Here is a 113,348-nt window from a genome sequence, read left to right on the forward strand (position 1 = left end):
TCGCCGTCATAAGGCGCGTCGCCGAGGGGGAGCGGGAACGCCGGGAACGTCCCGTCGTTGAGTTCGGCGAAGTCGATCCAGGCCCGTACCTCCGGGGACTCGACGGTCAGCGCCTCGGTGTACTCGCGCTGCCGCACGCAGTAGTCGGCGTAGCTGCCGGCCGGCGGCAGTTCGACCGGCGGGTTTCCCGCGATCAGCTCGGCGTACATCGTCTGGAACTCGATGAGGCCCATCCCGACGAATTGGCCGTCGGCGTGCAGGTGATCGATGCTCGCATAGAAGGTGAAGCGGTCCGGGCGCTGAATCACCCCGAAGCTGAAGCAATCCCACTGCAGCGAATCGGGGGTGGCCACGATGTGATCCTGCAGCTGCGCGCTGGTCAGTTCGCCGTGTTCGGTGGGCTCGAACTCGATGTCGGCGGGGTCGGCGACGGTGCGCCGCACGATCCGGTCGGCGTCGCGGTACTCAAACCAACTGCGGTAGGTGTCGTGCCGGCGCAGGTGGGCGTTGATGACGTAGGTCATCGCGCGCAGATCGCAGCGGCCCGACACCTCGACGGACGCGATCAACAGCCGCGAATGATCCAGGCCGCGGGCGGCCTGTTCGCGCAGGCTGCGCAGGTGCCGGGCCTGGACATAGCTGGGCGGCACCGCGCTCACCGGCGCTTCGAGGGCCTTGGCGCGTGCGGCGGGCGACGGGTGCCACGAGAACAACCTGCCCGGCGCAGGCGCCCATTCGCCGACCGTTGAGACATCCAATGGGCCGATCCGCACCGCTACCTCCCGTGCTTCAGCACCGGCGGCGGTGCGTGGAGAACGGCAGCTGGCTGCGCACGGGGGGATCCGCCAAACACCGGTGGTGCTGAGGTTCCCCGGTAGCCTAGCCCGCGTTGTCGTGGGCCGCTCGGATCGGCGGGCCGCCCCGTTGGGCGCCGCGCCGCCGCCCCGAATCGTCAGGCGGTGCGTTCGGCGAGCGCCTGACGGGCCGCGTTGTAGCCGGGTATGAACGTGATGCCCGGTCCGCCGTGGCAACCCGCGCTGCCCAGGTACAGGCCCTCGATCGGTATCGGCTGACCACGAAAGCCTCTCGGGCCGGGCCGGTTCGGCCCGATCTGGTCGGGGTTGAGCAGTCCGTGGCAGTAGTCGCCGCCGGGCGCGCCGAACATCACGCCCATGTGCTTGGGCGTGAACGTGGTGTGCCGGATGATGCTGCGCTCGAAGTTCGGCGCCAACCGGGTGATCTTGTCGATCACCCGCTGACCCATTTCGACCTTCGCGTCGCCGTAGTCGGCGCCGCCCTCGATCGGGAACCACAACGCGAACGCCGAGGCCGCGTGTTTACCCGCGGGCGCCAGGTCCGGGTCGTTCTGCGTGGGAATCTGCAACACCACCGTCGGGTCGGCCGGGACGATTCCGCGCCGAGCGTCCTCCCACTGCTGCTGGACTTCTTCCGGCGTGCAGAACAGGCCGATCGACGCCTGCATGGCCGGGTCGTTCAGCGCCTCGTAGGGCGCGGCGAACTCCGGAGCCTCCTCCAGCGCGAAGTGCATCTGCAGGTAGCTGCCGCGGTGGTCGGTCCGCGCGTAGCGCTCCCGGATGTCGCCGGGCAGCAGGGCCGGGTCGACCAGTTCGTTGAGGGTGATGTCGGGCGCGATGCCGGAGACCACGATCGGGGCGGTCAACTCCTCGCCGGCCTCGGTGCGCACCCCGCTCACCCGCCCGTCGGTGACGACGATCTCGGTCACCTTGGTCCGCAGCCGGACTTCGCCGCCATGGCTTTCCAGCAGTTCGCCCAGGTGCGAGGTGAGCGCGCCGATGCCGCCGCGCAGCTTCTTCATCTGCATGGTGTCCCCGTCCGGGACACCCAACCCGAAGGCCAGCGCGGCCGCACTGCCCGGCGTGGCGGGCCCGCGATAGAGGGTGTTGACGGCCAGCACGGTCATGGAGCCGCGCAGCGCACCGTGCTTCTCGCGGTCGGGAAGGTAGCGGTCCAACACGTCGGTGACCGATCCGAACAACATGTCGTCGATGGAGGAGCGCTCGAATTCGTTTGTCGCACAGGCGTACATCTCGTCGTAGGTCTTGGGCTCCGTTCCCGCCTCGAACCGGCCCAGCGCCCGTGTCGGCGCCTGGCTCCAGGCCATCAGCCCCGCCATCCCGTTGACCGCGTCCGCCCCGTGCACCTCGTTGAGGTGGGTGAACAACTTGATGGGATCGCTGTACTGGATCAGCGGATCGTCACCGACGCCGCGCACCGCCACCGACATCACGTCCAGGTCGATCGTCGGCAGAGTGTCCAGGCCGAGCTCGTCGACCACCACCTTCGACGTGGGGAACTGGACCGAGCCGGCGATCTCGAACCGATACCCGTCGAAAAGCTCCACCGTCGAGGCCATCCCGCCGGCGTAGAGCTTGGAATCCAGGCACACCGTCCGCAAGCCCGCCTTCTGCAGCAGTACCGCCGCAGCCAGGCCGTTGTGCCCCGCACCGATAACTATCGCGTCGTACTGAGTCATGTTCTGCCCTCCAGCAATGGAGGCTGGCATGGCCGCAAAGTTTTGTCAATTATGACGAAACGTCTGTCAGGTGCCCGTGCCCCAGGAGTCGGTGATGCCCGCGCGCAGCGACTCCAGCGCCGCGTGGCACATCCGCGCCAGCTCACCCAGCGACCGATCGTCGCCCAACATCCAGAACTCCATCGCACCGAAGACACCCGCCGCGATGCAGCGCGCGATCACCGCGGCGCGCAGCCGACCCTCAAGCGTCCCGCTCGCCGAGCAGCTACGCCGGTGCAGCTGCTCCTCGATGACGCCGGCGAAGTCGGCCTGGACTTCCTGCATGTGCCGCACGATGCGGCCGGGGTCGAGCTCGCCGCCCCGCAGCGCGGCGATTTTCGTCACGGCCTCAACGTCATAGGGGAACGAGAAGACGGCCGATTGCACCGAGTCGATGATCGGCTCGTCGGCGGGCCGGGCGTCCAGTGCGGCACGAAACCAGTTCAGGCCGGTGTAGTCGGCAAACAACAGATCGTGCTTGGACTTGAAGTGGCGGTAGAACGTCCGCAGCGACACCCCGGCGTCCGCCGCGATCTGCTCGGCCGAGGTGTCCTCGACGCCCTGGCCCAGGAACCGCACCATGGCGGCCTGAACCAATGCCTCCCGGGTGCGCTCGCTGCGCGCCGTCTGCGCCGGCCTGACCATGCCAGTAAGGTACCTCAAGCACCTTTTGTCAGTATTGACAAAACTTTGGGTCTCGGGTGAGACTGCGCCCATGGTCTCGCTTCTTGTGCATGCAGTTCTCGGGCTCGGTGTCATCGGCTGGATCGTCGCCTCGAACTCGAAGGTCTTCGCCCGCCCGGCCGCCGGGCCCTTGTTCACCCCGCTGGAGTGCCTGTACTACGTCGTCGGCATCGCGTCGGTCGCCCTGGGCTGGTACTTCAACGTCACCTATGTCCAGCAGTATTCGCACGGATCCACCAATCCGTTGTGGGGCGAGCATGGGAGCTGGGCCGAATACATCAGGCTGATGTTCACCAACCCGGCCGCGGACTCCGCCAGCCAGGATTACACGATCGCGAATGTGGTTCTGCTGCCACTGTTTACCATCGTGGACGGCTACCGCCGTGGGTTGCGGCACCCGTGGTTGTACTTCGTGTCCAGCCTTTTCACCAGCTTCGCGTTCGCGTTCGCCTTCTACTTCGCCACCATGGAGCGGCAGCGCAGGCACGAGCAGGCCCGCGAGACGGTCGACGCCTAGGTTCCCTCCGCCCAGCGGCGGGCCCACTGGTCCAGGGGAGTGAGGGCCTCGCCCAGCGAATGCCCGGCCTCGCTGAGCTCGTAACACTGGTCGTCGCGCTGGACGACCAGGCCCGCGCCCGTCAGTTCGCCGAGACGGTCATACAAAACGCTGGGAGACATGCCGTCGCAGCGCTCCCGCAAGGACCTCGCTCCCAGCGGACCATCGCGAAGCTCCCACAGGATCCGCAACGCCCAGCGCCGCCCTAGGAGATCGAGGGCCGCCATGAGCGGCCGCCCTGTTGTCGACCCCCGCACCGGATGTCCCGGTCGAGCCACCGATTGACGTTTCGGATTCCGTAACGTAGGTTTCTTCTCCATGGTTACGAAAATAGTAACGCCTCGCATCGGTGCCCTCGAACCGCCGTACGAGCCCTCGGTGGCGGCACAACTGCAAAAGATGATGCCGCCGAACGTGCCGCCCATAGCCCTGTTTCGCGTCGTGGTGCGCAACATGCCCATGGCGGAGGCCATGACGCTGTGGGGCGGCTACGAATTGAGCCGCTCGCTGTCGCTGTCGCTTCGCGACCGCGAGATCGTGATCGACCGCACCTGCGCTCGCTGCGGCTGTGAATACGAATGGGGCGTGCACGTCGCGTTTTTCGCGGAGAAGGCGCGCCTCGATCGCGAGCAGGTCCACTCCTTGACCCACGGCGGCGCCGACGATCCGTGCTGGACGGCCGAGCGAGATCGCCTCCTCGTCCGCGCCGTAGATTCGCTCTGCGATCGCCGAGACATCGACGACGCCCTGTGGACGGCGCTGCGCACCGAGTTCGACGAACGCGAGATTCTCGACCTCACGATGCTGTGCGGCTGGTATCACGCGATCAGCTTCACCGCACGTGCCGCCCGGGTCCCGCTCGAGGCCGGCAGCCCCACCTTCGCCGGCGTCGCTCGCTGATCCGTCTAGGACCGCCGATCCGCGCTCAGCTCGGCTTGATGGCGCGCCACCGTTGCCGCCCACCGGCAGGATCGATCCGCACATCGGCGAATCCCGCGTTGAGCAGCCGGGCGCCCAAATCGTCCGGCGCGATCGGGTTGTAGGTGTCGGCGATGTGCAGGAGCCGGAAGCCCAGCGACGGGACGCCGTCGCTGCCGGCGAACGCCCCGCCCGGCCGCAGCACCCGAAACGCCTCGGCGAAGAGCCGGTCCTGCAATTCGGCGCTGGGAACGTGGTGGAGCATGGTGAAGCACACCACCGAGGTGAAGTGATCCGCGGGCAGTCCGGTGTCGGTGCCGTCGCCGTGGATGATGCGGGCCCGGTCGCCGTAGCGGCTCTGCAAGCGATCGGCCATCGCGGCATCGACCTCGACGGCGGTGAGCGAATCGGCCCTGTCCAGCAGAGCGCGCGTCGTCGCCCCGTATCCCGGGCCGATTTCCAAAGTCCGCGAGCCCAATTCGACGCCGTCCAACGCCCAGGGCAACAGCTGGCCCTCCACCGCCTTCTCCCAGGCCACCGAGCTACACCGGCGCCGGTGCAGAAGATTCATTCCCATAACGGTCACGCTAGGCGCACCGCAGTGGTGCGGGCTTCCGATATTCTGCCGTCTTATGTCGGAAATCAGCCATCACGGGATGGCGACGTCGTCCCAGGCGCTCCCCCCGGGGGCGCGGATCGAACGGCATTGGCATCCCTTGCACCAGATCGTCTACCCGTCCTCGGGCGCGGTCTCGGTCACCACCCCGGCGGGAACCTGGATCACGCCGGCGAATCGGGCCATCTGGATACCGGCGGGCTGCTGGCACGAACATAAGTTCCACGGCCACACCCGGTTTCACGGTGTCGCACTGGACCCGGACCGTTACCGTCGCGGCCCCGCGGCGCCGGCCGTGCTGGCGGTCAACCCATTGATGCGCGAACTCATCATCGCGTGCTCGCAGACCGACGGGACCGACACCGGCGAGCACCACCGGATGCTGGCCGTGCTGCACGACCAGGTGCAGACGGCCAATGCCGTTGAGCCCCTGTGGATTCCCACACCCGTCGACGACCGGCTGCGCGAAGCGTGCGCGCTTGTCGCCGACAACCTGCGCGAGCCGTTGACCCTGCAGCAGATCGGCCACCGGATCGGCATCAGCCAGCGCACCCTGAGCCGGCTGTTCCGCGACGAGCTGGCGATGACGTTTCCGCAATGGCGGACCCAGCTGCGGCTGCAGCACGCCCTCGTGCTGCTCACCGAACGCCGCGACGTCACGTCGGTGGCGTCCGAATGCGGTTGGGCCACAACGAGTGCCTTCATCGACACCTACCGGCGGGCCTTCGGGCACACCCCGGGCCGGCTGGCCGCGCACGCGCTCTAGCCTCTAGCCTCTAGCCTCTAGCCTTTCACAACGGTGCCGACGGGCTCGAGGACCTCGGTGCCGACGAACGGCACCAGCGCGTCGGGGACCCGCACGCTGCCGTCGGGCCGCTGGTGGTTTTCCAGGATCGCCACCAGCCATCGGGTGGTGCCCAGCGTGCCGTTGAGGGTGGCAGCGGTCTGGGGCTTGCCACCCCCGTCGCGGTAGCGCGTCGCCAGCCGGCGCGCCTGGAAGGTGGTGCAGTTCGACGTCGACGTCAGCTCGCGGTAGGTGCCCTGCGTGGGAACCCATGCCTCGCAGTCGAACTTGCGCGCGGCCGACGACCCGAGATCGCCGGCGGCGACGTCGATCACCCGATAGGGCACCCCGATGTGGGCCAGCATCTCGCGTTGCCAGCCGAGCAGCCGTTCGTGTTCGGCCTCGGCCTCGCCGGGCGTGCAGTAGACGAATCCCTCGACCTTGTCGAACTGGTGCACGCGGATGATGCCGCGGGTGTCCTTGCCGTAGCTGCCGGCCTCCCGCCGGAAGCACGACGACCAGCCCGCGTAGCGCAGCGGGCCACCGGACAGGTCCAGGATCTCGTCGGCGTGGTAGCCGGCCAGCGGCACCTCGGAGGTGCCGACCAGGTAGAGGTCGTCGGCCTCCACCCGGTAGATCTCGTCGGCGTGGGCACCCAGGAACCCGGTGCCCGCCATCACCTCCGGGCGCACCAGCACCGGCGGGATCATCGGGATGAAGCCGTTGTCGACGGCCAGCCGCAGGGCCAGTTGCAGCAGTCCCAGCTGCAGCAGCGCGCCCCGCCCGGTCAGGAAGTAAAAGCGCGAGCCGGACACCTTGGCGCCGCGCTGCATGTCGATGAGGCCCAGTGATTCGCCGAGCTCGAGGTGGTCCTTCGGGTTTTCCAGTCGCGCGGGTTCGCCCACGACGTCCAGGACGCGGTAGTCGTCCTCCCCGCCGGCGGGCACCCCGTCGATGACCACATTGGAGATCGCCATGTGCGCCGCGGTGAACGCCGCCTCGGCCTCGGCCTGCTCGGTTTCGGCGGCCTTGACCTGCTCGGCCAGCTCCTTGGCGCGCGCCAGCTTGGCCGGGCGCTCCTCGGGGGACGCGGAGCCGACGCTTTTGCTGGCGGATTTCTGCTCGGCGCGCAGCGTGTCGGCCTTCGAGATCGCCGCCCGGCGGGCGGCGTCGGCCGCCAGCAGCGTGTCGACCAAGGTCGGATCCTCGCCTCGACTGGTCTGCGACCTGCGTACGGCGTCGGGGTTCTCGCGGAGCAGTTTCGGGTCGATCACGGCCCTGAGACTACTTTCACCGGCTGGGCCCGGTCCGCACAGCGTCCCGCCACGATCAGTCCCAGGACTCACATCAGTAACTTTTGTCACGCCGCACAGGCGCTCCTGTCAGAATGGACCCGATGTCGCAAGCGCCCGAGACGGAAGCCCCGGAGGCTGACGCCCGCACCGCCGCGCCGGAACAGCCGCACGCCGGCTTCCGGTGGCCGCGCAGTCTGCATGCGCAGGCCACCCGGCGCGCCCTGCTGCTGACCGCGCTCGGCGGCCTGCTGATCGCCGGGCTCGTCACCGCGCTGCCGGTCGGCGGCACCGGGCCGGGGCGGTTGTCCGGCTATCTCAACGGCAACCCGGTCCCTACCACCGGAAGCAGGGGCGACGCCGCGTTCAACAAGGCCGCCAGCGGCGACTGCCTGATGTGGCCGGACGCCACCCCCGAGTCGGCGAGGATCGTCAACTGCGTCGACGCCCACAAGTTCGAAGTCGCCGAATCCGTCGACATGCGGACGTTCCCGGGCTCCGAGTACGGCCCCAACGCCGCGCCCCCGTCGCCCGCTCGCATCCAGCAGATCACCCAGGAGCAGTGCGAGTCCGCCGTGCGGAATTACCTGGGCCCCAAGTTCGATCCCAACAGCAAGTTCACCGTCAGCCTGCTGTGGCCGGGGGACCGGGCCTGGCGCCAGTCGGGCGAGCGCCGCATGCTGTGCGGTCTGCAGCTGCCCGGCACCAACAACCAGCAGCAGGCCTTCAAGGGCAAGGTCGCCGACGTCGACCAGTCCAAGGTCTGGCCGGCGGGCACCTGCTTGGGCATCGACTCGACCACCAACCAGCCGATCGACGCCCCGGTCGAATGCGCGGCGCCGCACGCAATGGAGGTGACCGGCACGGTGAACCTGGCCGAGAAGTTCCCCGGCGCGCTGCCGGCGGAGCCCGACCAGGACGGCTTCATCAAGGATCAGTGCACCAAGATGACGGACGCCTACCTGGCGCCGGTCAAGCTGCGCACCACCACGCTGACGCTGATCTACCCGACCGTGCCGCTGGCCAGCTGGACGGCCGGCAGCCGCGAGGTCGCCTGCAGCATCGGCGCGACGCTGGGCAACGGCGGCTGGGCCACCCTGGTCAACAGCGCCAAGGGCCAGCTGCTGATCAACGGCCAGCCACCGGTGCCGCCGCCCGACATCCCCGAAGAGCGGCTCACGCTGCCGCCGATACCGCTCCAGGTACCGGCCCAGGCGCCGTCGAGCCAGGCCGCTTCGGCCCCGGAGATCCCGCCGAACAATCAGCACCTTCCGGGGCAGCAGCCGGTGGTCACGCCACCCCAGGCGCCGGCCTCCGACTCTCCGGCCCCGCAGGCGCCGCCCCCCGCGGACGCCGGGGCGCCGCCGCAGCCCCCGCCCCCCGCGGACGGTGGAGCGCCGCCGCCGGCCAACCCGGCGCCGGAGGCACCGCCCGCCGCGCAACCCGGGGGATAACCGAGTGCCCGCGCGGATGGATCCGCAGCGGTTCGACGAACTGGTTTCCGACGCGCTCGACCTGATCCCGCCCGAGCTGGCAGCGGCGATGGACAACGTCGTCGTTCTGGTGCAGGACCGCCACCCCGAGGACGGGGAGCTGCTCGGGCTGTACGAAGGGGTCGCCCTGACCGAGCGGGACTCCGACTACGCCGGATCCCTGCCCGACGCGATCACCATCTACCGCGAGGCGCTGCTGGACGTCTGCGAATCCGACGAAGAGGTCGTGGAGGAAGTGGCGATCACGGTGATCCACGAGATCGCCCACCACTTCGGCATCGACGACGCCCGGCTGGAAGAACTGGGCTGGGCCTGACAACCCGACAGCCGCGCCGGTTTCGTGGGCGCGGCATCCCGGATTTCTCCGTGGCGGGTGCTATGAACGCGTTATGAGCGCTGACTGCCGCGACTGCCGGGCAGGCCTAGATCACTGTCACGGCACCATCATTCGCCATTCACTGCGCCGCTCGGAATGCACCGAGCCGGATTGCTTCAGCCCCGAGCTGTTGCCACACGCCTTCGTCGTCGACTGCGACGCGGTCGGCTGCGGATGCTCGGAGTCGGTCGCGCTGGCCGTCTGACCGGCCGTCAACCCATCGGGTCGGTGCTCGAGTGCACCGCGTCCGCGACCGGGGTTGCCTCGGTCTCGGGATAGAACGGGGGCGTCAGGGTTCCCCACCGCACGCAGCTCCACCGTCCGTCGGTGATCGGCGCCAGCACCACGGATTCGGCGTTGTCGAGGTGATTGTCCAGCGCAAAGCCGGCGTCCACACCGGCCAGCACGGCGGCGGCCAGGCGGATGGCGGCGCCATGGCTGACTACGACGATGTCGCCGGTCCAGTCGTGGTCGTCGAGGTAGCGCAGCCGCAGGTCGGTGAGCACCGGCACGTAGCGGTCCAGCACGTCGTTGCCGGTTTCCCCGCCGGGCAGCGGGACGTCGAGGTCACCGTGATGCCATCGCCGGTAGATCTCGTTGAACTCGGCGACCGCGTCGTCGTCGTTGCGGTTTTCCAGCCCGCCGACCTGAACCTCGTGAACGCCGGCCACCTCGATGGCGGACATCCGCAGCTCGCCGCCGATGACCCCGGCCGTCTGCGACGCCCGGATCGCCACCGAGTGGGCCAGCAGCGAGGGCCGTCCCGCACCGCGGGCGAAGGCGCGGGCCTGGTCGCGGCCCCGCGGCGTCAGTTCAGCGCCGGGTGGGCGGGTGTCCAGCCTGCGCTCGACGTTGCCATAGGACTGGCCGTGTCGCAGGAGCACCAACCGGCCCGTCATACCTCGACCTCCCGGGCCGTGGTCTCCGGTTTGCCGTCGCGCAGCCGCGCCAGCCAGCGGGCCGCCTCGTCGGCGGGTGGCGGCAGCACCCCGGCGGGGGAGCCGGTCGGCCAAGATCCCAGGTATCGCACGTCTGCACAACGCCGGTGCAGCGCTTTGAGTGCCTCGGCGACGGCGTCGTCGTCGATGTGGCCCACACAGTCGGCGAAGAACACGTAGGTACCCAGCGCCGTCCGGGTCGGGCGGGATTCGATCCGGGTCAGGTCGATGCCGCGGATCCCGAATTCGGTCAGCGCGCCCAACAGCGCGCCGGGCGCGTTGTCGATGCGCAGCACCACCGACGTCCGGTCGGCCCCGGTGCGGGCCGGCGGCGGCCCGGGCAGGCCGACCAAGAGGAAGCGCGTGCGGGCATTGGGCTCGTCGACCACCCCGTCGGCCAGCGCGGCCAGTCCCCGATGCGTGGCGGCCAGCGGCGACGTCACCGCGGCGTCGGCCTGCCCTTCGGCCACCTGCCTCGCCGCGTCGGCGTTGGAGTACGCGGGCCGCAGCTCGGCGTCGGGCAGGTGGGTGGCGACCCAATGCCGCACCTGCGCCGCCGCCACGGAGAAGGCGGCCAGCGTGCGCACGTCGGCGGCGGCGCGACCGGGTTTGACCACGATCGTGAACGCGACGTCCAGGGTGGTCTCGGCGAACACCTGCAGGGGCGAACCGATCGCCAGGCTGTCCAGCGTGGGCGTCACGGACCCGTCGATCGAGTTCTCGATGGGGACACAGGCGTATTCGGCGGCGCCCTCGCGGACGGTGTCCAGCGCCGCGGCGGTGCTGTCGAAGGGCACTCGCCGAACCTCGCCCGCGCCCTGGTCGGGTATCAGGCCGGCGGCCATGATCTGCAACAGCGCCGCCTCGGTGAAGGTCCCCTCCGGACCGAGATAAGCGATGCGGATCACGCCCCAACCCTAGCGGCGACCGCCGCCAAACGGCTCTTGCGGCGCCCCGTCATCTAAGTTAACTTAGGCTTACCTAACCGAAGGAGAACGGTGTTACCGCTGACGTGCCCCGCCCCGACGACGGCCGAACGTATCCGCAGCGCGTGTGTGCGCGCCGGTGGCGCGCTCCTGGCCCTGGAATCCGTGCACACACGCCAGGATCCGGTCGTGACGCCCGTACATCACCTGCTGCCCGACGGGTCGTTCGCGCTGGCGCTTCCGCGTGGGCGCGACGGCCGCCCGGACCGCGGCGTCGCCGGAGCGCAGGCGCTGCTGGAGTTGACCGACTACGCGCCGCTCCCCCTGCGGGAGCCGGTGCGCTCGCTGGTCTGGGTGCGCGGGCGCCTGCAGGAATTCCGCTCGGACGAGGTCGCCGAGACCGTCGACCTGATCGCCGCCGACTGGCCCCACCCCGCGCTGCTTCAGGTCGACACGCCGCGCTGCGCCCCGCCGGACGGCGACGAGCCCCGGTACACGCTGATCCGGCTGGAGATCGCGTCCATCGTCGTCACCGACGCCACCGGCGCCGAACCCGTCAGCGTCGAGGATCTCCTGGCGGCCCGGCCCGACCCGTTCTGCGAGATCGAGTCGAACTTGCTGTGGCATTTGGACACCGCCCACAGCGATGTGGTGGCGCGGCTGGTGTCCCGGCTGCCGGCACCGTTGCGGCGCGGCCAGGTACGCCCGCTCGGACTCGACCGCTACGGCGTGCGGTTCCGTGTCGAAGGCACCGACCGCGACCACGACGTCCGCTTGCCCTTCCACAAGCCGGTGGACGACATGACCGGGTTGAGCCAGGCCATCCGGGTGCTGATGGGTTGCCCGTTCATCAACGGCCTGCGCGCCCGTCGGTAGCCGAACCCGTCGTGTCGGGCCGCCGCCGCCGCGTACGTTAACCGGGTGAACGGCGATCAACCACCGCACCGGCCCGAACCGCGTACCGAGCCGTCACCGGTGATCCGCCGCGGGGCTCGACCGCCGACACCGGCCGAGCAGACCACACCGCTGCGGCGGGCCACGCCACCGCCACCCCCGTCGCCGCCCCGCGCCGCCGACCCGCCGCGCCCCATCCCGCCGGCGCCGCACACCCGCCGATCACCCGGCCCCCCACCGCGGCCCGCCCCGCCCGGCGCGCGCCGCCGACGCGGGTGGCGCCGCTGGCTCCGGGCGGTCACCTCCGCGGTGGTGATCGGCGCGCTGCTCGTCGGCATCGCCGCAGTGTGCGGGGCGGTTTGGTTCGACAGCAGGCTGCACCGCGACGACATCCTGACCGACTACCCCGGACGCCCCGGACCCGGCCGGGGCACGAACTGGCTGCTCGTCGGCTCCGACAGCCGCCAGGGGCTCACCCCCGAGCAGCAGCAGGACCTGGCCACCGGCGGTGACATCGGCAGCAGCCGTACGGACACCATCCTGCTGGTCCACCTGCCCGCGCTGTGGTCCGGCGGGCGGGTGACGATGGTGTCGATCCCGCGCGACTCCTACGTCCCGATCCCCGGCCACGGCAAGGACAAGATCAACGCCGCCTTCGCGATGGGCGGGGCCTCCTTGCTGGCCCAGACGGTGGAGCAGGCCACCGGGCTGCGACTCAACCACTACGCGGAAATCGGATTCGGCGGCTTCGCCGGCGTGGTCGACGCGCTGGGCGGGGTGACGGTGTGCCCGACGACCCCGCTCAACGACCCCCTGGCCGGCATCGACCTGCCGGCCGGCTGCCAGAAGCTCAACGGCCGCAACGCCCTCGGGTACGTCAGGACGCGCGACACCCCCCGGGCGGATCTGGACCGGATGGTCAACCAGCGGCAGTTCGTCGCGGCACTGCTGCACGCCGCCGCCAGCCCGGCGGTGTGGCTGAACCCGTCGCGCTGGTACGCGGTGCCGCGCGCGGTCGCCGACGCCCTGACCGTCGACCGCGGCGACCACGTCTGGGACCTGGGCCGCCTGGGCTGGGGGCTGCGCGGCTCCCCCACCACACTGACGGTCCCCATCGGGGAGTTCACCAGCGGCGACGCCGGATCGGTGGTGGTGTGGAACCACGACGAGGCCGGCCGGCTGTTCGAGGCGCTGGCCAACGATGCGCCGGTGCCCACCGGCCCGCCGGACTAACCGACCCGGCCGTTTTGCAAGTAGGCCTTCGTGCGGCCGGGGTGGTGCGTGGCAAGCCAGGCCACTCCGACGTCGCGGCAGAAGTCGAGGTCTTCGTACTCGTCGACGTTCCAGCAGTACACGGCCCGGCCCTGGGCGATCGCGCGATCCGCCAGCTGGGGATATTCCTTGAGCGTCGCGAGCGAAGGCCCGACGGCGGTGGCGCCGACGGCCGTGGCCGCACCGCTGGTCAAGTAGCGCGCGGTCCTGCCGAGCAGCACGGTCGGCAGCAGCGGAGCGGCCCGCCGGATCCGCCAGACCGCGGCCGCCGAAAACGACATCACCACCGCGCGGGACCGGTCGGCGGAGGCTGGGGCGGCGATGCCGAACCGGTGCAGGAGCGCGAGCAGCTTGGTTTCCACCAGCGAGCCGTACCGCACCGGGTGCTTGGTTTCGATGAAGAGCTTCACCGGCCGGCGCCAGTCGAGGACGAGCGAAACCAGGGCGTCCAGCGTCAGCAGGCTGGTGTCACCGTGGGTGCCGTCTTCGCGCCAGCTGTCGTGCCACGCTCCGTACTCGAGCTCGCGCAGCTCAGCGAGGGTCATCGTGCTGACCAGTCCGGCCCCGGTCGACGTCCGGTCCAGACGGCGGTCGTGCACGCACACCAGGTGGCCGTCGCGGGTCAGGCGCACGTCGCATTCCACGCCGTCGGCGCCCTCCTTGAGGGCGAGGTCGTAGGCGGCCAGCGTGTGTTCGGGCCGGGCGGCCGACGCGCCGCGGTGGGCTACCACAAAGGGGTGCCCGGCGAGCACCTCCTCGGCCCACGTCATACGCCTAATGCTGCCGCTTCCTGCCCCTCCAGCTCAACCGGGCGCGAGGGGGGCGCCGGGTCGTCGGAGACCACAACCCAGCGGTGCGCGGGCCGTTCGACCGGTTTCCGCTCGAAACCCTCGAAAACCCGGGCGGCCGCGGCGACCGTCAGCGCCGCGAGCAGGTATGCAAAAACCATGGTGATCGTGTTGTTGGCGATGCCCTGCGCGTCGCTGGCGAAGCTGGTGGCCATGGCGAAGACGGAGACCAGGTAGCTGGCCACCCACGCGACCCACCACTGGACGATCGGTCGGCGTATCCGCGAGTAATGGTCCTCCACGATCGCCAGCTCGATGACGTAGACCGGCGCCCACAACAGATTGGCCAGCGGCACCACGCACCCCGCCCACAAGGTTCGGGTGGACCGCGGCTCGGGCAGCCCGTGATGCGCGAACACGGCGGCGCGGCGAGCGATGAGCCAACGGATCAGCATCACCCCGGAGGTGAGCACCGCCGCGATCGCGGCCACGCTGGCCAGGATGCCGAGCCAGTCCGCCCCTGCGGCCACCCACGAGTTCAGCAGGGTGTTCCGGTTGATGATCAGCAGCACGTATCGCACGACATAGACCAGAGCCGCGATGCCGAGGACGAGCACGCTGACAAACAGCGTGGTGCGGATCATCGGCACGGCCGGCCCCGGGCGCGCGGCCGCTTCGGCCGCCGCCGGCGTTTGCTCGACGCGGTCGGCCAGGCCCCAGCGCGGCATCACGGCATAACGCGGAGTGGGGCCGAGGGGACGCCGTCCGCGCCGGGTGGCCGGCGCGGCGCCGGGACGCACCGCTATCCAGCGAAAGCCCGGCGGTAGGCGCGGCGGAGTGCGCTGCCATCCCCGGGCCCCGGAGGGTCGGCTCGCCGGCGCGGCGGTTTGCGCGCCCCACCGTGGATCGGGCGCCGGCGCGTCCGGCAGGGGGGCCATCAGGGCTCCCCGACAACGGGGACACCACTCGCGTTGCCGCTCGCGCACGTTCCACCGAGTGCCGCATTGGGAGCACACCTGGATCACCGGACTAGCCTAACCGCGCGATCATGCGCGCCGCGGGACGCGGCGACGGTGGCTCGAGCCCGGGGCCGTCGGCTATCTACCGGGCCGTCGTGACTATCCACAGTTTCCACAGGTTTATCCACATGCGGATCGCGGGTAAGGGAAGCGTTACTACAGCGTTACCGGGGTGGCCGTGGTTCGACATGTGGATAACACCGCAGGCTTCTCGGCGTGCCATCGACAGCCCGGAAGGTCGTTGAGCGAATGGATGACCTCCGGTCACAAACTTCCGGGCCCGACCTCCCCCAACCCGCACGTCAGTGCACCGTTTTCCAACCCCGGTTTGAAGCGCTATGATCGCGTTCGCGAAAAATTGTTTGTGACTCACCTCACTACCGCGGGGTGAGGGGCGGGTGAAAGGCGATTGATGGCCACGCATTCGTTCGGTCCGGGTTCACCGGCCCCCTCGAAGTCGTACTCCGGCTCGCCCGCGTGGAATCACAGCTACAGCATCGCCGCATTGCGCGCCGGGCTCATCGCGCTCGCGCTGCTGGCGATTCTCGCCCTCATCGTTTTGTCCTGATTCGCCTGGTCTTGATTCGGCTCCGAACGGGTACCCCCGTTCGGAGCTCATAGCGGCCGTTCTTGCGGTCCGTCCGGTCATGGAGCAGGGTTGTCTACGGCTGGCCGCCGCGTTGGCGGGCCCGCGGAGCGTAAGAAGACAATCGAAGAAAGGAACGCCGTGGCTGAATACACCCTGCCCGATTTGGACTGGGACTACGCAGCGTTGGAACCTCACATCTCGGGTCAGATCAACGAGATCCATCACACCAAGCACCACGCCACGTACGTCAAAGGCGTGAACGACGCCGTTGCCAAACTCGAAGAGGCACGCGCCAACGACGACCACGCCGCGATCTTCCTGAACGAAAAGAACCTGGCCTTCCACCTCGGCGGCCACGTCAACCACTCGATCTGGTGGAAGAACCTGTCGCCGGACGGCGGCGACAAGCCGACCGGCGAGCTCGCCGCGGCGATCGACGACGCCTTCGGGTCGTTCGACAAATTCCGTGCCCAGTTCAGCGCGGCCGCCAATGGCCTTCAGGGTTCGGGCTGGGCGGTCCTGGGTTATGACACGCTCGGCGACAGACTGCTCACCTTCCAGTTGTATGACCAGCAGGCCAACGTTCCGCTCGGCATCATTCCCCTGCTGCAGGTCGACATGTGGGAGCACGCCTTCTACCTGCAGTACAAGAACGTCAAGGCGGACTACGTCAAGGCCTTCTGGAACGTCGTCAACTGGGCCGACGTGCAGAAGCGGTACGCGGCCGCCACGTCGAAAACCAGCGGGCTGATCTTCGGCTGAGTCCACCTCGATCGGCACGGGGCGTCGCGCGCCATGCGCGGCGCCCCTGGCGTTTGTCCGGCCACGAATCGGGCATTCCGAGAACATGTGCGCCACTAGCCGTGTCGGGTTGCACGGCGCCTAACCCGCAGGCATGCTTAGTCATTCGAGCTACCAGTGTGGTTAATCGGACGGAGGCGTCGCGCGGAGGTCGAAATGGAAACTGGGTCTGACCGCCCGATAGGGGTTTCCCCTTTCCATGCTCGTGGTGCCCTGAAAGGGTTTGTGATCTCCGGCCGTTGGCCCGATTCGACCAAGGAGTGGGCCCAGCTGCTCATGGTGGCTGTGCGGGTCGCGTCGTTGCCCGGATTGCTCTCCACCACAACGGTGTTCGGGGCCCGGGAGGAGTTGCCCGACGCGCCCGAGCCCGGCACCGTCGGCCTGGTGCTCGCCGAGGGCACCGTCTTCGGTGAATCGGCAATCCAGCCAGGCTATTTCGCCGATCATCAACCGCCCGCGCTGCTGATGCTGCATCCGCCTTCGGAGACCACGCCTTCCCTGCCCGAATGCAGCGGCGCGGCGTCTGGCTGCGTACTGCTTCCCGGCTTGCCATATCTGGGACTCGAGCATCGGGCGGCCTGGGTGGAAGCCGAGGCCGACGGCACGATCACGTCCATGGTGAGCCGAGTCGGCGTCGATCCCATCAGCCATCCCGATACCGCGATTTTGGCGATGCTGCTCGCGGCATAGGCTGCGGCGCCCCGGACGCAGCCATCGGCCGCCGACTGGGACGGCCAGGGCACGCCGCGGGCGCCCCGGTCGCCCACGAGCTCCGATTCGTGATTCCCGGCGCGTTCCGCGCGCAGCCATTCCGGACGCTCCACGCGTCTGACAGCAAATAAGGCGTTAAGCAAACATAAATTGCTGCCCGGTTGCGGTGCGACCGCCCAGCACGCCGCCATCCTACACTTCGCCGAGACCGGCACCGCTGGCCCGCCACCGTGGGCCCGATCGCTAATTCTGCGTATAACCTGTGAGTTTCGCGGATTTAGTGGACACCTCAGCGAATCAGTTAGACGCTCGTCAAGTGTGGCATCGGCACGTTCCAGCTACGTCCGACGCATATCCGTGGGGGTTTGCACCTGGTTAGGGACACAAACCCTCGCTACCATGATCAGCAAATACACCTAGGTAATAGTTCACTTCTACAGCCCAGTGGAGGTCATATCCAATGAGCACGACGTTCGCTGCTCGCCTGAACCGCCTGTTCGACACGGTGTATCCGCCGGGACGGGGGCCGCACACCTCCGCGGAAGTGATCGCGGCGCTCAAGGCGGAGGGCGTCACGATGTCGGCTCCCTACCTGTCGCAGTTGCGGTCGGGGAACCGCACCAACCCGTCGTCGGCGACCATGGCCGCATTGGCCAACTTCTTCCGCATCAAGCCGGCCTACTTCACCGACGACGAGTACTACGAGAAGCTCGATAGGGAGTTGTCGTTCCTGGCCACGATGCGCGACGACGGAGTGCGCCGTATCGCCCTGCGCGCATCCGAGTTGTCCCCCGAGGCCCAGCACGAGGTCATGCAGCGGGTCAACGAGCTGCGCCGCGCGGAGCACCTGGACGCGTAGCCGTACCGACTGCAGACGCCCATCCCCGGCCGCCCCGACCTGGAGGGCTTCCGCCCGCCCACGCCGATTAGGGTTGGCTCACGGGATCGCGCACGCGCGAAAGCGATAGTCCACAACAGACCGGGGAGGCGGCCGGGAATGGGCCTGTTCCGCAAGCGAAAGAGTCGCGCGACGCGTCGCGCCGAAGCCCGTGCGATCAAGGCCCGCGCGAAGCTGGAGGCCAAGCTCGCCGCCAAGAACGAGACCCGCCGATACCAGGCGGCCCAGCGGGCGGAGGCCAAGGCACTCCGGGCGCAGATCAAAGCCCAACGGGACAGCGACCGGACGGCGTTGAAGGTCGCCGAGGCCGAACTCAAAGCAGCGCGCGAGGGGAAGATTCTCTCCCCGACGCGCATCCGCCGGACGCTGACCGTGTCCCGGCTGCTCGCGCCGATCCTCACTCCGCTGATCTACCGTGCCGCCGTCTCGGCGCGCGCGCTGATCGATCAGCGCCGCGCGGACCGACTCGGGATCCCGTTGGCCCAGATCGGGCAGTTCTCCGGCCACGGCGCGCAGCTGTCGGCGCGGATCGCCGGCGCGGAGAAGTCCCTGCGAGCCGTGCAAGACAAGAAGCCAAAGGACGCCGAGACCAAGCAGTTCGTGTCGGCCATCACCGAGCGGCTCGCCGATCTGTCGGCGGCCGTCACGGCCGCGGAGAACATGCCGGCCGCGCGGCGCCGGGCGGCCCACGCCGCGATCGCGGCGCAGCTCGACGGCATCGAGGCGGACCTGATGGCCCGGCTCGGGTTGAGCTGACCGCGGATGGGGTCCGGCATGTCGCTGCGCGCGCGGCGGACGACGCGCCTGCCGATCGCGGTGGCCGCCGCCGTCGCGCTCTATCTCGGCTCGGCGGCGCACCTCCCGGCGGCGTGGGCGCACGTCCACGCCACCAGCGACGACGCGGTGCGGGGCGCCACCGCGCTCGTCACCTTTCAGGTCCCCAACGAATCGAACACCGGCGCGGCGACCACCGCGCTCAGCGTCGCCCTGCCCGACGTGGCCTCGGCGCGCGCCGAAAGCATGCCGGGGTGGACGGCCAAGCTCGACCGCGACGCGGCGTCTGGCGCCGTGCACTCGGTGACGTGGACGGCAGCGCCGGGCGGCGGCATCGGGGCTGATCAGTTCGCGCTGTTCCGGATATCGGTGAAGCTGCCCGACGCCGAGACGGTGAGCTTTCCGGCCACGCAGACCTACTCCGACGGCGTGGTGGTGAAGTGGGACCAGGCCCCGCAGCCGGGCGGTGGCGAGCCCGAGTATCCGGCGCCCACGCTGACGCTGGCCGCGGGACCGGCGGCCGCGCACGACCACCATCCGCCCTCCACCGCGCCGGCCCAGCAGGCGACCACGCCACAGCCCAAGTCGTCGGATGACACCGCCCGACTGCTGGGGGGCGCGGCATTGGTCGTCGCCGCACTGGGTATCTGCCTCGCGCTGATCCGCCGACGGACATGAGGCGGTTGGCGATCGCCGCATGCGTCGCCGCCCTGCTGGTGATCGCTACGCTGACCGCGCCCGCGGCGTCGGCGCACGCCGCGCGGATAGCCACCGATCCGGCCGACAACGCGGAGCTCGCGACCGGTCCCGCGCGGGTGAGCGCCACCTTCAACGAACAGCTGCAGAGCACGTTCGCGGCCATGACGGTCGTCGGGCCTGACGGCAACACGTGGTCGGCCGGCGACCCCACGGTGCGGGGTGCGATGGTCGGCATCGACCTGCGGCCGCTGGGGCCCGCCGGGACCTACACGGTGAACTACCGGGTGACGTCCGCCGACGGTCACGTGGTCTCCGGCTCGTGGTCGTTTCGGTTGACGGTGCCGGGCACGGGGACGCCGGGCCCGCCGGCGGGGCGCGCCCCCGCCGGCGGTGAGGTCCCGGTGTGGCCGTTCGTCGTGGTGGCGGGGCTGCTCGTCGCCGGGGGCGCCCTGTGGGCGGTGCGGCGCAGACCGTGACCGGCGCCCGAGGCGCCCACACTCGTGCTGGCATGATGGGTTCGAAGAACCCGCGTGGGCTAGAAAACTACTGAAGAAAGCTCAAGGAGCGGCCGCATGGCAGACCCGCAGGATCCACCCAACAGCGAACCCGAGAACGCAGCTACCCCGCCGCCGGAGCCGGCGGCGCCGCCCGCCCCGCCGGAAAAGAAGCCCCCGGCCAAGGCGGTCAAGAAGGCCGCGAAAGCACCCGCCAAGAAAGCACCCGCCAAAAAGGCGCCCGCGAAGAAAGCGCCCGCGAAGAAGGCGCCCGCCAAAGCCGCCGAGACCCCGGCAAAGGCCGCCGAGCCGCCGGTCGAGGTGCAGCGGCGGATCGAAAGCAACGGCGACCTCGCGGCGGCCGCCAAAGATGTAGCCGCACAAGCGAAGTCCACTGTAGACGCCGCCAATAACCCGCTGCCTGCTGACGCTCCGGCTGCGGTCCTCACCCAGTCCCGGTTGCCGTTGATCGTCGCGCTGGCCGTCAGCCTGCTGGCGATCCTGTTGATCCGGCAGCTGCGGCGCCGCTGACCGCGACCCGGCCGCTACCGTGTCAGACGTGACCGTGCTCTTCAAGCCCACCGCCGACCTCGTCGACGACATCGGCCCCGACGTCCGCAGCTGTGACGTCCAATTCCGCCAATTCGGTGGCCGCCAGCAGTTCGCCGGGCCCATCAGCACGGTGCGCTGCTTCGAGGACAACGCGCTGCTGAAATCGGTGCTCTCCGAGCCGGGTGCGGGCGGGGTGCTGGTCATCGACGGCGGCGGCTCCCTGCACTCGGCACTGGTGGGCGACGTGATCGCCGAGCTGGCCCGCGCGAACGGATGGGCCGGGCTGGTCGTCAACGGGGCGGTGCGCGACGCTGCCGCGCTGCGTGGCCTCGACATCGGCATCAAGGCGCTGGGCACCAACCCGCGCAAGAGCAGCAAGACGGGCGCCGGCGAGCGCGACGTGGAGGTCACGCTGGGCGGGGTGACGTTCTTGCCCGGTGAGATCGCCTACAGCGATGACGACGGCATCGTCGTCGTCAAGCCCTAAACCGCAACCGGCGCACGCTTTTTCGCGAATCGCAGACCCTCGTCGGCGACCTTGCCGCGGCGGATCGTGCGCATGTCGAAGAAGTAGTTCTGCTTGAGCCGCCACGGCGCGCGCGACCCCGACTTGGGCAGCATGTCCATCGCCCGCTGGAAGTACCCGGGGCTGAAGTCCATGAACGGCAGCTCGTCGACGTCATCGCCGGGATGCTCCGGCTCGACGAAGTCAAAACCCTTGTCGTCCATGTAATTCAGCAACCGGCAGACGAACTCGGAGACCAGGTCGGCCTTCAGCGTCCACGAGGCGTTCGTGTAGCCGAAGGTGATCGCGAAGTTGGGCACCCCGGAGAACATCAGGCCCTTGTAGGTCATCAACGACGTCAGCTCGATCGGGTCACCGTTGCGGGTGGGCCGCACCCCGCCCAGCAACTGCATGTTCAATCCCGTTGCGGTGATGATGATGTCGGCCTGTAGCTCCTCACCCGAGGTGAGCCTGATTCCGTTCTTGGTGAACCGGTCGATGGTGTCGGTGACGACGTCGGCCTTGCCGTGCCGGATGGTGCGGAAGAAGTCGCCGTCGGGGGCCAGGCACAGCCGCTGATCCCACACGTTGTACCGCGGCCCGAAGTGCTTCTCGACGTCGTAGCCCTGCGGCAGGCGGCGCTTGGCCATCGTCATCAACGTCTTGCGCATGTAGGCCGGGCGCTTCCGCGACAACTGGTACTGGAACGTGCTGAACGCGATGGCTTTCCAGCGGTTCGCGATGTGCGCCAGGCGGGCCGGCAGCAGCCGGTTGGCCTGTACGGCGAACGGGTCGACCCCGGGCAGCGAGCCGATGTAGGTCGGTGAGCGCTGCAGCATCGTGACATGACCGGAGCCCGAGTTCACCAGGGCGGGGATCAGTGTGATCGCGGTGGCGCCGGACCCGATGACGATGATCTTCTTGCCCGTGTAGTCGAGGTCTTCCGGCCAGTGCTGAGGGTGGATGATCTGGCCTTCGAAGTCCTCGGCGCCGGGGAAGGTGGGCGAATATCCCTCGTCGTAGTTGTAGTAGCCGGTGCAGGCGAACAGGAAGGAGCAGGTGAGCTCGCGCTGTTGCCCATCGGACTCCACGGTGAGGGTCCAGCGGTTGTCGGCGTCGGACCAATCGGCGGCCACGACGCGCTGGCGGTAGCGGGTGTGCCGGTCGATCTTGTTCTCGACCGCGGCGTCGTTGATGTAGGCCTTGATGTCGGCGCCGTCGGCGATCGATTTCGCCGAGTGCCAGGGCTTGAACCGGAACCCCAGGGTGAACATGTCGGAGTCCGACCGGATACCCGGGTATTTGAACAGGTCCCAGGTGCCGCCCAGGTCATCGCGGCGTTCGAGGATCGCGTAGCTCTTGGTCGGGCAGCGCTCCTGCAGGTGCCATGCCGCGCTGATGCCCGAGATGCCGGCGCCCACGATGATCACGTCAAGGTGCTCAGTCATGCGGCCACGTTATCAACGCCCTGTCGACGCAGTCAACGCTGTGTCGAAAGTTTCGACACTGTGTAAAGTAGCGGGCGTGACTACCGCCGGTCAGACCCGTGCCCTGCGTGGCCGCCGCGCCATCCGCCCCTCGGGTGACGACCGTGAGCAGGCGATCCTGGCGACCGCCGAACGGCTGCTGGAGCAGCGCTCGTTCGCCGACATCTCCGTCGACGACCTGGCCAAGGGTGCCGGACTGTCGCGCCCGACGTTCTACTTCTATTTCAAGTCCAAGGACGCGGTGCTGCTCTCGCTGCTGGAACCGGTGATCGCGCGCGCCGACTCCGAGTTCGACGGCGCGGTGCAGCGGTTGCCCGAAGACCCGCGCCGGGTGTGGCGAAACGGCATCAAGGCGTTCTTCACGGCGTTCAGTTCACACCGCCGGCTGGCCCGCGCTGCGACAGAAGCGCTGGCGACGAGCTCCGAATTGCGCGTCATGTGGTTGGGCTTCATGCAGAAGTGGATCGACCAGACGGCGGCCATGATCACGGCCGAACGCGCTCGCGGCGCCGCGCCGGAGACGATTCCGGCCGCGGACCTGGCAACCTCGCTGAACCAGATGAACGAGCGCACGATGATGGCCGCCCTGTCCGCCGAGACGCCGGCGGTCGACGAGGAGCGGGTGGTCGACACCCTCACCCACATCTGGGTGACCAGCATCTACGGCGAATCGGGCTAAGTGGCGATCGCAAGCGCGGCGTAGCCGGGCGAAGCGGGTCGCCACCATCGGATGCCGTCACAGGCGCGTGCGAACATATGTTCGTGCGGTGCGATGCGTCCATCCTGCACGCGGACCTGGATTCCTTCTACGCGTCCGTCGAACAGCGCGACGATCCGACATTGCGCGGGCGCCCGGTGATCGTCGGGGGTGGCGTGGTGCTCGCCGCAAGCTACGAGGCGAAGGCCTACGGTGTGCGCACCGCGATGGGCGGCGGCCAGGCGCGGCGGCTCTGCCCGCACGCCGTGGTGGTGCCGCCGCGGATGCGGGCCTACAGCCGCGCCAGTGACGCCGTGTTCGAGGTGTTTCGCGACTGCACACCGATCGTTGAGCCGCTCTCGGTGGACGAGGCCTTCCTCGACGTCGGCGGGCTGCGCCGGGTCTCCGGGACGCCGGTCCAGATCGCCGCGCGGCTGCGTGCCGACGTGCGCGAGCGGGTCGGGCTGCCCATCACCGTGGGCATCGCGCGGACGAAGTTCCTCGCCAAGGTCGCCAGCCAGGAAGCCAAGCCGGACGGGCTGCTGCTGGTGCCGCCCGACCAGGAGCTGGCGTTTCTGCACCCGTTGCCGGTCCGGCGGCTCTGGGGCGTGGGCGCCAAAACCGCCGAGAAACTCCACGCCCACGGCCTGGCGACCGTCGCCGACGTCGCCGAGCTGAGCGAATCGACGCTGGCCTCGCTGCTGGGCGGCGCCATGGGCCGCCAGCTCTTTGCGCTGTCCCGCAACATCGACCGCCGCCGGGTGACCACCGGCGTCCGTCGCCGGTCCGTCGGAGCGCAACGGGCGCTCGGCCGGTCCGGCAACACCATGTCAGCGGCCGAGGTCGACGCGGTGGTGGTCAACCTGATCGACCGCATCACCGGCCGGATGCGCGCCGCCGGGCGCACCGGCCGCACGGTCACGCTGCGCCTGCGGTTCGACGACTTCGGCCGGGCGACGCGGTCGCGCACCCTGCCGCTGGCGACGGCCTCGACGCAACCGATCCTTGCCGCGGCCCGCCAGCTGGTCGCGGCGGCCGCGCCCGTGATCGCGCAGCGTGGCCTGACGCTGGTCGGCTTCGCGGTGTCCGGGATCGACCGCGGCGGCGCCCAGCAGCTGACGCTGCCCTTCGGCGACGACGAGAACCGGCTCGCGATCGATGCGGCGATCGACCGGGTGCGCGATCGCTACGGCAAGTCCGCGCTGACGCCCGCGGTGCTCGTGGGCCGCGACCCGGGACTGGAGATGCCGCACCTACCCGACTAGCCCGTCCACGCCAGCAGCTTGTCGGCCGGCCAGGTGTTGACGATCCGTTCGACGGGCACGCCCATGTCCAGGGCCCGCTGCGCGCCATAGCCGAGGAAGTCGAGCTGGCCGGGCGCGTGCGCGTCGGTGTCGATGCTGAACACGCAGCCGATGTCCAGCGCCAGCTTGAGCAGGCGGGTCGGCGGGTCCCGGCGTTCGGGACGCGAGTTGATCTCCACGGCCGTGCCGTGCTCGCGGCAGGCGGTGAACACCGCTTCGGCGTCGAACCTCGACTCCGGCCGGATCCCCCGGTTTCCGGAGACCAGCCGTCCGGTGCAGTGGCCCAGGACGTCGGCGTGGGGATTGGACACGGCCCGCACCATGCGTCGCGTCATCGCCGCGGCATCCATCGACAGCTTCGAATGGACGCTGGCCACGACGACGTCGAGGCGCTCGAGCAGCTCGGGCTCCTGGTCGAGGTCGCCGTCCTCGAGGATGTCCACCTCGATCCCGGTGAGGATGCGCATCGGGGCGAACTGGTCACGCAGCCTGTCGATGACGTCGAGCTGGGCGCGCAACCGTTCCGGCGACAGCCCGTTGGCGATCGTCAGCCGCGGCGAGTGATCGGTCAGCGCGCAGTACTCATGCCCCAGCGCAGACGCGGCCGCCATCATCTCGTCGATCGGCGCCGACCCGTCGGACCAGTTCGAATGCAGATGCAGGTCCCCGCGCAACGCCGCACGGATGTCGCCGCCGCCGAGATCCTCTGCCGTCGAACGCAATTCGACCAGCAGGTCGGGTTCGCGACCGGACCAGGCCTGGCCGATCACCTTGGCGGTCTTGGGCCCGATGCCGGGCAACGACTGCCAGCTGTTGGCCTGGCCGTGCCGCTCCCGCGCCGCGTCGTCGAGGCCCTCGATGATGTCGGCCGCGTTGCGATACGCCATCACCCGCCGGGGATCGTGGCGGCTCCGGTCCTTGTAGTAGGCGATCTGCCGCAAGGCCTCTACGGGATCCATGACTCCAGTGTGCCCACGCGGTGATTGCAAGCGCGGCGGAGCCGGGCGCAGCAGGTCACCGCCAAACCTCCCCGATCACATCAATTGGCCGACGGCGAAACCGGCGAGCAGGACGCTGAACCCCCCGATCTCGCCGGCGATGAGCAGCGCCATCACCAGCCCGGTGCCGGGCGCGGGATCCTCGAATTGGTTGACCGTGTCGCGGCGCGCCCCGTGGCCGATGTAGCTCAGGATGGCGCCGACGAAGAAGAAGACGACCACGCCGGCCGCAACCAGATTGACCCACGCCGGCCACGCGCTGAGCTCGACGAAGACCGCCAGCAGCAGCGTCGCGAACGAGTAGAGCAACGCCGCCCGGTGCGCGATGTCGACGTAGGGATGGGCGCGATGGTCGGCGGCGGCCATGATCTGCCGGTACTTCCACACCCCGAGAACCAGCGCCAGCAGAAAAATCAGTCCGGCCGCCAGCAGGGTGACCTTGGTGTCGAGTCCCAGGGAGTAGCTCATCGCCCGGCTGAGTTTAGTTGCCCTTCATAAAGATCAACTAACGTCGATTCCATGCGATTCGCTTTCAAGACCTCACCCCAGAACACCACCTGGGCCGAGATGCTCGCCGTGTGGCAGGCCGCCGACGATATCGACGTCTTCGAGTCCGGATGGACCTTCGACCACTTCTACCCGATCTTCTCCGACAGCACCGGGCCCTGCCTGGAGGGTTGGACGACGCTGACCGCGCTGGCGCAGGCGACGAAGCGGTTGCGACTGGGCACCCTGGTCACCGGGATCCACTACCGCCACCCCGCCGTGCTGGCCAACATGGTCGCCGCGCTCGACATCATCTCGAACGGGCGACTCGAGCTGGGCATCGGCGCCGGCTGGAACGAGGAGGAGTCGGGCGCCTACGGGATCGAGCTCGGCAGCCTGCGGGAACGCTTCGATCGGTTCGAGGAGGCGTGCCAGGTGCTGATCAGCCTGCTCAGCGAGGAGACCACCGACTTCGACGGCACGTACTACCAGCTCAAGGGCGCCCGCAACGAGCCCAAGGGCGTGCAGCGCCCCCACCCGCCGATCTGCATCGGCGGCAGCGGGGAGAAGCGAACGCTGCCGATCACGGCGCGCTACGCGCAGCACTGGAATTTCGCGGGCGGCCCGCCCGATCTGTTCGCGCGCAAGCGCGACGTGCTGGCCGCGGAGTGCGAGAAGATCGGGCGCGACCCGAAGGAGATCACGCTGTCGGCCCACCTGCGCCTGGACCAGGAGCGCAACTACCGGCAGCCCATCGAGGAGGCGGCCGGGCTGGCCGCCGAAGGACTGGACCTGGGCATCGTGTACATCAACCCGCCGCACGACCCGGCCGTCCTGGAACCGCTGGCCGAGGCCATCCGCGATTCGGGGCTGCTGGACGGCTGATCGCCGGCCGCTCACCCGAAGCGGATTTGAGCAAACCCCCCGGGCGCCGTGCGCGGCCGCATCAACCGCTCATACCCCGAACAGCAACAGATCCTCGGCGGTGACCAGACGTTCGTGCTTGGCGGGGAACTCACGGCTCTTTACCGGGTGACGGAGCCACGACCAGGCCATACGCCCCATCCGCGTTCGAGGTAATGGATTCATATGCACAGTGACCACTCCTGCGACGGTCTGTTCTGCCGGGGCCTCTGTGGCATGAAGCCCACAGCGGTCCATTAGACACCCACAGCCTGGCAAACTAGGGCAGGCTCGCCGAATAAATCTCGGCGTGTTTCTGGTGTGACTGGTGTGATTACTGAAGTGGTACCGCAGTCGGCTTGACCGGCGCAGGAAGCGCGGTCGCACCCATCAGGTACCGGTCCACCGCGGCGGCGGCGGCCCTGCCTTCAGCTATCGCCCAGACGATCAACGACTGGCCGCGACCCATGTCCCCGGCCACGAACACACCGGGAACCGACGTGTCGAAGTCGCCCCCGCGCGCGACGTTGCCGCGGTCGGTGAGTTTGACCTCGAGGTCGGTGAGCAGGCCCTCCCGTTCCGGGCCGACGAATCCCATGGCCAGTAACACCAGGTCGGCCTCGAGCTCGAAGTCCGAGCCCTCGACCTTGACGAACTTGCCGTCCTGCATGGTGACCTCGTGCGCCTTGAGCGCCGTCACGCGGCCGTCTTCGCCGATGAACCGCTCGGTGTTCACCGAGAACACCCGCTCGCCGCCCTCTTCGTGGGCCGACGACACCCGGTACATCAGCGGATAGGTCGGCCACGGGGTCGACTCGGCGCGCGTGTCCGGCGGGCGCGGCATGATCTCGAATTGGTGCACGATGGTCGCACCCTGCCGGTGCGCGGTACCCAGGCAGTCCGCCCCGGTGTCACCGCCGCCGATGATGACGACCTTCTTGCCTTTGGCGGTGATGGGGGGTTGCCCGTCGGGCCCCAGAACGTCGTCACCCTCCTGCACCCGGTTGCCCCACGGCAAGTACTCCATCGCCTGGTGGATCCCGTCCAGGTCACGACCCGGAATGGGCAGGTCCCGCCCGGCGGTGGCGCCACCGGCCAGCACCACCGCGTCGAAGTCGGCGCGCAACTGTTCGGCGGTGATGTCCACCCCGACGTTGACCCCCGCGCGGAATTCGGTTCCCTCGGCACGCATCTGGTCCAGACGCCGGTCGAGGACGCGCTTTTCCATCTTGAATTCCGGAATGCCGTAGCGCAGCAGCCCGCCGATGCGATCCGCCCGCTCGAACACGGTAACCGTGTGGCCGGCGCGGGTCAGTTGCTGGGCCGCGGCCAAACCGGCCGGGCCCGAGCCCACCACCGCGACCTTCTTTCCGGTCAGCTTGTCCGGGGGCAGCGGGACGACGAAACCTTCATCGAAGGCGTGGTCGATGATCTCCAGCTCGATCTGCTTGATCGTCACCGGATCCTGGTTGATGCCAAGCACACATGCCGGTTCACACGGCGCCGGACACAGCCGGCCGGTGAAGTCCGGGAAGTTGTTGGTGGCGTGCAGCCGTTCGATCGCGTCGCGCCAACGGCCCCTGCGCACCAGGTCGTTCCATTCCGGGATCAGGTTGCCCAACGGACAGCCGTTGTGGCAGAACGGGATCCCGCAATCCATGCAACGGGTCGCCTGCTCACGCAGGGTGCCCTCGTCGAAGTCCTCGTAGACCTCGTGCCAGTCCTTCAACCGCAGCGGGACGGGCCGACGCTTCGGCAGTTCCCGGTGGGTGTACTTGAGGAAGCCGCTCGGATCAGCCATGCGCGGCCGCCATGATCGCCTTGTCCACGTCGGTGCCGTCGCGCTCGGCTTCGGCGATCGCTTGCAGCACCTTCTTGTAGTCGCGGGGCATCACCTTGACGAAGTGGCGCTGCTGGGAGCGCCACTCGGCCAGGATCCGCTGGCCGACAGCGGAATCGGTCGCGTCGACGTGCGCCTGGATGATGCCGTGCAGGAACTCGGCGTCGTCGGAGTCCACGGTCTCCATGTCGACCATCTCGATGTTGAGGTTGTCCGGCAGTTCCTCGTTCGGGTCGTACACGTAAGCCACACCGCCCGACATTCCCGCCGCGAAGTTGCGGCCCGTCGGCCCGAGAATCACCACCCGACCACCCGTCATGTATTCGCATCCATGGTCACCGACGCCCTCGACCACGGCGTGGGCACCGGAGTTGCGGACGGCGAACCGTTCGCCGACCACCCCGCGCAGGAAGGCCTCCCCGCTGGTCGCGCCGAACAGGATCACGTTGCCGCCGATGATGTTGTCCTCGGCCACATAGTCCTGCGGGGCGTTGTCCGACGGCCGCACCACGATCCGGCCCCCGGACAGGCCCTTGCCGACGTAGTCGTTGGCGTCACCGTAGACGCGCAAGGTGATTCCCTTCGGTACGAAGGCGCCGAAGCTGTTGCCCGCTGAGCCGTCGAAGGTGATATCGATGGTCCCGTCCGGAAGCCCCTGGCCGCCATAGGCTTTCGTCACCTCGTGGCCGAGCATGGTGCCCACCGTGCGGTTGACGTTGCTGATCGTGGTGGAGAACCGCACCGGTTTGCCGGAATCGAGTGCCTCCCGGCTCATCACGATCAATTGCTGATCGAGCGCCTTGTCCAGGCCGTGGTCCTGCCGAGAGCTGCAGTACAGGTCCTGGTTCATGAAGGCCGACTCCGGCTCGTGCAGCACCGGCGTGAGATCCAGCTTGTGCGCCTTCCAGTGCGCGCGGGCCAGGGTGGTGTCCAGCGCCCCCACCTGGCCGACGGCCTCGTTGAGGGTGCGGAAGCTCAACTGCGCCATGTACTCCCGCACCTCTTCGGCGATGAACATGAAGAAGTTCTCGATGAACTCGGGCTTACCGGTGAACCGCTCCCGCAGCACCGGGTTCTGGGTGGCCACACCGACCGGGCAGGTGTCCAGGTGACACACCCGCATCATGATGCAGCCGGCCACCACCAGCGGCGCGGTGGCGAAGCCGAATTCCTCGGCGCCCAGCAGCGCGGCGATCATCACGTCGCGGCCCGTCTTGAGCTGACCGTCCACCTGGACCACGATCCGGTCGCGTAAGCCGTTGAGCAGCAAGGTCTGCTGCGTCTCGGCCAGGCCCAACTCCCACGGCGCACCGGCGTGCTTCATCGATGTCAGCGGCGTTGCGCCCGTGCCACCGTCATGGCCGGAGATCAACACCACGTCCGCGTGGGCCTTGGAGACACCGGCCGCCACCGTACCGACCCCGTTCTCGGAGACCAGCTTGACGTGCACCCGAGCCGACGGGTTGGCGTTCTTCAGGTCGTGGATCAGCTGCGCGAGATCCTCGATCGAATAGATGTCGTGGTGCGGCGGCGGTGAGATCAGACCGACACCGGGCGTGGAGTGCCGAACCTCGGCGACCCACGGGTACACCTTGTGTCCGGGAAGCTGGCCCCCCTCACCGGGTTTCGCGCCCTGCGCCATCTTGATCTGGATGTCGGTGCAGTTGGTCAGGTAGTGCGACGTGACACCGAAGCGCGCGGACGCGACCTGCTTGATCGCGCTTCGCCGCCAATCGCCGCCTGCGTCGCGGTCGAAACGCTTGACGTCCTCGCCGCCTTCGCCACTGTTGGATCGCCCACCGAGACGGTTCATCGCGATGGCGAGCGTCTCGTGCGCTTCGGCCGAGATCGAGCCGTAACTCATTGCCCCGGTGGAGAAGCGCTTGACGATCTCGCTGGCCGGCTCGACTTCGTCCAGCGGAACCGGGGGACGCACACCGCCGCGGAATTTCAGCAAGCCGCGCAGTGAGGCCATCCGCTCACTCTGGTCGTCGACCAGGCGGGTGTAGTCCTTGAAGATCTTGTATTGGCCGGTGCGGGTGGAATGCTGCAGCTTGAAGACGGTCTCCGGGTTGAACAGGTGGTACTCGCCCTCCCGGCGCCACTGGTACTCACCGCCCACCTCGAGCTCGCGGTGCGCGCGCTCGTCCCGGCGGTCCAGGTAGGCCAGCCGGTGCCGGGCGGCGACGTCGGCGGCGATGTCTTCCAGGGTGATCCCGCCGATCGGGCAGCTCAGCCCCGTGAAGTACTCGTCGAGCACGTCCTCGGAGACTCCGACCGCCTGGAACAGCTGCGCGCCGGTGTAGGACGCCAGCGTCGAGATGCCCATCTTGGACATCACTTTGAGCACGCCCTTGCCGGCGGCCTTGACGTAGTTGTTCAGCGCCTTCTCGCGGTCTTGCCGATCGACGAAGCCGTCGACCGCGCCGCGGTCGAGCATGTCCTCGATCGACTCGAACGCCAGGTAGGGGTTGATCGCCGCCGCGCCGCACCCGATCAACATCGCCATGTGGTGCACCTCGCGGGCGTCACCGGTCTCCGCGACCAGACCCACCTGGGTGCGCGTCCGGTCGCGGACCAGGTGGTGGTGCACCCCGGCAACCGCGAGCAGCGACGGGATGGGGGCCAGCCGCTCGTCGGACTCGCGGTCCGACAGGATGATCAGGCGCGCGCCGTCCTCGATCGCGGCCGACGCCTGCGCGCGCACGTCGTCGAGTGCCGCGGCCAGGCCGGCGCCACCCTCGGCGACCGGGTACAGGCAGCGAATCACCTTGGACCGCATCCCGTGCGGACGCCCGTCGACCTCGTCTTCGGGATTGAGGTTGATCAGCTTGGCCAGCTCGTGGTTGCGCAGGATCGGTTGCTGCAACGCGATCTGGTGACAGGAGTACTCGGTCGGCGTCAGCAGGTCGCACTCGCCGCCGGTGGTGCCCTGCAGGCTGGTCACCACCTCCTCCCGGATGGCGTCCAGCGGCGGGTTGGTCACCTGGGCGAAGAGCTGCTGGAAGTAGTCGTAGAGCATCCGCGGCCGCTGCGAGAGCACCGCGACCGGGGTGTCGGTGCCCATCGAACCGATCGGCTCCGCGCCGGTGCGCACCATGGGCGACACCAACAGGTTGAGCTCCTCATAGGTGTAGCCGAATGTCAACTGCCGCTTGACGAGTCGCTCGTGGGCCATCCGCACGTAGTCGCCCTGCGGTAGCTTCTCGAGCGGAACCAGGTTCCGGTCGAGCCATTCCTGGTACGGGTGCTCGGCCGCGAGCTCGGCCTTGATCTCCTCATCGGCGACGATGCGCCCTTGGGTGGTGTCCACCAGGAACATCCGGCCGGGCTGAAGCCGCATCCGGCGGACCACCTTGGCCGGGTCCAGGTCCAGAACGCCCGCCTCGGAAGCCATCACCACCAGGCCGTCGTCGGTGACCCAGATCCTGGACGGGCGCAGGCCATTTCGGTCAAGCACCGCGCCGACGATGGTGCCGTCGGTGAAGGTGATCGACGCCGGACCGTCCCAGGGCTCCATCAACGAGGCGTGGTACTGGTAAAACGCGCGCCGGGCCGGGTCCATGGAGTCGTTGCGTTCCCACGCTTCGGGAATCATCATCAGCACCGCGTGGGCCAGGCTGCGGCCACCCAGGTGCAGCAGTTCGAGCGCCTCGTCGAACCGCGCGGTGTCCGAGGCGCCCGGCGTGCAGATCGGGAACAGCTTTTCCACGTCGGCTTCCGAACCGAAGATGTCGGTCTTGATCAACGCCTCGCGGGCCCGCATCCAGTTCTCGTTGCCGGTGACGGTGTTGATCTCGCCGTTGTGGGCCACCCGACGGAACGGGTGGGCCAGCGGCCAGGACGGGAAGGTGTTGGTGGAGAACCGGGAGTGCACGATGCCGAGCGCACTGGTCAACCGATCGTCCTGCAGGTCAAGGTAAAACGCCTTCAGCTGCGGGGTGGTCAGCATGCCCTTGTAGACCAGGGTCTGGCCGGAAAGGCTTGGGAAATAGACGGTTTCGCGTCCGGGACCGTCCTGACCCGGGCCCTTGGTGCCGAGTTCGTGTTCGGCGCGCTTACGGACCAGGTAACACCGACGCTCCAGCCTCATGTCGGACGCGCCGGCGAGGAACACCTGGCGGAACGTGGGCATCGCGTCGCGGGACAGCGCGCCCAGCGAGGAGTCGTCGATGGGCACGTTGCGCCAGCCCAGCACCGTCAGGCCCTCGGCTTCGGCGATCTTCTCCACCGCGTCGCAGGCGGCCGCCGCGTCCTTGGACGACTGCGGCAGGAAGGCGATACCGGTGGCGTAACTGCCCGCCGGGGGCAGCTCGAAGTCGACGACGGCACGCAGGAACTCGTCCGGGACCTGAATCAGGATGCCTGCGCCGTCGCCGCTGCGCGGCTCGGCGCCCTGGGCACCGCGGTGTTCGAGGTTGAGCAGCGCGGTGATTGCCTTGTCCACAATGTCGCGGCTACGACGGCCGTGCATATCGACGACCATGGCTACCCCGCACGAATCGTGCTCGAACGCGGGGTTGTATAACCCGACGCGCTTGGGCGTCATATGCACCTGACCCTTCACCTGAACGTTTCGAGCGGCGTTAACAGCTGCTTCGATGAGGTCGTACCCGGAGGTTGCGGGCTGAGACCCCTTGGTCTTGTCTCGATAGGCTGTCCCCCAGGCGGAGACCATCCTGTTAGGGATGCGTCCGTGCAGCTCTGAACGGTGGCCTGGAAACCGGTCTCGACAAGTCGTAAAACGATATGACAATACCCGCCTGACATGCCAACTTGGTCAAGTCTAACCGCCACCCGGCAGCACCGTAAATTTCGCGGCGGCCGACGGGCGACAACCCGGCCGACGTGCCGTTCTGGGGCTGCCGTCTGCGTCACAGTCGTGCCGCGGCCGGCGGCCCGGTGCGCCGGATCCGGGCCCGCCACATGTTTGCTGACACCGCCTGAGGCCGCATCCGTGGCCTGCGCGTCGGGTCGCTCGATCGTGCTCAGCGGGCAGCTCGAGCCGCCCGGGGGCGCGCTGCAGTAAGCGCTGCTAAGTTTGCACGGTAGCAACGCGGGGCGCGGAGGAGATACTGGACCGGTACTGGTCCCCATCCGGCGCCGGTTGTAGGGCCGTGGCGCTAATCACTGGCCCCGGACCAACCACATAACCGACGATCGACCGCCTGGCACCCGAGGAGCCCATGAACGAGCGCGACGAATTCCTGCGGGACCGTCTGCGGCCCCCGGGCGGCGCGCCGCCGCCCCCACCCGGGCCCGCGGCCATGAGTGCGCCGCCTCCGCCGCATCCGGTCGGCCAGCGCGCCGCACCGCGGCCCCCGTCGGCTTTCCCGCCCCCGGCGCCTCCGCAGCGCCCACCCGCACCGCAGCAGCGCCCACCCGCACCGTCCCAGCCGGCGCCGCCGCCGGCTTTCCCGCGCCCGCCCGCGATGTCGACCCCGCAGGAGGTCTCGGCGGCCGCCGCGGCGCCACCGGCCACCCTTGCGGCGGCGCCACCGGCCACGACGGGCTTGGACGTCATGCCCGACCGCGGCTGGCGGCGCATGCTGCGGCGCATGACCTTTGGCCTCGTCAAGCTGGGCCCGTCGCCCGCACAACAGCGGGAAGCCCAGTTCGAGGCGGCCATCCGGACCCGCCTTGTCGGCAACTACAAGGTCGGCGTCCTGGGCAAGGGTGGCGTAGGGAAAACGTCGGTGGCCGCCAGCGTCGGATCGCTGTTCGCCGAACTCCGAAGGCAAGACCATGTCGTGGCCATCGACGCCGATACCGCCTTCGGCCGGCTCAGCAGCCGAATCGACCCGGGCGCCTCGGGGTCGTTCTGGGAACTGACCGCGGACAAGAACCTGCAGTCCTTCAGTGATGTGGTTGCCCGGGTGGGCCGTAACTCCGCCGGGCTGCACGTGCTCGGCGGCGAGCCCGCGTCCGGCCCGCGCCGGGTGCTCGACCCGGCGATCTACCGGGAGGCCGCGCTGCGCCTCGACCGGCATTTCGCGATCTCGGTCATCGACTGCGGCTCGACGATGGACGCCCCGGTCACCCAGGAGGCGCTGCGCGATTTGGACGCGCTGATCGTGGTCTCCTCCCCGTGGGCGGACGGGGCGAATGCGGCCGCCAGGACCCTGGAGTGGCTGGCCGATCAGGGCTTTACATCGCTGCTGCAGAACAGCGTCGTCGTGCTCAACGATTCCGACGGCCACGCCGACAAGCGCACGCGGGCGTTGCTGGCCCGCGAGTTCATCGATCACGGCCGGCCGGTGATCGAAGTGCCGTTCGACCCGCACCTGCGGCCGGGCGGCGTCATCGATGTGAGCCACGAAATGGCCTCCGCGACGCGCCGGAAATTCCTCGAGGTCACGGCGACGATCGCCGGATACTTCGCGGCCGAGGATCGGCGGACGGGCTAGGCCTTCTCGGCCACCTGGCCCGCCCGCGCCGACGGGTCGGCGATGGCCTCGATCTTGACCACGCGGGACCCGCGGATGGTGAGCACGATGACCGCGAAAAGCCGGCGGCCGCTGAACGCCAACAGGGCCGGCCCCCCGGCGGGGCCGACGACCAGTGTCACGCCCGGCCACAGGTAGCGCAGCAGGTTGGTCGCCACCGCCTGTGGCCCGTGGTTGATCTGCGGCGGCGGCGCGGGGTCGGCGAGGATCGTGCCCACGCCCCACACCGTCGGGTCCAGCACGGCGGCTAACGCCGTGATGTCACCGTTGGCGCACGCGGTGATGAATTTGTCGGTGACGAGCTGATGCTCGGCAGACGCCACCGAGTTGGTTTTAGGTTGCGCAGCAAGGAATTTAGCGCGCGCACGCCGCGCCAGCTGACGGCAGGTGCCGACGGGGCGCCCCACGGTTTCGGAGATCGAGTCGAATGGGACGCCGAAGACGTCGTGCAGCACGAAGGCGACCCGTTCCGCGGGGCTGAGCCTGCGCAAGACTTCGAGCAGCGCGGTACGGATCTCGTCGTCGAGGGTGACGCGGTCCGCCGGGTCGGAGCGCTGGGGCGCGGGCAGATCTTGGACCTCACCCGGGCGTTCGTAGCGGGCGCGGGCCGAGCGCACCTGGTCGAGGCAGAGCCGACTTGCCACCACCGTCAGCCAGCCTCGGACCTCCTCGATCTCGCTGACGTCGGCTCGCGAGAACCGCAGGAAGACTTCCTGCACAACGTCTTCGGCGTCACCGACATCCCCGAGCATTTGGTAGGCAAGGTTGACCAGATACGGGCGGTGCTGACGCCAGGCCTCGGCGACCTGGTCGCCCGCTGACTGCGACTCGTTCATGACTCTTCGACGATCTGCTGGGGCAAAAAGTTACGGGCTGTCCGGTGTAACTTTCTCACCTTTCGCCCCGTCCTTGGAGCACACAGAAATTCCCGAAAGGAGCCATGCCATGACCATCGTGGTAACCGGGGCGACCGGAAACGTCGGGCGCCCTCTCGTCGAAGCGCTCGCCGCCGCTGGAGTATCGGTGCGGGCGGTGACCCGCGCGCCGGAAACGGCGGGGCTTCCCCCGCGCGTGGAACTGGTCGGCTCGGCGGCCGAGGCCCTGCCCGGCGCTTCGGCGGTGTTCCTCAACTCGCGGGCCCTGGGTGACGACCTGGAACCCGTGGTTGCCCAGTGCGTGCGCGCCGGGGTCACCAAGCTGGTGGCCCTCTCGGCGATCAACGCCGACGACGACTTCTCCCGCCAACCATCCCGCTTCCGCGGGGACCGCAACAAGGAGGTCGAACAGCTCGCCGTCGACTCCGGGCTGGCCTGGGTGAGCCTGCGGCCGACGGTCTTCGCGACCAACTTCGCCGGCATGTGGTCACCGCAGATCCGCGTGGCCGACGTGGTTTTCGGGCCGTACGCCTCGGCTTCGACCGCGCCGATCGTGGAAGCCGACATTGCGGAGGTGGCGGCGCGGGCGCTGCTCACCGATGAGCTTGTCGGGCAGCGCATCCCGCTGACCGGTCCGCAGGCGTTCACCAACTCGGAGCTGGTCGGGCTCATCGGCACCGCGCTGGGTCGACCGCTGCAGTATCGCGAAATCCCGAGCGACGCGGTGCGTCAACGTTTTATCGGCCTGGGCTTCAGCGCGGACTTCGCCGACGCCTACATCGGCATGCTCGGCGCGACGCTCGACACCCCCGCGCTGGTCACCCACGACGTGGAGAAGATCCTCGGGCGGCCGGCGCTCCCGTTCGCCCAGTGGGTTGCCGAGCACCGCGGCGTTTTCGCCCGCGCGCAGTAGCCAAGGAGGTTTGAGATGCCCGAACTACGTCCGCCGCGCTACCTCAAACCCATGAACAGGGTGATGATGGCGGTCCAGCGGCTCGGGATTCCCACCGGCCCCGCGATGGTGTTGACGGTGCGCGGCCGCAAGTCGGGCCGGCTCCGCAGCACCCCGATGACGCCGTTCGAATTCGAGGGCGGCCTCTATGTCGTCGCGGGCTATCCGGGTGCGGACTGGGCGGCGAATGCCCGCGCGGCGGGTGCCGGCACGCTCAGCCGCGGCCGGCGGTCACGGGAAGTCCGGATCGTCGAGCTCTCCGCCGGCGAAGCCCGGCCGGTGCTGCGGGAATTCCCCGCCAAAGTCCCCGTCGGAGTGTCGTTCGCGAAACGATCGGGGCTGGTGCGGGATGGAACGGCTGACGAATTCGAAGCACTGGCGGGGCGGCTGGCCGTCTTCCGCTTCGAGCCGGCGTAACGGCCGCCTGCTCGGGCGCCTGAAAGAGAAAGCGCCGCAGCGGTTTCGGCCACCGCCGCCCGCCGCCGGTCCACAATCGGCGGCCATGGGCCGGGCTAGGCCGACTTCGCGGTCTCGCGCACGGGGTAGCCGTTGCGCTCGGCCAGGGATCGCAACTGGCGCAACGCGAATGCGCGCGGGCGGCCACCTTCGGGGATCACCACTCCGGCCCACAAGCCTTCCGCGCCGGGCGACTCGACGGCGTCGCGCGCGCACATCCAGCGACGGGGGCACGCCCGGCACGCGGCGATGGCCTCGGCGTCGGGAGCAATCGTCCACCGGTCGGGGTCCTGCGTGCAGGCGCCGAGGGGGATGTTGAACAAAGGTGTTGCGGTCATGACGCTCGCTCCTCCAAAGCATTGCGTTGTGCTCGTATGTCACGCAACGGTATCGCACTAACTGCTGCATCGCAACAGTTTTATGTCGATACCGCCACGGTACCGCCCCGTGATGCGCAGCTGTGGCTTCGGCGCGATGGAGCGCCCCGCCGGGGTAAATTGCGCTGAGCTGGGCGTTTACCGTTGCCGCGCCCAGGATTCCCCGCTCGGCAGACGGTTACGTAACCGTAGCGTTGGGGCGGGCCGCGGCCCGAAACGCGTCCGGAAGGCGGGCGGATCGTCGCGTGGAACCGTAGCGTTGCGGCGCACCGAGCGCCACGGTACAGACGGCCGCAGTCCGCCCAAAAGGGCCGGGCGGGCGAATAGCCGTCGCATTAACACGGCACGGAGCTCGGCCCGCGCTTCAAAACATAGCGGTGCGCGATGGAAATCATGGCGGTGCGACGGTTAGACTTACGAAGGCGGAAGGCCCGCCACGCCACCCTCCATCGAGGAATCACCGCCGATGCCACGCGCCGAATCGACTGCCGAGCACGCGCTACTGGTCGTGCACAGCGGTGACACCTCACATGCGATCCCGCCGGGGCAGGGTGTGGTAACGATCGGCCGCGACGCGCAGGCCGACGTGCGGATCGAAGATCTCCCGATCGCTGCGGAGCACTTTCAGGCCGAGGCCGTCGACGGTTCATGGCGGATCATCGACACGGGTCCGAACGGGATGTTCGTCGACGGACAACGGACGAGTTCGGTGACCGTGACGGACAAGACAACAGTCCGGCTCGGAGATCCCGCCACCGGCGAGCTCCTGACGTTTGAAGTCGTCAAACCCTCGACTGCCGCTGGACGCCCCGGCGCGCAGAGGCCCGGCGCGGGCAAACCGGATCCGGGGATGGCGCGTGCCGGCGCGGCCGCCGCCGCGCGCCGGCGTGAGCTGGGAATCAGCCAACGCAGCCTGGCGGCCGACGGGATCATCAATGCGGGCGCGCTCATCGCTTTCGAAAAGGGGCGCAGTTGGCCGCGCGAGCGAACCCAGGCCAAGCTCGAACAGGTTCTGCAATGGCCCGAGGGGACCATCGCGCGGATCCGCCGCGGGCAGCAGGACGCCGGCGAAGCGATCACCCGCGACGGGGCGGCCGAGGCCGCCAAGGCGCCGACCCAGACCACTCAGTCCGATGCCCCGGCATCGCTGATCGCGCAGGCGATCGTCGCCGCCGTGGACGGCTGCGTCCTTGCCATCGGGGCCTTACCGCCGGCCGACGACCCCGAGTTCACCGAGCGGGCGACGCCGATCCTCGCCGACCTGCGCCAGCTCGAGGCGATCGCCGTGCGGGCGACCCGCATCAGCCGGATCACCCCCGAGCTGATCCGAGCCTTGGGCACGGTTCGCCGGCACTACGACCAACTGATGACGCTCGGCGCCACCGCCCCGGGTGCCCCGCTGGCGCAACGCCTGTATGCGGCGAGGCGCAGGGCGAACCTCTCCCCCGCGGAAACCGCCGAAGCGGCCGGGGTCACCGAAGAAATGATCGTGCGCGCAGAGGCCGACGAAGCGGTGCCCGCCGCGGTCGCCGACGCGATAGAAACGCTCATCGGCCACATCCACTGAGCTCGCTCAAACCCCTCGGGTGGAAGCCGTTGGCTATCCCGAAAATTCGTGCACGGACCCTGCCATGGCGGCGTTACGCTTAACGGGCGGTAAAAACGCAATGCGCCGGCACAACGCGCAATATCGCTTCATACGGAGGACCCCAGATGTCTGTATTTGTACAAGCCGCCAGGATCATCGGCTCCTTGACCGGGCTAGGTCAGCAAGCCGCCGGCCTCGGCGTCAGCGGCACCTCCGGAATGAGCGCTGAATATATTGCGGGAATGGGCACCAGCGGAGGCGCCGATTTGGGGTCCCTCGTGATGGTCGGCGTGCAGCGGGGGGTGAGAAATCACTTCGCCAACATGACCCAGGCTCAAAAATATGTCGCGGGAAACCGCATGGGCGGCGCCTCGGGCATGAAGAAATTTCAACAAGGGCTCAGCATCATCTCCATCACCCTCACCATCGTCGAGATGATGGAGCTGACGATCGGGTTCGGTGAACCAACCGAAGGCGACGAGCTCAATGTCGGCGCTCAGCAATTCACCGCACTCTCCCAGCAGCTGAAGTCCGCCCTTCCGGACGACCGCTGGGAGGGTTCGGGGTCGGAAGCCTATGCCGAGCTGGATGCGGCGCTGGACAACATGGCGCAAACAATGGCCTCGCTGGACGTCCAGTTGGCATCCCTGGTGAATGATCAGGCCGAATGGGTCACTCACGCGCGCTTGGGCTTCGGGATATTGAAGGACATACTTCTAGCCGCTCTGATCATTGAATTGGTCATGACTGTTGCGGTGCCCGCCCCGACCGGCCCCGCCGCCGCTAAAGCCTTCGCCATTGCGGTGGCCACACTCGGGCTCGGTGTGGCCACAGGATTCCTCGGCACCCTGACCTATTTCTCGGTGGACAATGGGAAGAAAGCAGAGGCGCTGGCCAGTCGGTACACGGAGCTGGCCGCGGGCACCGTGCAGACAGGTTCGGACGCAAAGGCCAAGGTGGCGAGGTCCGAAGCAACCACGGTTTCGAGCTTCGACGCCATCTCCAACAGCATGTCCGGGATGTCCGCTTTGTCCACCCCGTCGACCCTCACGTCGGCGCCCGGAGCCGCCAATGGTTCGGAGGACGAACGCGCGCCCCTAGCCGCGCAAATGAGCGCGAGTGAATTCCCCGGCGACGACGTGGGCCAGGCACAGGATAAAACGACGCCCGATAAGACCACGCCGCCCCCGCCCGCGACCACGATGCCCACCGTGGCCCAGCTGTCCGCGATGTCGGGTCAAGCCGCGAAGGTCTCGAGCCAACTGTCGCAGCCCGCGCAGCTGGTCAACCAGGCGATGGGTCAGCTGCAGCAGATGGTCCAAATGGCCCAGCAGGGCCAGGGCGCCGCGGCGCCCGCCGAAGAGACCGCGACCGACGAGGCCGCGCTCGTGGGTGACGTGGAGGGCGCCGGGGCGGGGGCCGGTGCGGCGGGTGCCGAACGTGCACCGGTCGAGGCCGCCGTGGCCGGCGCCGAACCGATGCAGCCGCCAACCCCCGTCGAGCGAGTCATCTGACGCCGCGGGGCATAACGAAAGCCGTTGTGAGCAAACCTAAAACGAGACAACGAACTAGGCATTAAGGAGAACTCATGGCCGATGTAACCGTCACACCAGTACACCTAGAGCAACTGGCCACAACGCAGGACCAAGCCTCGACGCAAGCCGGGACCGCGGCCTCGGCGGCCTCTGGTCTCGAGGTCGACGTCTGGGTGACTCACGGCGTGGTCAGCTGGTACTCAAACCTCGCCTTCACCAAGGCCGCAGATGCCCGGAAGAGCACGGGAGACGCCATGAGTAAGGCGTCCACAGAACTCGCCGACAAGCTGCGCACGGCCAAGAGGGTCTACGCGAGCGCGGACGAGCAGGCGGGTAAGAACATCGACAAGCAAGTGCTTGATTCTTGATCACACTTGCGGCCGACTCCGCTTCGGAGCCGCGCCAGACGGTCGGTCGCATAATCGGGCGGGGCAGTGCGATGTGTGCTCGTCAGTTCGGAATAAGAAACTCCCACAGTACATTCCGCGCGACCGCAGCACCCGTCGGTGCTAAGTTGAGGGTCAACCAGACGATGGGGCAAGCACATCAGGTCGCGCAGACGGGCCAGCAGAGCCAGGCTGCCGAACCGGACGCACCCGCCGAGGACCAAGCCGCCGGGGCGGCGCCCGGCGCGGAGGGCGTTGAACGCGCACCTGTCGAGCTGGCGGCTGTCACTGACGAGGGTTCGGGCCGGCATACGCGCGTCCCTTAACGGAGCCTCCCCGCCGAAGTCCCACCGCGACATAGCAATACATCGATCGTTAACCGCATATTCGGTTTGGCCGCCCGGGTCGCGGGATACCACACCCGGTTGGTGCTGGGCACGTCGGTTCCCGGAAAGGTCGTCCGCGGTTGAGCGCTGGCACCAGCGGTGGAAGGAAGGGGGCGGGCAGAAGCTCGGCTCCGGAGCCCGATGAACGTCGTCGCTGATCCGGCGCGGAATCGGTCCGTCGGATGAACTGGCGGTGACGACACGGCCCCGTCGGATGCCGGGTGTTTTCCCGGCGTCCACCGTCCGTTAATCTCCCCGTGTAATTCACCGGCCGTTGGCCGAATCCTTTGCGCCCCGGGAAAATTCGTGCAGCGACAGGTCGCCTGAACGCGTTAGGCTCAGCCTACCTTCCTCAACATGAGTACAACATCAATCAGCGAGCGTGAAGGGATACACCGCCGTGAGTCGTCTTGCAGGTATTCACGATCTGGCCTACTGCTTCACCCGGCTACAGGCCGGTGGGGGTGCCGCATATTCGGGGGACTGGCTGGGCCTGGGAGCGAACTTGGGCGCGCTCGCCGGAAAAGCGATGTGGTACGGCAGGAACCAGATCAAGGTCCTCGCGGACGCGCTGAAAACCCAGGGCACCAAGACACTGCCGACACCGACCGCGATCATCGACGTCGCGATGGTGGCGATCTCGGCCGTCGACCTTCTCAATGGGTTCTGGACCCCCGACAAGGGTGCCTCATTCACCAGCGGCGCTGACAAATACGAGACCGTCTACCTCTACCTGAACGAAGCCGCCCCCGACCCCCGGGACTGGAGCGGGGACGCGGCAAAGGCGTACGCCGACGCGACCGCGGCACTGCAGGCACTCGTGCAGACGATGCAGGATCTGGACAAGAAGATGCAGACCCTCATGGCCGACCAAGGCTCCGAGGTCGCCAAGGCGCACAACTGCATCGCGATGACGCTGCTGGGCCTCGTCATCGCCCAGGGCATTGCCCTGGCGCTCTACCTCATCCCGGTCGTCGGCCACGAAATCTCCGCGGCGTGGCAGATCATTGCCGCCTTCGCGGCATGCGCCACCGTCTTGGCGTTCGAGATGTTCACGCTGTCCAACTCGATGTCGCTGTCGAGCCAGATCCACGCGGTCGCCCTGGAGTACGGCGTGGTCGCCGAGAAGGCGATCCCCACCAGCTCGTTCGCTCGGATTGAGGTGAAGGGGGCCGAGGAGACCACGGCGGGCGACTTCAAGGCCATCTCCGCCAGCATGTCGGCCTTCACCGCCGCGCCCACGGTCGCCTCCTTGGCCAGGCTGGCGCCGACGACCGGCGATTCACCGGAGGAACGCGGCGTCCTCGGTGCGCTCAAGAGCGACGGCGCGACACCCGTCGAAACCGCCGCGGCGGCCGCGACACCGGCGGCGACAGCGCCCACCCTGAGCCAGGTCGCTCAGGCGTCCGGGCAGCTGGCGCAGATGTCCGGGCAAATCTCTCAGCCGATGAACTTCGTCAACCAGATGATGGGGCAGGTCCAACAACTCGCCTCCACGGGTCAACAGCGCCAGGGGGCAACGCCGCCCGTCGAGACTGCCACCGAGGAGCCCGCCCCGGCGGGGGCCACCTCGGCGGGTAACGGCGACGGGGCGGGGTCGGGCACGGCCGGCGCCGAGCGCGCACCGGTCGACGGCGCTGCGGTCGGTGACCAAGCTGCGCATGCGCCGGGCGGGCCGCAGCGCGTCTTTTAGCCCTGGCCAGTGCGGCAAAAACCGATACGAGTCAAGGCAACAGCGAGTAGAAATATCCGTTGAGGAGATTCCCATGGCAACGTTGAACGTCGACGAAAACTATCTCGAGAAATTGGCGACAAAACAGGGGCAAGCCGCCACCAAGGCCGCCGAAGCGGCGTCGGCCGCGAGCAACACCGAGACCGCGGTGTGGGTAACGCACGGCGTGATCAGCGGAGCGTCCAACGGCGCGTTCGTCACCGCCGAGAAGCAGCGCCGCGGCGCGGGCCAGAACATCGGGCAGCACGCGTCGGATCTGGCCGCGAAGTTGCGCGTCGCCAAGCAAACGTACGGCGGCGTCGACGAAGAGTTGAGCGACAACCTCAACAAGCAGATGCGCGATAGCTGACCATGTCCGGTCCCCTCACTCCCGGCCTTGCGGGCCTCGACGATGTCGTCGGGGTGGAGGTGACCGTCGACGGCATGCTGGTGATCGCCGACCGGCTGCACCTGGTCGACTTCCCGACGGCGCTCGGGATCCGTCCGAACATCCCTCAAGAGGAATTGCGGGATCTCGTCTGGGATCAGGTGCAGCGCGACCTCACCGCGCAGGGGGTGCTGGACCACCGGGGCCAACCCCACCCGGCAGTGGCAGCGATGGTCGACACGATCAGCAGGCCCGACCGCAGCCTCGAGTGCCGTTGGTGGCGGCGCGATCTCGGCGGCGCCATGGTGCGTTTTGCGGTGTGCCGCAAGGGTGAACGCCACGTCATCGCCGTGCGTGACGGCGACCTGGTGGTGCTGCAATTGGTGGCCCCGCAAGTAGGGCTGGCCGGCATGGTGACGACCGTGCTCGGCCCGGCCACGCCCGCCAACGTCGAGCCGCTCACCGGTGTCGCGGCCGAGCTGGCCGGATGCACGACCGCCGGCCAACTGGTCCAGCACGGCGCCTCGCCGGTATCGGCCCGCGTCTACGCCGAAATCATCAGCGATCCAAGTAGTTGGGTGGAGATCATCGCCAGCCAGCGCCACCCGGGAGGAACGTCCACGCATACCGAGGTCGCCGCCGGTGTCCTCGACTCGGCGCACGGCAGGCTGGTATCGCTCCCCCGCCGCGTCGGTGGCGAGCTCTACGGCAGCTTCCTGTCCGGCACCCAAGAAAACCTGCAGCGCGCGCTGGACGGCCTCGTGGAGTTCCTCCCGGCGGGCGCGTGGTTCGACCGCGTCGAAGCCTCCGCCGGGGGCTGACCCCTAGCCCCGACCGATAGTTCAGAAAGAAGGAACCATGCCGCAGTACGACGACCGCGACGATCTGGCCGCCCTGGATTTCTCCGCCACCGGATCCGGTGCCGACACCCTCGAACAGTCAGACGCGCTGGACTTCTCGGCCCCCGCAGAGGATGACGAGGAGTCGGCCGTCGATGCGTTGCACGACTACGCGCCGAGCGAACCCGAGGATCTGGACACCGACCTCGCCGCGATCGAGTCGCAGACCGAAGCCACCCAGGAGGCCGGCGAGGGCGACGAGGAAACCCCCCAAGAGTTCACGGTGACCAATCCCCCCGAGACGGTGTCGGTGTCGGCGCTGATGGACGGAAGGACGCAGCGCGTCGAGCTGTCCCCGAAGGTGACGAGCATGAGCGAGACCGAGCTCGCCGAGGAGATTCTCGTCATCGCGGACCTGGCCAGGCAGAAGGGCCTGGCCGCCCAGCACAGCTATCTGTTGGGAGACGATTCCCTGTCGGAAACCATGCGGGAGATGGGAATTGACGGCAACGACGTCGTACGCGACTTCATGGAGAACGGCATCGGTTTGACGACGCCGGAGCAGGCCGCCGCGGCGCAGGCGGAAGTGTTCGCCACCCGATACTCGACCGATAAATGACAGAACATCTGGCCGGCCTGTTCGAAAGCGCGGTCGGCATGCTGCCCGTGTCGGAGGCACGGGCGCTGGATCTGTTCACCGAGATCACCAACTACGACGAATCCGCCTGCGACGCATGGATCGGCCGCATCCGCTGCGGAGACACCGAACGGGTCACGTTGTTTCGGGCTTGGTACTCGCGAACCCATTTCGGCCAGCTTGCCGGGGCCGCCCAGCTTTCGATGAACGCCGTCGGGGCGCGGCTCCCGATCGGCGGCCCCTACGGCGACATCACCTACCCCGCCAACTCGCCCCTGGCGATCACCATGGGCTTCGCCGTAAGTGAGGCGGCGCAAGGGAATTACGCCGACGCGATGGAGGCCGTCGAGAACACTCCGGCCGCCGGTGCCGAGCACCTCCTGTCGTGGGTCAAGGCCGTGATTTACGGCGAGGCTGGGCGCTGGACCGAGGTCATCGACGAAGTCAGGGGCGCCGGGAGGTGGCCCGACGAGTTCCTGTCCGCCGCTGCCGGGGTCGCGCACGGGGTCGCCGCGGCCAACCTCGGTCTGTTCACCGAGGCCGAACGCCGGCTCACCGAGGCGAACGCGTCGCCGGCCGGTGAAGCGTGCGCACGGGCCATTGCCTGGTATCTGGCGATGACGCGCCGCAGCCAGGGGAACGAAGAAGCGGCGGTGGCACTGCTGGAATGGCTGCAAACCACCCATCCCGAACCCAAAGTGACTGCCGCGCTGAAGGACCCGTCGTACCGCCTGACGACCACCAGCGCCGAACAGATCTCCGCCCGCACCGACCCGTGGGACGCGAACACCGTCGTCGCCGACACCTCGGGCCGCGACAGATTGCTCGCGGAGGCGGAAGCCGAGCTGGAGCGGCAGATCGGACTCACCCGGGTCAAAGAACAGGTCGAGCGATACCGCGCCGCCACCCAGATGGCTCGGGTGCGTGCGGCGCGCGGCATGAAGGTCGCGCAACCCAGCAAGCACATGATCTTCACCGGGCCGCCGGGCACCGGCAAGACGACCATCGCCAGGGTCGTGGCCAACATCCTCGCCGGCCTGGGCGTGATCCCCGAACCGAAACTCGTCGAGACCGCGCGCAAGGATTTCGTCGCCGAATACGAAGGCCAGTCCGCCGTCAAGACCACCAAGACCATCGATCGCGCGATGGGTGGTGTCTTGTTCATCGACGAGGCGTACGCGCTGGTGCAAGAACGGGACGGACGGACCGACCCGTTCGGCCAGGAGGCGCTGGACACGCTGCTGGCGCGAATGGAAAACGATCGGGACCGGCTGGTAGTCATCATCGCGGGGTACAGCTCCGACATCGACCGGCTGCTGGAGACCAACGAGGGGCTGCGATCCCGCTTCGCCACCCGGATCGAATTCGACTCCTACTCACCCGAGGAGATCCTGGAGATCGCGAAAGTGATCGCCGCCGCGAATGACTCGTCGATGAGCCCGGAGGCGGCCGACAATCTGCTGCAGGCGGCGAAGCTGCTGAGCCAGCAGACGGTGCGCGGCAAACCCGCGCTCGACATCGCCGGTAACGGCCGCTACGCGCGCCAATTGGTGGAGGCCGGCGAGCAGTACCGCGACATCCGGCTGACCCGCTCCGCCGACTTCGAATCGCTCGACGAGGACCGCCTGCGCGAGATCAACGGCGAGGACATGACCGAGGCGATCGCCGCGGTACACGGACGACTCAACATCATCGAGTGACGCATGGCGGGATTTCGGCTAACCACCAAGGTTCAGGTCAGCGGCTGGCGCTTCCTGCTGCGGCGCCTCGAGCACGCCATCGTGCGGCGCGACACCCGCATGTTCGACGATCCGCTGCAGTTCTACAGCCGCTCCGTCGCGCTGGGTGTCCTGGTCTCGGTGCTCGTCGTGGTCGGGGCGCTGGCGATGGCGTACTTCAAGCCGCAGGGCAAGCTGGGCAGCGGCAACCTGTTCGTCGACCGCGCCACCAACCAGCTCTACCTGATGGTGTCGGGCCAGTTGCACCCCGTCTACAACCTGACCTCGGCGCGGCTGATCCTGGGCAACCCGGCCGAACCCAAGGCCGTCAAACCCGCTGAACTCAACCGCTTTCCCAAGGGCCAATCCGTCGGCATCCCCGGAGCCCCGTATGCCACGCCCGTGTCGTCAGACTCCTCGTCGACGTGGGCGCTCTGCGACACCGCGATCAGGGCCGAGAGTACGACTCCCAGCGTGCAGACGGCGGTGATAGCGATGCCGTTGGCCATCGAGACCCCCGCGATAGACCCGATCCTGCCGAACGAGGCACTGCTGGCGTCCTACGGAGGCAAAGATTGGGTGATCACCACCAAGGGTCGGCACGCCACTGACCTCAGTGACCGCCCACTGACCTTCGTGGTCGGGATACGCGGCACCGCCAAGCCAACCCCGCTGTCCGCGGCCATGTTCAACGCGCTCCCCGACGCGGGATCCTGGCAGTTACCGCCGATCCCCGGCGCAGGGGCGCCGAACACCCTCGGGCTTCCCGACCAGCTGGTGGTCGGGTCGGTGCTGCAGCTCCGGACCACCTTGGGCACAAGGTACTTCGTCGTGATGCAAGACGGTGTGGCGCCGGTGAACGCCAATACCGCCGCGGCGCTGCGCGCTAGTCAATCGTATGGACTCGTGGAACCCCCGTCCCTGCCTCCGAACGCCGTCGTCGCGATTCCCGAACTGGTGTACAACTCGCCGCTGCCGGACGAACCGATCAAGATCGTGTCCCGGCCGGCGGATCCCACGCTGTGCTGGAGCTGGGAGCGCAAGCCCGGCGAACAAGCACCGAAGACCGCGGTGTTGACCGGTCGTCACCTGCCGATACCGGCGTCGGCGATGAATTCCGGGATCAAGCAGATCCAAGGCCCCGCAACCGTTTACACCGACGGCGGCAAGTATCTGCAGCTGCAGTCCCCCGACCCTCGGTACGGCGAATCGCTGTACTACGTCGACCCACAGGGTGTGCGTTACGGGCTGCCCGACGCACAGGCGGCCTCGGCATTGGGCCTGAGCGGGCCGAAGACCGCGCCGTGGGAGATCGTGCGCCTGCTGGTCGACGGCCCGGTGCTGTCGAAGGAGGCCGCGCTGCTCGAGCACGACACGCTGCCCGCTGATCCCAGCCCGCGAAAGGCCCCGGCGGCCGCCCCGGGAGGACCCTCATGACGACCAGGAAGTTCACCCCCACCGTCACGCGCGGACCGCGGCTGACCCCGGGCGAGATCGGCCTCACCCCGCCCGAGGACCTCGGGGTGGACATCCCGCCGTCGGGTGTGCAGAAGGCCCTTCCTTATGTGATGGGTGTCTGCATGCTCGGCATGATCGCGATCATGGTGGTCACCGGCACCAGGCAGCTGTCGCCGTACATGCTGATGATGCCGCTGATGATGATCATGATGTCGATGGGCATGATGGCCGGCCACGGCGGCGGCGGCAAGAAGGTTCCCGAGATCAACGCCGACCGCAAGGAGTACCTGCGCTATCTGGCCGGACTCCGTCCCCGGGTGACGTCATCGGCCAGCGCACAGGTCGCGTTCTTCGGTTACCACGCACCACATCCCGACGATCTGGGGTCGCTCATCGGCACACCGCGGCAGTGGTCGCGCCCGGCGAACGCCGACTTCTACGCAGCCACCCGCATCGGGATCGGTGACCAACCCGCGGTCGACCGCCTGATGAAGCCGTCCGCGGGCGGGGAGCTGGCGGGTCCGACCGCGGCGCCGCAGCCGTACCTCGAGCCGGTCGCCAACATGTGGGTGGTCAAGTTCCTGCGCACCCACGGGCTCATCCATGACTGCCCGAAACTGGTGCAGCTGCGCACCTTTCCGACGATCGCGGTGGGGGGCGACGCGGCGGGCGCGGCCGGCCTGCTGACCGCAATGGTCTGCCACCTGGCCGTCTTCCATCCGCCCGACCTGTTGCAGATCCGGGTGCTGACCGACGACCCGGACGACCCGGACTGGTCGTGGCTGAAATGGCTGCCCCACGTGCAACACTCGACCGAGACGGACGCCGCCGGGCCGGTCCGCATGATCTACACCCGCCCGGACAACCTGGCCGACCTGGCGGCCCGCGGGCCGCATACCCCCGACTCGCTACCCGGCGGCCCCTACGTCGTCGTCGTCGACCTGACCGGCGGTAGGGCCGGCTTTCCACCCGACGGAAGGGCCGGCGTCACGGTGATCACGCTCGGCAATCACCGCGGGTCGAACTACCGCATCCGGGTCGCCGACGACGGGACCGCCGACGACCGGCTGCCGGGACAGCAGTTTCGCCAGGTGACCTCGGTCGCCGACCGCATGTCGGCCCGGCAGGCCACCCGCATCGCGCGGAGGCTGGCGGGCTGGTCCATCACCGGCACGGTGCTGGACAAGAAGGGCACGGGCATCCAGAAGAAGGCGGCGACCGAATGGCACCAACTGGTCGGTGCCCACAGCGTCGAAGAGGTGACGCCGAGCCGGTGGCGGATGTTCACCGATACCGACCGCGACCGGCTGAAGATTCCGTTCGGCCACGAACTCAAGACCGGCAACGTCATGTACCTCGACATCAAGGAGGGCGCCGAATTCGGCGCCGGACCGCACGGCATGCTCATCGGCACCACCGGGTCGGGGAAGTCCGAATTCCTGCGCACGCTCATCCTGTCGCTGGTGGCGATGCACCACCCAGACCAGGTGAACCTGCTGCTGACCGACTTCAAAGGCGGGTCAACGTTTTTGGGTATGGAAAAGCTGCCGCACACCGCCGCCGTGGTCACCAACATGGCCGAGGAGGCCGAGCTTGTCAGCCGCATGGGCGAGGTCCTGACGGGCGAACTCGACCGTCGGCAGGGGATTCTGCGGCAGGCCGGCATGAAGGTCGGTGCCGCCGGAGCGCTGTCCGGTGTCGCCGAGTATGAGAAATACCGCGAGCGGGGCGCCGATCTACCGCCGCTGCCAACACTTTTCGTTGTCGTCGACGAGTTCGCCGAGCTGCTGCAGAGCCATCCCGACTTCATCGGGTTGTTCGACAGGATCTGCCGGGTGGGGCGGTCGCTGCGCGTGCACCTGCTGCTGGCCACCCAGTCGCTGCAAACCGGTGGCGTGCGCATCGACAAGTTGGAGCCTAACCTGACGTATCGCATCGCGCTGCGCACCACCAGTTCCCACGAATCCAAAGCGGTGATCGGGACCCCGGAGGCGCAATACATCACCAACAAAGAGAGCGGTGTCGGATTTCTGCGGGTCGGCATGGAGGACCCGGTCAAGTTCAGCACCTTGTACACCGGCAACACCTACGTTCCGGCGACTCGGGCCGAGACCAACGGTGAGGGCAACGGCGCCGCCCCGCAAACCGGGCCGAAGAAGGTCCGCATCCAGCCGTTCACCGCGGGACCCATGCCCGACGAGGTGATGGCGTCATGACGATCGAGGCCGGCAAGGGTCGCGCGTTGCGCGAGGTGGTGCTCGAACAACTCAGCACCACCGAGTCGCGCGCGTACAAGATGTGGCTCCCCCCGCTGACCGACCCGACACCCATCAATGAACTCATCGCTCAGGACCACCCCCAGCCCCTTCGGTTCGCGCTGGGAATCATGGACGAGCCGCGCATGCACCGGCAGGCGACCTGGGGCGTGGACGTGTCCGGCGCGGGCGGCAACATCGGCATCGGGGGGGCGCCGCAGACCGGGAAGTCCACGCTGCTTCAGACGATGATGCTGTCCGCCGCTGCCACCCACTCACCGCGGCAAGTGCAGTTCTATTGCATCGATCTCGGCGGCGGTGGCCTGATCTATCTCGAAAACCTCCCGCACGTCGGCGGGGTGGCCACCCGATCGGAGCCCGACCGCGTCATGCGCGTGGTTGCGGAGGTGCAAGCCGTTCTGCGGCAGCGGGAGGCGACCTTCAAGGAGCACCGGGTGGGTTCGATCGCGGCGTACCGGCAGCTGCGCGAGGACCCCAACCAACCGGTCGCGGCCGACCCGTTCGGTGACGTCTTCCTGGTCATCGACGGGTGGCCGGCTTTCGTCAGCGAGTTCGCCGATCTCGAGTCGCAGGTCCAGGATCTGGCCGCGCAAGGGCTGTCGTTCGGCGTCCACGTCGTGATCACCACCCCACGCTGGACGGAACTGAAATCGCGCGTGCGCGATTACCTCGGCACCAAGATCGAGTTCCGCCTCGGCGACGTCAACGACACCCAGATCGATCGGGCCACCCGCGAGATTCCGGCGAATCGCCCGGGCCGGGCGATGTCGACGGAGAAGCACCACTTGATGATCGGCGTCCCCCGGTTCGACGGGGTGCACAGCGCGGACAACCTGGTGGAGGCGTTGACCGCGGCCGTGGACGAGGTTGCGGCCCAACACACCGAGCGGGCGCCGAGGGTCCGGGTCCTGCCCGAGCGGATCTACCTCTACGAGCTCGACCCGCACCCGCCGGGGCCGGATTCCGATTACCGCACGCGCTGGACGATCCCGGTCGGGGTCCGGGAATCCGATCTGTCCGTTGCCCACGCGCATATGTACACCACGCCGCACTTGCTGATTTTCGGTGCGGCCAAGTCGGGCAAGACGCGCACCGCCCACGCGATCGCGCGGGCCATCTGTGCCCGCAACAGTCCCAGGCAGGTGCGCTTCATGCTCGCCGACTACCGCTCCGGGCTGTTGGACGCGGTGCCGCAAAGCCATCTGCTGGACGCGGGCGCGATCAACCGCAACAGCACGACACTCGACGAAGCCATCAAGGCGCTGGCGGTCAATCTGCAGAAGCGGTTGCCGCCGGCCGACCTGACCTCCGCACAACTGCGGTCCCGGTCGTGGTGGAGCGGATTCGACGTCGTTCTTCTTGTCGACGATTGGCACATGATTGTGGCGGCGTCCGGCGGAATACCGCCCATGGCGCCGCTGGCGCCGTTATTACCCGCCTCTCAGGATATCGGTCTGCACATCATTGTGACCTGTCAAATGAGTTCCGCGTACAAGGCGACGATGGACAAGTTCGTCGGCGCCGCGTACGGGGCGGGATCGCCCACCCTGTTCCTTTCGGGCGATAAGCAGGATTTCCCGTCGAGGGATATCCAGGTCAAGCGGCGGCCCCCTGGCCAGGCCTTTTTCGTCACCCCCGAGGGAAAGGAGGTCATCCAAGCCGCGTACTTGGATCCCCCAGAAGAAGTGCACTCAGCACCTCCAGGGGGCGGTTACGATTATCCCAGCGCCCAGTAGGAAGCACTGGACCACCGCCCGCATAACGAGCCGAGACTGCGTTGTCGTAAGCGTTGTTTAGCCCTAATTGAATAATTTATCGCGCGCGGAAGTACAGGTGAGGTACGCAAATGCAAGAAATGGCACTTAGCCCGACGCTTGTCGATATCGGCGGCGCAGTGACAGCCGATATCGACCCGAGTGTGGCGGCGACGTCAGCGGCGGTCGACGAAGGCGCCGCCGGCCGCCTCGGTATCGCGGCCGGCTTCCAGGAATAGCCGAAAAGCACACGCAGACAAGGGGACTGGATACCATGTTGTGGCACGCGATGCCACCGGAGCTGAACACCGCGCGGCTGATGGCCGGAGCGGGCCCGGCGCCGATGCTGCAGGCCGCCGCCGGCTGGGAAGCGCTGGCGGGCGCCCTGGAGGCGCAGGCAGTGGAGTTGTCTGCGGCCCTGGTCTCCCTCAAGGCCTCGTGGACCGGCATGAGCAGCGAACGTGCCATAGCCGCGACGATGCCGATGGTCGCCTGGCTGCAGACCGCGGCACAGCAGGCCCAGCAACGCGCGATGCGGGCCGCCGCGCAGGCCGCCGCCTACACGACGGCGCTGGCCATGACGCCATCGCTGCCGGAGATCGCGGCCAACCACATCACCCACGCGGTCCTCACCGCCACGAACTTCCTCGGCATCAACATGGTGCCGATCGGACTCAACGAGACGGATTATTTCGTCCGCATGTGGAATCAGGCCGCGGCCGTGATGGACATCTATCAGGCGGAGACGATCGCGAACACGGCCTTCGAGCCGCTTCCACCCGTCAAGCCGATCCTGCAGCCGGCGGCCGGCGAGGCGGTGACCACCGCGGCCTTGAGCAACCTGTCGGCCGTGGGCTCCGACGCCATCCCCGGGGCTATGCGCGCTCTCTCGGAGGTGACCGACGAGATCCCCGAGAGCCTCCCCGAGGCCGGGGTGCCGCTCGAGCAGCCGGCTATGCCGTCCTTGGGACAGATAGGTCAGCTGGGCGGGCCCATGCAGCAGCTGATGCAGCCGCTGCAGCAAATGATGTCGATGGCTGGCCAGACAGGCGGCATGGGCGGCCCGGGCGATAACCCGTTCGGCGACAAGCTCGGCGGCCTGGGTGACAAAGAAGGCAAACAGCTGGGCCTGATCGGTGCCAGTCCGCTGTCCAACCATCCGCTGGCGGGGGGATCGGGCCCCAGCATGGGCATGGGACTCATCCGCTCGGAAGCGCTGCCCGGTGCCGGCGGCACCGCGGCGCGCACGGGAATTATGAGCCAGCTGATCGATAAGCCAGCGCAAGTGGTTACGCCCGCCGGCGCCGGCGCCGGGTCGTCGGCGGCGGGCGGCGCCGCTCCCGTCGGCATGGCGAGCGGCGCCGCTCAATCCGGCGGCGGCACCAGGCCAGGGCTGGCCTCCCCCACACTGCTGGCCTCGCATCCGGACGACGGCGGCGACGCCGACCTTGACCACGAGGACGACTGGTGAGCGCCCACAGAGAAAGACTTCCCGGCCGCCCGGGCCGGAAGACTTGCCAACACTTGGCGAGGACAGCAAACAGAGAAAGTAGTCCAGCATGGCAGAGATGAAGACCGATGCCGCTACCCTCAGCGCGGAGGCTAGCAACTTCGACAGGATCTCCGGAGAGCTCCAGCGGGTCATCCAGACCGTGGAGTCGACCGGGGGCGAGTTGGCCGGTCACTGGCGCGGTCAAGCCGGCGCCGCCGCTCAGCAGGCGTTGACGCGCTTCCACGAAGCGGGCCAAGCCCAGATCAAGGCGCTCAGCGAGATTTCGCAGAACATTCACGGCGCCGGGATCCAGTACTCCTCGGCCGACGAGGAACAAGCCAGTTCTCTGTCGTCGCAGATGAACTTCTGACCCATCACCCCTCAGCAACACAAAGAAACGGAGCAACAATATGTCGGAACAGTCATGGAATTTCGCCGGTATCGAAGCGGGATCCAGCTCGATTGCGGGCGCTGTGCAAACCACCCAGAGCCTTCTCGACGAGGGGAAGAGTTCCCTCGCCAAGCTGGCCGAGGCGTGGGGCGGCAGCGGTTCGGAGGCCTACCAGCAGGTCCAGCGGAATTGGGACGACACCTCCGCTGAACTCAACGCCGCGTTGCAGGCGCTGTCCCAGCGCATCACCGAGGCCAGCCAGGCGATGGCTCAAACCGAATCCGGCGTCACGGGCATGTTCACGTAAGACGATGGCGAGCGGCGAAGCACGAGATTGGGCCACGTCGACCTGACCGGCGATTTAGGCTCTTCTCGTGCTTCCTCGCATGAACGTGTTTGACGGAAGGGTTTGATGGCGGCCGACTACGACCGGCTCTTCCAATCCCTCGAGGGAATGGAATTACCCGATGAGGCCACGGCGCAGACGGAATTCGACGTCGATGCGCCGGTTGCCATGCCGTCCGGCCCGCCCAAACCCAACGGCCATCCCCCGCCACCGATGCCGGTCGACCTGGCGGATCGCGCCGTTCCCACCCGAGTGGAATCGACACCGCCGCCGGTCGACTGGTCCCCACCAAGCGAGCCGGCCAGGCCGCCCATGCCGGTCGACCTGCCCGAGCAATCCGATCGAACGGAATCGCCCCCGCCACCTCCACCAATGCCGGTCGACCCGCTCCCAGAACCTTCACCGGCCCGGGTCGAGCCGCCGCCGGTAGAGCGGCCCCGGCAACCACCGCCGGCCCCACCCGAATCCGCACCGGCCGACCGGCGCCACCGGCAGCCGCCGCCGGTCCGGCCGGAATCGTCTGCGCCCCAACCGGAACCGCGGGTCCAACCCCCCGCCCCGCAGCCGCGGCATGCGCGCCGCGCCGATCACACCGACGCGCCGAACGTACCCAACGCCGCGCCCAGCCGGCACGGCCACCGCGCCGAGAGCCGACCGGGTCGTCCGAAAGCAGCGATCGGCCCTTCCACGACATCGAGTTTGGGCACCGGCCACCCGGCACCGAAAATCAACGGCGGGCCGGTGCCGTTGCGGCAACGTGAACCCGACGTGGTTGCCGCCCGTCCTCCTCGCCAAACGCGGAAACCGCTCGCCGAGGCGCCGGCGCAGCCGAAATCGCCTCCCGTAGCGGTGAATGGTGATCGCGGCAGCACAGATGCCGTCACCCACATTGGCGTGCAACCGGCCAGGAAGACAGCGGAAAGGGCGGTACCTCAACGGGGTTGGCAACACTGGTTGTACCAGTTGACGCGCATCAACGCAGGCCCGTCCCGGGACGAAAAGTACGAGCAGGACTTGTACCGGCGAATTCGCCGCATTCCGAGCGGTTCTCACCAGATCGCGGTGGTGGGCCTCAAGGGCGGGGTGGGGAAGACGACCGTGACGGTCGCCCTCGGCTCGGCGCTGGCACAGGTGCGAGGCGACCGGATCCTGGCACTCGATGCCGATGCCGACTCGGGTAACCTCGCCGATCGCGCGGGCCATCGGTCCGGCTCGACCGTAGCGGAACTGCTTGCAGACAAGGGCCCGTCGCATTACAACGACGTCCGCGCGCACACCGGCGTCAACGCGGTCAACCTGGAGGTGCTCGGCGCGGCGCAGTACGCCACGGCGCAGCGCGCGTTCAGCGCCGCGGACTGGCAGTTCGCGGCCGACGCGGTGTCGAAGTTCTACAGCGTGGTCTTGGCCGACTGCGGGGCGGGTATGACGCGCGGCGTGCTCGCAACGGCGTCCGGGGTGGTCATCGTGACCAGCGCGTCGGTCGACGGCGCCCGGCAGGCGGCGGTCGCGATCGATTGGTTGCGTAACAACGGACATCACGAATTGCTCGGCCGCGCGTGCGTCGTGATCAACCATGTTGCGCCGGGAGAGCCCAACGTCGCCATCACTGACCTGGTTCGCCAGTTCGGGCAGCACGTTCGGCCGGATCGAGTGGTGGTGTTGCCGTGGGACAAACACATTGCGGCCGGAGGGGAGATCGACATTCGCCTGTTCGACCCGGTCTACAAGCGTAGGATTACCGAGCTTGCCGCAGCACTGTCCGACGATTTCGACAGGGGTGAACGTCGTTGAGCGCACCCACCGCCACCGCCGGCGCGGCCGCCGCTGCCGGGCCCGCCGGCGCCACGCCCGCCAAGCCCGCGACGACCCGGGTGACCATCCTCACCGGTCGGCGAATGACCGACGTCGTGCTGCCGTCGTCGGCAACGATAGAGACCTACGTCGACGACACCGTCGCGGTGCTGGCCGAACTGCTCGAAGATACTCCGGCCGATGTGTTGGCCGGCTTTGACTTTTCCGCCCAGGGCGCTTGGACTTTCGCCAGGCCGGGAGCCCCGCCCCTGAACCCCGACAAGTCCCTCGACGACGCGGTCGTCGTCGACGGGTCGCTGCTGACGCTCGTTTCGGTGAGCCGGACGGAGCGGTACCGCCCGCTGGTTGAGGACGTCATCGACGCGATCGCCGTGCTCGACGAATCGCCGGAGTTCGACCGGACCGCATTGAATCGCTTCGTCGGCATCGCGCTTCCCGTGGTGGCCCTGGCCATTACCAGCATTGCGGCACTGGCGTGGTGGAACACCGGGCGTCACCTGTGGTGGCCGTTGGCGCTGGGTATTGCTGGGCTCCTGGCGCTGGCGGGCAGCTGGGGCGCGAAGAAGTTCTACCGGAATCCGAGCCTGTCCGAGAGCCTGCTGGCGACGGCGGCACCGCTGATCACAGTTGCTGCGGCACTGGCTATTCCGCGGCCGCGCGGAGCCGATCCGCTGGGGGCGCCCCAACTGGCCGGCGCCGCAGCGGTCGTGCTGTTCTTGACGCTGCTGACCCGGGGCGGGCCCCGTCGGCGCTCCGAGCTTGCGTCGTTTGTCGTGATCACCGCCATCGCGGTCACCGCGGCGGCCGTGGCGTTCGGCTATGGCTGGCAGCACTGGGTACCGGCGGGAGCGATCGTCTTCGGGCTCTTCACCATCACCAACGCGGCGAAGCTGACCGTTGCCGTGGCCAGGATCGCCCTGCCCCCGATTCCCGCGCCCGGCGAGGCCGTCGATCATGACGAATTGCTCGATGCGGTTGCCGGCCAAGAGGTCGGCGACGACAAGGAGGCCCGGACCTGGCAGGCGATCATCGCCTCGGTGCCCGACTCCGCCGTGCGCCTCACCGAGCGCAGCGAGTTGGCCAAGCGACTGCTGATCGGATTCGTTGCGGCCGGCACCCTGGTTCTGACGGTGGGCGCCATCGCGATCGTGGTGCGCGGACACTTCTTCGTGCACAGCCTGGTGGTGGCGGGTTTGGTCACGGCCGCATGCGGATTCAGGTCGCGTCTCTACGCGGACCGTTGGTGCGCGTGGGCGCTGCTGGCGGCAACCGTCGCGATCCCGGTTGGGGTAATTGCCAGGTTGAGCATCTGGTTTCCGCACAGCGCCTGGCTGTTGCTGACCATCCTCGCGAGCACCGGCCTGATTGCGCTCGCTGCCGTCGCCGCGACGATCGGGATTCGCCGCGTCTCGCCGGTCATGAAGCGCGTTCTGGAACTGCTCGACGGCGTCCTGGTCGCCGCGATCCTGCCAATGCTCTTGTGGATCACCGGCGTCTACGACATCGTCCGCAACATCCAATTCTGACGACGGTGGTGGCGCCCGAAATTGCCGCAGTTCCGGGGGTGCCGGGTTGGGTAAGATTCTCGTGACGGGAAACGCGTAGAGGAGAGCGGCTGATGATCGAACCATTGGTCGTTGAGCCCTCCCGTTTGCAGGCTGCGGGAAACACATTGCGCGACCTGGTCTTTCCCGTGCCGCCCGCCCCGATCGTGGCTCCCGGGACGGATTCCGTGTCGGCGGCGGTCAATGCGACGTTGCCGATCATCGAATCGCCGGTGACCGATGGATTGCCCGCCGTCAAGGCCGCGCTGTCCAAGACGGGATCCAGCATCGCCGCCGCGGCCGCAATGTACACCGACACCGACGAGAGACTCGGTGACCACCTCACGCAGGTTCAGTTCCGCGGCGCCGCAACGGAGCCCGCGGCCGGCGGTTCGGCCGAGAAGCCCGCGGGGGGTCCGGTAGACGAACCGGCGGAAGACAAAAAGCCCGGGCCTGTCAAGCCGACTCCGCAGCCCGCCACGTCGGCGCCCCAACTCGATCAAATGGCGGGCGCGGCAGGATCACTGGGATCCGTGATGCAGGGCATGCAGGGGGCGATGGGCAGCATGCAGGGCATGCAGGGCGCCGGCGCCACGCCTGCGCAACTCGCTGACAGCACCAAGCCCGACGACGGGGCGCGTCAGGTCGACGAGGAAAAGAACCACGAAGGCGAGCAGCCGGGGGTGCCCGCCGAGGGCGCGGCACCGGGCTCCGAAACCTCGCAGGGCGCGCCGGTGGCGGCACCCTCGACGGCGGGACCCGAGGCGGCGCCGTCAGAGATCACCCTCTGAGCCGATAGTCCCCGGACAAGCCGCGCCTCGGTTGAGGCTGAGCCGGCGTGTGCGTCTCAGCGGCGATGGATCGACCAGGTCGTGGTTGACGCGCGCGGGCGTAGAGATCGCAATCGATGTGGCCGCCGGCCCCCCGCTCGGGGCATAGCTGGTCCGCGCTGTCGATGATCGCCCGCGACCACCTCTTCCCGGTCTGTCGGACATAACTGCTGGTCCGATGGCCTTGCATCTGGTGTAGTCATATGACTACACTTCCGGGGTAGCACACTGTAGTCATTTGACTACAGCACCGACTCGGAGGAGACGACCGTGACGCAGACGCTGACGCAACCGCAGGCGCTGAGTGTGGAGTACCAGGAGCTGATGACGCGGGCCGACGAGGTGGAGGCCGCGATTCCGGGCCAGCCTGCCGAGAACCCCGGCGCGCCCTGCGCCCTGGCGATGGTCACCGCGGCCGCCGCGCAACTTGCGTTGTCCGCCGACAACATGCGGCTTTATCTGGGCGTGGGCGACCGGGAGCGCCGGCGACTGGCGGAGTCGCTGCGAAACGCTGCCAAGGCCTACGAGGAAGTGGACGAAAGCGCGGAGGAGGCCATTGACAACGGCACGTCCGTGTCGCCGGCGACGCCCGGCCTCGCGGACGAAGGGCCGGACCCGGTGACACTGAGCGACACGAAAAAGGTTGCGGCGCCGGTTGAAGAGACGCCTTATTACCCGGTCCGGCAGGCCGCCGAGGAGATCGCCGCGCTTGATCAGGGCATCTCGTTCGATCTGTTCGCGTCGGCGTGGACCGTTCACCAACGGACGCTGCTTGAAGCCCGCTATCGATTCCGGCCGTTCGTCGATTGGTATGGCGACGCCGCGTATGCCGTTGAAGACAACTTCGATTCGCACAGGTCGTGGTTGGACCAGATGGCGGCGTTGTCCGGCACGATGGTCAGCCAGGCGCAAGGCGTCATGTCAACGCACCGCTGGGCGGTGACCGAGCATCCCACGGTCGCGCAGCTGAAGGAACTCGACGATGCCTGGGTCCACTTCCAAACTCACTTACCCGCGGCGCACTGGAAGGGCAGCGTCAAGCCCGCTCTGGAAGAGGAGTACGCGAGGTTGCAGAAGAAATCGGAAGAAGTGCTGGCCGAGTACGAAAAGCGGGCGGCATTACCGTTGGCGCCGATCAATCCCCCCAAGCCTCCTGCCGCCTACTACATCGCTCCGCCTCCCGAGCCTGGCTCGTACGAGACGGATCCCGGCACCCCGTACGACGAGTTGCCCTACGGCGACGAATATGTGACCACCCCGACGGGCATGCCGAGCGCGCCGTTTGCCGGCACGCCGCCGATGCCCACCGACCCGACGCCAGCGGGCGCATTGAGGGGGGCGCCCGCTGGCTCGACAGCGCCGGGTGTCAAACCGGCCTCATTCGGGGGCAAGGGAATTGGTGGTGGCCTGCCGTCGATGCCCTTGCAGCCCCCGATGGACGCCGAAGCGGCGTCACGACCGGTCGGCGCGGCCGCCGGGCCCACGGGACCGGGCCGCGGGATCCCGAGCGCCACGGCCGGTTTGGGGGCCGGTGGCATGGGCGCGGCTCCGATGGGCGCTCCCGGCGCTCAGGGGCAGCACAACGCCAAGGGCAAGCGCGCGACCCAGGACCAGGAGTCCCTCTATACCGAGCAGCGGCCGTGGACCGAGGGCGTCATCGGCCGCCGGCGCAGGGACGTCCCCGAGGGAAGGGAGGCCAAGTAATCAGCCAACGCTCAAACGAAGGCGGGCCTTTCCCATCTCGGCCGAGGGGTGCCGGGAACCTGGGAGAGGCCCGCCTTTTCGTTTCACGAAGCGTCGGATAGGGCCGCGGCCAACAATCCGTCGAGGTGCTTCCAGTACAGCCAGTCGGCGACGGCGGCGCGCTGGGCGGCGGGATCGGCTGCGGTGTGCGCCTGGTGGAGGATGACCTCTTGGGCGTGCTCGGCGTAGCGATGGAACGCCCGCAGATGCGCGACCCGTCGCCCGGGCGAACGACTGGCAAGGGGTTTCATCAGCTCGAACCACAACATGGGCCGCTCGTCGGCGCTGGGGCTGTCATCCTGCGGCGGCACCGGCATCTCGGCCAGCATCTCCTGCAGGCTGATCTTCCCTTCGGCCAGCGATGCCGCGAGCCGTGCGGCAGTCTCGGGATCCACCAACTCATCGGGCGCGCGTTGCTGGTCAGCCGACGGCTTGGTGTCCGCCGGCGCCGGCGGCAACATGCTCACCAACCGCACATCGGTGGTGGCCGCCAACCGATCCGCCGCCTCGGGGTCAACCACCTCGAGGCGTGACCTGCCGATCATGTCTCCGCTGTCCGGGATGTCATCCGGCTTGAGCACGATCTTGGCCGCGCCGGAATCGGAATCGGCCAATTGCTCCTCGGTCGCGATCACCGCCCGCAGCTTCTTATCGTGATGGTCCGCCCAACCCTGCACGGCCATCACCGGATAAGTGGCCCAGCCGGCCCTTTCGGCGGCAGCTATCGACCCATCGGCGGTCGCCATCTGCACCTGTTCGGGTAATTGCACTCCGTCGGGGATGTAGGCGAGCCCGTAGCTGTTGGCCACCACGATCGCGCCGTCGGTGGTCACCGCGGTGACCCAGAAGAAACCGAGATCGCCCGCGCCGGGACTGCCGGGTGCGTTCAACGCCGCCGCGATGCGCCGCGCCAACCGCAGCGGATCGGTCCCGCCGCTCTGGCGGCGGGCCGCATCGGCGGTCGCGGCCTCGGCGATGGCGTCGCGTTCGGCGCGCGCTTTCGAGACCGGGATAATCGGCGTCACCACAACGGAATCCGCCGAGTCAACGCGTTCAGTCGACGAGGTCGGATCGGCAGCGGAGGCACTCGGCCGAGGGGCCGCCCTGTTGCCGGCCGCGGCCGGCCTGGTGGCAGCGCTACCGCCCTGCGACCTCGGCCCGGCGGGAGCGCTGGAACCCGCCCCGGGGCCCGCACCGGCTCCGCCGCCACGTGATCCGCCACCCGAGGCCCCCATCGGCGCGGCCGGCATGCCCGCCGCCCCGGCCGGTGCGGCCGCGGCCGCGTCTTCCGTGCGGGGCGCCACCGACGGTGACATCAACGACGCCGGCGTCATGCCCTTGCCGCGTCCACCTGAACCTAGGGGTTCCGCCGACGCGGCCGGGCTGAGCGGAGCCGCGGGGCCCAGGGGAGCCCCCGGTATGCCCCCCGGTCCGCCCGGCACCGCCGGTCCGGATCCGCCCGGCGCCGCGGCGGGCGGTACGTGCGGCTGCCCCGGAAGGGTAGGCATTCCGGACGGCGGTTGCGCGCCACCGCCCGTGGGCATTCCAGGTGGTGGCAGCGGCGGCGCGGCCGGCGGCGGGCTCACGGGCGCGGGTGGCGCGGGACTGGGCCGCGGGCGCTCTTCCTCCACAGGTGGTGTCCGGACCGGGGTATCAGGAAGCCCGACCGGGGGCGGTGTCTTCTGATCGAGCAGGTCCTGCAGTGCATTGTTGGGCGGCTTCCACGTTTTGCTCGCCACAATTCGCTCGGCGGTGCTCGTTACCACGCTGAGGTTCGCCCCGTAGGCGGTGCTGATCACCGTATTGATCGCGGCCGTCCGCTCGGCGGCATCCAGGCCGGCATCGTTTTCAAGCGCATTGATTTGCGTCTGCGCGGCCTCCACGATGTCGCTCACGTCCCACTTGGCCCAAGCGATCGAATCGGCGACATACCTGTGCCAGGTGATCACGGTCGCCAGACCGTTCTGCAGCTTCTTCAGTTCGTCGATGTTGGTGCCGAGCTCGCTCTTGGCGGCGGTGGCGGCACCGCCCGACCAAAATCCTCCGTCGAAGATTTCGCTCTGTTCATGTTGGCAGGCCTCCATCACCGCGGTGACCTGCCGTAGCACCTCGGTGTACCGCTGTGCCCGGTCGTAGTAGTTGTCCTCGTTTGCCTCCGGCCAGGCGTCCGGGGCAAGCATCTGCGAGGCGTACTCGCCCATCGGCTTCGCGACGCCCATTGCCTACTCCTCTCCGGCAGTACGGGCGAAACCCTTCGGCCGCCGGAAGGTACCGAACATCATGGTTATCAAGCGTAATCGACGTTCAGCCAAGCCAACTGCGGCAAATTGTGCATCCGTCACCGCCCGCGGCAACGGTCAACTCCTTGGCCGCCATCGGGTTTCGCTCAGGCCAAGCCGAAGGTCTCTTTGAGCGAACCGGCGATCCCCGCGGCCAATTCGATCAGCCGCTCGTGCTCGGCGTCGATGGCGTCCGTCGCCACGGCCTGCGCGTTACCAATCGCCTCGTTGATGCGTTGCTCGACCGTGTCGGCGCCGAGCCGCAGTAACCCGTCGTCGATCTGCAGGCCGGTCAGGCACAGCCGCGCGTTGAGGGTCGCCTCGACGGTCTCGGATTCGTCGGTCGCACTGAATGATTCCGTGTTTGTCCGGTATTGCTGGTCTTCCAAGGCAGACTGAAACCGCTGCGCTTGCCGCAGCGCCTCTGCCACCTGGGGGTGCATCTCGATGGTCATTCGGGGTCCTTACTTGTCGGGGCCTGCTGCCTTGCGTGGGCGATTACCGATTACGCCTTCGGTCCACGGCCGCTCCTCGGTGTAGAGCGAGTCGTCGTCGGACTGCACACGTTTGCCCTTGCCCTGGTTCTGCCCCTGCCCTGCGCCCCCCATCGGAGCCATGCCGCCACCCATGCCGCCGCCGGCGGCGGCGGCCGCACCCGGCATCGCACGGCCCGGGCCTGCGGCCCCGGGTCCCGCGCCGGCCGGCCGTGACGCCGCTTCGGAATCCACCGCGGGCTGGAGCGGCATCCCGGGCACGCCGCCCCCGCCGCCGCCCCCCAGCGACGCCGGTTTCATCCCCGCCCCGGCCGGCATACCGGGCTTGCCCTTCAACGCGTCTTTCATGGCGGCGTCCATGGCCCCCTTGTCCGGCGCTCCGCCCATGCCCGGCGGCATTGTCGGCAGGGTGGGTGGGGTGCCAAGCCCGCCCTCGTCGCCGGGTAGGCCGTCATACGGGCCCCCGGGAATCGTCCCGTCGCCTTCGCCGGGCTGGCTGGGGTCGGGCGGCGGGGCGATGCGGGTGGCCATGGGTGGACTCTTCGGCGTCACCGGCGCCAGCGGTAGACTCGCCTCCCGCACAAAGGCGTCCAATACCTCTTCCGATTTGGTCTGCAATTCCTGGTAGCGTCCGATGGCCCACCAAGTCCAGTTCTGGTCGCCAATGCTTTTGTAATACTTGTACCAGCCGTCGGTCGATTCGATATCGTACGGCGTGGGATGTTCCCACCGCGCCTTCTTGTGCGCGTCGTAAACGGCTTTGGCTTGGTTGGAAACCTGAACACAGTACTGCACCATGGAGAATAGGTAATTGCGGTGCTGTTCAAAGTTTTGCTCAACGAGGAGCTGACTGTCGCTTTCCCAATCCATAAACGGCCGGAACCGATCGAGCGCGCGCTCTTGCAGCGTGCGCTGATAGGCATCCCATTTCCTCGAGAAATCCAGAAACGACGCGCCCTGGTCGGGAGCTTCGATGTCGTACGCCGCCTGCCTGACCTCGTAATAAGGATATTCAAAAGGCGGGGGCGGCGGGGGCGGCGCCGGCTTGGGCAAATCTAGGCCCCAGTCCTCGTCCGGATCGCAGTTGATGATCATCTGTTCGGTCCCGGCCACGCCGCCTGTAGTCCCTGATCCGGACACGGTGTTGTCGATAGACTGCGCGGCCTCTTCGTCAACCTCCTCATAGGCTTTGGCCGCATTCCTCAATGATTTCGCCAGCCGTTTGTATTCCCGTTCGCAATATCCGAGGTACTGCCGAATCGTGTTGGCGGACATCGCGAGTTGTGTGGCAGCACCAACGGCAATGGAGAGGGCGCTCGTCGGAAGTGGGTCGCCGGGCGGTGGAGTCGGCAGTGGTTCCTCGAGTTCGGCAGCTCTCCGCATGAGTTCGTCGTATTCGACCTTCAGCGTCTGCGTCATATCGGATCGTTCTCCTCGGTGCCCTAAGGGCGCCGTCGCTAGTGAGTCAGTGCCTCGATTGCGCCATTGGTGACGGCGCTTCTGATACGCATCGTTGCTGTCGCGGTAATCCTTGGCTCGGGCGAATCGTCAGAAATAGGCGGTCGGCAAATTGTCTCGTGCAACTCCCGAGCACCCCTTTCGTTCGCCGGGCCACGCGGGCGGTGCGGCGGCGGATCGACCGCTGACGACTGCTATCGTAAGCCACCCGCGAGCGGCCGGTGTGCGCTAATTTCGAAAGTTCATCATTCTCTGATACAGCCCGGATCTAGCGCCGGTCACGCGGCGGATCGGTCCCCTCGCCGCCGGAACGGGCGTTGCCGTCAGGCGTCGCGTGTTTCAAACAGTGCGCAGTAACTTCGCTGACCCGCCGCCTTGAATTGGCGGTACAGCTTGAATCTGACGTCGCCAACTTCGACGCCGGTGAGCAGCTGTTCGAGGCCGCCGAACAGGTCGTCGTACTGCTCGTCGAGCACTGCCAGGCACGGATTTGGTGGGTCCGCCGTGTGCAGGATCCGAAGCGTGAGAACGGACAGCCGATCGATGATCGTGCCGGGCGTTTCCGTGTGCAGTCTCGCGAGTGGATTCGGTTGGAAGCGATCAAGCAGGGCGACGTCGATGCCTTCGATGGCCTTGTTGCGCTGGTCGTTGAGGTCGTCGATCAGCCGTTTCCTGCCGGCGATCTCATGGTCGCCGGCGCCGGGACGGCGAACGGCATCTTCGTGATGCCACAGGGCGAAGTTGATCGCATGCAGATGCAGTGCCATCGCCGCGATAGTCCGGCTTTCCCATGACATTTCGGGCTCTTGGCAGTGCCAAGCCTGCGCCAGGTCGGAGAACTGACGCGCAGCGGCGAGAAGATCGCTCGCTGCCGGATCGCGGGATGGGCCGCGCAAGCTTTCAGGCATGCTCATCGGCGAGATCGGTTAGGGCGCGCAGCACGTCGTCGACGGTGATGTCGGCCATGGTCTTCACATCGACGTGCCGGTGCGGTGCGAACCTGAACCCCCATGTCGAGGGCCGGGTAGGGCCGAAAAGACCGACGCCGGGAACGCGCGCCAAATCCGCGGCATGGAGCATGCTCGAATCGACGCCGACAAAGAGGTCAGCGTTGGCGACCAGGCTCATGGTCAGATCGAGGGGTAACCCGAGATAGGAGATGACACGATCGCGCTGATTCCCGACGTTGAGCTCCTCGTGCCCCATCCCCACGATCCAGGCGACGAAGTCGCGACGTCGCGACAAGAACCGGTCCAGCAAATCGATGAACCGGGTGATCGGCCAACGCTTTTCCGCCCAATCGGTGTCGGCGTGCACGACCAATACCCTTGTGCCCTTGGTCACGGCGGCACGGATTGACCGCGCTTTCTCCCGCACCATCGGTCTGACGGGTACCGGTTGGGCGTAAGTCTCGATCCGCGCCGAAGGATCGAACAGACGCGCCAGATTGAAGATCAGATCGGCCGCATGGTCGACATCCTTCGGCGCCACGATGTCATAGCTATCGTGGTCGATCTTGAAGCCGATGCTCGTCCTAGGTGCCAGGGCTTCTCGAAGGGGGCGGACGAAGCTGTTCGAAATCAGGTTCCATGGCACGGTGTTGATGAACACGTCCACACCGCCGACCTCCGCGGCCAAGGCGCCATAGTCCGGGATCCGGCGGGGAGCTACGCCGGCGGCCGGCGATCCGGTGATATCGATCAGGCGAGGACTTACCTCCCATAAGCACAGGTCAAAAATGAACTTTGGGCAGACCAATGTCAAAGGGGCGGTGAACATCTCGCTCAGGGCTCGCACCGTCGGGAGCGTGACGATGGCCTCCCCGATTTTCCCGCCGAGATAGACCGCGGGCCGATCTACCCGCAGCACATCGTCGAGCGCGCTTCGCTCAAGCCTCGGCGAGTGTTCGCCCTGCTGAACCGTGATTTCGCTCAAGTTCGACCATCCTCCAGCCAAAGCTTAAACGCCGAAGTGGGGAGGTATGAGCACTTAATCGAGCTCGGCCCGGTGGAGACCCGGTGAGAGTTGAGCCGGCGCTACCGAAGCCGTCGTCGCTGAATCCGGTTTGCCTCAGATGAGGCCGACGGTGTGCTGCAGCGAACCGGCGAGCTCGGTCAGGGAGGCGAACAGCTGCGCCTGCTGCGCTTGCAGGGCCGCCGAGGCGCCGGCCTGGGCCTGGTGCAGCGCCTCGTTGATGCGCTGTTGCACCGTGTGGGCGCCCAGGCGCAGCAGGCCGTCCTCGATATCCAGGCCGACGATGCACCGTTGCCCGTTGATGGTCACTTCGACGGTCTTGGCTTCGTCTGTGGCCGTGAAGGATTGGGTGTGCGTCCGCTGCATCTGGGACTCGAGGGCCGAACTGAACTGCTGCAACTGCTCGAGCGCCTGGGCGACCTGGGGGTGCGCGTCCGGGCTCATGCGAAGAGTGCTCATGAGGGTAGGTCCTTAAACTCGGTTGAGTCTTGTCGCGTGGGCCGCCGACGGCCTCGGTCCACAACCGGGCTTGAGTCTAAAGCCGGCCGGCCGATCGCGCGCGTCGAACGTTGCCGGCCCGGCGGGCGCCTCAGGAGGCGGATCTGCCCGCCCCGGGCAGGGCCTGTTCGTAGCGGCCTTCCTCGGGCGCGGCGACGGGCCGGATCGGCAATTGCCGGTGCCGGGGGGTGCTGACCATGTTGTGCCGCAACACCACCCGTTCGACTCCCGGGTGGCGACCTAGATAGCTGGTCGCGTTCGGCCAGGCCACCTTCGCCTCCGGCCCGACCTGTGCGCCGACCAGCTCGGCGAGCTGCCGGAAGTGCGGGCCGAGCGTGACGGTGCCGCCTGCGGCCGCGGCCCGCAGGACGAACTGGGTGAACACCCGGGCGTCGCCCAGGGCGACGCTCGCGTCGACATCGTCGAACGGCAGATAGACCGGGTGGTGGCTCGCCGTCTCACCGACGAGCACGCCCGCCGACCCGATCGGCAGCTGGTAGTGGCGATCGGAGACCAGGGTCTGTCCTTGCAACGCGGCGCGCTGGCCGCCGGAAACGCGGGTGAACCCGCGCAGCTTTTTCGGCTTGTCCGGCGTCGTGAGCAGCACCGTGGACTGGGGTGTCGTTCCCGCCCCGACCCGGACTCTGACGATGGTGTGGTCGGCGGGAGCCGACCACCACACGTCCGGGCCGCCGGGCGCGGTGTAGGCGGTGGTGAAGCTGTTGTGGCCCTTGATCCTCGACCAGTTCTCCCGTTCGAAGCCCACGTCCGTGGCCCGGTCGAAGTCGTCGAAGCTGCGCCCACACACCGCGTCGACGCCGTGCCGGGCCAGGTCGTCGGCGATCCGCGTCGTGGACGCCACCAGATACCGGACCACCCCGGCGACTCCGGCGTCGCGCCGCCCCGCCGACTTGCGCGCCCGGCGGGGGTCGGCGCGCACCATGATCCAGGTCCGGCGGTGCGCCGGCGCCGGGTCGGACCCCAGCAGCTGCTCGTACAGGCCCAGAACGTCCGCCGCCGCGGTCTTGCCAACCCGGTAGCCCGCCGACACGACGTCCGCCTCCAGGTCGGGGCAGTGCACCGACAACAGCCGCTCCAGCAGCCGCGTGTCCACCACGTCGTCGGTGTGTGCCTTGCCCTCGACGATGACCGTCGGCGTGAACGGCCGGGGAATGAGTTCGATGACCGCGACCAGAACTTTGCCTTTCCAGCGCACGGCCACATGGTCCCCGGGCTGCACGGTGGCGCCCACGACGGGCTCGGACGGCGCAACGAGGGGCCGGCGGCGGCGAACCGACCATGCGAAGAACGCCGCCAACCAGCCGAGTAAGCGCCGACCGCGGAAAGTGACCAGTGCCAGCAGCACCGCCACCGCCACCACGGCGGGTCCCGCCCACACGTAGCGCGTCCGCAGAAACAGCAGGATGCAGACCGGTGCCAGCGCCGCCACCCACAGGGCGTACGCGCTGCTGAACCGGAGCCGTAGTGATCTCATCGCCTCACCGCCGTCGCAGGGCTCGTCCGGCCAGTGCGGCCAGCCCCAACGCCAGGGTCAGACCGATGATGCCCAGCGCCACCGCGGTGATCGGCCCATGATCGGGGCCGGGCACCGGGACGGGGGGCTGAATCCGTTGCACCGACGGGGCGTTCGCGGGACTCGCCGGAAGGTCCCACGTCAGCGCCGCGTAGGCATCGACGATGCCCGCACCAACCGCGTCGTCGACGCCGCCGCCGGGGTGTCGTGCGGTGGCGGTGATCCGGTTGATGATCTGGGCCGGCGGCAGGTCGGGAAACTTCTGCCGGAGCAGCGCCGCCACCCCGGAGACGTAGGCGGCGGCAAAGGATGTGCCGGCGATGGGCACCGGACCGTCCTTGCCCGGCAACGCATCCACCGGCTCACCGTTGTCACCGAGCGCGACGATGTCTTCCGCGGGCGCCGCCGCACCCACCCAGGGCCCGTGCATGGAGAACGGGCTCGGCGCTCCGTTCTGACTGACGCCGCCGATGGCCAGCACCAGCGGCGCGTACCACGCCGGCGTCACGATGGTCTGTACCTGCGCCCAGCCGCGCGGGTCGGTGGGCATCGACGGGTCGGGCGGCGGATTCTGCGAGCAATCGCCACCGGTGTTGCCGGCCGCGACAATGATGACGGCACCCTTGACGTTGACGGCGTAATTGAGGGCGGCGCCCAAGGTGGATTCGTCGACCGGCTTGTGCACCTTGAAGCAGGCCGCTTCGCTGATGTTGATCACGCCTGCGCCCAGGTTGGCCGCGTGCACCACCGCCCGGGCCAGGCTGCGGACCGAGCCGGCGGCCGGTGAGGCGTTGGGGTCGTTCTGGTTGGCCTGGTTGTCCTTCGGCTCGAAGGCTTCCGACGTCTGGCGCACCGAGATGACCCGCGCGTCGGGAGCGACGCCGACGAACCCGTCGGTGAGCGAGGGCCGGCCGGCGATGATGGAAGCCGTGAGCGTGCCGTGGGCATCGCAGTCGGAGAGCCCATCGCCGTCGGGGACGACGAAATCGCCGCCCGGCTCGGCGGGGACCCGCGGTGAAGGGTCCACTCCGGTGTCGATCACGGCGACCGTCACGCCGGCGCCGGTGGCGAATTTCTGCGCCTGGCCGACCCCGAGGTAGGCGTTCGCCCATGGCGGGTCGTGAAAGTTGGTGCCCGGCAACGTCAATGGTGCCCGGCACACGCGGCGTTGTTCCAGGGGCTGGTCGGGTCCGGTCGCATCGGGCGGCATGGCACCCGGGTCTATCGTCGGCGGGGCGACCGCCGAGGCCGGCGGCGCGATGAGCAAGATGAACAGGAGCGCCACCGTGATCGAGAAGATACGGTGCACGGCCGGACACTCCATTCGCTCAGCCGCGGCGGCTGAACCACCGGCCGCGGACCTGCGAGCATCCTAAGCTTTCCGGGCCATGTCCTGGACGCTTTTTCGGCGCGCAGCGATTACCAGACGATGGCCGCCATGTCACGGTTGTCCGAACAGACGCTGCGCACCGCCGCCTCGATGTCGGGCGCGGTGATGATTTGCAGGTCCTCGACCGTGACCGCCTGGCCCGCACGTTTTTGCGCGACCACCCGGGTGTCCCGGAAGCCCTCCGCACGTTCGATGACGTTGCGGGCGAACCGGCCGTTCTGCATGGCGTCGATGCCGTGCCGACCGCCGGGCGTCGTGTAATTGCGGATGGTGGTGGCCGCATCCAGGAACGCCTCCCGCGCCGCGTCGTCGAGCTTGCTGGCGCGCGGTGCCGCGTAGCGGTGCCCGATCTCGACGATCTCGGCCGGTGAATACGACTCGAACCGCAGCTTGCGGTTGAACCGGCCCGCCAAACCCGGGTTCACGGTGAGGAATTGGTCCACCTGGTCCTCATAACCCGCGCCGATGAAACAGAAGTCGAAGCGGTGTGTTTCGAGCGCGACCAGGAGTTGGTTGACGGCCTCCATGCCGATCATGTCGGGTGTGCCATCCTGGTGCCGCTCGATCAGGGTATAGAACTCGTCCATGAAAATGATTTGGCCAAGCGACTTTTCGATCAGCTCGTTGGTCTTGGGCCCCGACTCACCGATGTAGTGGCCGCAGAAGTCCGACCGGCGGACCTCCCGGATTTCGGGATTGCGGACGATGCCCATGCCGGCGTAGATCTTGCCCAGCGCCTCGGCGGTGGTCGTTTTACCGGTGCCGGGCGGGCCCACCAGCAGCATGTGGTTGGTCTGTCCCTCCACCGGCAGCCCGTGCTCGAGGCGCATCATCCGCACTTCGAGCTGGTCTTCGAGCGCCGACACGGCCTGCTTGACCGCCGCCAGCCCGACCTGCTTGGCCAGCAGCGCGCGCCCCTCGGCGAGCAGCTCGGCGCGCCGCTCGGCCGTGGCGTCGTCGTTGAGCTCGGCGCGGCTCTTGGCCGTCGACGCGTCCCAGCGATCGGTGCGGCTGGCGATCGCTTCCTCGTCGGTCACGACCAACTGCAGGTTCGGGTCGGCCAGCGCCTCCTTGGCGGCCTCGGTGAGGACGCCGTTGATGGTGGCCTTTGACAGCCAGATCTGGGCCTTGTCCTCCTCACGCAGCTGGCGGTGCACCATCCCGCGCACATACGCCAGGTCGGCGACCAGCAACGGGATGTCGGCGGGGCCGATCGAAGCGGTCAGCACGTCGGCGTCGAAGCGGCCCGATGCATTGGTTTGCCCGATCACGTCGACGCGGTCGAGCCAGTCCAGCGCGACCCGGCCCTGCCCGAGATGCGCCGCGGCGTGGGCCGCCAGCGCGCAGATCGACGCTGTCACGGCCGACATGATGATGGCCTGCGGGGGCAGCTCGTCGGCGGCCGCCAGCAGCACGTCCGGCCAGCGCTGCGTGGCGAACATCAGGAATGCCCGGGCCAGCTGGTGCCACTGATAGTTGGCCCACGAATCCAGCAGGTCGCGATTGGCCAGCAGCCGGTCGGCCTCGGCGTACTCCCCGGCTATGGTCAGCGCCGACGACAAGGCCAGCCCCACCTGGGACGCATCGGTCACCGTGATCCCGATGTAGGGACCCAGCTGGATCTCCGCGGCGAGGGTCTGCCCGATGCGGGTCGTCTCGCGGTGCAACCATTCGCTGGCGGCGTAGAGCTTCTTCAGCGAGGCCAGGTCGTTGTCACCGCACGCGATGCGGCCCAGCCACGCGTCGGCCATCGACGGGTCGGCATCGGTGGCCGCGACGAACTCGGGCAGGGCCGCCGCCCGGCCCTGCCTGCTCTTGACGGCCATGGCCCGGTCGAAATGCCTACGGGCGGTTTGTAGGTCACCCATCGCGTGCACCATCCTTCGCACGGTGGCTGTTGCGGCCGCTCATCACAGTGTGCCTTTGAATCCTCGAGGTCCTACATGACCGACATGGTGACCGGCTCGAGACTGACGTAGCGGTTCTCGGCACGGAACATGTCCACCTCGGCGAGCCACTCCTTGCCCGCCGCGCTGACCCGCACCATCGCGGGACCAACCTGCTCGACGATCACCTCGAAGTTGTGCCGATGCCCCTCGGGCAGCCTGGTGCCCGAGGGCGCGACGGTGATCACGGTCGCGGGTCGCGGCGTGGGTGAGATCGGGGCGACGTGCTCCACGACGCTGACGGTGGTGCGCGGCGCGGGCCGTACCGTGCTGACGATGCTGATCTCCGGCATCCGCACCGTGGACCAGCGCGTCGTGTCGCGGGTATGCACGCAGACGCGCTCGCCCGCTCCGGCGGTGCGGATGACGATGCGCTTGGCGATCGGATCGTCGGCGGCCACGAAAACCCGGGACAACTCACCGGCGTCGGTGACGGGGACCAGCAGCCGGTCCCCGTTGCTCAGTTTGCCGATCAGCACGCCCGACGGGCCGATCTCGGTGAGCAGCTGCTCGGGCAGCGGGCTGGGGCGCAGCGCGCGCAGGTAGGGCCGCGGGCCGCACATATTGGCCGCGGCGCCGGCCGCCTGTTCTCCGTTGAGCCGACGCAAGATCACGCTGGGCGGGGTGGGAGCGGGCGTCGGCGTGCGCACGGTGATGGTCGCGGTGCAGGTCGCGTCCGGGTACACGGTCACATTCTGGATGACCTCGTCGACGCGCAGCGTCCACGCCTGGGACAGCACGCGCGAGGTGATCGCCTCGGCGGGATACGCGTAGGTCGTCATCCAGCCCGCCTCACCCCGGATGGCCTTCCACCTCTGCGTCTCGCCCTCGATCGCGTCACACCCCAGCCGGCGGTCGAGTTCGGCCAGGTCGGTGGCGTTGGCCACCTTCGCCCGCAGCCCCTGGCAACGCAGCAGACCCGCGATGCGTTGCGCCACCGAAATGGCCGCGGCGCCAACGGTTGTGCGCCATCGAAGCGCTTGCGTGTTGTCGATGATCGACAGCCGCATGATCAACCAGGTTTCGCGGCGGCCCGCATACGGCGGGGTGCCGATCTCCGAGTCGTACACCCGCGGGTAGTCCCCGACGTTGCCGTGCCGCGAGCCGAGTGAGACGACGCTGATCGAGTCCAGCATGAGGCCCAGCGCCTGGTGCATCATCGGCACCAATTCGACGACGTCGATGACGTTGTCGGTCTCGACGGTCACCGAGCCGGTCACCGTGGTGGCTTGGTGCGCCCTGCCGAGCAACTGCACCGCCACCACCGCGACACCGTCCTGTACCCGCACCCCGCCACCGGACCGGTTGTTGGCCACGGTGATTGGCGCGTTCCAGGTGATCGGGCGCCGTCCGCGCCGCCACAACACCAGCCACGACCATGCCGGCTGACCCCACCACCGGACGAACACCAGCGCGACGCCGACCACCACGGCGATCGCGGCGCCGATGTAGCCGCCCACCGCCCAGCTCGCCACCGCGAGCAAGAACACCACCCACACCCCGAGGACCCGCCGATTGCTGCCGGGGCCGAACCCGGTCAGCGTGGGCCTCACCGCGCCCTCCTCAGCCGCGCCGCGATCGCGGCCACGAGCACGCCGGCGGCCACCGCCCCGACGAACCCGATGGCGATGTTGCGCGCCCGGTGGTCCGGCGGCGGGGGTGGCGGGGCGGGCCTGATGACCCGGGTTTGCGCGCCCGGCGCCATCCGGTCACCCGGCGGAATGTTGAACGTCAGTGCCGCAACGGGATCGACCAGCCCGTACCCGACCTTGTTGTCCACTCCCGAAGGTGGATTGTGTGCCGACTGCACGATCCTGTTGATCACCTGATGCGCGCTCAGGTCGGGGAACTTCGCCCGGACCAGGGCCGCGACTCCGCTGACGTAGGCGGCCGAGAAGCTGGTGCCCCAGAACGGCATGTTCTTCTCGCCGGGCCGCGACGGCGGGTAGGCGTTGACCGGTCCGCCTCCCTGGGGCGAGAGACCCATGATGTGGGTGCCCGGCGCCGCGACACCCACCCACGGACCCGACATGCTCTTGTCGAGCGCGGCGCCGGTGGCATCGACCGCACCGACGGACAGGACGTAGTCGGAAAACCACGACGGCGACGAGACGACCTTGACCTGATGCCAGTCCCGGGGATCCGACGGATCCAGGGGGTCGTACATCGGGTTGTTGTTGCAGCCTGCTTCCCCGTCGTTTCCGGCCGCGGCCACGACGACCGCGTCCTTGACGGTGGCGGCGTACCACAGCGCCGCGCCGAGCGCCCGCTGGTCGGCCGGGGCCGCGGCCGGCAGGCAGGCGGTGACCGAGATGTTGATCACCTTCGCGCCCATGTTGGCCGCGTGGACCACCGCGCGCGCCACCGTGTTGAGCGTGCCGGCTTTGACCTTCTCGTCGGAATTGGGGTCTCCCGGTCCGGGGTTGACCGGCTCGAAAGCCCTGGAAGACTGGCGAATTGAGATGACGGTCGCGTTCGGGGCAACCCCCACCACCCCGTCGGGAGCTCCCGGCGGAAGCGGGGGGACCGCCGGTTCGTCCTCGGTCTGCGGGTCGGGTGGCCCGTTCGAGCTGGCGGTGGCCCCGCCGCCCTCCGGCGGCGGCGGCGGTGGTGGCGGCGGTGGCGGAATCACCTGGGTGATCGTCACCGGCGGGGGCGGGGGCGGCGGCGCGACCGGCGGCGGTACCTCGACCGGTGGTGGCGGAGCGCCGATGGCCGGCGGCGGTCCGGCCGGCGGAGGGAACGCCGGTGTCGACGGCATCGGTCGCGGCATGGGCAGAACGCCAAGTGGTGCGGCGGCGATGATCGAGCCCACGATGGTGCCGTGCGCGTCGCAGTCCGACAGGCCGTCCTCACCCATGATGTAGTCACCGCCGGGCACGGCCGGCAGCCGCGGGCTGGGTGAGATGCCGGTGTCGATGACCGCCACCGGTACGCCGTTGCCGGTGCTGTACTGCCATGCCTTGCTGATGTTGAGCAGGTTGAAGCCCGGCGCCAGCTGTGCGACGTCGGGGTTCCGCACCGTGATGGGCGTCGAGCAGCTGTTGGCGCGGCGCATCGGCTGGTCTGGTCGGGGCGGCCCGTCGGGGGGCACCAACCCCGGATCGACCTGCGGGGGCGTGATGGCTTGTGCGGCGGGGATATTGGCGGACAGCGCGACCAGGGTGACGGCGGCGGTCAGCGCCGCGACCCGCTTTAGTGGCGAATCCACGTGAACAGCCCTCCCAGGGCCGCCGCCGCCGGCAGCAGGACGATGAACGCCAACACCTCTACCCATTCCACGGTCAACCGGATGAAGGGCCGGAACCGCACCGTCGGCACCAGGAGCGCTGCGGCCAGACCGCATGCGGCGAAGGCGGCGACGGCCGCCGCGGGCCAAAGCAGGCCGCTCATAACGTCTTTCGGCTCGGCGACGGCATATTTGACCACTCCGGCGCATACCGCCGCCGAGGCCCCGCAGACGAGCGCGACCGCCTGGTACTTGGCGGCGAATCCGCGGCCCTGGGTGATGAAGATGCCCACCACCAGCCCGGCCACCACCAGCGCCAACCAGGCCCAGGGGCGTCCCGGCGCCAGCACCCCCCATACCGCGGCGGGCAGCACGATCGACACCCCGACGCACACCCCCACCTGGACGGCGTTGACCAGCCGCGCCGAGGCGGCGATCGCCGCGCCGCGGGCGGTGATGTCGGTCAATTCGTTGTCCTCGTCCTCGGATTCGTCCTCGCTGACCGGGGAGACCGTGTCGACGGGCATGCCCTCGCGGCGCGCGAACAGGTCGCGGCCGGTGATGGATCCGAAATGCGGCGGCCGCACCCGGGCCACCCACAGCGCGATCAGCGGGGTCATCCGGACCAGGATCAGCAACCCGACCAGCACGCAGATGGACAGCACCTGCGCCGAGGCCGGCCGGAACATCCGGACGAGGGCAACCGCGGCCAGGATCCCGCACACCGTCACCACCGCCGTGACGACCGCGGTCTGCCACCGCTTGCGGGTCATCACACCGATGGCGATGGCACCGAGGATCACGATCACCAGGCCGATCAACCCGTGGGCCGCGCCCAGGGTGCCCGGCGGCGCGCAGGCGCCCGCGACGGCGAGCAACACGACGGCCAGCCAGCCGAACCCGCTGAACAGGTCCCGCCGCTCCCGCCAGCCCCACCAGACCACGGAGGTCGCGATCACCAGCAAGACACCGACGGCGCCGGCCACGGCGGCCGGGATGGGGTTGTCGGTGAACGTGCGCGCCCGCAGGGTGAGGGCCACCACCACCGCTGCCGCCATCGCGACGACCGCGACGGCGGTGTGCGCGGCCGTCAGCGGCGTCACGGGGGCGAACATCCGGTCACCGCCGTCGCGCCCCAGCCATTTGCCCATGGCCGCCAGACCGGTCGACAGCGACTCGTACTGCGGTTCGAAGGACTCGCCCGCGACCCGGGGGACCAGCACCAGGGTGTCGCCGTCCTGCACACCCAGCTCGTCCAGGCTCTTGTTGATGTCGAGCCGGACCCCATTGATCTTGTGCAGTTCGTAGCTGCCCGCCGGCAGCGTGATGCCTTCAAAGCCTTTGCGTTTCAGGTCCGCGTCGAAGAGCTCGACCATTCCCTCGAAGAATCCCTCGACCGGAATTCCGGCGGGGAAAACTTGGGAGCACAGATGCTTCTCGTAGGAAATATTGACCGCACAGCGCGCCGGGAAGGCGACCTTATGCGCTGACGTCACGGCGCCGTCCGCTCCGCATCCGGAATGTATTTGTCGGCCAGGCCGGCGGTGATTTCAAAAAGCCGCAACCGCGTCTTTTTCTTTAATTCATGAACCGTGTCGATGAGCCCGCCCTTAGCCAGGTGCGGATCGAACGGCATCTCTTCGACGGTCGCGCCGACTTTGCTGAACCGCTCGGTCAGGTAGGCCAGCGCATCCTTGTCGGCGATCTGGTCGGTGTGGTTGATGATCACGGTGCTGCGCGAGACCAGCTCGTGGTAGCCCTGCGACCTCAGATAATCCACGGCCCGCAGCACCGGCCTGGACCGGTCCGCGGTGATGCCGGAGACGAACACCAGGGTGTCGGTGTTCTCCAGGACCGGCTTCATCACCTCGTGTTCCAAATCCGGAGAGGTGTCGACGATCATCACCGTGTGGGTTCGCCGCAGCCGCGACAGCACCCCGGAGAACATCGCCGGCACCAGCGGCCGGGGCTGGTCTGAGGTGCGGTTTCCGGCCAGCACGTCGAGGCCGATCGGGTTCTGCCCCAAGTGTTCACGAATGTCCGCGTAGCCCTGGACGTCGGTGTCGTTGATGATGGCGGTGTAATCGCCCGGCGGGGACTCGTCGATGCGGTCGGCCAGCGTCCCGAAACCCGGGACGGCGTCGATCGCAATCACGTTCTGCGGGCGGCACTCTCGGAAAACGCCACCGATGCACGCGACCATCGTCGACACCCCGACACCGCCCTTACCGGAGACCACCGTGATGACGTACTGCCGCCGGATGTGCCGCCGGATGCGGTTCTGCAAGTCCCGGTAGTGCCGCTCGCCGGGCGATTCACCGGGGTTTATTTTCTTAAAAGAGATGAGGTAGACGAATTTCCGCCAACCCGAGCCGGGAGGAATCTTTCGCGGTGCGGCCAGATCGGTAATACGCATGGTGTCGGATACCGAATCCGGGAAGTTGCGGCCCCCTGACGGATCCCCCCGTCTGAGCGCCCCTTCGTCCGACATATTCGGGTCATTCCAAGGGCTGGTCACGTCGCGATGCTAACACGCTTGACGATACCGCGTTTACCGATCAAGAAACCCCTCCAAGTGCGTAAGGGGTTGCTATTCCACGGCATTGGTGAACCGACTTATCTTGGGTCAGTGGCGAATCCCGCGCCGGTCATACCACCCGCCGATACGAGTACCATTCGTCGCCGGCGGGCAAACGGCGGATGAGCCGCTGCACGGCGCCGCTGATGTCGCTGCGGGAGCCGGGCGAGATGATCTGATAGCGCCGCTGCCCCGAGATGACGCACTCGATGCACACGCGTCCGGAAGGGGTGTCGACGATGGACACCGACGAATCGCCGACGGCCATGCGCGCCAGTTCGTCCGGCCCGACACCGGCCTGCAGCGCCACGATGGACGCCCGCGCCGAGCGCGCGGGGTCGGCGGCCGCGAGCACGAGCTGCAACTGATCGGCGTCGAGGCGTTGGGCGAGCAGGAAGGTCCGCAGGCTGGCGGTGTCACGCACCGACGCGAGCAGTTCTTCGGTGTCCAAGGTGACGGGCCGCAGGGGCGCGGCCTCCGCCACGCCGCACAACCGCTCGACTTGTCCCACCACGAGGTCGCTGGCTCCCCCCTCGTCGGTGGCGGTCCCGGCGGGGTACAGGCGGATCAGCTCGTCGTGGCGCTCCAGCACCACCCACCAGCTCGCGAAGCGGCAAATAGACACCCGGGTCGGTTCGCGCCCCGGCACGTCGATGATCACCATCAGCGCCAAGTCTCGCCGCAGTAGCACCGTGAGCCATTCGCGGATCATCGGGTCGACATTGCCGGCCTCGTCGAGGGCGCCGGCGGCCCTCAGGTCGGACGCGATCGGGTGGCTCAGCGCCCGCTCGGCGGTGTCGAGCCGCGGGAGCAACGGCCGCAAACCCAGCTCGGGACAGGTCTGCTCCACCCCGGTCACCGCCTGCAGCACCCACAGGCCATCGACCGTCGTCGTCAGCATGTCACTTCGCTCTCCATGCAGCGCGCTCCTCGACCGGCGGACCTGACAGCGAAGGGGGGCACATGCGCTCGCGCATCTGCCCCACCCTCATCCCACTACGGTCCGATGATCAGATCGGAGCTCGTCGCGGTTAGCTGATCTCAGCCGAACAAGTTGCCGATGTTTTGGTCGGTTGCGAGCGCGTTGTCCAGCACGTGCGAAGTCGTCGTCCCGTGCTGGCTCACGGTGTCGATCAGCCCCTGCAGCCCGGACAGCATCTGCGCCTGCGCCTCGAAGAATTGCTTCGCGCCATGACCGGCGAAGAATTCCGTCAGCTGGTTGGTCCGGTTCGACGTGTCGTCATAAATTCCTTGCAACTGGCCGGCGCGGGAGGCGATGTCGGAGGCGAAATCGGCCACCGCACCCGGGTTATAGGTGATCGGGTTGGACATGGTGAATTTCCTTTCAAAAGTCCGGTTATGGATTTACGACCGAGTGCGTTGTCAGGAGCCGTGGCCGCCGAATAGCGCGCTGAATGCGTGGGTGGAATCCGCCTCGTGGTGTTCCATCAGCGCCGCCGCCTGCTTGAGGCCCTCGGCCAGGCGGGTTCCGCCGTTCAGAACCTTGTTCAGATCGTTCTGAATTTCGATGGCCGTCGCGTGGGACGCGGTCACCGCCTCGCCCGACCAGGTCGAAGGGTTCATCACGTTTTCGTGATTCGCGATGTAGCCCTGAGCGATTGCGATCGCGTGCTCCATGTTCGCCTGGATATGGTTGGAAGCATCGCGCAGCACCTGAGCCGATACTTGGATTGTTGAGCTGTCCACTTGCGGTTTCTCCTAACTACTGCTGCCCTCCCCCGGGGAATTACCTGGGGCATGAAGCGAAGTGTATGAGGGCTATTTGGACCTGTCGATTCACCCTTAGCCGGGTCGGCTTCACACCCTTTCGTCGACGACCCGCACCGTCACGGGTTGCTCTGCTTTGTCACGGGAGCCGCGCTGGCCCCCGACCCCATGCCCCACGGGCATGCCGCCCGTCGGGGCGCCCCCCGTCGACGTGGTCTGCGGGCGCAACTCGTCCGCACCCAGCGCCCCGGCCGGGCGCAGCCCCACCGGCCGGCCACTGGCGACGGGCTCGAACGCGCTGACCGGACGGGTAAAGCTGGTCGCGGACATACCGGCATTGCCCAGGGATGCCGCCCCGCCGCCGCCCGACGCGCCGACGGCCGACATCTCCGTCGCCGAGACCGCCGAAACTCCCGGCGCCGCCCCGCCCATGGCGCCGGAACCGGCGAACATGCCCATCATCGATTGCAGCGGCTGCATCATCTGCATCGGCGCCTGCATCATCTGCATGGGAGCCTGCATCGCCTGCGGGACCGCGCCCATCATCGATTGCATCGGCTCCATGAACGACCCGGCCTGACTCATGAAGTCCTGGCCGCCCGACGCCGCCTGGCCGGCGCCCGATGTCCCCTGCTGCACCCCCTGAAAAGCCGAACGCATCCCGTCGCCGGCCCCCACCTGGGCCGCCGACTCGCCCACCGCCGAGGCCGCCTCCGCCGGCGCCGCCGGCGATGCGCCCATGGTCGCCAGCGGCGGCGGAATGGTGAGGCTTTGGGTCAACGCGGTGAGGATGGCCCCGTAGCTGGCCCCGACGGCGGAGTTGTTCGGCCACATCGACCCGAAGTACTCGAGCTCGAGCGACGTGATCCGCGGCGTCAACGCCCCCAGGACCAAGGGGTTGATGCCGTAGTCGGTGGCGCATTCGGTGCGGTTCTCGATGCATTCGGGCGCCGGGCGCATCGAGCCGTACGCCATGTGATACGCCGAGACCGCGGTCGAGACCACCGCCGGCTTGACGTCCACCCACCCGGCGAGCCCGTGCAGGGACGTGTTCAGCGCGGTGGCGTTGGCCGCCGAGGCGAGGGATCCGGTACCAACCCAGCTCGCCGACGTGGCCACGGTGTTGATCGCCGACGCGATGCTCGAGCCGTGATGGGTGGCCGCCAGCGCCGTCCAGGCGGCCTGGTTGGCCAGATGGGTCACGACACCGGCACCCGCCTTGAGCAACAAATCGTTGTCCTCAGGCGTACGCGCGGCCCACCCCGGATCGGCCATGCGTACTTCCCCCTTTTTGGGTCGTCGGCCTTACGCGCCGATTGCCAGCGTCAGGCTGCGCATGAGCTCGGTGACGACGTAGGTGCCCGAAGCGAGGCTCTGCGCGCCGGCGAACAACCCGCGCTGGGCGGCGTGCTCGGAGACCACTCCCAGGTAGCTTCCGCCGCACGCGTTCAGCGCCGCCGCGAACATCGCCGAGTCAGGGTCGCCGCCCATCGGCAGCACTCCCAGCAGAACGGGGGCGGCCGCCGAAGCCGCCGCCTGAGTCTCGGCGCTGATCGCCGCCTCCGCGGACGAGGACGCCAGCACCGCCTCCGATTGCACCTGCAGCACCATGATTTCCCTCCGATTGCTCAGCGTCATAAAAGACGGCTTGGCGCATCAGTCTAGTGCGATCCGACCGTTCGTGTATTCACTCGATCCTTCCGGCCCGCGGGCCGGAAATTACGCGTTTTTTCTGGTCGGCGGTATTCCCGTTATGAGTCATCTGTCAAACAACCTCGCATGCCACTGCAGACACAGTGGCCACGGGATCGCCGTCGAAAAGCGCTGCCGCAATGGGTGATGCCAATAGTTCGCAGGAATTGCCGACGCCCCCTGCCCATCGTTGCCGACGTGGCGGCGAATGAGGGTCGCCGCCCGTTTTACTCGCGCGGTAATCGCGCCCGAAAGCTACGCGGGGCCGCGACCGTCGCCGGCCAGATTGAGCAGCAGCCGGGTGCCGCCGAGCGGGCTGGTCTGCAATGCCGCTGTGCCGCCGTGCAATTCGGCCTGCTGGGCGACGAGGGCCAGCCCCAGCCCGGAGCCCGAGCGCGATGCCGTCGACCCGCGGGTGAAGCGCTCGAAAACGGTGGCGCGTTCCGATTCGGGGACGCCGGTGCCGTCGTCGTCGACCGTAATCTGGACGCCCTCGCTGGAGCTGCTCACGGTGAGCTGGATCTTGCCGGCGTTGCCGTGCTTGACGGCGTTGGCGATGGCGTTGTCGATCACCAGCCGCAGCCCGGTGGGCAACCCCACCATCAGCACCGTCGGCGAAGGCACCAGCGACACCTCCACCTCGGGGTAGATCCGCAGCGCGTCGTGCGCCGCGCGGTCCAGCAGTTCGGTGATGTCGAACGGGACGAAATCGTCGACGGTGGTGAGCTCACCCTGCGCCAGCCGTTCCAGCGCCGTCAGTGTCGCCTCGATGCGGCTCTGGGTGCGGATGACGTCGCCGATGACCTCCTGGCGCTGCTCGTGGGGCAGGTCCAGGGTGGACAGCACCTCCAAATTGGTGCGCATGGCCGTCAACGGGGTCCGCAGCTCGTGGGAGGCGACCGCGGCGAAGTCGCGGGCCGACTCGAGCGCTGCCTTCGTGCGCTGTTGTTCGTTACCGATGCGCGCGAGCATGCCCTCGACGGCCTCGGCGATCTCCACGGCCTCGCGCACCCCGCGCACCTGGACCTCGTCGGGACTGGATTGGGCGTTGATGGCGCGGGCCTGCTGGGCCAGCAGCAGGAACGGGTTCACCATGATCAACGAGATCACCCAGCCGACGACCACGGTGCCGCCGATGACGCTGGCGCAGATCAACAGCACCCGCAGGTGCAGCTCGTTGATCCGGTGCTGGGCTTCCGCCAGCGGCGCGGCGAGCGCGATCGAGGCCGGGCCCGCGGAGAAGGTGCGCACACGGTACTGCACCCCGTTGATCGCGGTGTTCGCGTACCCGTTGGGCAGCTTGGGCAGCACGATATTGCTCGGCACCGATACCGTCTGGTCGCCGATGCGCGCGGTGCGCACCAGGTTGCCGTCCGGCATGGGCTGGTCGGGGCTGGCGTGCTGGACGTTGTTGAGCAGGGAGTTGATGTCGCCCAGGCTGCTGACCGAGTCGAGCCGGCGGTCGAGCTGGCTGTATTGGTCGTTCGTGACGCCCACCCAGACCCAGGTGCCCAGCAGCACGACCAGGGTGATGACCGACAACGCGGCGACGACGACGATGGTGCGTAGCGACAACACCCGCATCGGCAGCTGTACGTGCGGTAACACGCGACTGTCACGCTCCTCTTGTGCGGTTCGCGGCACCGGGCCCGCGACGGTGTCGACCACCTGGCCACAACCCTCACACCGATAGCGATTCGCCGTCCAGGCGTCGCGGGGTTTCGCAGAGAATCTAGCGCCAATCGGTGAACGAGCGCGCCGCCCCCGCGGCGATGGCCGGCATTTTGCGCGTCCGGCGGGTGAGTGAGTACTCTCTCACCATGCTCGTTTCCGGACGCGATCGGCTGCTGGCCGCGGCGCTCAAGCTCTTCGCCGACAAGGGCTATGCGGCGACGTCGGTGGCCGACATTCAGCGGGCATCGGGTCTGGCGCCGGGGTCGGGCGCGCTCTACAAGCACTTCGGCTCCAAGCGCGAGCTGCTCGAGGCCGCAGTCGCCTACCGAATCGACAGCATCGTCGCGGCGCGCGAGCAGTACGACGCCGGGCAGCCGGGCAGCGTCGAACAGGCGGTGCGGACCGCCGGCCAGCTGATCTGGAGCAACCTCAAAGAAAGCGAGGACCTGCTCAAGGTGATGCTGCGTGAGCCCGACGAGCTCGGTGGGCTCGACGAGAAGACGTGGCAGGTCATCACCGACAACGCCTACCAACGGTTCGCCGACGAACTGGCCGCGTCGAATCGGGCCGGGCGCACCCGCATCCCCGATCCGGAGGCGGCCGCCGCCGTGGCGATCGGATCGTTGTCCTATGCCGCGACGCTGCAGGCGCTGACCGGACGCCTGCCCGGCAACGTCGACGAGGAGCGGTACTTCGAGGCGTGGGTCAGCCAGACCGTCAGCGTCCTCGCCCAATACGGAAACCCCGAAAACCAGTGAAATCAGCAACCTTTCAGGAGTAGAACCGTGACTTTCTCACTGCAACTGACCGACGACGTGGTCGAGGTGCGCGACTGGGTGCACAAGTTCGCCGCCGACGTCATCCGCCCCGCCGCATCCGAATGGGACGAACGGGAGGAGACCCCGTGGCCCGTGATCCAGGAGGCCGCGAAGGTGGGGTTGTACTCCCCCGACTTCTTCGCGCAGCAGGCGGCCGAGCCCACGGGCCTGGGCATGCTGACCGCGTTCGAGGAGATGTTCTGGGGAGACGCGGGCATCGCGCTGTCGATCATGGGCACCGGCCTGGCCGCTGCGGCCCTGGCGGGCAACGGGACGCCCGAACAGCTCGGCCGCTGGCTGCCCGAGATGTTCGGCACGGCCGACGAGCCGAAGCTGGGCGCGTTCTGCTCGTCCGAGCCCGATGCCGGGTCGGACGTCGGCGCGATCCGTACCCGCGCGCGTTACGACGAGGCCACCGGCGAGTGGGTGCTCAACGGCACCAAGACCTGGGCGACCAACGGCGGCATTGCCAACGTCCACATCGTGGTGGCATCGGTGTATCCCGAGCTCGGGACGCGCGGCCAGGCCACGTTCGTCGTCCCCGCGGGCGTCAGCGGGTTGGCGCAGGGCCAGAAGTTCAAGAAGCACGGCATTCGCGCGTCGCACACCGCCGAGGTGGTGCTGGACAACGTGCGACTGCCCGAGGACCACATCCTCGGCGGACGGGAGAAGTTCGAGGCGCGGATCGCCCGCGTGAAGTCGGGCGCCTCGGCGCGCAGTCAGGCGGCGATGAAAACCTTCGAGCGCACCCGGCCCACGGTGGGCGCGATGGCGGTCGGGGTGGCCCGCGCCGCCTACGAGTACGCCCTCGAATATGCCTGCCAGCGCGAGCAATTCGGCCGCAAGATCGGCGAATTCCAGGCGGTGGCGTTCAAGCTGGCGGACATGAAGAGCCGGATCGACGCCGCCCGTCTGTTGGTGTGGCGGGCCGGCTGGATGGCGCGCAACAACCAGTCCTTCGACGCGGCCGAGGGATCGATGGCCAAGCTGGTGGCCAGCGAAACGGCCGTCTACGTCACCGACGAGGCGATCCAGATCCTGGGCGGCAACGGCTACACCCGCGACTACCCCGTCGAGCGCATGCACCGTGACGCCAAGATCTTCACGATCTTCGAGGGGACCAGCGAGATCCAGCGCCTGGTGATCTCGCGGGCGTTGACCGGCCTGCAGATTCGATAGCGGGCGCATCCCGCGGTCCACGGCGCGGCGGCCGCGCGACATGATGGCCGGATGAGCACCGAGATCCGGGTCCTCGACAGTGACGACGACCTGCTGGCCGCCGCCAACGTGTTCCGTGTCGCCATGATCGGCTTTCCGCCGCTGCCGGACCTGCCGCCGGGGCAGATCACCAAGTTGCTCGAGCCCGGCCGCACCGTCGGGGCGTTCGAGGACGGCCAACTCGTGGGCACGGCGGACGCCGTGACGAGTCGGATGACGCTGCCCGGCGGGGCGTTGGTGGGGCACGCCGCCGTCACGCACATCGGGGTGCTGCCGTCGTTCACCCGGCGGGGCGTCGCCACGGACCTGATCCGTCATCAATTGCGCGACATCGCCTCCCGCGGTGAAGCGGTGGCATCGTTGCGGGCGTCGGAGGCGACGATCTATGGCCGGTACGGGTACGGGGTCGCCAGTTCTTCGCAGACGGTGGAGGTGCACACCGCGCGGGCGGCGCTGCGCCGCGGCGTCGGGACAGGCGGTCCGGTCCGGCTGATCGACGCCGGGCGAGCCTGGGAGCTGCTGCCCCGCATCTATGCCGGGAATCGCCCGTCACGTCCGGGAACCATCGACCGGCCGGACGTGTGGTGGGAAGGCCTGCGGCTGCGCACCGAAAGTTCACCCGGGCCCTCGTATTTCGCGGTGCACGGCGAGGCGGGGTCCGAATCGGGTTTTGCCCGCTACCGTCCCGTGGACACCGACAGGTGGTTCGTCAGCGACCAGCGCGCGATCGCGGTGGAGGACTTCTTCGCGCCGACCCCGGACGCCTATCTCGGGCTGCTGCGGTTCCTGTTGGGGCTGGATCTCATTGACCGCGTGGTGTTTTGGATGTTGCCGATGGACGACCCGCTGCCCTGGTTGCTGGCCGATCGGCGGGCCGCGCGGGTCACCGCGGTACACGACGAAACGTGGTTGCGCGTCATCGACGCGGCGCGGGCGCTGGCGGCACGCCGCTACGCTGGCGACGGCGCCGTCACCATCGCGGTCAATGATGCCTTGCTGCCGGACAATTCGGCGCGCTTCCTGGTCACCGGCAGCGGTGCCGAACCGACCCGGCGGCGAGCGGAACTCGATGTGGACGTCGAGGGCCTGGGCGCCGTCCTGCTCGGCGGCGCCACGTGGCGCGACCTCGCGGTCGCCGGACTGGCCCGCGCCGACGACCCGTCGGCGATTGCTGTCGCCGATCGGTTGTTCGCGGTGCCGGACGCACCGCACGCCGGGTTCTTCTTCTAGCCGCGCGGGCATGCGGGTCGCGTGATCGTCTGGCGCTACGGCGAACCCGTCTTGGTGGACGACCCGTGGGCACAACTTCACCGAGTTACCCCGGATCCGTTCGGAGCGACCGGCTTTCGAGCTGCACTACCCCGCACATGGTGGAGCGGAGGCGCACGTCGGCCGCGGGCACGTCGCGGGTGTGGCGGCCGATCCAGGCGTCGCCACCCCGCGCGAACTTCGATGATCGGACTGCCCAGCCGGTGACAGAGCCGGCGGTAGCCGTCAGCCGTGCGGCGCCTCGGAGATCTTGGTATCCGGCTTGCCCAACGTCTGGCAGTACGTCAACGCCGACAGTCGGGTGGCCGAGATCTCGGCGTTGGCCGGGTCGGTGCCGTTCTTGTCCTTCAGCATCTTGCTGACTTCGTCGTTCTGCTTCTTCTCGTCCTGCGAAGTGAAGTCCTTGCACTTGGTGTCGCCGCCGGTGTTGATGACCTGCGAGGCCGAACACGCGCTGGACAACGACAGCGCGGCGATCGCGAACATGGCGGCCGCTATTTGCTTCATGATTTGCCTTCCTCGAGTCGAGTAGTGGTATCTGTACACCAAATCGGGCGATTTGAAACCCCGGCAGCTGATTTGCCCGGCGCCTTTCCCGGTTTGCGCCGTGTGCATTCCGCGGGCGAACGGGAATAACTGCCGAGTCCACATCGTCGTTTAGGGTTCGTCGGCCCGGCCGCGCCAGCCCGCAGGGGAGGAAACGTCAGTGTCCAACCGGTCAGCAACACGGTCGCTGTCGGCCACGACGGACACCGGTGCCGCTCCGGTGGGGCCCCGTGGCGTGTTCGCGAGTGTGCTGGTGCTGTTGCTGTCCATCGGCTGGGTCGCCAACCACTTCGTCGCGCTGATGCCCTTGCTCAGCGCCCGGCAACATCTGCGCCCGGCCACGCTCGACGCCATCTTCGGCATCTACGCCCTGGGACTGCTGCCGGGTCTGCTCGTCGGCGGGCGAGCATCGGATGCGTTCGGGCGCCGGTCCGTGGCGCTGGCCGGTTCGGCGACCGCGGTGCTGGGGACGACGGCGATGCTGTGCTCACAGCAGTACGACGTGTTGCTGCTGGGACGCCTCATCGTCGGGGCCGGGGTCGGGCTGGCGATGAGTTCCTGCACCGCGTGGGCCTCCGACCTGAAGGGCCCCGCGGGGGCGGCCACCGCCGGCGCGGTGTTGATGGGCGGTTTCGCGGTCGGCCCGTTCGCGGGAGCGGTGATCGCCGGCGTCGGACCGGCCGGCGTTCGGTTGTCGTTCGGCGTCGCGGCGGCCATCGGCTTGGCGGCGATGGGCGTCGTGGTCGCCGCGGCGCGGCACAAAGGGGTCACCGCGACCGCAGGCGACCGGGCCTGGGAGCCGCCGACGACCGCCGGGCACGGCGCGGCGCGGGCGTTGAGTTGGGCCATGCCACTGGCGCCGTGGGTGTTCGCCTCGGCGACACTCGGATTCATCGCGCTACCCGGCCGCGTGCACACCGGGCTGACGGCTCCGATGGCCGCCGGCACGGCCACGCTGCTGGTCAATGGCGTCAGCGGGCTGATCCAGGTTCTCGCCCGCGCGCGCCGGTGGGGGCCGCAGGCCGGCACGGCCGGTGCGGTGCTGGCCGCGCTCGGCTACGCGGTCACCGCGCTTGCCCCACCGGCCATCCCGCTGGCGCTGGGGGTGCCGCTGTTCCTGGCGCTGGGGTGCGCGTCCGGCCTGTGTTTGCGCGAAGGCCTGATCGACCTGGAGGCCGCGGCGCCGAAACGCTTGCGCGGTGCGCTCGTTGGGGCGTTTTACGTGGTGACCTACGTCGGTTTCGGTCTGCCGCTGATCTTGACGACGGTCGGGTCGGGGGTGTCGACGGCCATCCTCGCGGTGATGGCGGCGCTGGCGCTGCTGACCGCCGTGAGCCGGGCGGTCCGACTCCGCGCAGACGCGCACCGGCAGGGCTGATCGCGCCGGGAGCGGGCGCGCAGGCGTTCACACCATTTCGCGCAGGGTCTCGATCAGCTTGATCCGTTCGGCGGGTGTGGACGCGATGGGTGCGACGTTGAGGGTGGTGACCCCCGCTTCCCGAAACGCGGCCAGCCGATCCTTGACGAACTCTCGGCTGCCGATCAGGTTCACGTCGCGCACCAGATCGTCGGGCACCACCTTGGCTGCGCCGTCCTTGTCACCGGCCAGGTAGAGCTCCTGGATCCGGTCGGCCTGCGGCCCATAACCGTACTTGGTGGCCAGCGCGTGGTAGAAGTTCTTGCCCTTGGCGCCCATTCCGCCGATGTAGAGGGCCAGGTGCGGTTTGACGAATTCCCGCAGTGATTCGACGTTTTCGCCGATGGCCAGCACCGGGCCGGCGTAGATGTCGAGCTCGCCCAGACTCGGGTCCCGCTTGGCCCGGCCGGTGGTGAGTGCCTCTCCCCACACGTCCTGCGCCTTCTCGGGCAGGTAGAAGATCGGCTGCCAGCCCTCGGCGATCTCGGCCGCGAGCTCGACGTTCTTGGGTCCCAGCGCGGCGACCAGTATCGGGATCCGCTCCCGCACAGGCTTGTTGATGAGCTTCAGCGGTTTTCCCAGCCCGGTGCCCCGGTCGGCGGGCAGCGGGATCGTGTAATACCTGCCCTGGTGTATGACGGTCTCGCGTCGCCACACCTGGCGGCAGATGTCGATCACTTCGCGAGTCCGGGCGATCGGCGCGTCGTAGGGAACACCGTGGAAACCCTCGATGACTTGCGGGCCGGATGCGCCAAGCCCGAGGGTGAATCGACCGTCGGAGACGTAGTCCAGACCGGCTGCGGTCATCGCGGTCAGCGTGGGCGTTCTGGTGTAGAGCTGCAAGATCCCCGAGGCCAGTCCGACCCGATCGGTGCTGGCGGCCAGGTAACCGAGCGCGCTCACCGCGTCGAACGAGTACGCCTCGGGGACGAAGACGATGTCGAGCCCGGCGCGCTCGAGGTCGGCCACTTCGGCGGCCACGTCCTTGAAGCCGCCGGCATAGTTGATGGCCAGTCCGATTCGCATGTTCGCCTGCTCCTACGCGGTGGTGAATTCGTCGGCCAGTTCGAGCGCCTCCTGCTGGATCCGCTCGAACTGGGCACCCATGGCCTCCGACAGTGCCTTCGCGCCCGATAGCGGCCGCACCATGACCATGAAGTCGTCGATGAGACCGTCCTTGTTGACGTGCAGGAAGTCGCAACCGGTGATCTTGACTCCCGGCGCCCCGATGATCCCCGTCTCGAACACCAGCGCGTGGTCGCCGCCGCTGCCGTCGTGGATCTCACGCACGTAGCGAAAGTCCTCGAAGATCCGCATCACGCCGCGCAGGATCGCCGCCGTTATCGGCTTGCCGACATAGGGCTTGAACGCCACCGGGCTGGTGAACACCACGCCATCGGCAAGCAGCGCCTGCATGCCCCTCTCGTCGCGTTCTTCGACCGCCTTGCGGAACGGATGCATCCCACACCTCGCCTAGTGGATTCGTTTCAGAAGTGTCGTTGACGCTATGCCGTCCACCCCAACGTGTCCAGGGTGCGATTAATCACTTTGTTGATTACTCAACACGAGGTAGCCTTCTTCGGTGTCGCTGCGTGACGCGGTATTGGCCGCCCTGCTCGAGGGGGAGTCGTCGGGCTACGACCTGGCCAAAGACTTCGACGCGTCGGTCGCGAACTTCTGGATGGCCACCCCGCAGCAGCTGTACCGCGAACTCGACCGGCTCGCCGAGCAAGGTCTCATCCAGGCGCGCCTCGTGCACCAAGAACGCCGGCCCAACAAGCGTCTGTTTGCACTGACCGACGCCGGCCGCGACGCGATCCGGGAGTTCACCGGTCAGCCGCCGAAGCCGTTGGCGATCCGCGACGAGCTCCTGGTCAAGGTCCAGGCCGCAGACGCCGGCGACACCCCGGCCGTGCGCGAATTCGTCAGCGAACGCCTGCGGTGGGCCACGGCGAAACTGCAACGCTACGAACGGTTACGGGCACGAGTGCTCAACGGCCGCGACGAGGAAGAATACCTGGCCCAGGCCGAGCGAATCGGCCCCTACCTGACGCTGCTGCGCGGAATCATGTTCGAGGAAGAGAACATTCGATGGGCCGAGCGCGCACTGGCGGTCATCGACCACCGACTCTCCGCGGCGGCTGAGTCGGCCGCGAGCTCACCGCGTCGCCGGGCTGCCGCTGGCCGAGCAGCTCATCCTGACCGACCTCGGGAACGTTCCCGTCGTCGGTGAACTTCGCACGCTTGCCAGGTTTCTTCGACGGCTACCGCCACGCGAAGACCGGTTGCTCCAGCTCATCGACGGGATCGTGGCGGCCCTCCAGACACCACCACCGCACTTGCAGCAGCACGGCACCCGTCGGTGCGTGAATCAGGTCGTTCCCCAGCGGGATCTGCACGACGGGGCGGGGGCTCTCCGGAATGGTGACAAATCGCGGCGAGTCGTCGCGCTGCAATTGGTGCAGGCCCACCCGGTACACGGCCACCACCTCGTCGGGCGCCGGGTGCGGATCGAGACGTCCGCCGCCCCAGATCACGACCGGGGTGATGACGTAGCCGGACCGCGTCGGGTAGTCGTCCAGGAGGCCTAGCACGGTCGAGCCGGGCAGGTCGATGTCGACCTCCTCGTGCAGTTCCCTGAGCGCCGCGTCGACGGCGGTCTCGCCCGGGTCGAGCCGGCCACCGGGCAGCGCCCACTGCGCCGCGTGCGCGTTGAGCCGAGACGCCCTGCGGCACAACAGGAAAGCCGCACCACCGGATACGCCGACCATGCGGCCGTCGAGACCGGGCTCCGGCATCGGACGATCGCCGATCCACTCGGCCACCGGCGCGGGATCCACCCGGTCCTCGCCCAGGCTCGAGTCGACCAGCACGACGGCGACCGCCGCATGCCGCTTCTCCGGGTCGGTCACCTCGCGACGATAATGGCGCGCCAGGTGGCCCTTGATCCGGTCGCGGAGCGCCTCGTCGTACGGGATGGTCACGCGTTCGAGACTATGCGGGCATGGCCGGCGCGCCGCGGACTGTTGCCGCAAGGGCGATCCCGGGCCCGCCGGATGCTCCGGGTGAACGCCGGGCGCCCCGGCGTCGTAGGTGTCCATGTATGGGAGGAGAAGGATGAAGGTCATCGGTTTCGAAGAGCACTACAGGCTCCCGGCGATAGGCGATGAACACCGCAACGACGGGCAGGGCGGGGCGACCGAACTCCTCAAGGAGACGGGTTACGGCTCGCCCGGTCCGGAAGGAGAATGGCCGCCGGGCATCAACGACCTGGGCGAGGGCCGCATCGCCGCGATGGACGCCGCGGGCGTCGATATGCAGATCCTCTCGCACTCCGTCCCCGGCCCCGAGACGCTGGAGCCGGCGGTCGGGGTCGAGCTGGCCCGGCGGGCCAACGACGCGGTGGTGGCCGCGGTAGCCCGGCACCCGGACCGCTTCCGCGGCTTCGCCACGCTGCCGATGCGCGATCCGGCCGCGGCCGCGGGCGAGCTCGAACGCACCGTCCGCGATCACGGCTTCGTGGGCGCCCTCATCAACGGTCACATCAGCGGGCGCTATCTCGATGACACGTTCTTCTGGCCGGTGTTCGAAACCGCCGAATCACTCGGTGTGCCAATCTTTTTGCACCCCACGATGCCGCCACGACCGGTCATCGACACCTACTACGCCGGCTTCGACCCGAAGATCACCGCCCGACTGGCGGGGGCGGGAGTCGGCTGGCACATCGACACGGGGGTGCACTGCCTGCGGCTGATCCTCGGCGGGGTGTTCGACCGGTTCCCCCGGCTGCAGATCATCGTGGGCCACCACTTCGAGGGGCTGAGCTGGATGGGCTGGCGAACCGACTACTCGTTTCCGCCGGAGGTCACCGGCCTCAAGCGCACCGTCAAGGAGTACCTTCGGGAGAACTTCTACGGCGGCATCCTCGCCGGCGACTTCTTCAACCAGGAGCCCGGCGCGATGGACCCCAGCTGGAGCCTGTCCTTCCACGCGTATCAGGCGATGGTGAACGTCATCGGCATCGACCGTGTCGTGTTCACCGCCGACTATCCCTACGGAAACATCAAGGCGTGCCGGCAGTTTCTCGACCGGATGCCCATCGGCGAAGACGATCGAGAAAAGATCGCCCACCGCAACGCCGAGCGTCTGCTGAGGCTTTGAGCCGCCGGACCGTCATCAGAGCCGCCCGAATGGGCGGGTGTGGTTAACTGCGACCGTGCAAAGGGAACCGGTGCTGGCCCGGCGCTTCTTCGATCGCTACGAGCCGGTGCACGCCGTGACATATTTCGCCCCGGAGGCTCGCGCGGCGTTGGACGGGCTGGGTTACCGGGGTTTCTGGATGGGCTACTTCGCGGCCCGCTCGGCGCCGCTGGGCATGGTGCCGCGCGAGGTCGTCACCGCGATCTTCTACAACTTCGCCCCCGAGCGGGTCGCCAAGGCGTTACCCGCGGCCTGGCAGGTCGCCGGTCCCGACGCGGCGCTGCACGCCCGGCAGGAGTCCGCCGTCGCGGCCCTACGCCGCTACGGCCTGAACACGGACGAAAACGTTCGCGTCGCAGCGGAATTGGCGGGGAGGGCGGCCCGGCAGGCGCCGCTGGACGGACGCCCCCTGTTCGCCGCGAACCTGGCGCTGCCGTGGCCGGAGGATCCATTGGCCGCGCTGTGGCACGCGACGACGTTGTTACGCGAGCATCGCGGCGACGCGCACGTAGCGGTGCTGGCCGCCGCCGGGGTCTCGGGCCGGGAGTCCAACGTGTTGCACGCCGCCGCGGGCGGGGTCCCGCGCGAGTACATCGCGCGCACCCGCGACTACGACGAGGCGGCGTGGCGGCATCACGAGCAGCGCCTGGCCGAGCGGGGCCTGCTCCACGATGACGGCTCGCTGACCACGGCCGGCAGGGACCTGAAGGACCACATCGAGCGGTCCACCGATGCGCTCTCCCTGTCGGCGCTCGACGCGCTCGGCGACCAGGAGGTGGAAACGCTGTTCCGGGCGCTCACGCCGATCACCCGTGCCGTGGTCGCCGGCGGCGATGTCCCCGACCTCACCCCGATGTCGTTGCGCCGCGACGAATTGCACGACGACGGCGCGCATTTGCCTTCTCAGCCGCCGCGGGACGACGGGTTAATCTAGGCCCCATGAGCAGTCAGCGGATACCCGGCGGGGTCGTGCACGAGCTCCCCACAGACCTGCGCGAGTCGCTGATCGGCAATGCCACCGCGCTCGCCGCGTGGAAGGACATCACGCCGCTGGCCCGCAACGAGTTCATCTGCTGGGTCGAGGACGCCAAGCAGGAGGCGACCAGGCAGCGCCGCATTCGCCGGACGCAGGAGGAGCTCGAAGAAGGCAAGCGCCGGCCGTGCTGCTGGCCGGGATGCAAGCACCGCGAGCGCACCGGGAGATGAACGCGGGTCAGCGTCCCAGCGACTTGTAGAACACCAGGCCGTTGCCCTTGTTGTCGTAGACCACGGCGCGGCGTTCGTGCGCGTCGTCGTACGGGCCTTTGACGATGCCGCCGCCGCTGGCCTCCACCGCCTTGGCCGCGGCGTCGACGTCGGCGGTCTTGATGCCGACGACGACCTGACCCGGTATCGGATGGTCCACGTCGGTCGCCAGCGCGAGCGTGACCGGGCCGCCGTCGAGGGCGGCGAAGTGGGCCCCGTCGCGAAATTTCAGCGGCATGCCCAGCGTCTCGCTGTAGAACCGGATCGACTCGTCGAGGTCATCGGTCGACAGGACGATCATCTTGACTTCGTGCTCGCTCACGGGCCCTCCTCTGGCGGTGGATGGCATTCAGATTAGGCCCGGGGCGCAGGCCGGGAGACGACGGGGACGCGACAAAGGGCGCCGAGCGCTGGACACCTTGTGCGGCAGGGGCATTGACGCAGTCAGCCCCTATCACGGCCCAGAGTCAGGTGCGGCCGGCCGGAACGATCTGCCCGTCAAGGTAATCCATCGGCGGGCCGTCGCCGTGCCCCGCGTCGCGGTCGGCCACAGCGGTGGCCAGGGCGGTGCCATCCTGAATGGTCCCGACGATTTCGATGTGGTCGTTAACCGTGAAATGCGTTATGGCAGTGGCTGGTTGGCCGCCGCCGTGCGCGATGAAGGTGGTGTTGGGGGTGACGAGATACGTCTGGGTGTAGCCGTTGGCGCTGCGCGCGGTGACCGAGCCCGCCGACACGGCGATCACCGTTCCCTCCTGCCGCACCGGCTGCGAGGCCGGGGGCGGCTCCTGGCTGGCCTCGACCGTTCGCCTGTCGTTATGCGGCGCGTTGAGCACCAGGGCTGTCAGGGCCGCCGCGCACAGCGTCGAAGCGGAGACGACATCGCATACCGTCGCGACGCCCGCCCCCCGCCGCACGGCGGGATCCGCGGGCCGACTTTGCTGCGGCGTCGGGATCATTCGATGCTTGGCACTCACGAGCAATCCTTCCCTGCGGTTTCGCGCCGACGAAGGTCGACGCGTACCGAATCAGGTTGTTGCTCGTGGTTTTACCCCGGGGGTGGCGCTGATAAACCGGTCCGGTGTCGGCCCGTCCGGATCGACCCCTCGCGGGTGGTCAGCCCTTGGCGAGGGTGAACTGCGCGACGTCGGTGTAGCCCTCGCGGAACAGGTCGGCGCAACCGGTCAGGTACTTCATGTACCGGTCGTAGACCTCCTGGGACTGGATCGCGACGGCCTCGTCGCGGCGTGATTCGAGCGCTGCCGCCCAGGTGTCGAGGGTCCGGGCGTAGTGCAGGCGCAGCGGCTGGACGAGCTTGACCCCGAAGCCGGCGCGCTCGGCGTGCTCGACGACGGTCTTGGCGGCGGGCAGGTCACCGCCCGGGAAGATCTCGTCCATGATGAATTTCATGAACCGCAGCTTCGTCATCGTGATGGGCAGCCCGCGCTCGGCGAATTCTTCGCCGCTGGGCTGGATGATGGTGTGCAGCATCATCACCCCGTCGGCGGGCAGCGCCTCGTAGGCCATCTTGAAGAAGTCGGGGTACCGGTCCCGCCCGAAGTGCTCGAAGGCGCCGATGGACACGATGCGGTCCACCCTTTCGTCGAACTGCTCCCAGCCCTGCAGCAGCACCCGCTTGCTGCGCGGGCTGGGGTGCTGATCCAGACGCCGCTGCACGTGCGCCTGCTGGTTGCGGCTCAGGGTCAGGCCGACGACGTTGACGTCGTAGCGCTCGAGCGCCCGCACGATGGTGGTGCCCCAGCCGCAGCCGATGTCCAGCAGCGTCTGCCCTGCCTGCAGGCCGAGCTTGCCCAGCGACAGGTCGACCTTCGCGAGCTGCGCCTCTTCCAGGGTCATGTCGTCGCGTTCGAAGTAGGCGCAGCTGTAGGTCCGCGTGGGGTCCAGGAAGAGCGCGAAGAACTCGTCGGACAAGTCGTAGTGTGCCTGGACGTCGTCGAAATGCGGTTCCAGGTTTGCGGGCTCACTGCGATTTTCCGACACGAACAACCTCTGACATCGGTGGGGCTTGACGGCGTGCGATCGCGGTCGATCGGCACGCTGGTGCCCTAGTGTATCCGGACGGTTCGCGCGGCCCCGCCGGCGTGTTCCCCCGGTTGACTGGTTCCGTGGCCATGGGACACCATGGCCGCGAACCGTAGCGGTGAGGGAGGTGGGGCGTCGCGATGGCTGACATCACCATGTTGATCCTCGCCGACCACGAGTGGTTCCGCGAACAGTTCGCCAGGCTGGACGACCTGCAGGCCCAGACGCCGGCGGACCAAACCGCGCTGGCGCGGTTGTGGCGTCCCCTCGCCGACAAGCTGGACGTGCACGCCTACGTCGAAGAGAAGATCTTCTACCCGCAGTTGCTGAGGCGGGGCACGGACGACGCCGAAGGCGAGACGCTCGACGCCATCGGGGACCACAACGACATCCGCGACGGGGTGCGCGACGCCAACGCCGCCCCCGTCGGCACCGACCAGTGGTGGGCGGCGGTCGGACGCACCCGCGAGGCCAACGACGACCACATGGCTGAGGAGGAGCGGGAAGGGCTGTCGGATTTCCGCCGCAGCGCTCCGATCGGCCTTCGCGAAGCGCTGGGGCGGCAATACAGCGATTTCATGGCCGAACATCCCACGACCGAGGGGTTGCCGATCGTCGACCGCGATCCGCAACGCTATGTCGAGGATTTCGGGGTGACCGCGCGGTCCGCGCCGAAGGAGCCTTCCACACCCAAGGACTTCTCGCTCCGCATCGGCAGCCTGCAAGGTCAGTGAGTTCCCGCCGGGGTACCCCCGCTCGCTAGCATCGGCCACCGGTCGATGCAGACGAGAGAGCCGGTTGGGAGTGTGAGTTGTTCGGCCCGCGAGACTTCTGGGTACGCAATCCGTCGATGAGTGCACGGGGCCGCCGAAGGAAATGGGCACGCAACGAGATCAGGGTCGCCGACCCGGCCATGCGCCAGACCATCATGGGGACCGCCATCGGCAACTTCATGGAGTGGTACGACTTCGGGGTCTACGGCTACATCGCCACCACCATCGCCCAGGTGTTCTATCCCGGTAAGAGCGTCAGCGGCGTCCACCTGATCGCGACGTTCGGCACCCTGGCGGCAGCGTTCGTGGTGCGCCCGCTCGGCGGGTTCATCTTCGGCCCGCTCGGCGACCGCATCGGACGGCACCGGGTGCTTGTCGTCACCATCCTGATGATGACGGTGAGCACCACCGTCACCGGTTTGCTGCCCGGCTACAGCGCGATCGGGATCTGGGCGCCGATCCTGCTCGTGATCGCCCGCATCTTCCAGGGCCTGTCGACCGGCGGTGAGTACGTCGGCGCGATGACCTATCTGGTCGAGCAGGCTCCCGACCACAGACGCGGCATGATGGTCGGCTTCCTGCCGATGGGCAACCTCGTCGGGTTCGTGCTCGCCGGGATGCTGGTGACCGGACTGCAGACCTGGCTGCCCGAGAACGACATGCTGACGTACGGCTGGCGGATTCCTCTGCTGCTGGGTTTGCCCTTCGGGCTGTTCGCGCTGTTTCTGCGGCTACGGCTCGAGGAGTCGTCCGCCTACGAGAAGGCGACCGATGGCGTACACCCGGCCGGCGGCGGCCGGCAGCAACTTCGGCACACGGTCATCGACCAGTGGCGGGGCCTGCTGATCTGCGCGGCCCTCGTGCTGACCTCACAGGTCGCCGACTTCATGCTGACCGGCTACCTGCCGACGTATCTCAAGCTGTTCGTGCGCGTCGGCCACTCCGCCGGACTGGTGATGATCGTGGTGACGCTGGCGATCCTGATGGTCACCGTGGTGCTCGTGGCCGCGCTGTCCGATCGCGTCGGCGTCAAGCCGATCATGTGGACCGGCTGCGCACTGCTGATCGTGGGCTCCATTCCCGCGTTCCTGCTCATCCGGTTCGGCGGCGTCTACCCGGTGATCTTCATCGGCGTGCTGCTGATCGGGTTGATGGAACTCTGCTTCGACAGCACCGCGCCCGCCATGCTGCCTGCCCTGTTTCCCACCAACGTGCGCTACGGGGCGCTGGCCATCTCCTACAACATCTCGATCTCGGCCGTGGGCGGCACCACGCCGCTGATCGCCCAGGCGTTGGTGTCGGGCACCGGGAACGTCATGGCACCCGCGTACATGCTCATCTTCGGTGGCCTGGTGGGGGCCGTCACGCTGCTGTTCACGCCCGAGGTCGCCAGGAAGCCGCTGCCCGGATCCGGGCCCGCCGTGGAAACCGAGCAGGAGGCGCGCGAGCTGGCCGACGACGTCCGGTAGCCGGCCCGGTCAAACGCGTTGCCCACGAGGCGCTTTCGAGCGGATATTTTCGCGGGCCGAATCAATCGCCGAATCGCAGGACCATGCCGTGCAGATCGCGCGGCGGGTCATCTTCCAGGCGACCGCCTATTAGGCGAAAGTGACTGCCACCAAACGTGTTTGAGTGGCGCGTGTGAGAAGCCCCGGCTTGGGTATATAGGCGGTGTGCTTCACCGTCACCGTCCCATCGCCCCCGTCGGCGCCCCATCCCGGCCGGCGCGTTGACGGCGCGGCCCAAGCCGGTTGACGACGACCTGCGTCGGTTGGCCGCGGCACACGGGGTGGCGACCTCCTACCGAAACGAGCGGCGAGAGCCCGTGGAGGTCGACGCCGACGTCGTCATCCGGGTGCTCGGGCTGCTCGACGTCGACGCGGCGAGCGAAGCCGACCGGCGCCGCGAGTTGGCCCGGCTGGCCGAGCGCGACCGGGCCGGCGCCCTGGCGCCCACCGTCGCCGTACGCGCGGACGGGCGTGCCCGGCCGCTCCCCCGCGCCGCCCTGTTGGTGAGCGAGAACGGCGACCGGATTGACGTCCGCGACGAGTTGCCGGGCGACCTGACCGTGGGCTGGTATCGGCTGCACCTGCGTGACGGCCAGGAGGCCACGCTGGTGGCCGCCCCGCCGCGGGTGCCGCCGACGCCGGCAACCTGGGGCTGGATGTTGCAGCTCTACGCGCTGCGGTCGGCCCGGTCCTGGGGTGTGGGCGACCTGGGTGACCTGCGGGAATTCCTCGAGTGGACCGCCTCCGAGCACGGCGCGGGCGCGGTGCTGCTCAATCCGCTGCACGCGCCCGGCCCGACGCATCCGGTGCAGCCATCGCCGTACACCCCCTCCAGCCGACGGTTCGCCAATCCGCTCGCGTTGCGCGTCGAGGACCTCGACGCCTACCGCCGAGCCGATCCGCACACCCGCGCGGAGGTGGACGCGCTGCGGGTCTCGGCGAGGACCGAGCGCATCGATTACGACCTGGTGTGGGCGGCCAAACGGTCGGCATTGGAGCTGCTGTGGCGCGCCGAAGGCCGTCCCCGCCCGCTGGACGAAACGGCCGCGGCTACGGGTCTGCGCGACTGGGCCACGTACTGCGCCCTGGCCGAGCGCCACGGCGGCCGGTGGACCCGGTGGCCCGCCTCACTGCGCGACGTCGGCGGGCCGGCGGTCGCGGCGGCCCGCCGTGAGCTGGCACCGCGGGTGGCGTTCCACGCCTGGGTGCAGCGGCGCTGCGACGAGCAGCTGACCGCGGTGCGCGATGGCGCTCGGCGCGCGGGCATGGCGCTCGGCGTGCTGCACGACCTGCCGGTGGGAGTGGACGCCGACGGCGCCGACGCGTGGGCGCTGGCCGACGTGCTCGCCGCCGGGGTGAGCGTCGGGGCGCCACCGGACAACTTCACCCCGCGCGGGCAGGACTGGGGGCTGCCGCCGTGGCGTCCGGACCGGCTCGCCGCCACCGGGTACGCCGCGCTGCGGGACATGCTGCGCGCGGTGCTCGCGCACGCCGACGGTCTGCGGATCGACCATGTCGCCGGGCTGTGGCGCCTGTGGTGGATACCGCCGGGGGACGGCCCGGATCGCGGAACCTACGTGCACTACGACGCCGACGTGATGCTCGCGGTCCTGGCGCTGGAGGCGCACCGGGCGGGGGCGGCCGTCGTGGGCGAGGATCTGGGCACCGTCGAACCGGAGGTGACGCAGGCGCTGGCCGACAACGAGATGCTCGGGTGCGCCGTGTCCTGGTTCACCCGGGACCAGTCCGCGCCGGACGAGCCGCTGCTCCCTCCGGCGAAGTGGCCGTCGCGGGCGGCCGCCAGCCTGTCCACCCACGACCTGCCGACCGCCGCGGGCTTCCTCCGCGGCGAACACGTGCGGGCCCGCGCCGACCTCGGTCTGCTCGACGACGTGGCGGGCGAGCAGTCGGTGGCCGACAAGGAACGCGCCGAGTGGCTGGAGCTGCTGCGCTCCGAGGGGCTGCTGACGGGCCCGGAACCGGACGAAGCGGCGATCATCACCGCGATGCACCGGTTGCTCGCGGCGACCCCCAGCCGACTCAAGTTGATTTCGCCCTACGACGTGCTGGCCGAACCGCGCCAGCCCAATCTGCCGGGCACCATCGACGAGTATCCGAACTGGCGGCTCCCGCTCCCGCAGACGTTGGAGGAGCTGCGCGCCGACCCCAGGGTCGCCGAGATCATCGCCGCCTTCCGCCACTCGCGGTAGCCGGCGGACAGGACGCGCCAAAACCCGGCGGGACTCGGCGCGGCTTTCGCGATTAGCAAACGCGCGCTGCGGCTACTAGGAGATGGGCATGTGCCGTGCGGACGGTGCAGCGGAGGGATTGGGAGTCGACCATGGAACCGATATCGCCGACGGACGCGCTGTTCCTCATCGGCGAGTCGCGCGAACACCCGATGCATGTGGGATCGCTGCAACTCTTCGAACCGCCCGAGGACGCCGGGCCGCACTTCGTCCGCGAGTCCTACCAGGCCATGCTCGAGTGCACGGACGTGCAACCCACGTTCCGCAAGCACCCGGCCTTTTTCGGCGGCCTGACCAACCTCGCATGGTCGTTCGACAACGACGTCGAGCTGGACTACCACCTGCGCCGCTCCGCCCTCCCGGAGCCTGGGCGGGTCCGGGACCTGCTGGAGCTGGCGTCGCGCCTGCACGGCAGCCTTCTCGACCGCCACCGCCCGCTGTGGGAGGCCCACCTGGTCGAGGGGCTGCAGGACGGTCGGTACGCCGTCTACACCAAATACCACCACTCCCTCATGGACGGCGTGTCCGCGATGCGCCTGGTGCAGCGCGCCTTCACCCCCGATCCGGAGGACAACGAGGTGCGCGTCCCGTGGGCCCTCGGGCCGCGCAAACGCGGCGGTGGGCAGAAACGCCGATCACTGTTCGAGCGCGCGGGCGGGGCCGCGGCGTCGGCGCTGGGCCTGGCGCCCTCCACGCTGAAGCTCGCGCGGGCAGCGCTGCTGGAACAACAGCTCACCCTGCCGTTCCGGGCGCCGCGCAGCATGTTCAACGTCCGGATCGGCGGCGCCCGGCGGGTGGCCGCACAGTCGTGGTCGCTGGACCGGATCAAAGCGGTCAAGTCGGCGACCGGGGTCACGGTCAACGACGTCGTGCTCGCCATGTGTGCCGGGGCCCTCCGGGCCTACCTACTCGAACAGGGCGCCCTGCCGGACGCCCCGCTGACCGCGATGGTGCCGGTCAATCTCCGCAAGGCGGACGACGACCGCGGCGGCAACCAGGTCGGAACGTTCCTGTGCAACCTGGCAACGGATCTCGATGATCCGGCCGGGCGTCTCGAGGCCGTCAGCGCCTCGATCCGCGACACCAAAGACGTGTTCCAGCAGTTGCCCCCGGTTCAGCAACTGGCCCTGTCGGCGTTCAACATCGGCGGGCTGTTCTTCGGGCTGATCCCCGGCTACCTGTCGGCGGCGTCACCGCCGTTCAACATCGTCATCTCCAACGTCTCGACCGGTCCCTCCGAGCCGCTGTACTGGCGTGGCGCGCGGCTGGACGGGAACTATCCGCTGTCCATTCCGCTCGACGGGCAGGCGGTCAACATCACCGTCACCAACAACGCCGACAACCTCGACTTCGGCCTGGTGGGCTGCCGGCGCAGCGTCCCGCACCTGCAGCGGTTGCTGGGCCACCTCGAGACGTCGCTGAAGGACCTGGAGCGCGCCGTCGGCGTGTGAGGCTATGGCCTGGTGGTGTAGTCCAGGCACACCGTGGTGCCGTCGGGACGGGCGTTGATGGTGCAATGGTCGGCGAGAGCGTGCATCAGCGCGATGCCGCGGGACCGCCGCGGATCGCTGAGCCGCTGCGGCGAGGGGTGATGCCACGATCCGCGATCGCTGACGCACACGCTGATCGACTGCGCGGCCGGGTCGTGGCTCGCCTGCAATTTCATGGTGCCGGCCGTGCGGTGGGCCCGGTAGGCGTGCTCGACGCAGTTGGCCAATGCCTCGTTGACGCCCAGAATGATGTCGTCGCGGACCTCCGCGGGGGCCTCAGTCGCCTCCTGAAGCCACCGGCGCAGGGCGCGGCGCAATTCTGCCGCCGTCACCGCGTCGGCGGCACCGGCGCAGGTCAATCGCGGGGCGGTCACGACCGTGGGTGGAAGAAGTGAGGTCATGCTCAGGGCATACCCAGTTGCGGGCGTGGTGTTAACTTGTTGACCGTCTCGCTTTGGCCACACGCGGGTACACATTCGGAATCGGCTTGCCGTACAACGACATATCAAGGGATCGTATGGAATTCCGCGCATTCATCGAGCCTCAGCAGGGCGCCGGATACGCCGATCAGGTCGCCGTTGCCCAAACCGCCGAACAGCTGGGCTTCGCAGCGTTTTTCCGGTCCGACCACTACCTGGCGATGAGCGGTGACGGCCTGCCGGGTCCCACCGACTCGTGGGTGACCCTGGGCGCGATCGCCCGGGAGACGTCGAGCATCCGCCTGGGCACCCTGGTGACCTCCGCGACATTCCGCTACCCGGGCCCGCTTGCCATCGCGGTGGCGCAGGTGGACGACATGAGCTCGGGGCGCGTCGAATTCGGTTTGGGCAGCGGCTGGTTCGAGCAGGAGCACCAGGCATACGGGATTCCCTTCCCCCCGCTGCGGGAGAGGTTTGACCGGCTGAGCGAACAGCTGGCCATCCTGACGGGGCTGTGGACGACCGAACCGGGCGAGACCTTCGACTACGCCGGCGAGTACTACACCATCACCGGCTCACCCGCACTGCCCAAACCGACGCAGCGCCCGCACCCGCCGATCGTCATCGGCGGCCACGGCGCCAAACGCACGCCGCAGCTCGCGGCGCAGTATGCGGCCGAGTTCAACATTCCGTTCGCACCGATCGGCGTGGCAGAGAAGCAATACCAACGGGTGGCGGACGCGGTCGCCGCGGTCGGCAGACCCGCCGACTCGATGGTCTACTCGAGCGCGTTCGTGCTCTGCGCGGGGCGAAACGACGGAGAGGTGGCCCGCCGGGCCGCGGCCATCGGCCGCGACCTCGACGAATTGCGCAGCAACAGCCCGCTTGTCGGCACCCCCGCCGAGATCGTCGACAATTTGGGTGCCTGGAAACAGATCGGCGTGCAGCGCGTCTACACCCAGCTGCTGGACCTGTCGGATCTGGCGCACCTCGAGCTGCTGGCGAGCAAGGTTATGCCCCAACTGCTTTGAGGCCCGTCGGCTAACCCGTCATGCGGACTCGGCGTCGGCGCGTTCCTCCTCGAGCCGATCCTTGCTGCGCAGCAACCGCAGCACCGTCACAAACAGCAGCCCGCCGATCATGTTGCCGACCACGGTGTAGGCGAACCAACCCAGCCAGGTCAGATAACCGAACGGCGCGTTCCCGGTGGCCAGCGCGCCGAAGATCAGCAGCGAATCGAGGATCGAGTGGAACAATCGCAGCCCGGCGAGCAGGAACGCGGCGGCGACGGCGGCGGCAATCTTGGCGGGGACGGAGTCCGTGCCGTGCTGCATCCGGGTCATCAACGTGATGACCATGCCGCCGAGAACGGCCAGCGCCATGCTCTGCCCCGATAATGGCGCGGTGGCGAAATGGGCGCCGGATTCGATGGTCTGCGCGTGCAGCTCGGGGAAGCCGGTCATGATCAGCCACATGATCACCCAGCCACCGACGAGGTTGGCGAACATGGTGCCGCCCCACAGCTTCAGCAGCTGCGGGATGCTGGCGCGCTTCGCGGCCACGGTCACGACGGGGATGATGAAACCCTCGGTGAACAGCTCGCTGCGGCCCAGCAGCAGGGCGAGGAAGCCGATCGAGAACGCCAGGCCGGCCAGCAGGGGCCGGTGCGTGGCGGACAGGACCGACAGATAGGCGAGCACCCCGATCCCCACCTCGGTGCCGCCGAAGAAGCCGGTGACCAGCACGCCGCGCCAGGTGCGGTGCAGCCGCTGGGTGCCCTCGCTCAGCATCCTGCTGAAGGCGTCCTCGAGCTCGTCCTCGATCGGGCTGTCGGATGCGCCGAGCTCGCGCTGGGTCGTGTCACTCATGGTGGATGGCCAGATACCCGTTAATCGGCGGGCCGACCTCCGGTGTGAGGCATCTGACACGGCCCGCGCCGCGTCATCTTCGCGGCCGCAGCACGGGTGTCACCAGTTCACCGGTGTCCAGGTAGCTCTCGAGGTTTCGGATCGCCAGCAGCGCCATCGCCCCACGGGTCCGGGCGGTGGCGCTGCCGATGTGCGGGAAAAGCACCACGTTGTCCAGGTCGAACAGCGCGGTCGGCACGCGGGGCTCGTCGACGAAGACGTCCAGCCCCGCTCCGCCCAGGGCGCCGCCGGCCAGCAGTTCGACCAGCGCGTCCTGGTCGACGACGCTGCCGCGGGCGATGTTGACCAGGTAACCCTCGGGCCCCAGCGCCTCGAGGACGGTGCGGTCGACCAGATGCCGTGTCTTGGGGTCGCCAGTGGTGGCCACGACGAGGACGTCGACCGACTCGGCCAGCTCCACGGGCGACCCGGCATAGCGATACGGCGATCCGTCGATGCGGTGACGGTTGTGATACGCGATGGCACAGTCGAATCCGAGCAGGCGGGTGGCGATGGCCGAACCGATGCGGCCCAGACCCAGGATCCCGACCTGCAGGCCACTGACGTCGCGGCCGTACGGGAATGGGCCGTCGCGCACCCATCTGCCCGCCCGCACGTAGCGGTCCGCCGCCCCGAAGCGGCGCAGGGTCATCAGGATCAGGCCCACGGCGGTGTCGGCCACCGTGTCCGAAAGCACGTCGGGCGTATTGCTGACGCCGATGCCGCGGCGCCGCGCCGCCGGCAGGTCGATCAGGTCCACCCCGGCGCCGTTGTTGACGATCACCTCCAGGTTCGGCAGCGCCGCCATCGTGTCGGCGTCGACGCCGGGCGGCCCCGAGGTGATCACCACCCGGATGCCGGCCGCATGCTCGGACAGGAAGTCAGCCCGCCCGGGGCCGTCGGGGAGCGTCGCAATGTCGTAGCGCGCGGTCAACTCGGCTTCGAAGGTCCGCTCGAAGTTGCCGACCCGCAGCGCGCTGCTGAGCTTTTTTGTCGTCACCCGTACATCATCGGGGTGGGGGAAATATCCCGGCGCCGGGCGTCGTTGTGGATCGCGACGGTGTCGGGCATTCCCCCGGGTACCACTTCAGAATCGTCGCTTCGAGCGACCACTTGCCGAGAGGCGTGAAGACGGCACCGTCCCAGACTTTTCCGTCGCACGCGGGAAGCAATCCCGCCGCGGTGCGGTTGCACCGCGAATGCGCATTGGAGTTGTCTTCCCGCAAACCGAGCTCGGCGGAGACCCCGCGGTCGTGCGCGCGTACGGACAGGGCGTCGAAGGGCTCGGATTCACCCACATCCTCGCCTACGACCACGTCGTGGGCGCCGACCCGAGCGTGCACCGAGGCTGGGACGGCCCCTACGACATCGACTCGACCTTCCATGAGCCGTTCGTCATGTTCGGCTACCTGGCAGCGATCACTTCCCTCGAACTCGTGACCGGTGTCATCATCCTGCCGCAGCGGCAGACGGCGCTGGTGGCCAAGCAAGCGGCCGAAGTCGATCTGTTGACCGGCGGCCGATTCCGGCTCGGCATCGGAGTGGGCTGGAACGCGGTCGAATACGAGGCGCTGGGCGAGAAGTTCACCAATCGGGGGAAGCGCTCCGAGGAGCAGGTCGAGCTGATGCGCAGGCTGTGGACCCAACGGTCGGTCACCTTCGACGGCACCTATCACACCGTGACCGCAGCGGGACTGGCACCGCTGCCCACCCAACGCCCGATCCCGGTGTGGATCGGCACGGCGTCACAACGCGGTTGGGAGCGCGTGGGACGGCTCGCGGACGGCTGGTTCCCGATGACCGGCCCCGGACCGGGCCTGGACCACGCGCGCGAACAGGTGCGCCGCGCGGCCGCGGCCGCCGGCCGGGACGCGGAAAGCCTGGGCATGGAAGGCCGGGTCAATTGGACCGGCGACCGGGACAAGGCCGCCGCGGCCATCGCCGCCTGGCGAGCCGCCGGTGCCACCCATGTGTCGGTCAACACGATGCAGTCGGGGTTCGCGACCGTCGACGACCACCTCGCCGCGCTGGAGCGGATCGCCGCCGACCTTAGGTAGCGGCACAACCTGGCTACCCGGCGTCGGCCTCGACCAGGCTGAGGTGGACGGCGCGGCGATTGGTCTTCGGCGATTTGTCCACGCGTGCATGGGGATTCATCAGCCCGTGAGTTAGCTTGACCTCGCCCCCCGTCGCGCAATGCCGGCGCTGCCAGTCGCTGATCGCCTGGTGCGCCGCGTGATCGAGGTAAGTGGCCATCATGTGGATGGTGACCGTGGTGCGCTCGGGAATGGTCGCGAGCACTCCGGTCAGTCGCGGCAGGGCCAGGAAGGTGCAGGCCCCTTCGACAGTCAGCTGCCATTCGTCACCGACGGCCTTCGCTTCCACCCTGGCCCGCACCACCCGCCATCCGGTCACCATGACCGCCACCGCGAGTCCGATCATGACGCCGTGCAGCAGATTGAGGAAGACGACGCCGACGATGGTCACCAGATAGACGGCGAGATCGCCGTTGCGCAACGCGGTTTCGATGTGTGCCGGCTTCAGCAGCTCGATTCCGATGACGATGAGCAACCCCGCGAGCGCCGCGGTGGGGATCTGTTCGACCAATCCGGCGAAGGGTAGGGCGAACATCAGGATCCACACCCCGTGCATGATCGTCGACGCGCGAGTTCTGGCTCCCGCGTTGACGTTAGCCGCGCTGCGCACGATCACGCCCGCGATCGGAAGCCCGCCGATCGCGCCCGAAACCATGTTCGCCGCGCCCTGCCCGATCAACTCGCGGTTGAAGTCGGTACGCGCCCCGGTGTGCATCCGGTCGATCGAGACGGCCGTCAACAGGCTTTGGACGCTGGTGATCAGGGTGACGGTGATCACCGCGATCACGACGGCCCCCCAGTTCCCGTCGGGTAGTTGGGGAAGCTGCAGCGCCTCCAGCACCGAGCCCTCGAGCCGGATGCGGGAGACGTCGAACGGCAAGATGACCGAGATGACCGTGACGGTGACGATGGCGACCAGCGGGCCGGGGATCTTGGCCAGCCGGGCCGGGGCCCAGCGCCACGCGATCAGAATGGCGATCACGAGCAGGCCCAGCGCGACCCCCGGCCGGTGCGCGCCGACGATTTGCGCGGGCAGACCGACAACGTTCGTCCACGCCGAACTCTGCGATTCACCGCCCAGCAATACGTGCACCTGCTGCAGCGCGATGGTGATTCCGATCCCTGCCAGCATGGCGTGCACCACGACCGGCGAGATCGCCAAAGCGGCCCGCGCAATCCGGCTGATACCCAACATGACTTGCAGTGCCCCGGCAATGGCGGTGATGAAACATGTTACCGCCCAGCCGAACTGGGAGACGAGATCGGCGACGACGACGGTGAGCCCGGCTGCCGGTCCACTCACCTGCAGTGGTGACCCGCCGATGCACCCGGCGACGATGCCCCCGACGATCGCTGCGATCAAACCCGACAGCACTGGAGCGTCGGATGCGATCGCGATTCCCAACGACAACGGAAGCGCCACCAGAAAGACCACCAACGATGCCGGCAGGTCGTAGGGCATGGCTGCGCGCAACCGGTCGACTCGAGTCGGCTCCGCCTGCTCGGGGTCGTGTTCACCTGGCCGCCGGGCGTGTTGCATCGACCCTCCCTGGGATATGCATAGAGACGCGCTGGGGTACCACCCGTAGCCGCGCCAAGACAGCAGTGTAATGCTCTGTGGCACAATCGATCACAGCCGCCGCGAACGTCGTTGTTCCGCTGTGCGTGCCTGCCTATGCCTATCGACGGTATGGGTCGGCCCACCCGGTCGCAACCTGACATTCCGGCCGCATATCGAATGCAAATGTTTGCCGCAGACGACTGTCGCAGCGCCGGTGGTGCCTGACGACGAGCTGGCACGCCGGAATGGATTGGGGCCCGGCTTATTTACTCGAGAACGAAGATCGGTATCTGCCGCGTCGTCTTGGCCTGATATTCGGCGTAGGGCGGATAAGCCTCGACCGCCCGCAGCCACCACTGCTCGCGTTCGGCCCCCTCGAGTTCGCGTGCCCTCAGCGAGACGATCCTTTCGCCATCTTGCAGCGACACGTCAGGATTGGCCTTCAGGTTGAAGTACCACAGGGGATGCGCGGGGGCGCCGCCTTTCGACGCCACCATGGCGTAACGGCCGTCGTGTTCGACCCGCATCATCGGGACGTACCGCTTCTTGCCGGACTTCGCGCCCGTGACGGTCACCAGAACCACGGGCCTATCGAGAATCTCGACCCCGTCGGTCGTTCCTTGTTTCAGGATTTGCTCGGTCTGCTCGCGCACCCAGTCCCTCGGGCTCAGTTCGATCTCGTCGGCCATACCCGATCTCAACACGTCCTCGCGCCCGAGTCATCCCCCGACGCGCAACGCCCACCCGTCGGCCCGCGCCGGGACGCGCACAGTCGGTTCATTGCTTAATCGATCTAACTAATGACCCGGGGGGCGGCGGGAGTTACCCCCTCGAATGACGCTCCCCGCGCTTATCAGGCCCGTTGACACATATCAGCGTGATTGATATAAAGGCGGTATGTCTCAGCCGACTCATGAAATGTTCGAAGCCGCCTATCGCGGCGAAGCCCCCGAGATGGGTGAGGGCAACCGCCCGCCGTGGAGCATCGGCGAACCGCAGCCGGAAATCGCGGCACTGATCGAGGCCGGGAAGTTCCACGGCGACGTGCTCGATGCCGGTTGCGGGGAGGCGGCGGTCTCGTTGTTCCTCGCCGAGCGCGGCTTCACCACGGTGGGCCTGGACCAGTCGCCCACCGCGATCAAGTTGGCGCGCGAGAAGGCCGCACGGCGCGGGCTCGCCAATGCCACCTTCGACGTCGCCGACATCAGCGACTTCAGTGGTTACGACGGTCGCTTCGGCACCATCGTCGACAGCACCCTTTTTCACTCGATGCCCGTGGAGCTGCGCGAGGGCTACCAGCGCTCCATCGTGCGGGCCGCCGCGCCCGGCGCCTCCTACTTCGTTCTGGTGTTCGACCGCGACGGGATGTCGGCCGACAGCCCGATCAATGCAGTGACCCAGGACGAGTTGCGCGACGTGGTCTCGAAGTACTGGGTGATTGACGAGATCCGGCCGGCGCGCATCCACGCCAACGTGCCCGACAGTTTCCTGGAAGGCGTGGAGGCTTTCGCCGTCAGCGACATCCGCGACGAGGGCAACGGCCGCAAGTCGATGCGGGCGTGGCTGTTGTCCGCGCATCTCGGCTAGCTTGACGGACCCGCCCAGGTTTCGGAGCGCGGGATTCGGGGAGACCCTGACGGGAGTGCCATAACCGGTCAGAGGAGATCTCACGTGGACCAGCAAGTCAATCTCGACCCGCCAGCCGCACCCGAGGACGCCACGCGGGCGACGGAGGACCAGCGCAAGCTGCAGGAGCAACTCGAGCACCAGAACGATGACCCGGACGGGCCCGGATTGCAGCAGTCCCGGCACGACACGGCCGACGAAAGCACCCGCTAGGTTGCCTCTCGGCGGATAGTGGTTGTTTCCAAGCGGGATCGCGACAGGTCGTCAGCTCCCGACGTGCGCCTGCGGTCATGTGCAAGCGCCGCCGCTGCCAGCCCCACCAACGCCAGGCCGCCGACCGTGGCCGCGGGAATCGCCCACGCGCGCCGGAGGAAGAGCGCGTTGCCGCATTGGCCGACGTAGTTCGTCCTGGGTCTGGCGGGCTGGCTGGGGCCTCCGTGGTCGTTCGTGTTGCCGTCGGCGACTGACGCCTGGGTGAGGTCCGTCGTGAAGCCGCTGCCGCATTTGACCTGCCAGCCGAACTGATCGTAGGCGTCGATGAACACCGGGAAACGCAGCGCGAAAAGTCCGATGGCCAAAGCCACTGTGGCCACCGAGAAGATCACGGGCCCCCGTCTCAACATCTCACTCCCCTAGGTCATGCACACGTTGGCGAAAATCAGCACGGGCCACGACACGATCGAACCGAGAAACGACACCACCAAATCAAGGCCGTGCAGGTCGCGCAGATGTGCGGTGTGGGTGGACGACCAGATCACCCCGACGATGAGGTACGGCGTGCCCAGCAGCACGGACAGCCCCAGCAGCTCTGCGATCGTCAACTGGTAGTCCAGTAGTCGACGGATCCTGTTGAGCATCGGGCGTCCCCTTCGCGCGAGCTAGCCGAGCGATTATGTTAACGGCTATTCGTCCGATTCGGTAGCTCCTATCGATCATCTGGCGTTGCGCGGTCGCGCCGTTCGTTCAGACTCCTCGTCATTGACAGGGGTTTCGGCGCCGCGATCGACTTCACATCGGTGAGCGTCGCTTCGGCAAGTGCAGCACGATTCGGTCGTCGAACGACGCGCACCCGCGTCGACTCAGCGCCGTCGCGTCCCGCCGGCGGCCTTGCCCGACGTCGTGGCGGGCTGGCCGAGCAAGGTGACTTCCATCAGCCGGTGCAGTGTCATGCGCGCGGACTGGCTCGAGCCGGGGATGACGAGCCGGCCGATGTCGACGGCGAGGGCGAACGCACCGTGTACGGCGTACCGCGCGCGGCCCAGCGTCAGGTCGGGCCGCGCCGCTACCGCCAGCCCGGCCCACGATTCGACGATCGAACGCTGAATGTTGTACAGCCGCAACGCGTCCGCGTCGTCCAGGTTGTGGCGCTCGGTGTAGTACACCCGGGCGAGTTCGGGACTGACCAGCGACCGCGTGACGAAGGCGTCGATCAGCCGCCGCAACGACCGCTCCGGATCGCCACCGGCGGCCACAATGGTCGACAGGTCGCCGGAGAGCTGATCGGCGCCGCGGCGGTATGAGGCAGCCAAGATGGCGGACTTGCTTGGAAAGTACTGATAGATGCTGGCCACCGGTATGCCGACGGCCACCGCGATGTCCTCCATACCGGTTTCGCGGTAACCCCGTTCGTTGAACAGACGCATCGATTCGCGCAAGAGCATTTCGTAGCTGCCGACCGCGCTGGTGAGCGCCACTGCCGGCGCCGGCCCCGCCCTATTCCGCTGCGCCGGCACGTCGGCCCGCAACACGGCCGTGGCGATGTCGGCCAATGTCGCCCGGATCTCGCCGTTGCCCAGCCGGGAGCGATGGTCGGTGATGCTGCCGATGACGCTCAACGCGGCTGCCGACAGCACCCAGCGTTGCCGCGATTGCAGCTTGGGCCGCAAGCTGATCAATGGCCGCTGCAGGCGACGGTTAACCAGCTTGACCTGCTCTGCCAACAGCCCCTGATCTTCACCGAGTAGGTAACGGCCCTCCCATCGGTACAGGCCGCCCGCGGTGCGGTTCGCGATGGCGGTGTCGATCAACGCAGCGGTCAGCGCGCGCAGCGTCGCTTCGGGATCGGCGCCCTCGGGCAGTTCATCGGCAAAGTCCGTCGCATCGACGAGTCGCTGCCCGAGCGCGAGGACCGCCGAACGGAACAGGTCGTATTTTCCCTGCGAATGCCGGTACAACGCCGCCGCCGAGATTCCGACACGGGCGGCGATGTTTTCCATGCTGACCGCGTGGTATCCGAGTTCGCTGAAGGCGTCGGTGGCGGCGCGGGCGATCTGCGCCTTGCGGTCTTTCGGGCGCCGCCTCACGGGGTCTGCGGACGTGCGGCCGGCCGGCGTCATAGAGATCACCGTAGTCCCAGCACGCCTGGCCGGGCGGGCGCGCCGCCGACCGGTTCTCCGGATCAGCCCGCCGCACCGCGGGAAGTGGGCCTGCCGGCTGCACGCGGTGCGCCCTCGGTAGTCAAAGCGCCTGGCGCCGCGGGCAATTGGGAAGGCCAGCCAAGCACCCTCATGCCGGACCCGGGGGCGACCCGCACGACGCGTGAACCCGCTGACCAACCGCGGCCGAGGCCTGCAACGCGGCGGTCGGCCCCGCAGCCTGGGCCGCTCGGCGCGGACGAGGCCGTCGGCTGTTGAGCCAGCAGGCCAACCCGCCCAGAACCAGGCCGACCGCGACACCCGGGTCGGGGCGCTGGCCCAGCATGAGCCATGCCAGCACCGCGGCGACCGCGGGGATGACGGCGAAGAGCATCGCCACCGCAGCCGCTCCGTGGGTGTTGATGGCCCGGACATAGAGGCTCACCGCGAGCGTCGCGTTCAGCAGCACCATGCCGGCGACCGCGATCGCCGCCCGCCGGACGTCGTGCACGGTGAACGGCGTGAGGGTCGCCAGTGCGGCCGCGGGGATGAGCGCGACCGCGTTCTGCATCGCGCTCATCGCGCGAAAGTCGACGCCCGCGCAGAACCGCTGCTGATAGACGCCGCCCGCCGAAAGGCCCAGCAGCGCAATGCCAAGCAGCACGATGACGGGGTCCACTCCGTGAGTGGTCGCCAACCGCTTGGCGCATGCGGCGAGCACCGCGAGGACACCGAGAAAGAGCGCGGCCATCCGTTGGAGACCGAGCGGCTCGCGCAGGAACATGGCGGCGAGGATGGCCGTGGCGACCGGGTTCATCGCGACCACTACCGCACACAGCACCGCGGGCGATCCGAGCTGAACGGCTTCGTACAGACAGCAGAACTGCACGGCCTGGATCAGCAGCCCAACCACCACGACGTGACCGAACTGGGCCCCCCTGGGCCAGGGCGCCTTGGCCAGCACCGCCCACAAGCCCAAAATCGTTGCGGCCAAACCGAAGCGGAGCACCAGCGCGGCCATCGGCGCCATGGCGGTCACCGCCAGCACTCCGATGGGGTAACCGAGGGCGTAGAAGAACGTCACCGCCGACGCGGTGGTCAGTGGCATGCGCGGCAGATCCATGTGCCCCATGCTGGCCGACACCCTCCCGCGCAGTCCAACGATTATTGCTGATCAGGACCGATCGCATTTACTTATCAGTATTGGTGGAGCAGAGGCCGAGATTAGCGGCTATAGCTCAACAATTGATCACCAATCCCGATCGGACTATGGTGCTGCTATGCCCCAGGTGCTGGACATCGCGCCGCTGCGCAGCCTCGTCGCCGTCGCCGACTGTGGTGGATTTC

General features: G+C 68.3%; 110 protein-coding genes and 2 pseudogenes (2 of these 112 running past the window's edge). 60 read left to right on the top strand and 52 right to left on the bottom strand.

Going from position 1 to position 113,348, the window contains the following annotated elements:
- The 3 genes from G6N37_RS19075 to G6N37_RS19085 all read right to left on the bottom strand — a co-directional run.
- Positions 1-773, bottom strand: partial view of a condensation domain-containing protein gene (locus G6N37_RS19075; protein WP_163682777.1) — the 5' portion only. 664 nt of this gene lie to the left of the window's left edge; 773 of the gene's 1,437 nt are visible here — the first part of the coding sequence; its start codon is at positions 771-773; its stop codon lies beyond the left edge, outside the window.
- Positions 774-952: 179 nt separating this feature from the next.
- Positions 953-2,515, bottom strand: a complete 1,563-nt coding sequence (locus G6N37_RS19080) for a phytoene desaturase family protein (RefSeq protein WP_163682779.1) — start codon at positions 2,513-2,515, stop codon at positions 953-955.
- A 66-nt stretch (positions 2,516-2,581) separates the two neighbouring features.
- A complete protein-coding gene (locus G6N37_RS19085) occupies positions 2,582-3,199 on the bottom strand; it encodes a TetR/AcrR family transcriptional regulator (RefSeq protein ID WP_163682781.1) in 618 nt (205 codons plus the stop codon).
- Positions 3,200-3,269: 70 nt separating this feature from the next.
- On the opposite strand from G6N37_RS19085, the gene G6N37_RS19090 reads away from it, so the two are divergent.
- Positions 3,270-3,755, top strand: a complete 486-nt coding sequence (locus G6N37_RS19090; protein WP_163682783.1) for a DUF2834 domain-containing protein — start codon at positions 3,270-3,272, stop codon at positions 3,753-3,755.
- On the opposite strand, the gene G6N37_RS26555 is transcribed toward G6N37_RS19090, so the two are convergent.
- Complete coding sequence (locus tag G6N37_RS26555; protein WP_308205474.1) at positions 3,752-4,267, bottom strand: winged helix-turn-helix transcriptional regulator; 516 nt, start codon at positions 4,265-4,267, stop codon at positions 3,752-3,754. The two genes, G6N37_RS19090 and G6N37_RS26555, sit on opposite strands and share 4 nt — an antisense overlap.
- Between G6N37_RS26555 and G6N37_RS19100 the strand changes: the two genes are divergently transcribed.
- Positions 4,173-4,694 (top strand): carboxymuconolactone decarboxylase family protein, encoded by a 522-nt coding sequence (locus G6N37_RS19100; RefSeq protein WP_197745712.1) that lies wholly within the window; start codon positions 4,173-4,175, stop codon positions 4,692-4,694. The genes G6N37_RS26555 and G6N37_RS19100 overlap by 95 nt on opposite strands.
- 25 nt (positions 4,695-4,719) lie before the next feature.
- Here the strand turns inward: G6N37_RS19100 and G6N37_RS19105 are convergent, their stop codons facing one another.
- Complete coding sequence (locus tag G6N37_RS19105) at positions 4,720-5,289, bottom strand: class I SAM-dependent methyltransferase (RefSeq protein WP_163682787.1); 570 nt, start codon at positions 5,287-5,289, stop codon at positions 4,720-4,722.
- Positions 5,290-5,344: 55 nt separating this feature from the next.
- Here G6N37_RS19105 and G6N37_RS19110 point away from each other — a divergent pair, with 55 nt between their 5' ends.
- Positions 5,345-6,094 (top strand): AraC family transcriptional regulator, encoded by a 750-nt coding sequence (locus G6N37_RS19110; RefSeq protein WP_163682789.1) that lies wholly within the window; start codon positions 5,345-5,347, stop codon positions 6,092-6,094.
- A gap of 17 nt (positions 6,095-6,111) precedes the next feature.
- On the opposite strand, the gene serS is transcribed toward G6N37_RS19110, so the two are convergent.
- Positions 6,112-7,386, bottom strand: coding sequence for a serine--tRNA ligase (serS, locus tag G6N37_RS19115; protein WP_163682791.1), 1,275 nt, complete (start codon positions 7,384-7,386; stop codon positions 6,112-6,114).
- 122 nt (positions 7,387-7,508) lie between these two features.
- On the opposite strand from serS, the gene G6N37_RS19120 reads away from it, so the two are divergent.
- From G6N37_RS19120 to G6N37_RS19130, 3 genes and pseudogenes are all read left to right on the top strand, one after another.
- Positions 7,509-8,858, top strand: coding sequence for a septum formation family protein (locus G6N37_RS19120; protein ID WP_372514701.1), 1,350 nt, complete (start codon positions 7,509-7,511; stop codon positions 8,856-8,858).
- Positions 8,859-8,862: 4 nt separating this feature from the next.
- A pseudogene (locus tag G6N37_RS19125) lies at positions 8,863-9,290 on the top strand (metallopeptidase family protein).
- Positions 9,287-9,478 carry a hypothetical protein gene (locus tag G6N37_RS19130; RefSeq protein WP_046183317.1) on the top strand — a complete coding sequence of 64 codons (192 nt, stop codon included), beginning with the start codon at positions 9,287-9,289 and terminating at the stop codon, positions 9,476-9,478. The pseudogene G6N37_RS19125 and the gene G6N37_RS19130 overlap by 4 nt, the downstream one beginning before the upstream one ends.
- 7 nt (positions 9,479-9,485) lie before the next feature.
- Here the strand turns inward: G6N37_RS19130 and G6N37_RS19135 are convergent, their stop codons facing one another.
- Together G6N37_RS19135 and pheA are read right to left on the bottom strand one after the other, a co-directional pair.
- A complete protein-coding gene (locus G6N37_RS19135; RefSeq protein WP_163682798.1) occupies positions 9,486-10,172 on the bottom strand; it encodes a histidine phosphatase family protein in 687 nt (228 codons plus the stop codon).
- Positions 10,169-11,119, bottom strand: coding sequence for a prephenate dehydratase (gene pheA, locus G6N37_RS19140; protein WP_163682800.1), 951 nt, complete (start codon positions 11,117-11,119; stop codon positions 10,169-10,171). Before pheA ends, G6N37_RS19135 begins: the two co-directional genes overlap by 4 nt.
- Before the next feature lie 90 nt (positions 11,120-11,209).
- Here pheA and G6N37_RS19145 point away from each other — a divergent pair, with 90 nt between their 5' ends.
- Both G6N37_RS19145 and G6N37_RS19150 read left to right on the top strand, forming a co-directional pair.
- On the top strand, positions 11,210-12,013 hold the full coding sequence (locus G6N37_RS19145; protein WP_163682803.1) for a DUF2470 domain-containing protein: 804 nt from the start codon (positions 11,210-11,212) through the stop codon (positions 12,011-12,013).
- A 45-nt stretch (positions 12,014-12,058) separates the two neighbouring features.
- Entirely contained in the window at positions 12,059-13,264 is a 1,206-nt protein-coding gene (locus G6N37_RS19150; RefSeq protein WP_163682805.1) for an LCP family protein, read from the top strand.
- Here G6N37_RS19150 and G6N37_RS19155 read toward each other — a convergent pair.
- Together G6N37_RS19155 and G6N37_RS19160 are read right to left on the bottom strand one after the other, a co-directional pair.
- The gene (locus tag G6N37_RS19155) at positions 13,261-14,073 is read right to left on the bottom strand and encodes a glycerophosphodiester phosphodiesterase (protein ID WP_163682807.1); all 813 of its coding nucleotides are present in this window, start codon (positions 14,071-14,073) and stop codon (positions 13,261-13,263) included. The genes G6N37_RS19150 and G6N37_RS19155 overlap by 4 nt on opposite strands.
- Positions 14,070-15,116 (bottom strand): DUF4328 domain-containing protein, encoded by a 1,047-nt coding sequence (locus G6N37_RS19160; protein ID WP_163682809.1) that lies wholly within the window; start codon positions 15,114-15,116, stop codon positions 14,070-14,072. Before G6N37_RS19160 ends, G6N37_RS19155 begins: the two co-directional genes overlap by 4 nt.
- A gap of 406 nt (positions 15,117-15,522) precedes the next feature.
- Between G6N37_RS19160 and G6N37_RS25885 the strand changes: the two genes are divergently transcribed.
- The 9 genes from G6N37_RS25885 (at position 15,523) to rraA (ending at position 21,115) form a co-directional block, all read left to right on the top strand.
- Positions 15,523-15,678 carry a hypothetical protein gene (locus G6N37_RS25885; protein ID WP_167527396.1) on the top strand — a complete coding sequence of 52 codons (156 nt, stop codon included), beginning with the start codon at positions 15,523-15,525 and terminating at the stop codon, positions 15,676-15,678.
- A gap of 159 nt (positions 15,679-15,837) precedes the next feature.
- Positions 15,838-16,461 (top strand): superoxide dismutase, encoded by a 624-nt coding sequence (locus G6N37_RS19165; protein ID WP_163682811.1) that lies wholly within the window; start codon positions 15,838-15,840, stop codon positions 16,459-16,461.
- 195 nt (positions 16,462-16,656) lie between these two features.
- Positions 16,657-17,190 carry a peptidase gene (locus G6N37_RS19170; protein ID WP_067925804.1) on the top strand — a complete coding sequence of 178 codons (534 nt, stop codon included), beginning with the start codon at positions 16,657-16,659 and terminating at the stop codon, positions 17,188-17,190.
- Positions 17,191-17,671: 481 nt separating this feature from the next.
- The gene (locus tag G6N37_RS19175; protein WP_163682813.1) at positions 17,672-18,070 is read left to right on the top strand and encodes a transcriptional regulator; all 399 of its coding nucleotides are present in this window, start codon (positions 17,672-17,674) and stop codon (positions 18,068-18,070) included.
- A 138-nt stretch (positions 18,071-18,208) separates the two neighbouring features.
- Positions 18,209-18,865, top strand: coding sequence for a DUF6474 family protein (locus G6N37_RS19180; protein ID WP_163682815.1), 657 nt, complete (start codon positions 18,209-18,211; stop codon positions 18,863-18,865).
- Positions 18,866-18,883: 18 nt separating this feature from the next.
- Positions 18,884-19,561 carry a YcnI family protein gene (locus G6N37_RS19185; RefSeq protein WP_163685249.1) on the top strand — a complete coding sequence of 226 codons (678 nt, stop codon included), beginning with the start codon at positions 18,884-18,886 and terminating at the stop codon, positions 19,559-19,561.
- Complete coding sequence (locus tag G6N37_RS19190; protein ID WP_163682817.1) at positions 19,558-20,058, top strand: copper resistance CopC family protein; 501 nt, start codon at positions 19,558-19,560, stop codon at positions 20,056-20,058. The genes G6N37_RS19185 and G6N37_RS19190 overlap by 4 nt, the downstream gene beginning before the upstream one ends.
- 96 nt (positions 20,059-20,154) lie before the next feature.
- On the top strand, positions 20,155-20,607 hold the full coding sequence (locus tag G6N37_RS26470) for an Rv3852 family protein (protein ID WP_163682819.1): 453 nt from the start codon (positions 20,155-20,157) through the stop codon (positions 20,605-20,607).
- 28 nt (positions 20,608-20,635) lie between these two features.
- Positions 20,636-21,115 carry a ribonuclease E activity regulator RraA gene (rraA, locus tag G6N37_RS19200; protein WP_163682822.1) on the top strand — a complete coding sequence of 160 codons (480 nt, stop codon included), beginning with the start codon at positions 20,636-20,638 and terminating at the stop codon, positions 21,113-21,115.
- On the opposite strand, the gene G6N37_RS19205 is transcribed toward rraA, so the two are convergent.
- Positions 21,112-22,581 carry a flavin-containing monooxygenase gene (locus G6N37_RS19205; protein WP_163682824.1) on the bottom strand — a complete coding sequence of 490 codons (1,470 nt, stop codon included), beginning with the start codon at positions 22,579-22,581 and terminating at the stop codon, positions 21,112-21,114. The two genes, rraA and G6N37_RS19205, sit on opposite strands and share 4 nt — an antisense overlap.
- Positions 22,582-22,657: 76 nt before the next feature.
- Here G6N37_RS19205 and G6N37_RS19210 point away from each other — a divergent pair, with 76 nt between their 5' ends.
- Together G6N37_RS19210 and dinB are read left to right on the top strand one after the other, a co-directional pair.
- Positions 22,658-23,299 (top strand): TetR/AcrR family transcriptional regulator, encoded by a 642-nt coding sequence (locus G6N37_RS19210; RefSeq protein ID WP_163682826.1) that lies wholly within the window; start codon positions 22,658-22,660, stop codon positions 23,297-23,299.
- Between the two features lie 77 nt (positions 23,300-23,376).
- On the top strand, positions 23,377-24,582 hold the full coding sequence (gene dinB, locus G6N37_RS19215) for a DNA polymerase IV (RefSeq protein WP_163682831.1): 1,206 nt from the start codon (positions 23,377-23,379) through the stop codon (positions 24,580-24,582).
- Here dinB and G6N37_RS19220 read toward each other — a convergent pair.
- Positions 24,579-25,580, bottom strand: a complete 1,002-nt coding sequence (locus tag G6N37_RS19220; RefSeq protein WP_163682833.1) for a PHP domain-containing protein — start codon at positions 25,578-25,580, stop codon at positions 24,579-24,581. The two genes, dinB and G6N37_RS19220, sit on opposite strands and share 4 nt — an antisense overlap.
- 75 nt (positions 25,581-25,655) lie before the next feature.
- Entirely contained in the window at positions 25,656-26,087 is a 432-nt protein-coding gene (locus G6N37_RS19225; RefSeq protein ID WP_163682835.1) for a hypothetical protein, read from the bottom strand.
- 51 nt (positions 26,088-26,138) lie between these two features.
- Here G6N37_RS19225 and G6N37_RS19230 point away from each other — a divergent pair, with 51 nt between their 5' ends.
- On the top strand, positions 26,139-26,990 hold the full coding sequence (locus G6N37_RS19230) for an LLM class F420-dependent oxidoreductase (protein ID WP_163682837.1): 852 nt from the start codon (positions 26,139-26,141) through the stop codon (positions 26,988-26,990).
- A 352-nt stretch (positions 26,991-27,342) separates the two neighbouring features.
- Here G6N37_RS19230 and G6N37_RS19235 read toward each other — a convergent pair whose 3' ends face one another.
- Positions 27,343-28,809, bottom strand: coding sequence for a glutamate synthase subunit beta (locus tag G6N37_RS19235; RefSeq protein WP_083175852.1), 1,467 nt, complete (start codon positions 28,807-28,809; stop codon positions 27,343-27,345).
- Positions 28,802-33,397 carry a glutamate synthase large subunit gene (gltB, locus tag G6N37_RS19240; RefSeq protein ID WP_163682839.1) on the bottom strand — a complete coding sequence of 1,532 codons (4,596 nt, stop codon included), beginning with the start codon at positions 33,395-33,397 and terminating at the stop codon, positions 28,802-28,804. The genes G6N37_RS19235 and gltB overlap by 8 nt, the downstream gene beginning before the upstream one ends.
- A gap of 637 nt (positions 33,398-34,034) precedes the next feature.
- Here gltB and G6N37_RS19245 point away from each other — a divergent pair.
- Positions 34,035-35,255 (top strand): MinD/ParA family ATP-binding protein, encoded by a 1,221-nt coding sequence (locus tag G6N37_RS19245; protein WP_174813852.1) that lies wholly within the window; start codon positions 34,035-34,037, stop codon positions 35,253-35,255.
- On the opposite strand, the gene sigI is transcribed toward G6N37_RS19245, so the two are convergent.
- Complete coding sequence (gene sigI, locus G6N37_RS19250) at positions 35,252-36,130, bottom strand: RNA polymerase sigma factor SigI (RefSeq protein WP_163682841.1); 879 nt, start codon at positions 36,128-36,130, stop codon at positions 35,252-35,254. The two genes, G6N37_RS19245 and sigI, sit on opposite strands and share 4 nt — an antisense overlap.
- A 109-nt stretch (positions 36,131-36,239) precedes the next feature.
- On the opposite strand from sigI, the gene G6N37_RS19255 reads away from it, so the two are divergent.
- Both G6N37_RS19255 and G6N37_RS19260 read left to right on the top strand, forming a co-directional pair.
- The gene (locus G6N37_RS19255) at positions 36,240-37,082 is read left to right on the top strand and encodes an NAD(P)H-binding protein (RefSeq protein ID WP_163682843.1); all 843 of its coding nucleotides are present in this window, start codon (positions 36,240-36,242) and stop codon (positions 37,080-37,082) included.
- A 15-nt stretch (positions 37,083-37,097) separates the two neighbouring features.
- Positions 37,098-37,538, top strand: coding sequence for a nitroreductase family deazaflavin-dependent oxidoreductase (locus tag G6N37_RS19260; RefSeq protein ID WP_163682845.1), 441 nt, complete (start codon positions 37,098-37,100; stop codon positions 37,536-37,538).
- Between the two features lie 95 nt (positions 37,539-37,633).
- Here the strand turns inward: G6N37_RS19260 and G6N37_RS19265 are convergent, their stop codons facing one another.
- Complete coding sequence (locus G6N37_RS19265; RefSeq protein ID WP_163682847.1) at positions 37,634-37,915, bottom strand: WhiB family transcriptional regulator; 282 nt, start codon at positions 37,913-37,915, stop codon at positions 37,634-37,636.
- A 505-nt stretch (positions 37,916-38,420) separates the two neighbouring features.
- Between G6N37_RS19265 and espM the strand changes: the two genes are divergently transcribed.
- From espM to espB (G6N37_RS19360), 19 genes are all read left to right on the top strand, one after another.
- A complete protein-coding gene (gene espM, locus G6N37_RS19270) occupies positions 38,421-39,521 on the top strand; it encodes an ESX-1 type VII secretion system transcriptional regulator EspM (protein WP_163682849.1) in 1,101 nt (366 codons plus the stop codon).
- A gap of 146 nt (positions 39,522-39,667) precedes the next feature.
- Positions 39,668-41,056 (top strand): EspA/EspE family type VII secretion system effector, encoded by a 1,389-nt coding sequence (locus tag G6N37_RS19275; protein ID WP_163682851.1) that lies wholly within the window; start codon positions 39,668-39,670, stop codon positions 41,054-41,056.
- Between the two features lie 74 nt (positions 41,057-41,130).
- Positions 41,131-41,445: an ESX-1 secretion-associated protein gene (locus G6N37_RS19280; RefSeq protein WP_163682853.1), complete on the top strand. Its 315-nt coding sequence runs from the start codon at positions 41,131-41,133 to the stop codon at positions 41,443-41,445.
- An 804-nt stretch (positions 41,446-42,249) separates the two neighbouring features.
- Complete coding sequence (locus G6N37_RS19285; RefSeq protein ID WP_163682855.1) at positions 42,250-43,542, top strand: EspA/EspE family type VII secretion system effector; 1,293 nt, start codon at positions 42,250-42,252, stop codon at positions 43,540-43,542.
- 73 nt (positions 43,543-43,615) lie between these two features.
- Positions 43,616-43,930 carry a type VII secretion target gene (locus G6N37_RS19290; RefSeq protein WP_163682857.1) on the top strand — a complete coding sequence of 105 codons (315 nt, stop codon included), beginning with the start codon at positions 43,616-43,618 and terminating at the stop codon, positions 43,928-43,930.
- Between the two features lie 2 nt (positions 43,931-43,932).
- Positions 43,933-44,769 (top strand): ESX secretion-associated protein EspG, encoded by an 837-nt coding sequence (locus tag G6N37_RS19295; RefSeq protein ID WP_163682859.1) that lies wholly within the window; start codon positions 43,933-43,935, stop codon positions 44,767-44,769.
- Positions 44,770-44,806: 37 nt separating this feature from the next.
- Positions 44,807-45,406, top strand: coding sequence for a hypothetical protein (locus G6N37_RS19300; RefSeq protein WP_163682861.1), 600 nt, complete (start codon positions 44,807-44,809; stop codon positions 45,404-45,406).
- Positions 45,403-47,124 carry a type VII secretion AAA-ATPase EccA gene (gene eccA / locus G6N37_RS19305; RefSeq protein ID WP_163682863.1) on the top strand — a complete coding sequence of 574 codons (1,722 nt, stop codon included), beginning with the start codon at positions 45,403-45,405 and terminating at the stop codon, positions 47,122-47,124. The genes G6N37_RS19300 and eccA (G6N37_RS19305) overlap by 4 nt, the downstream gene beginning before the upstream one ends.
- A gap of 3 nt (positions 47,125-47,127) precedes the next feature.
- The gene (eccB, locus tag G6N37_RS19310) at positions 47,128-48,579 is read left to right on the top strand and encodes a type VII secretion protein EccB (RefSeq protein ID WP_163682865.1); all 1,452 of its coding nucleotides are present in this window, start codon (positions 47,128-47,130) and stop codon (positions 48,577-48,579) included.
- A complete protein-coding gene (eccCa, locus tag G6N37_RS19315; RefSeq protein WP_163682867.1) occupies positions 48,576-50,816 on the top strand; it encodes a type VII secretion protein EccCa in 2,241 nt (746 codons plus the stop codon). The genes eccB and eccCa overlap by 4 nt, the downstream gene beginning before the upstream one ends.
- Positions 50,813-52,612, top strand: a complete 1,800-nt coding sequence (gene eccCb / locus G6N37_RS19320; protein WP_163682869.1) for a type VII secretion protein EccCb — start codon at positions 50,813-50,815, stop codon at positions 52,610-52,612. Before eccCa ends, eccCb begins: the two co-directional genes overlap by 4 nt.
- A gap of 110 nt (positions 52,613-52,722) precedes the next feature.
- A complete protein-coding gene (locus G6N37_RS19325; RefSeq protein ID WP_163682871.1) occupies positions 52,723-52,869 on the top strand; it encodes a hypothetical protein in 147 nt (48 codons plus the stop codon).
- 35 nt (positions 52,870-52,904) lie between these two features.
- Positions 52,905-54,101: a PPE family protein gene (locus tag G6N37_RS19330; RefSeq protein WP_163682873.1), complete on the top strand. Its 1,197-nt coding sequence runs from the start codon at positions 52,905-52,907 to the stop codon at positions 54,099-54,101.
- A gap of 97 nt (positions 54,102-54,198) precedes the next feature.
- Entirely contained in the window at positions 54,199-54,492 is a 294-nt protein-coding gene (locus G6N37_RS19335; protein WP_372514702.1) for a WXG100 family type VII secretion target, read from the top strand.
- Positions 54,493-54,532: 40 nt separating this feature from the next.
- Positions 54,533-54,820, top strand: a complete 288-nt coding sequence (locus G6N37_RS19340) for a WXG100 family type VII secretion target (protein WP_163682875.1) — start codon at positions 54,533-54,535, stop codon at positions 54,818-54,820.
- A gap of 105 nt (positions 54,821-54,925) precedes the next feature.
- Positions 54,926-56,650 (top strand): MinD/ParA family ATP-binding protein, encoded by a 1,725-nt coding sequence (locus G6N37_RS26675; RefSeq protein ID WP_163682877.1) that lies wholly within the window; start codon positions 54,926-54,928, stop codon positions 56,648-56,650.
- Positions 56,647-58,197 (top strand): type VII secretion integral membrane protein EccD, encoded by a 1,551-nt coding sequence (eccD, locus tag G6N37_RS19350; RefSeq protein ID WP_179961863.1) that lies wholly within the window; start codon positions 56,647-56,649, stop codon positions 58,195-58,197. Before G6N37_RS26675 ends, eccD (G6N37_RS19350) begins: the two co-directional genes overlap by 4 nt.
- 92 nt (positions 58,198-58,289) lie before the next feature.
- Entirely contained in the window at positions 58,290-59,006 is a 717-nt protein-coding gene (locus G6N37_RS19355; RefSeq protein WP_163682879.1) for an ICP22 family protein, read from the top strand.
- A gap of 309 nt (positions 59,007-59,315) precedes the next feature.
- Positions 59,316-60,749 carry an EspB family ESX-1 secretion system-associated protein gene (espB, locus tag G6N37_RS19360; protein WP_163682882.1) on the top strand — a complete coding sequence of 478 codons (1,434 nt, stop codon included), beginning with the start codon at positions 59,316-59,318 and terminating at the stop codon, positions 60,747-60,749.
- An 83-nt stretch (positions 60,750-60,832) separates the two neighbouring features.
- Here espB (G6N37_RS19360) and G6N37_RS19365 read toward each other — a convergent pair whose 3' ends face one another.
- The 19 genes from G6N37_RS19365 to G6N37_RS19455 form a co-directional block, all read right to left on the bottom strand.
- On the bottom strand, positions 60,833-63,007 hold the full coding sequence (locus tag G6N37_RS19365; protein WP_163682884.1) for a hypothetical protein: 2,175 nt from the start codon (positions 63,005-63,007) through the stop codon (positions 60,833-60,835).
- 167 nt (positions 63,008-63,174) lie between these two features.
- Positions 63,175-63,522: a YbaB/EbfC family nucleoid-associated protein gene (locus tag G6N37_RS19370; RefSeq protein WP_163682886.1), complete on the bottom strand. Its 348-nt coding sequence runs from the start codon at positions 63,520-63,522 to the stop codon at positions 63,175-63,177.
- A gap of 9 nt (positions 63,523-63,531) precedes the next feature.
- Positions 63,532-64,980: an EspB family ESX-1 secretion system-associated protein gene (gene espB, locus G6N37_RS19375; protein ID WP_163682887.1), complete on the bottom strand. Its 1,449-nt coding sequence runs from the start codon at positions 64,978-64,980 to the stop codon at positions 63,532-63,534.
- Positions 64,981-65,342: 362 nt separating this feature from the next.
- Complete coding sequence (locus G6N37_RS19380) at positions 65,343-65,933, bottom strand: DUF4254 domain-containing protein (protein ID WP_163682889.1); 591 nt, start codon at positions 65,931-65,933, stop codon at positions 65,343-65,345.
- Positions 65,920-66,954, bottom strand: a complete 1,035-nt coding sequence (locus tag G6N37_RS19385) for a glycosyltransferase family 9 protein (protein ID WP_163682891.1) — start codon at positions 66,952-66,954, stop codon at positions 65,920-65,922. Before G6N37_RS19385 ends, G6N37_RS19380 begins: the two co-directional genes overlap by 14 nt.
- Before the next feature lie 135 nt (positions 66,955-67,089).
- Positions 67,090-67,452, bottom strand: coding sequence for a YbaB/EbfC family nucleoid-associated protein (locus tag G6N37_RS19390; protein ID WP_232075107.1), 363 nt, complete (start codon positions 67,450-67,452; stop codon positions 67,090-67,092).
- 130 nt (positions 67,453-67,582) lie between these two features.
- Complete coding sequence (gene eccE / locus G6N37_RS19395) at positions 67,583-68,986, bottom strand: type VII secretion protein EccE (protein WP_163682893.1); 1,404 nt, start codon at positions 68,984-68,986, stop codon at positions 67,583-67,585.
- Positions 68,987-68,990: 4 nt separating this feature from the next.
- Positions 68,991-70,334: a type VII secretion-associated serine protease mycosin gene (mycP, locus tag G6N37_RS19400; protein WP_163682895.1), complete on the bottom strand. Its 1,344-nt coding sequence runs from the start codon at positions 70,332-70,334 to the stop codon at positions 68,991-68,993.
- Between the two features lie 110 nt (positions 70,335-70,444).
- A complete protein-coding gene (eccA, locus tag G6N37_RS19405; RefSeq protein ID WP_163682897.1) occupies positions 70,445-72,304 on the bottom strand; it encodes a type VII secretion AAA-ATPase EccA in 1,860 nt (619 codons plus the stop codon).
- A 50-nt stretch (positions 72,305-72,354) separates the two neighbouring features.
- Positions 72,355-73,914 carry a type VII secretion protein EccE gene (gene eccE / locus G6N37_RS19410; protein WP_163682899.1) on the bottom strand — a complete coding sequence of 520 codons (1,560 nt, stop codon included), beginning with the start codon at positions 73,912-73,914 and terminating at the stop codon, positions 72,355-72,357.
- Positions 73,911-75,572: a type VII secretion-associated serine protease mycosin gene (mycP, locus tag G6N37_RS19415; protein WP_163682901.1), complete on the bottom strand. Its 1,662-nt coding sequence runs from the start codon at positions 75,570-75,572 to the stop codon at positions 73,911-73,913. The genes eccE (G6N37_RS19410) and mycP (G6N37_RS19415) overlap by 4 nt, the downstream gene beginning before the upstream one ends.
- Positions 75,557-77,086: a type VII secretion integral membrane protein EccD gene (eccD, locus tag G6N37_RS19420; protein ID WP_163682903.1), complete on the bottom strand. Its 1,530-nt coding sequence runs from the start codon at positions 77,084-77,086 to the stop codon at positions 75,557-75,559. Before eccD (G6N37_RS19420) ends, mycP (G6N37_RS19415) begins: the two co-directional genes overlap by 16 nt.
- Positions 77,083-78,108 (bottom strand): MinD/ParA family ATP-binding protein, encoded by a 1,026-nt coding sequence (locus tag G6N37_RS19425; protein WP_163682905.1) that lies wholly within the window; start codon positions 78,106-78,108, stop codon positions 77,083-77,085. Before G6N37_RS19425 ends, eccD (G6N37_RS19420) begins: the two co-directional genes overlap by 4 nt.
- A gap of 130 nt (positions 78,109-78,238) precedes the next feature.
- Entirely contained in the window at positions 78,239-79,069 is an 831-nt protein-coding gene (locus G6N37_RS19430; RefSeq protein WP_163682907.1) for an ESX secretion-associated protein EspG, read from the bottom strand.
- 140 nt (positions 79,070-79,209) lie between these two features.
- Complete coding sequence (locus G6N37_RS19435) at positions 79,210-79,500, bottom strand: WXG100 family type VII secretion target (RefSeq protein ID WP_083171049.1); 291 nt, start codon at positions 79,498-79,500, stop codon at positions 79,210-79,212.
- Between the two features lie 51 nt (positions 79,501-79,551).
- Positions 79,552-79,875: a WXG100 family type VII secretion target gene (locus G6N37_RS19440; protein ID WP_067271862.1), complete on the bottom strand. Its 324-nt coding sequence runs from the start codon at positions 79,873-79,875 to the stop codon at positions 79,552-79,554.
- A gap of 111 nt (positions 79,876-79,986) precedes the next feature.
- Complete coding sequence (locus G6N37_RS19445) at positions 79,987-81,171, bottom strand: PPE family protein (protein ID WP_163682910.1); 1,185 nt, start codon at positions 81,169-81,171, stop codon at positions 79,987-79,989.
- A 30-nt stretch (positions 81,172-81,201) separates the two neighbouring features.
- A complete protein-coding gene (locus G6N37_RS19450) occupies positions 81,202-81,507 on the bottom strand; it encodes a PE domain-containing protein (protein ID WP_163685257.1) in 306 nt (101 codons plus the stop codon).
- 336 nt (positions 81,508-81,843) lie between these two features.
- A complete protein-coding gene (locus tag G6N37_RS19455; RefSeq protein ID WP_163685259.1) occupies positions 81,844-83,172 on the bottom strand; it encodes a sensor histidine kinase in 1,329 nt (442 codons plus the stop codon).
- Positions 83,173-83,408: 236 nt separating this feature from the next.
- Between G6N37_RS19455 and G6N37_RS19460 the strand changes: the two genes are divergently transcribed.
- From G6N37_RS19460 to G6N37_RS26680, 4 genes and pseudogenes are all read left to right on the top strand, one after another.
- Complete coding sequence (locus G6N37_RS19460; protein ID WP_163682911.1) at positions 83,409-84,020, top strand: TetR/AcrR family transcriptional regulator; 612 nt, start codon at positions 83,409-83,411, stop codon at positions 84,018-84,020.
- 27 nt (positions 84,021-84,047) lie between these two features.
- Complete coding sequence (locus tag G6N37_RS19465; protein WP_163682913.1) at positions 84,048-85,259, top strand: acyl-CoA dehydrogenase family protein; 1,212 nt, start codon at positions 84,048-84,050, stop codon at positions 85,257-85,259.
- A gap of 51 nt (positions 85,260-85,310) precedes the next feature.
- Positions 85,311-86,528, top strand: coding sequence for a GNAT family N-acetyltransferase (locus G6N37_RS19470; protein ID WP_163682915.1), 1,218 nt, complete (start codon positions 85,311-85,313; stop codon positions 86,526-86,528).
- A 30-nt stretch (positions 86,529-86,558) separates the two neighbouring features.
- Positions 86,559-86,754 (top strand): annotated as a pseudogene (locus G6N37_RS26680) (cytochrome ubiquinol oxidase subunit I); the annotation flags it as partial.
- A 38-nt stretch (positions 86,755-86,792) separates the two neighbouring features.
- Here G6N37_RS26680 and G6N37_RS19475 read toward each other — a convergent pair.
- Positions 86,793-87,074, bottom strand: coding sequence for a hypothetical protein (locus G6N37_RS19475; protein ID WP_163682917.1), 282 nt, complete (start codon positions 87,072-87,074; stop codon positions 86,793-86,795).
- A 226-nt stretch (positions 87,075-87,300) separates the two neighbouring features.
- Between G6N37_RS19475 and G6N37_RS19480 the strand changes: the two genes are divergently transcribed.
- Positions 87,301-88,491: an MFS transporter gene (locus G6N37_RS19480; RefSeq protein ID WP_276066693.1), complete on the top strand. Its 1,191-nt coding sequence runs from the start codon at positions 87,301-87,303 to the stop codon at positions 88,489-88,491.
- Between the two features lie 27 nt (positions 88,492-88,518).
- Here the strand turns inward: G6N37_RS19480 and G6N37_RS19485 are convergent, their stop codons facing one another.
- Positions 88,519-89,556 carry an LLM class F420-dependent oxidoreductase gene (locus G6N37_RS19485; RefSeq protein ID WP_163682918.1) on the bottom strand — a complete coding sequence of 346 codons (1,038 nt, stop codon included), beginning with the start codon at positions 89,554-89,556 and terminating at the stop codon, positions 88,519-88,521.
- Positions 89,557-89,568: 12 nt separating this feature from the next.
- Positions 89,569-89,991, bottom strand: a complete 423-nt coding sequence (locus G6N37_RS19490) for a nuclear transport factor 2 family protein (RefSeq protein ID WP_163682920.1) — start codon at positions 89,989-89,991, stop codon at positions 89,569-89,571.
- Between the two features lie 121 nt (positions 89,992-90,112).
- On the opposite strand from G6N37_RS19490, the gene G6N37_RS19495 reads away from it, so the two are divergent.
- Positions 90,113-90,763, top strand: coding sequence for a PadR family transcriptional regulator (locus G6N37_RS19495; RefSeq protein WP_163682921.1), 651 nt, complete (start codon positions 90,113-90,115; stop codon positions 90,761-90,763).
- 31 nt (positions 90,764-90,794) lie between these two features.
- Here G6N37_RS19495 and G6N37_RS19500 read toward each other — a convergent pair whose 3' ends face one another.
- Positions 90,795-91,514 carry an NUDIX hydrolase gene (locus G6N37_RS19500; protein WP_163682922.1) on the bottom strand — a complete coding sequence of 240 codons (720 nt, stop codon included), beginning with the start codon at positions 91,512-91,514 and terminating at the stop codon, positions 90,795-90,797.
- Between the two features lie 133 nt (positions 91,515-91,647).
- Here G6N37_RS19500 and G6N37_RS19505 point away from each other — a divergent pair, with 133 nt between their 5' ends.
- Genes G6N37_RS19505 through G6N37_RS19515 form a run of 3 tightly spaced genes read left to right on the top strand, consistent with a single transcriptional unit; the run spans position 91,648 to position 93,936 of the window.
- Positions 91,648-92,691 carry an amidohydrolase family protein gene (locus G6N37_RS19505; RefSeq protein ID WP_163682923.1) on the top strand — a complete coding sequence of 348 codons (1,044 nt, stop codon included), beginning with the start codon at positions 91,648-91,650 and terminating at the stop codon, positions 92,689-92,691.
- 55 nt (positions 92,692-92,746) lie between these two features.
- Positions 92,747-93,664, top strand: a complete 918-nt coding sequence (locus tag G6N37_RS19510; protein WP_163682924.1) for an SCO6745 family protein — start codon at positions 92,747-92,749, stop codon at positions 93,662-93,664.
- Between the two features lie 5 nt (positions 93,665-93,669).
- Positions 93,670-93,936 (top strand): YdeI/OmpD-associated family protein, encoded by a 267-nt coding sequence (locus G6N37_RS19515; RefSeq protein ID WP_163682925.1) that lies wholly within the window; start codon positions 93,670-93,672, stop codon positions 93,934-93,936.
- 7 nt (positions 93,937-93,943) lie between these two features.
- Here the strand turns inward: G6N37_RS19515 and G6N37_RS19520 are convergent, their stop codons facing one another.
- The 3 genes from G6N37_RS19520 to G6N37_RS19530 all read right to left on the bottom strand — a co-directional run bounded on the left by G6N37_RS19520 (position 93,944) and on the right by G6N37_RS19530 (position 95,976).
- A complete protein-coding gene (locus tag G6N37_RS19520; protein ID WP_163682926.1) occupies positions 93,944-94,297 on the bottom strand; it encodes a VOC family protein in 354 nt (117 codons plus the stop codon).
- Positions 94,298-94,442: 145 nt separating this feature from the next.
- Positions 94,443-94,952 (bottom strand): hypothetical protein, encoded by a 510-nt coding sequence (locus tag G6N37_RS19525; RefSeq protein WP_163682929.1) that lies wholly within the window; start codon positions 94,950-94,952, stop codon positions 94,443-94,445.
- A 139-nt stretch (positions 94,953-95,091) separates the two neighbouring features.
- Positions 95,092-95,976 carry a cyclopropane mycolic acid synthase family methyltransferase gene (locus G6N37_RS19530; protein WP_163682931.1) on the bottom strand — a complete coding sequence of 295 codons (885 nt, stop codon included), beginning with the start codon at positions 95,974-95,976 and terminating at the stop codon, positions 95,092-95,094.
- A 182-nt stretch (positions 95,977-96,158) separates the two neighbouring features.
- Here G6N37_RS19530 and G6N37_RS19535 point away from each other — a divergent pair, with 182 nt between their 5' ends.
- The 4 genes from G6N37_RS19535 to G6N37_RS19550 all read left to right on the top strand — a co-directional run bounded on the left by G6N37_RS19535 (position 96,159) and on the right by G6N37_RS19550 (position 101,999).
- A complete protein-coding gene (locus G6N37_RS19535) occupies positions 96,159-96,752 on the top strand; it encodes a hemerythrin domain-containing protein (RefSeq protein ID WP_163682933.1) in 594 nt (197 codons plus the stop codon).
- A 179-nt stretch (positions 96,753-96,931) separates the two neighbouring features.
- On the top strand, positions 96,932-98,260 hold the full coding sequence (locus tag G6N37_RS19540) for an MFS transporter (RefSeq protein WP_163685270.1): 1,329 nt from the start codon (positions 96,932-96,934) through the stop codon (positions 98,258-98,260).
- A 260-nt stretch (positions 98,261-98,520) separates the two neighbouring features.
- Positions 98,521-100,509: a 4-alpha-glucanotransferase gene (malQ, locus tag G6N37_RS19545; protein ID WP_163682934.1), complete on the top strand. Its 1,989-nt coding sequence runs from the start codon at positions 98,521-98,523 to the stop codon at positions 100,507-100,509.
- 131 nt (positions 100,510-100,640) lie between these two features.
- The gene (locus G6N37_RS19550) at positions 100,641-101,999 is read left to right on the top strand and encodes a WS/DGAT/MGAT family O-acyltransferase (RefSeq protein WP_163682935.1); all 1,359 of its coding nucleotides are present in this window, start codon (positions 100,641-100,643) and stop codon (positions 101,997-101,999) included.
- A gap of 2 nt (positions 102,000-102,001) precedes the next feature.
- Here G6N37_RS19550 and G6N37_RS19555 read toward each other — a convergent pair whose 3' ends face one another.
- Positions 102,002-102,439, bottom strand: coding sequence for an ATP-binding protein (locus G6N37_RS19555; RefSeq protein WP_163682936.1), 438 nt, complete (start codon positions 102,437-102,439; stop codon positions 102,002-102,004).
- Positions 102,440-102,555: 116 nt separating this feature from the next.
- Here G6N37_RS19555 and G6N37_RS19560 point away from each other — a divergent pair, with 116 nt between their 5' ends.
- Positions 102,556-103,488 (top strand): LLM class F420-dependent oxidoreductase, encoded by a 933-nt coding sequence (locus tag G6N37_RS19560; RefSeq protein ID WP_163682937.1) that lies wholly within the window; start codon positions 102,556-102,558, stop codon positions 103,486-103,488.
- Between the two features lie 18 nt (positions 103,489-103,506).
- Here G6N37_RS19560 and G6N37_RS19565 read toward each other — a convergent pair whose 3' ends face one another.
- Together G6N37_RS19565 and G6N37_RS19570 are read right to left on the bottom strand one after the other, a co-directional pair.
- The gene (locus tag G6N37_RS19565) at positions 103,507-104,325 is read right to left on the bottom strand and encodes a formate/nitrite transporter family protein (RefSeq protein WP_163682938.1); all 819 of its coding nucleotides are present in this window, start codon (positions 104,323-104,325) and stop codon (positions 103,507-103,509) included.
- A 73-nt stretch (positions 104,326-104,398) separates the two neighbouring features.
- Complete coding sequence (locus G6N37_RS19570) at positions 104,399-105,364, bottom strand: 2-hydroxyacid dehydrogenase (RefSeq protein ID WP_163682939.1); 966 nt, start codon at positions 105,362-105,364, stop codon at positions 104,399-104,401.
- Between the two features lie 199 nt (positions 105,365-105,563).
- Here G6N37_RS19570 and G6N37_RS19575 point away from each other — a divergent pair, with 199 nt between their 5' ends.
- Positions 105,564-106,421, top strand: coding sequence for an LLM class F420-dependent oxidoreductase (locus G6N37_RS19575; protein WP_163682940.1), 858 nt, complete (start codon positions 105,564-105,566; stop codon positions 106,419-106,421).
- A 13-nt stretch (positions 106,422-106,434) separates the two neighbouring features.
- Here G6N37_RS19575 and G6N37_RS19580 read toward each other — a convergent pair whose 3' ends face one another.
- Both G6N37_RS19580 and G6N37_RS19585 read right to left on the bottom strand, forming a co-directional pair.
- Positions 106,435-108,000, bottom strand: coding sequence for a SulP family inorganic anion transporter (locus G6N37_RS19580; protein ID WP_163682941.1), 1,566 nt, complete (start codon positions 107,998-108,000; stop codon positions 106,435-106,437).
- Between the two features lie 287 nt (positions 108,001-108,287).
- Positions 108,288-108,710, bottom strand: coding sequence for a nitroreductase family deazaflavin-dependent oxidoreductase (locus tag G6N37_RS19585; protein WP_163682943.1), 423 nt, complete (start codon positions 108,708-108,710; stop codon positions 108,288-108,290).
- A gap of 208 nt (positions 108,711-108,918) precedes the next feature.
- Here G6N37_RS19585 and G6N37_RS19590 point away from each other — a divergent pair, with 208 nt between their 5' ends.
- Together G6N37_RS19590 and G6N37_RS25895 are read left to right on the top strand one after the other, a co-directional pair.
- The gene (locus G6N37_RS19590; protein ID WP_163682945.1) at positions 108,919-109,608 is read left to right on the top strand and encodes a class I SAM-dependent methyltransferase; all 690 of its coding nucleotides are present in this window, start codon (positions 108,919-108,921) and stop codon (positions 109,606-109,608) included.
- 84 nt (positions 109,609-109,692) lie between these two features.
- The gene (locus tag G6N37_RS25895; protein WP_167527397.1) at positions 109,693-109,860 is read left to right on the top strand and encodes a hypothetical protein; all 168 of its coding nucleotides are present in this window, start codon (positions 109,693-109,695) and stop codon (positions 109,858-109,860) included.
- Here G6N37_RS25895 and G6N37_RS19595 read toward each other — a convergent pair.
- From G6N37_RS19595 to G6N37_RS19610, 4 genes are all read right to left on the bottom strand, one after another.
- Positions 109,857-110,267: a hypothetical protein gene (locus tag G6N37_RS19595; RefSeq protein WP_174813964.1), complete on the bottom strand. Its 411-nt coding sequence runs from the start codon at positions 110,265-110,267 to the stop codon at positions 109,857-109,859. The two genes, G6N37_RS25895 and G6N37_RS19595, sit on opposite strands and share 4 nt — an antisense overlap.
- Before the next feature lie 12 nt (positions 110,268-110,279).
- Positions 110,280-110,504, bottom strand: coding sequence for a hypothetical protein (locus G6N37_RS19600; protein WP_163682948.1), 225 nt, complete (start codon positions 110,502-110,504; stop codon positions 110,280-110,282).
- Positions 110,505-110,726: 222 nt separating this feature from the next.
- Positions 110,727-111,950, bottom strand: coding sequence for a TetR/AcrR family transcriptional regulator (locus tag G6N37_RS19605; protein ID WP_174813965.1), 1,224 nt, complete (start codon positions 111,948-111,950; stop codon positions 110,727-110,729).
- A 202-nt stretch (positions 111,951-112,152) separates the two neighbouring features.
- The gene (locus G6N37_RS19610; protein WP_163685272.1) at positions 112,153-113,109 is read right to left on the bottom strand and encodes a DMT family transporter; all 957 of its coding nucleotides are present in this window, start codon (positions 113,107-113,109) and stop codon (positions 112,153-112,155) included.
- A gap of 172 nt (positions 113,110-113,281) precedes the next feature.
- On the opposite strand from G6N37_RS19610, the gene G6N37_RS19615 reads away from it, so the two are divergent.
- Positions 113,282-113,348, top strand: partial view of a LysR family transcriptional regulator gene (locus G6N37_RS19615; RefSeq protein ID WP_163682952.1) — the beginning only. 785 nt of this gene lie beyond the right edge of the window; only the first 67 of its 852 coding nucleotides appear in the window; it begins with the start codon at positions 113,282-113,284; its stop codon lies beyond the right edge, outside the window.

Source organism: Mycobacterium seoulense (assembly GCF_010731595.1).
In the GTDB taxonomy this organism is placed as follows: domain Bacteria; phylum Actinomycetota; class Actinomycetes; order Mycobacteriales; family Mycobacteriaceae; genus Mycobacterium; species Mycobacterium seoulense.

Excerpts from the sequence above, each read along its gene's own strand:
- G6N37_RS19080 (WP_163682779.1), bottom strand. The coding sequence starts at position 2,515 with ATGACTCAGTACGACGCGATAGTTATCGGTGCGGGGCACAACGGCCTG.
- G6N37_RS19085 (WP_163682781.1), bottom strand. The coding sequence starts at position 3,199 with ATGGTCAGGCCGGCGCAGACGGCGCGCAGCGAGCGCACCCGGGAGGCA.
- G6N37_RS19090 (WP_163682783.1), top strand. The coding sequence starts at position 3,270 with ATGGTCTCGCTTCTTGTGCATGCAGTTCTCGGGCTCGGTGTCATCGGC.
- G6N37_RS26555 (WP_308205474.1), bottom strand. The coding sequence starts at position 4,267 with ATGGCCTCCGCCATGGGCATGTTGCGCACCACGACGCGAAACAGGGCT.
- G6N37_RS19105 (WP_163682787.1), bottom strand. The coding sequence starts at position 5,289 with ATGGGAATGAATCTTCTGCACCGGCGCCGGTGTAGCTCGGTGGCCTGG.
- G6N37_RS19110 (WP_163682789.1), top strand. The coding sequence starts at position 5,345 with ATGTCGGAAATCAGCCATCACGGGATGGCGACGTCGTCCCAGGCGCTC.
- G6N37_RS19120 (WP_372514701.1), top strand. The coding sequence starts at position 7,509 with ATGTCGCAAGCGCCCGAGACGGAAGCCCCGGAGGCTGACGCCCGCACC.
- G6N37_RS19130 (WP_046183317.1), top strand. The coding sequence starts at position 9,287 with ATGAGCGCTGACTGCCGCGACTGCCGGGCAGGCCTAGATCACTGTCAC.
- G6N37_RS19135 (WP_163682798.1), bottom strand. The coding sequence starts at position 10,172 with ATGACGGGCCGGTTGGTGCTCCTGCGACACGGCCAGTCCTATGGCAAC.
- G6N37_RS19155 (WP_163682807.1), bottom strand. The coding sequence starts at position 14,073 with ATGACGTGGGCCGAGGAGGTGCTCGCCGGGCACCCCTTTGTGGTAGCC.
- G6N37_RS25885 (WP_167527396.1), top strand. The coding sequence starts at position 15,523 with ATGGCCACGCATTCGTTCGGTCCGGGTTCACCGGCCCCCTCGAAGTCG.
- G6N37_RS19170 (WP_067925804.1), top strand. The coding sequence starts at position 16,657 with ATGGAAACTGGGTCTGACCGCCCGATAGGGGTTTCCCCTTTCCATGCT.
- G6N37_RS19175 (WP_163682813.1), top strand. The coding sequence starts at position 17,672 with ATGAGCACGACGTTCGCTGCTCGCCTGAACCGCCTGTTCGACACGGTG.
- G6N37_RS19180 (WP_163682815.1), top strand. The coding sequence starts at position 18,209 with ATGGGCCTGTTCCGCAAGCGAAAGAGTCGCGCGACGCGTCGCGCCGAA.
- G6N37_RS19185 (WP_163685249.1), top strand. The coding sequence starts at position 18,884 with ATGTCGCTGCGCGCGCGGCGGACGACGCGCCTGCCGATCGCGGTGGCC.
- G6N37_RS19190 (WP_163682817.1), top strand. The coding sequence starts at position 19,558 with ATGAGGCGGTTGGCGATCGCCGCATGCGTCGCCGCCCTGCTGGTGATC.
- G6N37_RS26470 (WP_163682819.1), top strand. The coding sequence starts at position 20,155 with ATGGCAGACCCGCAGGATCCACCCAACAGCGAACCCGAGAACGCAGCT.
- G6N37_RS19205 (WP_163682824.1), bottom strand. The coding sequence starts at position 22,581 with ATGACTGAGCACCTTGACGTGATCATCGTGGGCGCCGGCATCTCGGGC.
- dinB (WP_163682831.1), top strand. The coding sequence starts at position 23,377 with ATGTTCGTGCGGTGCGATGCGTCCATCCTGCACGCGGACCTGGATTCC.
- G6N37_RS19220 (WP_163682833.1), bottom strand. The coding sequence starts at position 25,580 with ATGGATCCCGTAGAGGCCTTGCGGCAGATCGCCTACTACAAGGACCGG.
- G6N37_RS19225 (WP_163682835.1), bottom strand. The coding sequence starts at position 26,087 with ATGAGCTACTCCCTGGGACTCGACACCAAGGTCACCCTGCTGGCGGCC.
- G6N37_RS19230 (WP_163682837.1), top strand. The coding sequence starts at position 26,139 with ATGCGATTCGCTTTCAAGACCTCACCCCAGAACACCACCTGGGCCGAG.
- G6N37_RS19235 (WP_083175852.1), bottom strand. The coding sequence starts at position 28,809 with ATGGCTGATCCGAGCGGCTTCCTCAAGTACACCCACCGGGAACTGCCG.
- gltB (WP_163682839.1), bottom strand. The coding sequence starts at position 33,397 with ATGACGCCCAAGCGCGTCGGGTTATACAACCCCGCGTTCGAGCACGAT.
- G6N37_RS19245 (WP_174813852.1), top strand. The coding sequence starts at position 34,035 with ATGAACGAGCGCGACGAATTCCTGCGGGACCGTCTGCGGCCCCCGGGC.
- sigI (WP_163682841.1), bottom strand. The coding sequence starts at position 36,130 with ATGAACGAGTCGCAGTCAGCGGGCGACCAGGTCGCCGAGGCCTGGCGT.
- G6N37_RS19255 (WP_163682843.1), top strand. The coding sequence starts at position 36,240 with ATGACCATCGTGGTAACCGGGGCGACCGGAAACGTCGGGCGCCCTCTC.
- G6N37_RS19260 (WP_163682845.1), top strand. The coding sequence starts at position 37,098 with ATGCCCGAACTACGTCCGCCGCGCTACCTCAAACCCATGAACAGGGTG.
- G6N37_RS19265 (WP_163682847.1), bottom strand. The coding sequence starts at position 37,915 with ATGACCGCAACACCTTTGTTCAACATCCCCCTCGGCGCCTGCACGCAG.
- espM (WP_163682849.1), top strand. The coding sequence starts at position 38,421 with ATGCCACGCGCCGAATCGACTGCCGAGCACGCGCTACTGGTCGTGCAC.
- G6N37_RS19275 (WP_163682851.1), top strand. The coding sequence starts at position 39,668 with ATGTCTGTATTTGTACAAGCCGCCAGGATCATCGGCTCCTTGACCGGG.
- G6N37_RS19280 (WP_163682853.1), top strand. The coding sequence starts at position 41,131 with ATGGCCGATGTAACCGTCACACCAGTACACCTAGAGCAACTGGCCACA.
- G6N37_RS19290 (WP_163682857.1), top strand. The coding sequence starts at position 43,616 with ATGGCAACGTTGAACGTCGACGAAAACTATCTCGAGAAATTGGCGACA.
- G6N37_RS19295 (WP_163682859.1), top strand. The coding sequence starts at position 43,933 with ATGTCCGGTCCCCTCACTCCCGGCCTTGCGGGCCTCGACGATGTCGTC.
- G6N37_RS19300 (WP_163682861.1), top strand. The coding sequence starts at position 44,807 with ATGCCGCAGTACGACGACCGCGACGATCTGGCCGCCCTGGATTTCTCC.
- eccA (WP_163682863.1), top strand. The coding sequence starts at position 45,403 with ATGACAGAACATCTGGCCGGCCTGTTCGAAAGCGCGGTCGGCATGCTG.
- eccB (WP_163682865.1), top strand. The coding sequence starts at position 47,128 with ATGGCGGGATTTCGGCTAACCACCAAGGTTCAGGTCAGCGGCTGGCGC.
- eccCa (WP_163682867.1), top strand. The coding sequence starts at position 48,576 with ATGACGACCAGGAAGTTCACCCCCACCGTCACGCGCGGACCGCGGCTG.
- eccCb (WP_163682869.1), top strand. The coding sequence starts at position 50,813 with ATGACGATCGAGGCCGGCAAGGGTCGCGCGTTGCGCGAGGTGGTGCTC.
- G6N37_RS19325 (WP_163682871.1), top strand. The coding sequence starts at position 52,723 with ATGCAAGAAATGGCACTTAGCCCGACGCTTGTCGATATCGGCGGCGCA.
- G6N37_RS19330 (WP_163682873.1), top strand. The coding sequence starts at position 52,905 with ATGTTGTGGCACGCGATGCCACCGGAGCTGAACACCGCGCGGCTGATG.
- G6N37_RS19335 (WP_372514702.1), top strand. The coding sequence starts at position 54,199 with ATGAAGACCGATGCCGCTACCCTCAGCGCGGAGGCTAGCAACTTCGAC.
- G6N37_RS19340 (WP_163682875.1), top strand. The coding sequence starts at position 54,533 with ATGTCGGAACAGTCATGGAATTTCGCCGGTATCGAAGCGGGATCCAGC.
- G6N37_RS26675 (WP_163682877.1), top strand. The coding sequence starts at position 54,926 with ATGGCGGCCGACTACGACCGGCTCTTCCAATCCCTCGAGGGAATGGAA.
- G6N37_RS19355 (WP_163682879.1), top strand. The coding sequence starts at position 58,290 with ATGATCGAACCATTGGTCGTTGAGCCCTCCCGTTTGCAGGCTGCGGGA.
- G6N37_RS19365 (WP_163682884.1), bottom strand. The coding sequence starts at position 63,007 with ATGGGCGTCGCGAAGCCGATGGGCGAGTACGCCTCGCAGATGCTTGCC.
- G6N37_RS19370 (WP_163682886.1), bottom strand. The coding sequence starts at position 63,522 with ATGACCATCGAGATGCACCCCCAGGTGGCAGAGGCGCTGCGGCAAGCG.
- espB (WP_163682887.1), bottom strand. The coding sequence starts at position 64,980 with ATGACGCAGACGCTGAAGGTCGAATACGACGAACTCATGCGGAGAGCT.
- G6N37_RS19380 (WP_163682889.1), bottom strand. The coding sequence starts at position 65,933 with ATGAGCATGCCTGAAAGCTTGCGCGGCCCATCCCGCGATCCGGCAGCG.
- G6N37_RS19390 (WP_232075107.1), bottom strand. The coding sequence starts at position 67,452 with ATGAGCACTCTTCGCATGAGCCCGGACGCGCACCCCCAGGTCGCCCAG.
- eccE (WP_163682893.1), bottom strand. The coding sequence starts at position 68,986 with ATGAGATCACTACGGCTCCGGTTCAGCAGCGCGTACGCCCTGTGGGTG.
- G6N37_RS19430 (WP_163682907.1), bottom strand. The coding sequence starts at position 79,069 with ATGCTGACGACGACGGTCGATGGCCTGTGGGTGCTGCAGGCGGTGACC.
- G6N37_RS19435 (WP_083171049.1), bottom strand. The coding sequence starts at position 79,500 with ATGTCCAACCCGATCACCTATAACCCGGGTGCGGTGGCCGATTTCGCC.
- G6N37_RS19445 (WP_163682910.1), bottom strand. The coding sequence starts at position 81,171 with ATGGCCGATCCGGGGTGGGCCGCGCGTACGCCTGAGGACAACGATTTG.
- G6N37_RS19450 (WP_163685257.1), bottom strand. The coding sequence starts at position 81,507 with ATGGTGCTGCAGGTGCAATCGGAGGCGGTGCTGGCGTCCTCGTCCGCG.
- G6N37_RS19455 (WP_163685259.1), bottom strand. The coding sequence starts at position 83,172 with ATGCGGGTGTTGTCGCTACGCACCATCGTCGTCGTCGCCGCGTTGTCG.
- G6N37_RS19460 (WP_163682911.1), top strand. The coding sequence starts at position 83,409 with ATGCTCGTTTCCGGACGCGATCGGCTGCTGGCCGCGGCGCTCAAGCTC.
- G6N37_RS19470 (WP_163682915.1), top strand. The coding sequence starts at position 85,311 with ATGAGCACCGAGATCCGGGTCCTCGACAGTGACGACGACCTGCTGGCC.
- G6N37_RS19475 (WP_163682917.1), bottom strand. The coding sequence starts at position 87,074 with ATGAAGCAAATAGCGGCCGCCATGTTCGCGATCGCCGCGCTGTCGTTG.
- G6N37_RS19485 (WP_163682918.1), bottom strand. The coding sequence starts at position 89,556 with ATGCGAATCGGACTGGCCATCAACTATGCCGGCGGCTTCAAGGACGTG.
- G6N37_RS19490 (WP_163682920.1), bottom strand. The coding sequence starts at position 89,991 with ATGCATCCGTTCCGCAAGGCGGTCGAAGAACGCGACGAGAGGGGCATG.
- G6N37_RS19505 (WP_163682923.1), top strand. The coding sequence starts at position 91,648 with ATGAAGGTCATCGGTTTCGAAGAGCACTACAGGCTCCCGGCGATAGGC.
- G6N37_RS19515 (WP_163682925.1), top strand. The coding sequence starts at position 93,670 with ATGAGCAGTCAGCGGATACCCGGCGGGGTCGTGCACGAGCTCCCCACA.
- G6N37_RS19535 (WP_163682933.1), top strand. The coding sequence starts at position 96,159 with ATGGCTGACATCACCATGTTGATCCTCGCCGACCACGAGTGGTTCCGC.
- G6N37_RS19540 (WP_163685270.1), top strand. The coding sequence starts at position 96,932 with ATGCGCCAGACCATCATGGGGACCGCCATCGGCAACTTCATGGAGTGG.
- G6N37_RS19550 (WP_163682935.1), top strand. The coding sequence starts at position 100,641 with ATGGAACCGATATCGCCGACGGACGCGCTGTTCCTCATCGGCGAGTCG.
- G6N37_RS19555 (WP_163682936.1), bottom strand. The coding sequence starts at position 102,439 with ATGACCTCACTTCTTCCACCCACGGTCGTGACCGCCCCGCGATTGACC.
- G6N37_RS19560 (WP_163682937.1), top strand. The coding sequence starts at position 102,556 with ATGGAATTCCGCGCATTCATCGAGCCTCAGCAGGGCGCCGGATACGCC.
- G6N37_RS19565 (WP_163682938.1), bottom strand. The coding sequence starts at position 104,325 with ATGAGTGACACGACCCAGCGCGAGCTCGGCGCATCCGACAGCCCGATC.
- G6N37_RS19575 (WP_163682940.1), top strand. The coding sequence starts at position 105,564 with ATGCGCATTGGAGTTGTCTTCCCGCAAACCGAGCTCGGCGGAGACCCC.
- G6N37_RS19580 (WP_163682941.1), bottom strand. The coding sequence starts at position 108,000 with ATGCAACACGCCCGGCGGCCAGGTGAACACGACCCCGAGCAGGCGGAG.
- G6N37_RS19585 (WP_163682943.1), bottom strand. The coding sequence starts at position 108,710 with ATGGCCGACGAGATCGAACTGAGCCCGAGGGACTGGGTGCGCGAGCAG.
- G6N37_RS19590 (WP_163682945.1), top strand. The coding sequence starts at position 108,919 with ATGTCTCAGCCGACTCATGAAATGTTCGAAGCCGCCTATCGCGGCGAA.
- G6N37_RS19600 (WP_163682948.1), bottom strand. The coding sequence starts at position 110,504 with ATGCTCAACAGGATCCGTCGACTACTGGACTACCAGTTGACGATCGCA.
- G6N37_RS19610 (WP_163685272.1), bottom strand. The coding sequence starts at position 113,109 with ATGCCACTGACCACCGCGTCGGCGGTGACGTTCTTCTACGCCCTCGGT.